92 protein-coding genes, 1 tRNA gene and 1 pseudogene are annotated in these 107,421 nt (G+C 42.6%); 44 read left to right on the top strand and 50 right to left on the bottom strand.

Going from position 1 to position 107,421, the window contains the following annotated elements; all coding sequences use genetic code 11:
* Positions 1-561: 561 nt before the first annotated feature.
* The 3 genes from L2748_RS09285 to L2748_RS09275 form a co-directional block, all read right to left on the bottom strand.
* Positions 562-1,854 (bottom strand): tyrosine-type recombinase/integrase, encoded by a 1,293-nt coding sequence (locus tag L2748_RS09285; RefSeq protein ID WP_220781812.1) that lies wholly within the window; start codon positions 1,852-1,854, stop codon positions 562-564.
* A gap of 135 nt (positions 1,855-1,989) precedes the next feature.
* Positions 1,990-2,226 (bottom strand): hypothetical protein, encoded by a 237-nt coding sequence (locus tag L2748_RS09280; protein ID WP_220781813.1) that lies wholly within the window; start codon positions 2,224-2,226, stop codon positions 1,990-1,992.
* A 131-nt stretch (positions 2,227-2,357) separates the two neighbouring features.
* Positions 2,358-2,855, bottom strand: a complete 498-nt coding sequence (locus L2748_RS09275; protein ID WP_220781814.1) for a hypothetical protein — start codon at positions 2,853-2,855, stop codon at positions 2,358-2,360.
* Positions 2,856-3,083: 228 nt separating this feature from the next.
* Here L2748_RS09275 and ccoN point away from each other — a divergent pair, with 228 nt between their 5' ends.
* The 11 genes from ccoN (at position 3,084) to ttcA (ending at position 13,135) form a co-directional block, all read left to right on the top strand.
* The gene (gene ccoN, locus L2748_RS09270; RefSeq protein ID WP_220781815.1) at positions 3,084-4,520 is read left to right on the top strand and encodes a cytochrome-c oxidase, cbb3-type subunit I; all 1,437 of its coding nucleotides are present in this window, start codon (positions 3,084-3,086) and stop codon (positions 4,518-4,520) included.
* A 12-nt stretch (positions 4,521-4,532) separates the two neighbouring features.
* On the top strand, positions 4,533-5,147 hold the full coding sequence (gene ccoO / locus L2748_RS09265; RefSeq protein WP_220781816.1) for a cytochrome-c oxidase, cbb3-type subunit II: 615 nt from the start codon (positions 4,533-4,535) through the stop codon (positions 5,145-5,147).
* An 11-nt stretch (positions 5,148-5,158) separates the two neighbouring features.
* Complete coding sequence (locus tag L2748_RS09260) at positions 5,159-5,335, top strand: cbb3-type cytochrome oxidase subunit 3 (RefSeq protein WP_220781817.1); 177 nt, start codon at positions 5,159-5,161, stop codon at positions 5,333-5,335.
* Positions 5,335-6,291, top strand: coding sequence for a cytochrome-c oxidase, cbb3-type subunit III (ccoP, locus tag L2748_RS09255; protein ID WP_220781818.1), 957 nt, complete (start codon positions 5,335-5,337; stop codon positions 6,289-6,291). The genes L2748_RS09260 and ccoP overlap by 1 nt, the downstream gene beginning before the upstream one ends.
* A gap of 148 nt (positions 6,292-6,439) precedes the next feature.
* Complete coding sequence (locus L2748_RS09250; protein WP_220781819.1) at positions 6,440-6,919, top strand: FixH family protein; 480 nt, start codon at positions 6,440-6,442, stop codon at positions 6,917-6,919.
* A 64-nt stretch (positions 6,920-6,983) separates the two neighbouring features.
* Positions 6,984-9,368 carry a heavy metal translocating P-type ATPase gene (locus tag L2748_RS09245; RefSeq protein WP_220781820.1) on the top strand — a complete coding sequence of 795 codons (2,385 nt, stop codon included), beginning with the start codon at positions 6,984-6,986 and terminating at the stop codon, positions 9,366-9,368.
* Positions 9,365-9,592 (top strand): cbb3-type cytochrome oxidase assembly protein CcoS, encoded by a 228-nt coding sequence (gene ccoS, locus L2748_RS09240; protein WP_220781821.1) that lies wholly within the window; start codon positions 9,365-9,367, stop codon positions 9,590-9,592. Before L2748_RS09245 ends, ccoS begins: the two co-directional genes overlap by 4 nt.
* The gene (locus L2748_RS09235) at positions 9,592-10,284 is read left to right on the top strand and encodes a sulfite exporter TauE/SafE family protein (protein WP_220781822.1); all 693 of its coding nucleotides are present in this window, start codon (positions 9,592-9,594) and stop codon (positions 10,282-10,284) included. The genes ccoS and L2748_RS09235 overlap by 1 nt, the downstream gene beginning before the upstream one ends.
* Positions 10,285-10,341: 57 nt before the next feature.
* Positions 10,342-11,094, top strand: coding sequence for an electron transport transcriptional regulator EtrA (gene etrA, locus L2748_RS09230; protein ID WP_220781823.1), 753 nt, complete (start codon positions 10,342-10,344; stop codon positions 11,092-11,094).
* A 92-nt stretch (positions 11,095-11,186) separates the two neighbouring features.
* Complete coding sequence (uspE, locus tag L2748_RS09225; protein WP_220781824.1) at positions 11,187-12,119, top strand: universal stress protein UspE; 933 nt, start codon at positions 11,187-11,189, stop codon at positions 12,117-12,119.
* Positions 12,120-12,199: 80 nt separating this feature from the next.
* On the top strand, positions 12,200-13,135 hold the full coding sequence (ttcA, locus tag L2748_RS09220) for a tRNA 2-thiocytidine(32) synthetase TtcA (protein WP_220781825.1): 936 nt from the start codon (positions 12,200-12,202) through the stop codon (positions 13,133-13,135).
* An 85-nt stretch (positions 13,136-13,220) separates the two neighbouring features.
* Here the strand turns inward: ttcA and L2748_RS09215 are convergent, their stop codons facing one another.
* Together L2748_RS09215 and L2748_RS09210 are read right to left on the bottom strand one after the other, a co-directional pair.
* Complete coding sequence (locus L2748_RS09215; RefSeq protein WP_220781826.1) at positions 13,221-13,844, bottom strand: DUF2987 domain-containing protein; 624 nt, start codon at positions 13,842-13,844, stop codon at positions 13,221-13,223.
* Positions 13,822-14,649: a glucosaminidase domain-containing protein gene (locus L2748_RS09210; protein WP_220781827.1), complete on the bottom strand. Its 828-nt coding sequence runs from the start codon at positions 14,647-14,649 to the stop codon at positions 13,822-13,824. Before L2748_RS09210 ends, L2748_RS09215 begins: the two co-directional genes overlap by 23 nt.
* 164 nt (positions 14,650-14,813) lie before the next feature.
* On the opposite strand from L2748_RS09210, the gene yvcK reads away from it, so the two are divergent.
* Positions 14,814-15,737, top strand: coding sequence for a uridine diphosphate-N-acetylglucosamine-binding protein YvcK (gene yvcK / locus L2748_RS09205; RefSeq protein WP_220781828.1), 924 nt, complete (start codon positions 14,814-14,816; stop codon positions 15,735-15,737).
* Between the two features lie 78 nt (positions 15,738-15,815).
* Here the strand turns inward: yvcK and L2748_RS09200 are convergent, their stop codons facing one another.
* From L2748_RS09200 to lrp, 7 genes are all read right to left on the bottom strand, one after another.
* A complete protein-coding gene (locus tag L2748_RS09200; protein ID WP_220781829.1) occupies positions 15,816-17,009 on the bottom strand; it encodes an amino acid aminotransferase in 1,194 nt (397 codons plus the stop codon).
* 483 nt (positions 17,010-17,492) lie between these two features.
* Positions 17,493-18,779 (bottom strand): serine--tRNA ligase, encoded by a 1,287-nt coding sequence (gene serS / locus L2748_RS09195; protein ID WP_220781830.1) that lies wholly within the window; start codon positions 18,777-18,779, stop codon positions 17,493-17,495.
* Positions 18,780-18,797: 18 nt separating this feature from the next.
* Entirely contained in the window at positions 18,798-19,172 is a 375-nt protein-coding gene (crcB, locus tag L2748_RS09190) for a fluoride efflux transporter CrcB (RefSeq protein WP_220781831.1), read from the bottom strand.
* Complete coding sequence (locus tag L2748_RS09185; protein ID WP_220781832.1) at positions 19,165-20,496, bottom strand: replication-associated recombination protein A; 1,332 nt, start codon at positions 20,494-20,496, stop codon at positions 19,165-19,167. Before L2748_RS09185 ends, crcB begins: the two co-directional genes overlap by 8 nt.
* A 9-nt stretch (positions 20,497-20,505) precedes the next feature.
* A complete protein-coding gene (gene lolA, locus L2748_RS09180) occupies positions 20,506-21,132 on the bottom strand; it encodes an outer membrane lipoprotein periplasmic chaperone LolA (RefSeq protein ID WP_220781833.1) in 627 nt (208 codons plus the stop codon).
* 75 nt (positions 21,133-21,207) lie between these two features.
* Positions 21,208-23,745 carry a DNA translocase FtsK gene (locus L2748_RS09175; protein ID WP_220781834.1) on the bottom strand — a complete coding sequence of 846 codons (2,538 nt, stop codon included), beginning with the start codon at positions 23,743-23,745 and terminating at the stop codon, positions 21,208-21,210.
* 190 nt (positions 23,746-23,935) lie between these two features.
* A complete protein-coding gene (gene lrp / locus L2748_RS09170) occupies positions 23,936-24,439 on the bottom strand; it encodes a leucine-responsive transcriptional regulator Lrp (protein ID WP_220781843.1) in 504 nt (167 codons plus the stop codon).
* A gap of 180 nt (positions 24,440-24,619) precedes the next feature.
* Between lrp and ald the strand changes: the two genes are divergently transcribed.
* A complete protein-coding gene (gene ald / locus L2748_RS09165) occupies positions 24,620-25,735 on the top strand; it encodes an alanine dehydrogenase (RefSeq protein ID WP_220781835.1) in 1,116 nt (371 codons plus the stop codon).
* Positions 25,736-25,889: 154 nt separating this feature from the next.
* Here the strand turns inward: ald and L2748_RS09160 are convergent, their stop codons facing one another.
* The 4 genes from L2748_RS09160 to L2748_RS09145 form a co-directional block, all read right to left on the bottom strand.
* Positions 25,890-26,573 (bottom strand): response regulator transcription factor, encoded by a 684-nt coding sequence (locus L2748_RS09160; protein ID WP_220781836.1) that lies wholly within the window; start codon positions 26,571-26,573, stop codon positions 25,890-25,892.
* 178 nt (positions 26,574-26,751) lie between these two features.
* A complete protein-coding gene (locus L2748_RS09155) occupies positions 26,752-28,524 on the bottom strand; it encodes a DUF885 domain-containing protein (protein ID WP_220781837.1) in 1,773 nt (590 codons plus the stop codon).
* A 171-nt stretch (positions 28,525-28,695) separates the two neighbouring features.
* A complete protein-coding gene (locus L2748_RS09150; protein ID WP_220781838.1) occupies positions 28,696-30,627 on the bottom strand; it encodes a RecQ family ATP-dependent DNA helicase in 1,932 nt (643 codons plus the stop codon).
* A 154-nt stretch (positions 30,628-30,781) separates the two neighbouring features.
* Positions 30,782-31,648, bottom strand: a complete 867-nt coding sequence (locus tag L2748_RS09145) for an endonuclease/exonuclease/phosphatase family protein (protein ID WP_220781839.1) — start codon at positions 31,646-31,648, stop codon at positions 30,782-30,784.
* A 168-nt stretch (positions 31,649-31,816) separates the two neighbouring features.
* Here L2748_RS09145 and cls point away from each other — a divergent pair, with 168 nt between their 5' ends.
* Positions 31,817-33,274 carry a cardiolipin synthase gene (cls, locus tag L2748_RS09140; RefSeq protein WP_220781840.1) on the top strand — a complete coding sequence of 486 codons (1,458 nt, stop codon included), beginning with the start codon at positions 31,817-31,819 and terminating at the stop codon, positions 33,272-33,274.
* A gap of 77 nt (positions 33,275-33,351) precedes the next feature.
* Positions 33,352-34,014 carry a sulfotransferase family protein gene (locus L2748_RS09135; protein ID WP_220781841.1) on the top strand — a complete coding sequence of 221 codons (663 nt, stop codon included), beginning with the start codon at positions 33,352-33,354 and terminating at the stop codon, positions 34,012-34,014.
* 40 nt (positions 34,015-34,054) lie between these two features.
* Here L2748_RS09135 and L2748_RS09130 read toward each other — a convergent pair.
* The 7 genes from L2748_RS09130 to astE form a co-directional block, all read right to left on the bottom strand.
* Positions 34,055-34,144, bottom strand: a tRNA-Ser gene (locus L2748_RS09130).
* 179 nt (positions 34,145-34,323) lie between these two features.
* A complete protein-coding gene (locus L2748_RS09125; RefSeq protein WP_220781842.1) occupies positions 34,324-36,318 on the bottom strand; it encodes a methyl-accepting chemotaxis protein in 1,995 nt (664 codons plus the stop codon).
* 192 nt (positions 36,319-36,510) lie between these two features.
* Positions 36,511-37,578 carry a quinolinate synthase NadA gene (gene nadA, locus L2748_RS09120; protein WP_220783325.1) on the bottom strand — a complete coding sequence of 356 codons (1,068 nt, stop codon included), beginning with the start codon at positions 37,576-37,578 and terminating at the stop codon, positions 36,511-36,513.
* A 149-nt stretch (positions 37,579-37,727) separates the two neighbouring features.
* Positions 37,728-39,305, bottom strand: a complete 1,578-nt coding sequence (locus tag L2748_RS09115; RefSeq protein ID WP_220783324.1) for a dihydrolipoyllysine-residue acetyltransferase — start codon at positions 39,303-39,305, stop codon at positions 37,728-37,730.
* A gap of 9 nt (positions 39,306-39,314) precedes the next feature.
* Positions 39,315-40,292 carry an alpha-ketoacid dehydrogenase subunit beta gene (locus L2748_RS09110; RefSeq protein ID WP_220783323.1) on the bottom strand — a complete coding sequence of 326 codons (978 nt, stop codon included), beginning with the start codon at positions 40,290-40,292 and terminating at the stop codon, positions 39,315-39,317.
* 3 nt (positions 40,293-40,295) lie between these two features.
* Positions 40,296-41,474 carry a thiamine pyrophosphate-dependent dehydrogenase E1 component subunit alpha gene (locus L2748_RS09105; RefSeq protein WP_220783322.1) on the bottom strand — a complete coding sequence of 393 codons (1,179 nt, stop codon included), beginning with the start codon at positions 41,472-41,474 and terminating at the stop codon, positions 40,296-40,298.
* Between the two features lie 180 nt (positions 41,475-41,654).
* Positions 41,655-42,692 (bottom strand): succinylglutamate desuccinylase, encoded by a 1,038-nt coding sequence (gene astE / locus L2748_RS09100; protein ID WP_220783321.1) that lies wholly within the window; start codon positions 42,690-42,692, stop codon positions 41,655-41,657.
* A gap of 263 nt (positions 42,693-42,955) precedes the next feature.
* Here astE and msrA point away from each other — a divergent pair, with 263 nt between their 5' ends.
* Entirely contained in the window at positions 42,956-43,435 is a 480-nt protein-coding gene (gene msrA, locus L2748_RS09095) for a peptide-methionine (S)-S-oxide reductase MsrA (RefSeq protein ID WP_220783320.1), read from the top strand.
* Between the two features lie 129 nt (positions 43,436-43,564).
* Here the strand turns inward: msrA and pgm are convergent, their stop codons facing one another.
* Both pgm and seqA read right to left on the bottom strand, forming a co-directional pair.
* Positions 43,565-45,205, bottom strand: a complete 1,641-nt coding sequence (pgm, locus tag L2748_RS09090; protein WP_220781655.1) for a phosphoglucomutase (alpha-D-glucose-1,6-bisphosphate-dependent) — start codon at positions 45,203-45,205, stop codon at positions 43,565-43,567.
* 76 nt (positions 45,206-45,281) lie between these two features.
* Positions 45,282-45,839, bottom strand: a complete 558-nt coding sequence (gene seqA, locus L2748_RS09085; protein ID WP_220781654.1) for a replication initiation negative regulator SeqA — start codon at positions 45,837-45,839, stop codon at positions 45,282-45,284.
* A 275-nt stretch (positions 45,840-46,114) separates the two neighbouring features.
* Between seqA and L2748_RS09080 the strand changes: the two genes are divergently transcribed.
* The 9 genes from L2748_RS09080 to L2748_RS09040 all read left to right on the top strand — a co-directional run bounded on the left by L2748_RS09080 (position 46,115) and on the right by L2748_RS09040 (position 53,709).
* Positions 46,115-46,873, top strand: coding sequence for an alpha/beta fold hydrolase (locus L2748_RS09080; protein WP_220781653.1), 759 nt, complete (start codon positions 46,115-46,117; stop codon positions 46,871-46,873).
* Between the two features lie 96 nt (positions 46,874-46,969).
* A complete protein-coding gene (locus L2748_RS09075; RefSeq protein WP_220781652.1) occupies positions 46,970-47,191 on the top strand; it encodes a DUF2788 domain-containing protein in 222 nt (73 codons plus the stop codon).
* Positions 47,192-47,202: 11 nt separating this feature from the next.
* The gene (ybfE, locus tag L2748_RS09070; RefSeq protein WP_220781651.1) at positions 47,203-47,475 is read left to right on the top strand and encodes a LexA regulated protein; all 273 of its coding nucleotides are present in this window, start codon (positions 47,203-47,205) and stop codon (positions 47,473-47,475) included.
* Positions 47,476-47,531: 56 nt separating this feature from the next.
* On the top strand, positions 47,532-48,059 hold the full coding sequence (fldA, locus tag L2748_RS09065) for a flavodoxin FldA (RefSeq protein ID WP_220781650.1): 528 nt from the start codon (positions 47,532-47,534) through the stop codon (positions 48,057-48,059).
* Positions 48,060-48,202: 143 nt separating this feature from the next.
* Positions 48,203-49,396, top strand: a complete 1,194-nt coding sequence (gene earP / locus L2748_RS09060; RefSeq protein WP_220781649.1) for an elongation factor P maturation arginine rhamnosyltransferase EarP — start codon at positions 48,203-48,205, stop codon at positions 49,394-49,396.
* A 45-nt stretch (positions 49,397-49,441) separates the two neighbouring features.
* On the top strand, positions 49,442-50,002 hold the full coding sequence (efp, locus tag L2748_RS09055) for an elongation factor P (RefSeq protein ID WP_220781648.1): 561 nt from the start codon (positions 49,442-49,444) through the stop codon (positions 50,000-50,002).
* A gap of 414 nt (positions 50,003-50,416) precedes the next feature.
* Complete coding sequence (locus L2748_RS09050; protein WP_220781647.1) at positions 50,417-51,631, top strand: pyridoxal phosphate-dependent aminotransferase; 1,215 nt, start codon at positions 50,417-50,419, stop codon at positions 51,629-51,631.
* A gap of 137 nt (positions 51,632-51,768) precedes the next feature.
* The gene (gene yfbR / locus L2748_RS09045; RefSeq protein ID WP_220781646.1) at positions 51,769-52,356 is read left to right on the top strand and encodes a 5'-deoxynucleotidase; all 588 of its coding nucleotides are present in this window, start codon (positions 51,769-51,771) and stop codon (positions 52,354-52,356) included.
* Positions 52,357-52,374: 18 nt separating this feature from the next.
* Entirely contained in the window at positions 52,375-53,709 is a 1,335-nt protein-coding gene (locus L2748_RS09040) for an anti-phage deoxyguanosine triphosphatase (RefSeq protein WP_220781645.1), read from the top strand.
* 89 nt (positions 53,710-53,798) lie between these two features.
* Here L2748_RS09040 and L2748_RS09035 read toward each other — a convergent pair whose 3' ends face one another.
* Entirely contained in the window at positions 53,799-54,422 is a 624-nt protein-coding gene (locus L2748_RS09035) for a YchE family NAAT transporter (protein WP_220781644.1), read from the bottom strand.
* A gap of 329 nt (positions 54,423-54,751) precedes the next feature.
* Here L2748_RS09035 and adhE point away from each other — a divergent pair, with 329 nt between their 5' ends.
* Positions 54,752-57,367 (top strand): bifunctional acetaldehyde-CoA/alcohol dehydrogenase, encoded by a 2,616-nt coding sequence (gene adhE / locus L2748_RS09030; RefSeq protein ID WP_220781643.1) that lies wholly within the window; start codon positions 54,752-54,754, stop codon positions 57,365-57,367.
* A gap of 124 nt (positions 57,368-57,491) precedes the next feature.
* Here the strand turns inward: adhE and L2748_RS09025 are convergent, their stop codons facing one another.
* From L2748_RS09025 to L2748_RS09000, 6 genes are all read right to left on the bottom strand, one after another.
* Positions 57,492-57,947, bottom strand: coding sequence for a ribosomal maturation YjgA family protein (locus tag L2748_RS09025; protein WP_220781642.1), 456 nt, complete (start codon positions 57,945-57,947; stop codon positions 57,492-57,494).
* Positions 57,934-59,331 carry a cell envelope integrity protein CreD gene (gene creD / locus L2748_RS09020; RefSeq protein ID WP_220781641.1) on the bottom strand — a complete coding sequence of 466 codons (1,398 nt, stop codon included), beginning with the start codon at positions 59,329-59,331 and terminating at the stop codon, positions 57,934-57,936. Before creD ends, L2748_RS09025 begins: the two co-directional genes overlap by 14 nt.
* 73 nt (positions 59,332-59,404) lie before the next feature.
* Positions 59,405-60,877 carry a two-component system sensor histidine kinase CreC gene (gene creC / locus L2748_RS09015; protein ID WP_220781640.1) on the bottom strand — a complete coding sequence of 491 codons (1,473 nt, stop codon included), beginning with the start codon at positions 60,875-60,877 and terminating at the stop codon, positions 59,405-59,407.
* Positions 60,877-61,578 (bottom strand): response regulator, encoded by a 702-nt coding sequence (locus L2748_RS09010; protein ID WP_246616178.1) that lies wholly within the window; start codon positions 61,576-61,578, stop codon positions 60,877-60,879. The genes creC and L2748_RS09010 overlap by 1 nt, the downstream gene beginning before the upstream one ends.
* A gap of 326 nt (positions 61,579-61,904) precedes the next feature.
* Positions 61,905-64,088, bottom strand: a complete 2,184-nt coding sequence (locus L2748_RS09005; protein ID WP_220781639.1) for a malate synthase G — start codon at positions 64,086-64,088, stop codon at positions 61,905-61,907.
* A gap of 191 nt (positions 64,089-64,279) precedes the next feature.
* Complete coding sequence (locus tag L2748_RS09000) at positions 64,280-65,236, bottom strand: LysR family transcriptional regulator (RefSeq protein WP_220781638.1); 957 nt, start codon at positions 65,234-65,236, stop codon at positions 64,280-64,282.
* Between the two features lie 110 nt (positions 65,237-65,346).
* On the opposite strand from L2748_RS09000, the gene L2748_RS08995 reads away from it, so the two are divergent.
* The gene (locus L2748_RS08995; protein WP_220781637.1) at positions 65,347-66,927 is read left to right on the top strand and encodes an isocitrate lyase; all 1,581 of its coding nucleotides are present in this window, start codon (positions 65,347-65,349) and stop codon (positions 66,925-66,927) included.
* Positions 66,928-67,610: 683 nt separating this feature from the next.
* Positions 67,611-67,973, top strand: a complete 363-nt coding sequence (locus L2748_RS24435) for a prepilin-type N-terminal cleavage/methylation domain-containing protein (protein ID WP_220781636.1) — start codon at positions 67,611-67,613, stop codon at positions 67,971-67,973.
* 326 nt (positions 67,974-68,299) lie between these two features.
* Here L2748_RS24435 and L2748_RS08985 read toward each other — a convergent pair whose 3' ends face one another.
* The 4 genes from L2748_RS08985 to L2748_RS08970 all read right to left on the bottom strand — a co-directional run bounded on the left by L2748_RS08985 (position 68,300) and on the right by L2748_RS08970 (position 73,102).
* Positions 68,300-68,734, bottom strand: a complete 435-nt coding sequence (locus L2748_RS08985) for a hypothetical protein (protein WP_220781635.1) — start codon at positions 68,732-68,734, stop codon at positions 68,300-68,302.
* A 123-nt stretch (positions 68,735-68,857) separates the two neighbouring features.
* Positions 68,858-69,187, bottom strand: a complete 330-nt coding sequence (locus tag L2748_RS08980) for an antibiotic biosynthesis monooxygenase family protein (RefSeq protein WP_220781634.1) — start codon at positions 69,185-69,187, stop codon at positions 68,858-68,860.
* Positions 69,188-69,328: 141 nt separating this feature from the next.
* Complete coding sequence (locus tag L2748_RS08975; protein WP_220781633.1) at positions 69,329-71,377, bottom strand: dipeptidyl-peptidase 5; 2,049 nt, start codon at positions 71,375-71,377, stop codon at positions 69,329-69,331.
* Between the two features lie 204 nt (positions 71,378-71,581).
* Positions 71,582-73,102 (bottom strand): fumarate hydratase, encoded by a 1,521-nt coding sequence (locus L2748_RS08970; RefSeq protein ID WP_220781632.1) that lies wholly within the window; start codon positions 73,100-73,102, stop codon positions 71,582-71,584.
* 194 nt (positions 73,103-73,296) lie between these two features.
* On the opposite strand from L2748_RS08970, the gene pabB reads away from it, so the two are divergent.
* Positions 73,297-74,805, top strand: a complete 1,509-nt coding sequence (gene pabB / locus L2748_RS08965) for an aminodeoxychorismate synthase component I (protein WP_220781631.1) — start codon at positions 73,297-73,299, stop codon at positions 74,803-74,805.
* A 90-nt stretch (positions 74,806-74,895) separates the two neighbouring features.
* Complete coding sequence (locus L2748_RS08960; protein ID WP_220781630.1) at positions 74,896-75,489, top strand: CoA pyrophosphatase; 594 nt, start codon at positions 74,896-74,898, stop codon at positions 75,487-75,489.
* 54 nt (positions 75,490-75,543) lie between these two features.
* On the opposite strand, the gene L2748_RS08955 is transcribed toward L2748_RS08960, so the two are convergent.
* Positions 75,544-75,879: a hypothetical protein gene (locus tag L2748_RS08955; protein WP_220781629.1), complete on the bottom strand. Its 336-nt coding sequence runs from the start codon at positions 75,877-75,879 to the stop codon at positions 75,544-75,546.
* 151 nt (positions 75,880-76,030) lie between these two features.
* Between L2748_RS08955 and asnS the strand changes: the two genes are divergently transcribed.
* Positions 76,031-77,431 (top strand): asparagine--tRNA ligase, encoded by a 1,401-nt coding sequence (gene asnS, locus L2748_RS08950; RefSeq protein ID WP_220781628.1) that lies wholly within the window; start codon positions 76,031-76,033, stop codon positions 77,429-77,431.
* Between the two features lie 113 nt (positions 77,432-77,544).
* On the opposite strand, the gene L2748_RS08945 is transcribed toward asnS, so the two are convergent.
* The 7 genes from L2748_RS08945 to L2748_RS08915 all read right to left on the bottom strand — a co-directional run bounded on the left by L2748_RS08945 (position 77,545) and on the right by L2748_RS08915 (position 85,312).
* Complete coding sequence (locus L2748_RS08945) at positions 77,545-79,722, bottom strand: M3 family metallopeptidase (RefSeq protein WP_220781627.1); 2,178 nt, start codon at positions 79,720-79,722, stop codon at positions 77,545-77,547.
* Positions 79,723-79,870: 148 nt separating this feature from the next.
* Positions 79,871-80,824: a heme o synthase gene (gene cyoE / locus L2748_RS08940; RefSeq protein WP_220781626.1), complete on the bottom strand. Its 954-nt coding sequence runs from the start codon at positions 80,822-80,824 to the stop codon at positions 79,871-79,873.
* Between the two features lie 13 nt (positions 80,825-80,837).
* Positions 80,838-81,173, bottom strand: coding sequence for a cytochrome o ubiquinol oxidase subunit IV (gene cyoD, locus L2748_RS08935; RefSeq protein ID WP_220781625.1), 336 nt, complete (start codon positions 81,171-81,173; stop codon positions 80,838-80,840).
* Positions 81,170-81,772: a cytochrome o ubiquinol oxidase subunit III gene (gene cyoC, locus L2748_RS08930; protein ID WP_246616179.1), complete on the bottom strand. Its 603-nt coding sequence runs from the start codon at positions 81,770-81,772 to the stop codon at positions 81,170-81,172. The genes cyoD and cyoC overlap by 4 nt, the downstream gene beginning before the upstream one ends.
* Positions 81,773-81,795: 23 nt before the next feature.
* Positions 81,796-83,781, bottom strand: a complete 1,986-nt coding sequence (gene cyoB / locus L2748_RS08925; protein WP_220781624.1) for a cytochrome o ubiquinol oxidase subunit I — start codon at positions 83,779-83,781, stop codon at positions 81,796-81,798.
* Between the two features lie 2 nt (positions 83,782-83,783).
* Positions 83,784-84,686, bottom strand: coding sequence for a ubiquinol oxidase subunit II (gene cyoA / locus L2748_RS08920; RefSeq protein WP_220781623.1), 903 nt, complete (start codon positions 84,684-84,686; stop codon positions 83,784-83,786).
* Positions 84,687-84,919: 233 nt separating this feature from the next.
* Entirely contained in the window at positions 84,920-85,312 is a 393-nt protein-coding gene (locus L2748_RS08915) for a hypothetical protein (RefSeq protein ID WP_220781622.1), read from the bottom strand.
* A gap of 656 nt (positions 85,313-85,968) precedes the next feature.
* Here L2748_RS08915 and hyaA point away from each other — a divergent pair.
* From hyaA to L2748_RS08855, 12 genes and pseudogenes are all read left to right on the top strand, one after another.
* Positions 85,969-87,105, top strand: coding sequence for a nickel-dependent hydrogenase small subunit (gene hyaA / locus L2748_RS08910; protein ID WP_220783237.1), 1,137 nt, complete (start codon positions 85,969-85,971; stop codon positions 87,103-87,105).
* A 2-nt stretch (positions 87,106-87,107) separates the two neighbouring features.
* Positions 87,108-88,811, top strand: coding sequence for a nickel-dependent hydrogenase large subunit (gene hyaB, locus L2748_RS08905; protein ID WP_220783236.1), 1,704 nt, complete (start codon positions 87,108-87,110; stop codon positions 88,809-88,811).
* Between the two features lie 14 nt (positions 88,812-88,825).
* On the top strand, positions 88,826-89,494 hold the full coding sequence (gene cybH / locus L2748_RS08900; RefSeq protein WP_220783235.1) for a Ni/Fe-hydrogenase, b-type cytochrome subunit: 669 nt from the start codon (positions 88,826-88,828) through the stop codon (positions 89,492-89,494).
* Positions 89,495-89,503: 9 nt separating this feature from the next.
* Positions 89,504-90,061, top strand: a complete 558-nt coding sequence (locus tag L2748_RS08895; RefSeq protein ID WP_220783234.1) for a HyaD/HybD family hydrogenase maturation endopeptidase — start codon at positions 89,504-89,506, stop codon at positions 90,059-90,061.
* Positions 90,048-91,835, top strand: a complete 1,788-nt coding sequence (locus L2748_RS08890; protein ID WP_220783233.1) for a Kae1-like domain-containing protein — start codon at positions 90,048-90,050, stop codon at positions 91,833-91,835. The genes L2748_RS08895 and L2748_RS08890 overlap by 14 nt, the downstream gene beginning before the upstream one ends.
* Positions 91,836-94,322 (top strand): annotated as a pseudogene (gene hypF, locus L2748_RS08885) (carbamoyltransferase HypF).
* Between the two features lie 118 nt (positions 94,323-94,440).
* The gene (gene hypB, locus L2748_RS08880) at positions 94,441-95,262 is read left to right on the top strand and encodes a hydrogenase nickel incorporation protein HypB (protein WP_248957686.1); all 822 of its coding nucleotides are present in this window, start codon (positions 94,441-94,443) and stop codon (positions 95,260-95,262) included.
* Complete coding sequence (locus L2748_RS08875) at positions 95,262-95,510, top strand: HypC/HybG/HupF family hydrogenase formation chaperone (RefSeq protein WP_220783239.1); 249 nt, start codon at positions 95,262-95,264, stop codon at positions 95,508-95,510. Before hypB ends, L2748_RS08875 begins: the two co-directional genes overlap by 1 nt.
* On the top strand, positions 95,510-96,628 hold the full coding sequence (gene hypD, locus L2748_RS08870; protein WP_220783240.1) for a hydrogenase formation protein HypD: 1,119 nt from the start codon (positions 95,510-95,512) through the stop codon (positions 96,626-96,628). Before L2748_RS08875 ends, hypD begins: the two co-directional genes overlap by 1 nt.
* Positions 96,625-97,641, top strand: a complete 1,017-nt coding sequence (gene hypE / locus L2748_RS08865) for a hydrogenase expression/formation protein HypE (RefSeq protein ID WP_220783241.1) — start codon at positions 96,625-96,627, stop codon at positions 97,639-97,641. The genes hypD and hypE overlap by 4 nt, the downstream gene beginning before the upstream one ends.
* Positions 97,641-97,988, top strand: a complete 348-nt coding sequence (locus L2748_RS08860) for a hydrogenase maturation nickel metallochaperone HypA/HybF (protein ID WP_220783242.1) — start codon at positions 97,641-97,643, stop codon at positions 97,986-97,988. The genes hypE and L2748_RS08860 overlap by 1 nt, the downstream gene beginning before the upstream one ends.
* Before the next feature lie 134 nt (positions 97,989-98,122).
* Positions 98,123-98,539 carry a secondary thiamine-phosphate synthase enzyme YjbQ gene (locus L2748_RS08855; protein WP_220783243.1) on the top strand — a complete coding sequence of 139 codons (417 nt, stop codon included), beginning with the start codon at positions 98,123-98,125 and terminating at the stop codon, positions 98,537-98,539.
* A gap of 134 nt (positions 98,540-98,673) precedes the next feature.
* Here L2748_RS08855 and L2748_RS08850 read toward each other — a convergent pair whose 3' ends face one another.
* Together L2748_RS08850 and L2748_RS08845 are read right to left on the bottom strand one after the other, a co-directional pair.
* Entirely contained in the window at positions 98,674-99,891 is a 1,218-nt protein-coding gene (locus L2748_RS08850) for an RsmB/NOP family class I SAM-dependent RNA methyltransferase (protein ID WP_220783244.1), read from the bottom strand.
* A gap of 298 nt (positions 99,892-100,189) precedes the next feature.
* Positions 100,190-100,699 carry an aldolase/citrate lyase/malate synthase family protein gene (locus L2748_RS08845; RefSeq protein WP_220783245.1) on the bottom strand — a complete coding sequence of 170 codons (510 nt, stop codon included), beginning with the start codon at positions 100,697-100,699 and terminating at the stop codon, positions 100,190-100,192.
* Between the two features lie 152 nt (positions 100,700-100,851).
* On the opposite strand from L2748_RS08845, the gene L2748_RS08840 reads away from it, so the two are divergent.
* The gene (locus L2748_RS08840) at positions 100,852-102,390 is read left to right on the top strand and encodes a DUF3612 domain-containing protein (protein WP_220783246.1); all 1,539 of its coding nucleotides are present in this window, start codon (positions 100,852-100,854) and stop codon (positions 102,388-102,390) included.
* 371 nt (positions 102,391-102,761) lie between these two features.
* Here the strand turns inward: L2748_RS08840 and gapS4b are convergent, their stop codons facing one another.
* From gapS4b to L2748_RS08820, 4 genes are all read right to left on the bottom strand, one after another.
* Positions 102,762-103,658: a GapS4b family protein gene (gene gapS4b, locus L2748_RS08835; RefSeq protein ID WP_248957685.1), complete on the bottom strand. Its 897-nt coding sequence runs from the start codon at positions 103,656-103,658 to the stop codon at positions 102,762-102,764.
* Entirely contained in the window at positions 103,651-104,604 is a 954-nt protein-coding gene (gene gapS4a / locus L2748_RS08830) for a GapS4a family protein (protein WP_248957684.1), read from the bottom strand. Before gapS4a ends, gapS4b begins: the two co-directional genes overlap by 8 nt.
* Before the next feature lie 1,027 nt (positions 104,605-105,631).
* Positions 105,632-106,513, bottom strand: coding sequence for an NAD-dependent epimerase/dehydratase family protein (locus L2748_RS08825; protein ID WP_220783534.1), 882 nt, complete (start codon positions 106,511-106,513; stop codon positions 105,632-105,634).
* A 136-nt stretch (positions 106,514-106,649) separates the two neighbouring features.
* Positions 106,650-106,925 carry a hypothetical protein gene (locus L2748_RS08820; protein WP_220783535.1) on the bottom strand — a complete coding sequence of 92 codons (276 nt, stop codon included), beginning with the start codon at positions 106,923-106,925 and terminating at the stop codon, positions 106,650-106,652.
* Between the last annotated feature and the right edge of the window lie 496 nt (positions 106,926-107,421).

The following is a 107,421-nucleotide window of genomic DNA, read 5'->3' as shown; positions in this document are numbered from 1 at the left end:
AGTTATAATGGCGGCTTGACCCCAAATGAATCTGAACGAAGATTTTGGAATACGTACAAGTCCGTGTCCAGTTTTACTTGACCACTACAAGCAGTGAACATCAGGTAAGTGATGGACAACGAGCGCCGCCTTTACGGATAAGTAGCCCCCACCAGTATGGTCTTTGCTGTGGCTAGTTACATCGACGGTTCGTTCTGTTACGACTGCAGCATTACACAAACTGGTACAAGGCGGCGCATAGTGCGCCGATTTTGGCGGAATTAAATACAGTGTCAAAGTTAAGCTTCACTAGAAGTGCTGTGCAAGCTTTTAAATCGGGCCACAAATGTTCCCTACATTTGTTGGCATTTCCACCAATCCATGGCGGTCAGAGATTTAGCTAGTGCCTGAAAGAAAGGGATATATTTACGGTGTCTTGCTAAAGCACAAAAGCAACGCTTCCCACTAGACAGCCTGATTTTTATCCTGCATAAAAGCGTCTACTCTTGGAAACGTGCTTTACCCAGAAGGCGAGTGTTAATTTGTACTTAGCTCTTGCTCTGGACAACTATTACTCAACTCTTACTCAATCCCCTGCAATCTATCGAACGATTTATTCTGTGCGCTTTCATGGCGCTCGATTTGTGAGGTATGTAAATATTGCGAGGTGGTATCGATACTTTCATGGCCTGCATCGGCTTGCACATGAGAGAGCGGCCTGCCATTAATATTGATGTCGTGGGTGATGCCTGTATGGCGAATATTATGAATACTAAGGCTACGCATCTGCTCTGCATCACTTTCAAAGCCATCACGTTCAATACTATTAGCCGCATTTTCAATGATCTTATCGACTTCTTCACGAATTTGACGTATTCCCAGGTTGGCGTTAATCATGCCGGCGTCGCGCCCTCGCCCAGCGGCTTTTTGTCTGACGATTAATGGATGTTGCTCATTGGCTGATGGGTAATCACTTAACTTTAAGTAACGTCGGTAATCTACGAGTGCAGCTAATAATGCTTTAGAGATCGCAACACTGCGACTTTTACCACCTTTACTTTTAGGGATATGAAATCGCCAAATACCGGTTTGGCTGTTGTGCTTAAATTGGCTCATCACTGGTGAATAGCCCGCCCTTGCCGACACTTCTGATACGCGCAGATAACAAGAGTAAATAAGCTTAATTAAAAACAAAGAACGCTGATGAAGATCCGGCTGCTCTTTAGCCAGCTTTTCTACCGTGGTGACAATATAAGACCATTGCAACTCAGTGAACGCCAGTTGATTGTCATCATCGTTATTTAATCGGTACTTTCTGCTTGAAGAGAACCGACTTTTATTAAGCCACATTTGCGCTGGGTTTTTCTCGCAGTAATCTTCGCTCATCAAATAACTAAAGAAACTGGATAAGATCGCCACTTTGGTTTTAAGTGCACTGTCACTGAGAACATAAGGATTGGTCTTGCCGTCGGTTTTACTACCGCGAAATGGTAGCCACGCAGGATTAGGCGCCCTTTCACCTCTGTCTTTATCTTGCTTAAATTGCGCCACGTTAAAATAAGCGACCAGGGCTTGAGGCGGATGCTGGCAATAGTCCACATATAATCCAACTTCTTTGCGGCCGACTTGGCTGACGTTGAGCTGGGCGACATCAAAACACCAATGTAAAAACGTGGTTAATTCACTGCGATAAGCCTTGTAGTTATTTTCATTGTATTTCTGTTCAAACAACCAATCTGTAGCCAGCTCAAAAACCAAACCAGCTTCATCAAGCTTGGCTAGGCTCAATTGGGTGATGTGTTGATTGACGATTGGATTACCAAGCTGAATATAATCGATGGAATCAAACAGAGGAATAACGGGAGGTAATAACATAAGTAGCGTCATAGTAGATCGGTATAACGCTATCTTAATCAGTATGTTTGTAAAACGATATGGCTAAATAAGCCCTTTTGCGAACTTGCTTAATCAGTAAGCTAGAAACCACTCAAGCGTTCTAAATAGCAACAGCTATGACCAATTGACCACATCTATTACACCGCCACACTGACTATTGCATTGTTCTTTGCAGTTCTTGTCGCAATGAATACGCTTTTCACAGCTCCATAAACAAAGTTGCCAAACCGCTTTTTTGGTATCGCTATCAAGACATTTAAAGTCGGCTGCGCAAAGTACGCCTTGCTGAATAAGCTGCGCTATTTTGTCTTCCGATATGCTGATATTTAATTGTCTGGTTGGAGTGGTCATAATACCTCCATGTTCACTGTAACGGACGTAATCACCACAATACACCTAAATGATAATGATTATCAACAACTGTTTTGTGTTTCAATGTCAAATCGTGCACTTAAACAGTTCTACCGATTAACCCACAAGTATTAGCCCGGGTTATCAGCTAAAAAATCAAACGTAGTGAACTTCTCTACCCCGTCAACTTTATAGCTTACAACAGCGCTCCAAACCATGTAACCACTACTACAAGATCCGTAGATCAACTCGGCGTTATAGTCCGTTTCTGTGCTTTGATTTAAATTTACAGGGATAATGCCCATAAACATATCTCGACCCTGTAATTTAACCTTTAAATCACTGACAGCTTTAGAGGTATTAATATCAAGTGTTAAAGGCTTTTCACTCGTTGCTTGCCAAGGGCTTAGGCTTAACTGGATATCAACATCAGCAACAGTTTTGGTGCAAACACCTATTTTAAAATTGCAAAGACTTGTATCAATGGGCTTTGCCGCTGTAACGGCTTGGTTATTTGGTTCACATCCGGGTAAAAATGCAACCAAAACAATGCCAATAACAAAGCTTAATAGTCTTGATTTGTGAGTAACTTGCACGTTAATTAACCTTTTCATCAATTCTTTTAACATTCTATTGAGTACCTTGATCTAGATCAACTTATCAAGGGGGGGTATTCCTATCTTTTTTGATATAGCTCAAGTATCATTGCGATGCCTTGCGTTACTTCATGAAATGTAAGGTTACACATTGACACATTACCCTTGTTTCTATTAGGAGACTTTGGTTTGTCGTCATTTTAACGGGTAGAGCTTGTCTCTACACAACAATAAGTATAAGTAATAAGCAGTGGAAGCAATATGATGAACCATTCCCAGCCTCAAGGCGCTGATTACAACTACACCGTCGTACGCCAATTCGCTTTAACAACCGTGTTATGGGGAATTGTAGGTATGGCAGTAGGTGTACTAATCGCAGCCCAGTTAATCTGGCCGCAGCTAAACTTTGAAACTCCATGGTTAACGTATAGTCGTCTACGACCACTACACACCAATGCCGTGATTTTCGCGTTTGGTACTTCAGCCCTTTTCGCCACATCCTATTATATCGTTCAACGCACCTGTCAAACTCGACTATTTGCACCTAAATTGGCCGCATTTACGTTCTGGGGTTGGCAAGCCATCATTCTATCAGCAGCGATCAGTTTACCGCTTGGTATCACCAGTGGTAAAGAATACGCAGAGCTAGAGTGGCCAATTGATATCGCAATTACCGTTGTATGGGTCTCCTATGCTGTGGTGTTCTTCGGTACTATCGTTAAGCGAACAACCTCCCACATTTATGTGGCAAACTGGTTCTTCGGTGCATTTATTATCACAGTAGCCGTACTTCACATAGTTAACTCTATGGCTGTGCCGTTAACAATGACTAAGTCTTACTCACTATACAGTGGTGCAGTAGATGCCATGGTACAGTGGTGGTATGGTCATAACGCGGTAGGTTTCCTGCTAACTGCAGGTTTCTTAGGTATGATGTACTACTTCGTACCTAAGCAAGCTGGTCGCCCTGTTTATTCGTACCGTCTTTCTATTGTTCACTTCTGGGCACTAATTGCATTGTACATTTGGGCGGGTCCTCACCACCTACACTACACTGCTCTGCCGGACTGGACTCAGTCACTTGGTATGGTGATGTCGTTAATTCTATTCGCTCCTTCTTGGGGTGGTATGATCAACGGTATTATGACCCTTTCAGGTGCATGGCATAAGCTACGTACTGACCCAATCTTGCGTTTCCTTGTTGTTTCATTGTCTTTCTACGGTATGTCTACGTTCGAAGGCCCAATGATGGCAATCAAAACAGTTAACGCTCTTTCTCATTACACTGACTGGACTGTTGGACACGTTCACTCTGGTGCATTGGGCTGGGTTGCTATGGTGTCAATTGGTTCTTTATACCACTTGATCCCAGTACTATTTGGCCATGGCCGCATGTACAGCACAAACCTAATTAACGTTCACTTCTGGTTGGCAACAATCGGTACTGTTCTTTATATCGTTTCAATGTGGATCTCTGGTGTAATGCAGGGTCTTATGTGGCGCGCAGTTAACTCTGACGGTACATTGACTTATAGCTTTGTTGAAAGCTTAGAAGCCTCTTACCCGTTCTACTTTGTTCGTTTCCTAGGTGGTGTGTTCTTCCTTACAGGTATGTTCTTAATGGCATACAACGTGATCCGTACTGTTAAGGCCCCTCAAGATTCTTTGCCAGCGATTGCTGAAGCAAAAGCAGCTTAAGGAGTAGATACGATGAAATTTAATCATGAGATAGTTGAGAAAAACATCGGTCTATTGGGGATCTTTACCGTAATCGCAATCAGCTTTGGTAGCTTGGTTGAGATCACACCCCTTTTATTCCAAGAAGACACGACTGAACCATTAGAAGGTCAGATCCCTTATACAGCTTTGCAAATTGAAGGCCGTGACATCTACGTTCGTGAAGGTTGTTATAACTGTCACAGCCAGATGATCCGTCCATTGCGTGCTGAAACTGAACGTTACGGTCACTATTCTGTAGCCGGTGAGTCAGTTTGGGATCACCCATTCCAGTGGGGCTCTAAGCGTACCGGTCCTGATCTTGCCCGTGTTGGCGGTCGTTACAGCGACAAATGGCATGAAGTTCATTTAATTGATCCTCGCGCCGTTGTACCGCAATCAAATATGCCTGCTTATCCTTGGTTAGCTGAAAATAAGCTAACGGGTGACCTAACTGGTCAAAAGATGGATATCTTGCGTAACCTTCACCCTACACACAAGTTGTATACGGATGAAGAGATTGCTGGCGCTAAAGACGCAGTGAAAGATAAGACAGAGCTAGAAGCTTTGATTGCTTATCTACAATCACTCGGCCACGCGCTTAAATAAGGAGGCAAATTATGGATTACGGCACATTACGTGGAGTGATAACCATAGTTGTAATGGTGACCTTCGTCGGTATATTTGCTTGGGCATATAGCTCGAGTCGAAAAAAGCAATTTGACGATGCTGCTAATTTGGTTTTCTCAGATGAGGAGCCTAGCTCAGTGTCGAACGGCTCAGGAGACAAAAAGTGATGAGTGACTTCTGGAGTGTATGGATTATCGTACTCACGGTAGTGGTAATCATTGGTTGTATTGTTCTACTGCGTGCTTGTTCTCAGAACAACACTGGTGTAGAAGAAGGCGAATCAATGGGCCACACCTTCGACGGTATTGAAGAACTAAACAACCCGCTACCTAAGTGGTGGAGTTACATGTTCTACATTACCATCGTGTTTAGTGTTATTTATTTAGCACTTTACCCAGGTCTTGGTAGCTTTAAAGGCTTTTTAGGCTGGACAAGTTCTAACCAAAGTGTGCGTACTATTGAAGAGTCGAAGCAAGCTGTTATCGACGCTCAAAATGAAGGCCGCTGGGTTCAGTATGACCAAGAAGTTAAGCACGCAGACGAAAAGTTTGGTCCTATCTTCAAGGCTTATGCTGAAACACCGTTAGAAGAGTTAGTTAAGAATGAAGAAGCGCTGAAAGTTGGCGGACGTTTATTCTTACAAAACTGTGCAATGTGTCATGGTAGTGATGCACGTGGTAGCAAGGGCTTCCCTAACCTAACCGACGATGCTTGGTTATATGGTGGTGAGCTAGCGACTATCAAAACATCTATCATGAACGGTCGTCACGGTATGATGCCACCAAAAGGCGGTTTACCGATTGAAGACAGTGAGCTTGAAGGTTTAGCTGAGTATGTTGTTAAGCTATCTGGTCGTGAACACGACGCCGCGCTTGCAGCTCAAGGCCAAGGTTCATTCATGAAAGGCTGTTTTGCTTGTCATGGTATGGACGGCACCGGTAACAAGTTTATGGGTGCACCTAACCTAACTGATAATGCTTGGCTTTACGGCGGAAGTCGTGGTGCTATCATCCAATCAGTTAAGAACGGTCGTACCGGTGTTATGCCTGCATGGAAAGATGTATTAGGTGAAGAAAAAGTTCACGTAATCACAGCTTACGTTTACAGCTTGTCTAACAAATAAACACATACGGTTAACACTGAGTGTTATATTAAGGCCTCGTGATAACGAGGCCTTTTTTTTAAGTGATAACTCACAGCTTTATAGGTAAAATGTCGGTTGTTTTTTCCGATACTGTTACAACTATTTTAATAATTATAGGTGGTTAATAATGTCTACTCCGCAACCCTGGTATAAGCAGTTTTGGCCTTGGTTCCTTATCATATTACCGATGTGCGCTGTGGTCGCTAGTATCAATTTATTTTGGGTAGCTTTTACCAACCAAGACCCATTAGTTACCGAAGATTACTATAAAGAAGGTAAAGGCATTAATATTGACCTGCGTAAAATAAAGCAGGCTAAACAGCTTGGTATGAACTACCTTCTTGAGTTTGACGACAAATATGTTGAGCTGTCTCAACAAGGCGGCGAACAGTACCTTGCAGGATTAAGCATTAGCTTTTACCACCCAACCCTTGAAGAACGCGATTTCTCCCAAATTGTTACCGCTGATGCCAATGGCGTATATCGAATTGATTTAACTCAGACAATTGAAGGCCCATGGGATGTCAGAATTGAAGGCTATGATCAAACTTGGCGCATCCAACAACGCGTCATGTTAAAAGACGACCAACAATACTGGTTAAACTAAACTCATCCCTAACCCGCTTGCAGCCGCGGCGGGTTTCAAACTCTCACTAAAAGAACAACAACCCATGAGTCAAGCAAGCTGCTTTCATTGTAGCGAACCCGTTTTAACTGGTAAGCAATTTACAACCACAATTAACAGCGAAGAACAGCTTATGTGCTGTCCTGGCTGCCAAGCTGTGTCCCAAGCCATTATCGATGCCGGGCTGACTAATTATTATAAGTTCCGTACTGAACCTGGCAGCAAACAAACGGCTTTAGTTCCAGAAGAACTTTCTAATTTTAGTGCTTACGATTTACCCGAGGTTCAGCAAGACTTTATTCAACAACGTGATTCGTTAAATGAAGTATCACTCACCGTTGATGGTATAACCTGCGCAGCTTGTGCGTGGCTTATTGAGCATAAAATCAATAAGCTTGACGGTGTTGCCAAAATTCAAGTTAACTCCACCACTCAGCGTGCATTGATCTCCTGGGACGCTGACAAAATTAAGTTAAGTGAAATTCTTAATCAAATCAGCCAAATTGGTTATCAAGCATCGCCTTTTCAAGTTGACGAGCAAGAAACCAAAAGTAAGAAAGATAGCCGCAAATTTTTACTCAGACTAGGACTTGCTGGTTTTGCCACTATGCAGGTTATGATGTTCGCCCTCGCCCTTTATTCTGGGTATTTTAGTGATCTTGATACTGAATATCGCGACTATTTTCGCTGGGTAAGTATGCTATTTGCTGCGCCAGTTGTGTTCTATTCAGCGCAGCCGTTTTATTTTAGTGCCGTTCGCTCAATACTCATGGGCAGGCTAAACATGGATGTTTCGGTCAGTATCGCCATTTGCGGCGCATATATTGCGAGCTGTATCGAAACCGTCAATGGCACTGGTGAGGTGTATTTTGAATCCGTGTCCATGTTCACGTTCTTTTTATTGCTCGGCCGTTTCTTTGAGCAAAATGCTCGTCAAAAAGCGTCGGTCAGTTCAAGTAATTTACACAAACTCGTGCCGTTAACCGCGCAGCTTAAAACTGAGGATGGTTTTGAGGAAGTTCCCGCAAAACGCCTAGCCATTGGCGATATTATTTTAGTTAAACCCGGAGAAGTGATAGCTGCAGACGGCACAGTGGTAGAAGGCGTTTCCGCTGTAAATGAAGCCATGCTAACAGGTGAGCAGATGCCGCTCGCTAAAGAGCTAGATGCTGAGGTGTTTGCCGGTACAATTAATATTGAGCAGCCTCTTTTAGTTAAAGTCACTGCGTTAGGCCAAGACCAACTTGTGGCAGAAATTATTCGTCTGCAAGAGATAGCATCAAATAACAAACCCAAAATCGCTTTATATGCGGATCGATTTTCAAACTACTTTACTGCCGCTATTTTACTTGTTGCCACGCTAACCTATCTGTTTTGGTACTTTTACTCGCCAGAGGATGCGTTTTGGATCACCTTGTCAGTATTAGTTGCAACCTGCCCTTGCGCCTTAGCCCTTGCTACGCCCACAGCAGTAACATGTGGCACTGCGATTATGACCCGCCTTGGGATCATTACTCGCCGCAGCGGTGTGTTTGAGCGCCTACCAAAAATTCAACATGTTGTATTTGATAAAACCGGCACCCTAACCTTAGGCTCATTATCGATTACCAGCATTGAATTAACCGCAGAGCTTTCTGAGCAACAAGCGTTAAACTACATCGCGGCGTTAGAGGCAGGCTCTTTACACCCTATCGCCAAAGCGTTTAGCCAATATACTGATAGAAGTATTAATGTCACAGAACGCCAGAGCATTGTTGGTAAGGGGTTGTCTGGCGTTATTGATGGCGCTGTTTGTAAGGTGGGTAGTCAGCAGTTTGTGGCAGGTAGCAACAATATTGAAAGCTGCACCACTGTTTGGCTGAGCTGCAATGACATAGTGCAAGCTAGAGTCAGTTTAAATGATGAAGTCCGCCCAGAGACTGCACAAGCTGTTAAGCAACTCAAAAGCATGGGGTGTAAGCTTAGTATTGCCAGCGGCGATAACTCGACTGAAGTGGTGGCGTTAGGGCAGCGTTTAGGGATCAGCGATACCCACCAAGGGCTTTCACCTAAAGGTAAGCTTGAGCTTATCGACCGTTTTCAGCAGCATGGGCAAGTAGCTATGTTTGGCGACGGGATTAACGACGCCCCAGTATTGGCTGGTGCTAACCTATCTGTGGCTATGGGGAGCGGCGCAGCAATTTCAAAAAACAGTGCCGATATTATCTTACTTGGCGACAACCTCTCGCGCTTTGCTGATGCGGTTAATGTTGCTAAGAAGACCGGCCGTATTATCAAACAAAACTTATTCTGGGCGCTAGGATATAATCTATTTATAATCCCATTAGCAGTGTCAGGCCATGTTGCTCCTTATATTGCAGCGCTTGGCATGTCGGCCAGTTCTCTTATTGTTGTTAGCAATAGCTTACGCCTACTAAAGGTTCGTTTATGAGTATTATTTACGTATTGATCCCAATTGCGATGATCTTTGTTTTAGTCGCTGTCGCGATATTCTTTTGGGCGGTAAAGTCAGACCAATTTGATGATCTTGAAAAGCAAAGCGTCTCTATCCTTTTTGAAGATGATGACGCTGAAGTCAAACAAAAGCCCGATAACCAGCAAATGATCAAGGGTGAAAAAGGTGCCGATATCGGCGCAAATAAAGGCGATAACTAGTGGATGATTACAGCTTAGTTGGCGCATTACTGGTAGGTTTGATGGGAGCTGGGCACTGCATTGGTATGTGTGGTGGTCTTGTTGGCGCTTTATCTGCGAATCTGCCCAAACAGCAAAGTGGTAACGTGCTCGTCAATCAACTTAGCTACCTACTCAGTTATAACAGTGGCAGAGTACTCAGTTATTCACTCGCCGGCGCATTGGTCGGCGCAAGTACCAGCGCGCTCGGTTTACTGTTTGATGCCGATCTATATTTGCTTGTCTTACGTTTGTTTGCCGGCGTGATGATGATTATCACAGGTTTGTATATTGCCCAAATTTGGTCCGGCATTGTTCAGATTGAGCGTCTAGGCAAAACGCTATGGCGCTTTATTTCTCCAATCGCGAATCGATTTATCCCAATTAAAAATAAGACCCATGCATTTATCGCCGGCGGCTTATGGGGCTGGTTGCCTTGCGGCTTGGTTTATAGCATGTTGACCTGGTCTGTCGCTGCAGGCAATGCATTGGATGGTGCATTAATCATGTTAGCTTTTGGGGTTGGTACCCTGCCTGCTCTAGTCAGCGCTGGCATAGCTGCAAGTACGTTTAGCCGTTGGGTACAGAAAAAAACCGTTCGAATAATAAGTGGTGTAGCGTTAATTGGGTTTGGAATACAAACCTTGTATATTGCGATTGCGCAGCTTAGCTAGCTCCAAATATCAAATTAGTTTACCATAGTAGGTGAACCATCAAAATTGAGAGAGACAATGTCAGCAGATAACAACAAGAATCGTCGCCAAATGGCTTCAGGATGCGCGATTCATTGTCATGATTGCAGCATGGGCACACTTTGCATTCCGTTTACACTTAACTCTAACGAATTAGATCAATTAGACGAGATCATTGAACGTAAAAAACCCATACAAAAAGGCGAGCCAATCTTTAAATCTGGCGATCCGCTAAAGTCTTTATTTGCAATTCGCTCTGGCACCATCAAAAGTTACACGATTACTGAACAAGGCGATGAACAGATCACTGGTTTTCATCTTGCCGGTGATGTTATCGGTTTTGACGGCATCCATTCACAGTTCCACCAAAGTTTCGCTCAAGCACTTGAAACATCAATGGTATGCGAAATCCCATACACCACGTTAGATGAGCTTACAGGTAAAATGCCTAAGCTTAGACAACAGATTATGCGTTTAATGAGTAACGAAATTCAAAGCGATCAAGAAATGATCCTATTACTCAGCAAAAAGAATGCAGAAGAAAGATTAGCAGCATTTATTAGCAATTTAGCTAAGCGATTTGGCAGCCGTGGTTTTTCGCCTAGAGAATTTAGACTCACAATGACTCGTGGTGACATTGGTAACTATTTAGGTCTCACTGTAGAAACTATCAGTCGCCTACTCGGTCGTTTCCAAAAAGCTGAACTAATTGAAGTAAAAGGTAAATACATTACCATTCTCGATATCGACGCTTTGAGTGCGTTATCTGGAAACAGTAATATTGCTCGATAGGATTATTCGGCAATCAGCTTGATCTAAGACAAGACTATTTCTGGTTTATCGTGCAAGATGAAACTAGACGGTATTAGATAAGGAATAAAGTTATGATGGACTATCAAAAACTCCTTGTGGTTGTCGATCCTACGACAGAAAAACAAGCGGCTCTTGCTAGAGCCGTTGAACTTGCAACAGAGAACCAGGCGGAAATCACGGTATTTTTGTCTATTTTCGACTTCTCTTATGAAATGACCTCTATTCTCTCTGGTCAAGAAAGAGAAGCGATGCGTGAAGGTGTTGTCGCTCAGCGTAAAGCTTGGCTTGCAGATATCGTTCAGCCCTATGCAAAAGATGGGGTCACAATCCACCTCGAAGTCATTTGGCATAATCGCCCATTTGAAAGCATCATTAAATACGCCATTGACGGTGAATTTGATGTGATTGTCAAAGGGACTCATGAACATGACAAATTAAAATCAGTCATCTTCACGCCGACTGATTGGCACTTGATGCGCAAAGCCCCTGTTCCTGTGTTGCTCGTTAAAGAACATGATTGGCCAGTTGCCGGCAAAATTGTTTGTGCAGTCAATGTTAGCGCCGAAGACGAAGCCAACGAATCGTTGAATGGTAAAATTATTTCTCATGCAATGAAGCTAGCTAAGCAATTTGATGCGCAAGTTCATCTCGTGAATGGCTACCCTGGTACCCCAGTTAACCTCGCAATTGAACTACCTGATTTTGATGCGCACACTTATAGCGAAACCATTCGGTTGCAGCATGAAGAGCGGATTAATTATTTAGCAAATGCCTATGGTATTAGTGTTGATAACTGCCATGTAGAAGAAGGTTTACCTGAAGACGTTATCCCAGATCTTGCTGCCAAACTCGATGCTGAGTTAGTCATCTTAGGCACTATTGGCCGTACAGGTTTATCAGCTGCATTAATCGGCAATACCGCTGAACATGTCATTGATAGTATTAATTGTGACTTGTTGGCAATCAAGCCAGATGGCTATAAATCGCCATTAGAAGAGCTCTAACCACTTTATAGGCTTTACCAAAAGCCATTAAGCTGGAATAATACGCGCCCTGAACTATTGTGTACTAGGCGCGTTTTTTTATGTCCGAAGAATTAACTGCAAAACAAGTTACCCGCATGTCGAAACTACAAAAGCGTTTACGCACTGAAGTAGGCCGTGCGATTGGCGATTACAACATGATTGAAGATGGCGATCGTGTGATGTGCTGCTTATCAGGTGGTAAAGATAGCTACGCTATGCTTGATATCTTGTTGAATCTTCAAAAACGTGCGCCTATTAAATTCGAAATTGTTGCGGTTAACCTTGACCAAAAGCAACCAGGCTTTCCTGAAGATATCTTACCTGCGTACTTAGATACTTTAGGTGTGGCTTACCATATCTTGGAAAAAGACACCTACTCTATCGTTAAAGATAAGATCCCAGAAGGCAAAACCACTTGCTCTTTATGTTCACGCCTACGTCGTGGCACCCTTTATGGTTTTGCTCAGAAAATTGGTGCGACTAAGATTGCTCTAGGTCACCACCGTGACGACATTATTGAAACCATGTTCCTTAACATGTTCTTTGCCGGTAAAATGAAAGCCATGCCACCAAAGCTACTATCTGATGATGGTGCTAACATGGTTATTCGTCCACTGGCTTATAGCCGCGAGAAAGACATTGCGGAATATGCAGAGCTTAAAGGTTTCCCTATTATTCCTTGTAACCTTTGTGGTTCTCAAGAAAACCTTAAGCGCGCCGCTGTTAAAGATATGCTTGTGCAATGGGACCTACAACACCCTGGCCGTATTGAAACTATCTTTACCGCTATGCAGAACACTTCACCTTCTCAAGGTGTTGACCGTGAGCAATTTGACTTCTTGTCACTGACACGTGATCCAGATGCGCCTATGAGCGGTCAAGTTGCTGAGTCAGACCTACCAGCGTTTGACTTTGTTGATGTGGCAAATAACGGCCATATTAACCTAGATGCGGCTGCAAGAATTGATGTTGTGAGCACCTATACACCTGAGTAATTGCTTTGCGGTGAGTATAGAAAGCCAATTAATAAAAAGCCCTGCAATGCAGGGCTTTCTTGTATCCGCTTATCTATGATAAAGGTTATTTACTCGTCCATGGACTAATAACTTTAGGCGCAATTGACGTCGTTAAGCTTGTTAGCTTATGCAGTTGACTGCTTTCTACGCGATAAGTGCCATCTACAGGTATTACCTTACCATCAATAGTGACTGTGGCTTCGGTGCCGAACTCTAGGTTTAAACCAGCGATATCTGAAGCAAATAAGCGCATTGGAAAGCCTTGCATCTGACTCAATAATGCATTCATTTCATCGGCAATTTGTACTAACTCTGCTTGAGAATAGCTTTGCTTGGTATTTTTGGCTCTTACCTGCATTGCGATCGCACAGGTTTCAGCATTGCCTTCTACATCAAGGTTTATCAAGGCTCTATCAGACTTTAATTGACCATCATAAGGTAAGAATAAGCGCTGATCTTTTGTAATCGTTAATGGAAACGAATCCTTTTCAGTGGTGATAGTACCACTGTTAACTTTACAACCATTTGCTTTAGAAACCGAAAATGCTAGCTCAACTAATTGATAATTCCCTTTATTTACTTGTTTAAGTCTTTGATAAAATCCCTGGTACTCAAGTGAGATTGGTGCAGCTTGGCTTGCACCAGCAAGCCCGAGTAAAATACAGCTAAACAGCAGTTGTTTTTTCATTGTTATCCACTAAAAATCGTTGGTTTTGGCGTAGCATTTCAAGCAGCTCATCGATATAAGCTTCTTGACGTTCAGAGTAATTAATTAATCCATACACAAGGTCTTGCGCTCTCGGTGTTTTATTTTGTGCGCGTAAGTCGGCACGTATCGAGCGTAATAATGAGTAAGCCGCATTAGAGTTTAGGTTACGCATATAAGACGCCACTGAGTCCTCTACGGTTTTAAATAGAGCAACCTCATGGGATAAGCCTTGAGTTCGTGATTGTGGCACTAAGCCGCAACCTTTTCTAAAGCACCACTGCCCAAAAAAGTTAAGCCCTTCACGAGCAAAGCGAGATGTGCCCCAACCGGTTTCATTTGCGGCTTGAATTAACACCATTTCTTCTGGGATCACATCGACTCGGATCAACAAGGTATCGATATTGCTTATGGTTAAACTTCTCAGTGTGTATTGATATCTTTCTGAGATCTGTTGCAGGCGGTAATCATCCGCTTCTGTTATCTCTTTATCATTGCTAACCTGATTGCGAATACTAATAAGAAAATCACGCTCATCTTGAATAATCGCATTTTGGTGCTTGATCCAAGGTCTAAGAAATTCAAAGAATGCGGTTTTCTTTTCGCTAACAATTTTAATTGCACCGAAGTCCGGTACAACATTCGCAATTTCTGTGTTTATTATGGCTTTACCTAAAGATTGCGCTTTATCATCGCTAGCTGGCACTAAGACTAATCTCACGACTAATATGAGCGCAACGACTAATCCAATAGCTATGGTAAATTGACCAATTTTTCCTGTTTTCACTCATTCTCCTTTAACGAATTAAGTGGGGGCAGTTCATTTAACTAATGCTGGCTATTATATGCTAGCTATCGAAGATAATACATCGCGAAAAATAAGTGTAAATTAGGTATAATCGCCTTCGACTTTTAAAATCCTTTGGGTATTCAGGAAGGAGACCCCTGATAATGAACAAAAACGGGCTTAATCAATACAGTCATGTGGTAGCCATTGGTGGCGGGCATGGCCTAGGTCGAGTACTGTCTGCCCTTTCCTTTCTAGGGCCTAAACTCACAGGGATTGTTACTACAACGGATAATGGCGGCTCAACGGGACGTTTAAGAGCTGAGTCTGATTGTATTGCTTGGGGAGATTTACGTAACTGCTTGACACAATTAGCTAAGCGCCCTTCTGTTGGCTCCTTAATGTTTGAATACCGTTTTGCTGGCGACAGTGAGTTAACCGGTCACAATTTAGGTAATCTAATGCTGATGGCGTTAGATGAGTTATGCGTGCGTCCACTAGATGCAGTAAACCTGGTTCGAAACTTTTTAAACATCGACACGCGTTTGATCCCTATGTCTGAAGAGCCAACACACTTAGTGGCTCTGCAAGCTTGTGGACAAAGTGTTTTTGGTGAAACCAATGTAGATAAAATGCAAGATACGCCAATTGCACTATCTCTTGATCCATTAGTTGAAGCCACAACTGAAGCGTGTGATGCCATTGCAGAAGCAGATTTGATTATTCTCGGGCCAGGTAGTTTTCTAACCAGTATTATGCCGCCATTACTGTTACCTAAAATAGCAACGGCTTTGGCTAATTCAAAGGCTGAAGTGATTTTGATTGAAAACCTGACGAAAGAGCCATCGCCAATTGCGAACTGTAGCTTAAGTCAAAAGGTTAACTGGTGCCATCAAGTATTGGGTCTTAAGATTATTGACCAAATTCTCTGCCATGGAGAAACCTCTTATCAACAAGGTAATATTAGCTATTTCCCACTCCGAAGTAGCCATCATATCGGTCTGCATGATAGACAAGCCCTTGCGGATGCACTGTCTTACATGGTCAGTCAGCAGTTACTGAATACGAGTCACCAAACCGAAAGCTAAATTACGTGACTTGTTAACTTAAGACTTAGCAATAAAAAAGGACCCTGAAGTGTCCTTTTCTCTTTTTAAGGCAATAAATTACAGTACTTTTGCAATGGCTGCACAAATGACAGGCATATTGGTTTTAGTCATGCCAGCAACGCTGATACGGCCAGATCCTACAATATAAACCGCAAACTCTTCTTTAAGGCGGTTTACTTGATCTTTATTAAGACCTGAGAAACTGAACATACCATTTTGACGCGAAATAAACTCAAAATCCTGGCTGACGCCAGCAGACTTTAATGAAGCAACGAACAAGGTACGCATTTCAGCGATACGTTCACGCATCTCTTGTAGCTCGTCATGCCAAAGTTGTTTAAGCGCCGCATCTTCTAGGATGGTGCTAACAATCAAAGCGCCATGTGCAGGCGGGTTTGAGTAAGAAGCGCGAATCGTGCTCTTTATTTGACTGAAAGCATTAACCGTTTGTTCGCTATTAGATCCAACAACAGTCACAGCACCAATACGTTCGTTATAGAGTCCGAAGTTCTTAGAAAAAGAGTTAGCAACAATAAGCTCAGGTACAGTATTGGCTACAATGCGTAAACCTTGGGCATCTTCTTCAACACCAGCACCAAAACCTTGGTATGCGAAATCAAATAATGGCACTAAACCGTTTGCTAAACAAAGATCGGCAATTTGCTGCCATTGCGCAATATTTAAATCGATACCAGTAGGGTTATGACAACAGCCATGAAGCAATACTAAATCGCCAGCTTGAGCGCTTTGTAGATCAGCTAGCATAGCGTCAAAGTCTAGGCTGTGAGTTTCAGCTTGATAATAACCATATTCAGCTATGTCTAAACCGGCTGTAGAAAAAATATTGTTATGGTTAGCCCAAGTTGGATTACTAATCCAGATCTTCTTTGAATCTGTATGACGAACAAGAAACTCAGCTGCAACGCGCAATGAACCCGTACCGCCTGGCGCCTGAGCGGTTAATGCTCGGCTTTGGCTTACAACTTCATGCTCTGCACCAAATAGCAAAGTTTGTACAGCACGGTTGTAGGCTTCAACGCCTTCCATGCCTAAATAGCTTTTGCTCTTTTCGGTTGCAAGTAATTTCTCTTCTGCAAATTTCACAGACTTCAGGATAGGTGTCTGGCCAGACTCATCTTTATAGATACCAACGCCTAAGTTCACTTTATGTTCGCGAACATCAGCTTTGAATGCATCTGTTAAGCCTAAAATCGGATCTGCAGGGGCCAGTTCAACCTGGGAAAATATCATGACGGCTTTCCTAAATATTAGAAGTGTAGGGATTTCGCCTGTAGTTATAACATTGATGTAAAGCGGTAGAAAGAGAGATTTATGACTATAAGTAATATTTGCGGGATAAGATAAGTTTCGTTAATTTTATGCCTCTATAAGTGCAGTTTTCTCATTCAAAAAGCCTAAGACTTACAATTACACAACTGACCTATGATGAAGGGTTAAGCACGTTTTCACTATTCACTTTATCCTTTACAAATTACGGGCTTGTTATGCCAATCAGTATAAGTCGCTAAGCTACTTAATACATTTGGTCGCAACTCAAGCAAATAGTGGATTGAATGTTGTTCACTTGTGAGTGATATTCAACCTAGCCGTAGGTAGCCAAAACATTCCAAAATGGTGTGTTTTTGCGGTCAAGATAACAAATAAAAAAGCCTTCATATTTGTGAAGGCTTTCAATGTACGGACCCATTTAGCCGTTAGCTAAACCTAGGTTAATTAACCTATTTTTTCTAGGCCGCCCATGTAACCGCGTAATGCTTCAGGTACTGTAATTGAGCCGTCAGCATTCTGGTAGTTTTCAAGTACAGCAACAAGCGTACGACCAACAGCCAAACCAGAACCGTTCAATGTGTGCAATAGGCTTGGCTTCTTATCAGCTTTACCTTTGTAACGCGCTTGCATACGGCGTGCTTGGAAGTCTTGCATATTACTACAAGAAGAGATCTCACGGTACGTATCTTGAGCAGGTAGCCATACTTCAATGTCGTATGTTTTTGCAGAACCAAAGCCCATGTCACCTGTACATAAAACCACAGTACGGTAAGGTAGACCTAGCTTTTGAAGTACGGTTTCAGCATGACCTGTTAACTCTTCTAATGCCTGCATTGAATCTTCAGGTTTAACCAACTGAACCATTTCAACTTTGTCGAACTGGTGTTGACGGATCAAGCCACGAGTGTCACGACCGTAAGAACCTGCTTCACTGCGGAAACACGGAGTGTGGGCAGCTAATTTAATTGGTAAGTCTTCTTCTTCAACAATTGCATCACGCACTAAGTTAGTTAATGGTACTTCAGCAGTCGGGATAAGACTTAGACCTTGGCCTTCTTCTGTTGCAGGCTTAGTGTGGAAAAGATCTTCACCAAACTTTGGTAGCTGACCTGTACCTAGTAAGCTGTCTTCGTTTACCAATAAAGGCACGTAAGCTTCAGTATAACCATGCTCAGTAGTGTGCAAATCTAGCATAAATTGTGCAAGAGCACGGTGCATGCGAGCGATTTGGCCCTTCATTACAATGAAACGAGAACCGGTGATTTTAACTGCATTTTTGAAGTCTAAACCGTTTGCGTTTTCGCCTAATTCAACGTGATCTTTAACAGGAAAGCCGAATTCTTTTGGTGTTCCCCAACGACGAACTTCGACGTTCTCTGATTCGTCTGCGCCAATAGGAGCTGATTCATCAGGTAAATTTGGCACGCTCATAGCGATAGCGTTAAGTTCTTCAAGCAATGAGGCTAATTCAACTTTCTTAGCGTCTAGCTCCTCTCCTAACGAACCCACTTGAGCCATAATAGGCGCAACGTCTTCGCCTTTTGCTTTAGCTTGACCAATCGATTTTGAAATAGCGTTACGGGATGCTTGTAATTCTTCGGTAGCAACTTGTAGCGACTTACGCTTTTCTTCAAGCTTGCTAAGACGCTCAACATCTAAAATAAATCCGCGTGTGGCTAAACGCTCTGCGGTAACTTCTAATTCATTACGTAAAAATTTTGGATCTAGCATATTTTATTATCTTAATAGTTAAAAACGAGAAAACACCAATTGTTGTCCTAGGTAAACGACGAATATACATACGCCGACGTTAACAACAACATTCAATAGGGCTTTGACCAAATAACCTTCTTGCATCAACAACAGGGTTTCGTTGGAAAAAGTTGAAAATGTGGTTAAGGCGCCTAACATACCGACACCGACAAATGCCTTAATCTCAGGACTAAGTTCGCTAACTTGACCGAGTGCGAAGATCACACCCATTAAAAACGAACCCAAGATATTGACTAACAGTGTACCAAAAGGAAAACCACTACCAAATACCTGAAGCATCAATAATGAGATAAGATACCGAAAAACTGCACCAATTGAACCGCCTAAGGCGACAAAAAGAACATTATTCATATCTTTTAACCTCACTTTGTTCATCGAGCATCTTTAATTGACTCAGTTTATCTTTGATCCGCTTTTCAAAACCACGTTCAGTAGGGTAGTAAAATTGCTGTCCCGTTAGCGCTTGAGGCAGATACTTCTCACCACTTGCGTAAGCATTGGGTTCATCATGCGCGTATCGATACCCTTCACCATAGCCGATATCTTTCATTAGCTTAGTTGGTGCATTACGTAAATGCTCAGGAACCGGCTCATGACCTGTTTCTCTGGCTAATTGGCGAGCCTGAGCAAAAGCGGTGTAAACAGCATTACTTTTTGGCGCACTGGCAAGATAAAGCACTGCTTGCGCAATGGCTCTTTCGCCTTCTGATGGTCCAACTCGATGAAAACATTCCCAAGCATTGACAGCGACTGTCATCGCCATTGGGTCGGCATTACCTATATCTTCAGAGGCAATTGCCAAGAGACGCCTGGCGATATACAAGGGGTCACAACCTCCTTCAAGCATCCTACAAAACCAATATAGCGCCGCGTCTGGTGATGAACCGCGGATTGATTTATGGACAGCGGAGATAAGGTCGTAATACTGATCGCCATTTTTATCAAACCCGGCAAGTTGCTGACCAGCGACTTCGGTTATCATCTCTTCAGTAAAGACTTCGCCATCTTTGAGCATGTCGCTCATCAATTCGACTAAATTAAGTGCTTTACGGGCGTCACCGTCACAAACTTGTGCCAGCTTTAAAGCAACGTCCGCAGGCATAATCAACTGACGTTTACCAAGACCTCTTTCTTCATCTTCAAGGGCTTGCTGGACAATGTGGGTTATTTCATCAGGCTGTAATGGCTTGATTAAATACACCCGCGCACGAGATAACAGCGCGTTATTAATCTCAAACGATGGGTTTTCCGTCGTCGCCCCAATAAAAATTACCGTGCCATCTTCAATGAAAGGTAAAAAGGCATCTTGTTGGCTTTTATTAAATCTGTGTACTTCGTCGACGAAAAGTAAAGTGCGTTGCCCACGAGACTGTGCCACGTTTTTAGCGTGCTCTATTGCACTGCGGATCTCTTTTACACCTGATGTCACTGCTGAAATTCGTTCAACATGTGCATTAGCGTAATGGGCGACTAACTCAGCTAATGTAGTCTTGCCTGTGCCTGGTGGCCCCCAAAACATCATCGAATGGGCACGCCCAGCCTCTAATGCCTGGCGCAGTGGTTTGCCTTCGCCTAACAGGTGCGCTTGACCAATATATTGCTCTATCTTCTCTGGCCGCATTCTTGCGGCTAAAGGTCTAAAGTCCGGTGCAAAATCAAAACTAAAACTAGACACTAATGACTCTTAATTGGTTAATTTTAAACGCTGATCGTCAATATCGACATCATCAGGTACAACAAACTTGAACAGATCGCGATCGGTATCGGCAATTGAACTCTGATTCGTTAATTTAAAATCGCTAATATTGCCCTGCTGATCTTTAAGTACCATTTGAGTTAGCTGCTTATCATCGAAACAAACTTGGACTTCTGACACGCCGCTATCTGCGTCTTTCGGGCTAATATCAAAGCAGTTATCGGTTTGAGCAACCTTATACTGCGACCAAGTGGCATCATCTGAGTGCACAAGTAGCGCGATTGGTGATGCACTGATAGCCTGATTAATGTCCATAACAGAAACTTCTTCAGCAAATGGGTTGTAGACCCATACATCAGTACCGTCAGCAACAATTAAAGACTCATCAGGCGCTGTAAGGTGCCAATAAAACTGGTTTGGGTGTGATAATGCAAACACCCCCTCGCCTGTTTGAATAACCTTATCGTTAATGTCTGTCACTGTCTGATTGAAATCCGCTTTGAGGCTGTTAATTTCAGTTAGTTTAACTTTTAGGTTGTCAGCATCGGCTGCCAACACTGGCAGTTGGTAAAACATCGGCAGACTAAGAGCTGCAATGGTGAATATTTTTTTCATACTACTCTCCGAGTTACGCCTATTTTAGGCGTAACACTGAAATGATTCCGTGATCGTGACCAATGGTTACTGCTTTTAAACGTAATCTTTTGGCGGTGGCGGCGCTAATACTTCTCGGTTGCCGTTATGACCCTGGCTACTAACAACGCCTTGCATTTCCATCTGTTCAATAATACGCGCAGCGCGGTTATAACCAATCTTGAACTTACGTTGCACGCTTGAAATCGAGCCTCTACGTGTCTGGGTTACAAAGGCAACGGCTTCATCGTATAGTGCATCAACATCTTCATCTGACTCACTTGCTTCTCCAGGTAATAGGACTTGTTCACCCTCTGCTGAGCCCTGCAAAATTTCATCAATATATTGTGGTTTACCTCGAGCACACCAGTCTGCAACGACTTTATGGACTTCGTGATCATCAATAAATGCGCCATGAACACGATTAGGTACACTCGTACCTGGTGGCAGATATAACATGTCGCCCATACCAAGTAATGTTTCTGCACCTTGTTGATCAAGGATAGTGCGAGAATCGATACGCGATGACACTTGGAATGCCATTCTTGTTGGTATGTTTGCTTTAATCAAACCAGTGATAACGTCAACTGAAGGTCTTTGGGTCGCCAAGATCAAGTGAATACCTGCTGCTCGCGCTTTTTGTGCAATACGTGCGATAAGTTCTTCCACTTTTTTACCCACAATCATCATCATGTCGGCGAATTCGTCCACGACAACAACGATTGAAGGCAGCTTATCTAATTCAGGCGCTTCTGGGTCCATGCTATCAGATGCTTTCCAGAGAGGATCAACAATTGGTTGTCCCGCTTCCTTGGCATCTTTAATTTTTGCGTTGTAACCTTTTAAGTTTCGCACGCCAAGCGCAGACATCAACTTATAACGGCGTTCCATTTCGCCCACACACCAACGCAACGCGTTAGAGGCTTCTTTCATATCGGTTACCACTTCACACAATAGGTGTGGAATCCCTTCGTAAACCGATAATTCAAGCATCTTAGGGTCGATCATGATAAAGCGTACGTCATCAGGACCAGATTTATAAAGTAAGCTAGTGATCATGACGTTTACACCAACTGATTTACCTGAGCCCGTGGTACCTGCTACCAATAAGTGTGGCATTTTCCCTAGATCAACCACCACAGGTTTACCACCAATATCTGCGCCTAATACCATGCTTAAGTGCGATGGGTCGTCTCTAAAAGCATCACAATCGAGTACGTCACGCATAAATACTGTTTCACGGAACTTGTTTGGTAACTCAAGCCCCACATAGGCTTTACCCGGAATAACTTCAACCACTCGGACGTTTTCTGCTAATAAAGAGCGGGCTAAGTCTTTCGATAAGTTGGTGATCTTAGAGGCTTTAATCCCAGGGGCTAATTCAAGCTCAAAGCGGGTAACAACCGGACCAGGATAAACGCCAACCACATTCGCAGTGATATTAAAATCAGCCAGCTTAACTTCAACCAGCTTACCTATCTGCTCTAACTCTTCTTCGGTTATCGGGTTCTTTTTACGATCAGGAATATCCAGTAGCGAGATACAAGGTAACGGCGCCATCGGTGGGCGGTCTTGCTCGACTTCTTGACCAGGCAATACCACGATACCGTCTACGATTTTTGGCTTGTCATCAACTTTCTTTTCATGAAGCGCTTTTTCAGCTGTTGATGTTGTTAAACCAAAGTCGATTACTTCTATATCACCAAGATCTTCGTCTTGATTCACCCAAGGCGCAGCAATTTCAGGCTGCTTTTTTTCGCTATCGGCAGCATTTGATTTTACCGCTGGGGTGTCGATAATACTTGGCTCAACCCGTGCTGCAGGCTGAACAATTTTAACTTGAGATACGACTTTTTCTTGCTGTTCTGCCTGTTCATCGCCCTCTACCTCGTCGTCATCTTCCTCATCTCGTGCATTACGGCGCTCTTTAAAGCGCTCAACCACAGATAAGAATCCTCGGGTATCTTCAGTATCACCCATTTCAGGTTTAAACTTATTAGGTAGATTCTTTAGTGCTTTGAAAAACCAAATGGTGATGTAGCCCGTCATATCAATAACGGTTAACCAACTAATACCTGTTAATAGAGTGAAACCTGTGCCAACAAAACACAGCAGCAATAATGTGGTGCCCAATTTATTAAAATAAGGCAACATTGCTTGGCCTATAACGTCTCCCGAGACTCCCCCGGCAGAAAAACCATAGATTCCATTAGCATTCATACTCGCCAGCGCCGCCAGACTAAATACAATCAGCAAAAAGCCAATCAGCCTTAGACCAACTGAAAAATAATCAATTTCAAGTAGTTTATGTGTGCGCTTAAAAAGGAGCCAACCTGTGAGTGCAATAATAATCGGTATGATGTATGCGCAATAACCAAAAAAGTAAAACAACACATCTGCAACCCATGCTCCTACAGCACCGGTTAAATTATTAATTTCACCATCAAAATTTGACTGACTCCACCCGGGATCGGATGAGTGGAAACTGCTCAAAGCGATTAAGACGTAAGTTGCTAACATGCAACAAATAATGAGACTACCTTCAAGTAGTCGCTGGACGCCGGAGAGCGTTCTAACACTATTTCCCTTAGACAATGGAAAACCTACACTAAAAAAACGTTAATTACAGACAAGATACCAGAAAATAAGACTTTATGCAGCGTTTGCTACTTATGCTCATGAGTGAATAATTATGCATCAACCATTTTTGCATCATTTTGTATCATTTAGCTTTTTACATAAAAAAGGAGCCTTAAAGGCTCCTTTTGTTATAAAAAGTATTACATTACTGTTCAGAAACAGTATTAATAGCTACTCGGTTAGTTTGTTTAACTTCTTCCATCACTACATAAGTACGAGTATCTGACACAGCCGGCAATTTCAAGAGTGTTTCACCCAGTAATCGACGGTATGCAGACATATCTGATACTCGAGTCTTAAGAAGATAGTCAAAATCACCAGAAACCAGATGGCATTCTTGAATATCATCCAGTAGTTGAACTGCTTTGTTGAACTTATCAAAGACTTCCGCAGTATCACGATTTAACGTGATTTCAACAAACACTAACAAGGAAGCACCTAAATAATGCGGATTAACTAGGGCTGTGTAACCTTTGATATACCCTTGCTTTTCAAGCCTTTTTACACGTTCAAGACAAGGCGTAGGACTTAATCCTACACGCTTAGATAACTCAACGTTTGAAATGCGGCCATCAATTTGTAATTCATTAAGTATATTTCTATCGATACGATCTAAGTCTTTTATAGGACTCTTTTTATTATTAACCATATTTATAACCCTGGTTGACGACAATGACAACATTATTATCTGCTTTTGAAAAATCTTCAGCAGCATAAACTACGGAATGAATACTATACTAGATTTCCCTGAAACATTCACGTTCAGGCGATATAAAATAACAATTACACCCATATTAAATGGGTTTTTATGCGAAATTGAGGCTCGAAGATGATTATAGGTGTTCCAAAAGAAATCAAAAATCACGAATATCGTGTAGGTATGGTTCCATCAAGCGTTCGCGAACTGACTTCACGTGGTCATGAGGTTTTTATTGAAACAAATGCTGGCTCAGGCATCGGTTTTACCGACCAAGATTATATCGCTGTTGGGGCGAAAATCCTCGATACAGCTGCTGAAGTTTTTGCACAGTCTGAAATGATTGTAAAAGTTAAAGAACCACAAGCTGTTGAGCGTGCAATGCTACGTGAAGACCAGCTACTCTTTACCTATCTCCACCTTGCACCTGATCTACCGCAAACAGAAGACCTAATAAAAAGCGGTTCAGTGTGTATCGCATATGAAACTGTAACAGATGACAGAGGCACCCTACCTTTGCTTGCGCCAATGTCAGAAGTTGCTGGTCGTATGTCAATTCAAGCTGGTGCAATGGCACTTGAAAAATCTATGGGCGGCCGAGGCATGCTTTTAGGTGGCGTTCCAGGTGTTGAACCTGCAAAAGTTGTTATTATTGGTGGCGGCATGGTTGGTACTAACGCTGCCCAAATGGCTGTTGGACTTGGTGCTGATGTCGTGATCCTTGATAGAAGTATCGATGCACTTCGTCGCCTGAATGCTCAGTTTGATAATAAAGTAAAAGCTATCTATTCAACTGCTGATGCAATTGAAAAACATGTACTAGAAGCTGATCTTGTCATTGGTGGCGTGCTGGTACCAGGTGCTGCAGCGCCAAAGCTTGTGACTAAAGAGCATATCAAGCGCATGAAGCCGGGTTCTGCGATTGTAGACGTTGCCATCGACCAAGGTGGTTGTATTGAAACATCTCATGCAACAACACACCAAGATCCAACTTATATTGTGGATGATGTTGTACATTACTGTGTTGCTAACATGCCAGGTGCAGTTGCGCGTACATCTACGTTTGCGTTAAACAATGCCACATTGCCTTATATCATCAAGCTTGCTCAACTTGGTTATAGAGAAGCACTATTACAAGACAAACACTTGCTAAATGGACTTAACGTAATGCACGGTAAGATCACTTGTGAAGAAGTCGCCGAAGCATTGAATATGGAATTTGTTGATCCAACGATTCTACTTAAATAATCGCTTCTGCGAATTAAGTTAAGACCATCAAAGGGAGCTACTGCTCCCTTTTTGTTGTAAGTATAAAACCAGATTTTTAAGTATTGATTCATTTACGCTAAAAACCAAAAAAGCACCGAGTAGGTGCTTAATGGATATAAACCTATCAGTGGTATTAACTCGCTTGTGCGAAGCTATATCCTTTGCCACGAACGGTATTGATAAGGGTTTTAGGTAAGTGTTTTTGAGACAGTTTCCGTCGAGTATTGCTAATGTGCATATCTAAATTACGGTCAAACTGCCCTAGCTCTTTTTGCAATACCCTAAGCTGGAGTTCTTGCTTGGTAACGACTTGGCCTTTTCTTTCAAATAGATACTTAAAAAGTTTGAATTCAGTTTGGGTAAAAGCGATTGCTCTTTCGGAAATAGAGATCACAAACCGACTCTCATCAAAACTTATCTCTTGTGTAGGCTGCAAATCAAAGTTAGTTTCATTACGAATGACTGCGATACGACGTAATAATGCATTAATTCGAACAGTAAGCTCGCGATAGCTAAAAGGCTTACTCAAAAAGTCATCAGCGCCAAGCTCGTAGACTTTTATTCTATCTTCCTCGGCATCCAACGCTGAAATAACAATAACAGGGGCTTTATCCACTCTGAGCTTTAACAGCTCTATACCGCTTAACTCTGGCATATTAATATCTAACAGAATTAAATCAGGCGTACTTGATTTCAATTTCTCTAACGCTTCGACACCGTTATTCGCGACAGAGACAATAAAGCCTTCCTTTTCCAAAACTGGCTGTACCGCGCTTTGAAATACAAGATCATCATCTACCAATAAAACGTGTTTCATTTCTTTTAAACTTAATGAGAATAATTTTTATTTAGATTACCTTAATGGATTGTTGTTTACTAGCCATTTTATCTAACAAGTGTATTTTTTTACGGCTAAATCGCGCTAAGTATAAAAAAACCAGTAGCTTTCGCTACTGGTCTAATACTGTTTTCTATTATTTTAGCGCTAACTATGGCTATTTATTCAACATCAGCTCGCGTATATATTTAACTGGCGCACTGCCATAGCTTAGGAATTCTTCATGGAATGCTTTTAGATCAAAGTCCTCGCCTTTCAGCGCTTTATACTCTTCCCTGAAATCATAGATCTCACGGTAACCCGAATAGTAACTCGTTAGCTGAACCTGACTTAAGGTTGCTCTACGCCACTTACCTGCCGCTTCTGCCTGTTGTTGAAAGGCTTCATTCATCATTAAGTCTAACGCTTGATCTTCGGTCATACCTTTAACTTGAATGCTATAGTCTAAGATAGTGTTGCAAATGACCCTTAAGTTCCATTTGTAATACATCAACCACATTTCGGGTTCAAAGTTACCGTAGCCCTCTTCTAACATCATACGTTCAGTATATACCGCCCAACCTTCGATCATCGCACCGTTACCAAACAGGCTTTTGATTAGGCTTGGCGATTCGTTTGAATAGACTAATTGCGTGTAGTGCCCTGGAATCGCTTCATGAATGTTAAGCACTTGCAGGATCCAATGGTTGTATTCACGCAGATAGCTTTCAGCTGATTCATCGCTCATACCATCAAGCGGTGTGACGTTGTAATAGGTATTACTCGACTTCTCATAGGGTCCTGGAGCGCTAATTGAAGCCCCTGCATAACCGCGCATGTAAGCTGGCGTTTCACGCACGACGAGTGGTTTGTTTGGATCTAACGTCACTAAGTCTTTTTGCTTAACAAACTCAACGAGCTCCGGAATTTGCGCTCTAACTTCGTCAACAAAATCGTCTCTTTTAACATGCTTAGCGGATAATTTATCAATTAATTGCTTGATTGCGACATTATCGTCTTTTGGCATTGGCGTGTCGAAGTACTTATCCCAAATTTTATGGGTAATTTTCGCCATCTCAGATTGAACGCGATTTTTGTCATTGACAGCCTTTTCATATAAAGCTTTGCCTGACATACCCGCCTGAATATCAAAAGCAAACTTTTGCTCATATAGCTTTTCTCCAATGCGGAAGCTACGTGCGCCCTCTTTATCCAGTTTAACTTCTAGCGCCTTTAGCCAATCAATATGTTCATTAATTGCGATAGACACTTTATTGAAGCGATTTGCAAATAAGGCTTTTTCCTCGTTAGTCAACTCAGACTTAATCACTTGATCAAGTAGCTCTTTTGAGAACACAGAAAAAGCGCCTTGGTTTTGCAATATCGCCAGCTGAGTATGTTCTATGGTTGGATTTTGGATGTTTTCTCTCGCTGCGGCATAATAAGCAGGAACATTCTCCATTCGCGAAAGCACAGAGCGTAAACGTTCTTCTAAGGGGGCAAAGTCTTCATTAACAATTTGCGCAAATCCGCCTGATACATTGTAACTTGCAGGATTCCACTGCCAAGACTTAAAGGTTTCAATGTTCCATTTCATTTCACCCAGTAAGTTTTCTATTAGGCGGTAGTCAGTCAACATTGCGGGTGTCATCGACTTTGGATCAAATTGATTTAATGCTGTTTGCTGAGCATTAATAAAAGCTAGAGTCCCCGCTCGAGTGGCGGCATTTGGCACTTTTAATACGCCGTCATACTTATGGAAGCCACTGTATAGAGCCCACGTTGGTGACTCTATCCAAAGCGCATCAATAAAACCTTGACTAAATTGTTCAAATGCCGCTTTTTGATCGGTGATTTCAACTGCAGCCGGATCTGAAGTTGACTGAGTTTGACAAGCGGTTAAGCCAGCTAAAGAGAGCGCGATAGCAAGAGGTAGCGCAGCTTTTTTCATGATGTCTTCCCTTAATTCGTTTATTGGTGGTCTGTGCCACTTTAAAAATCGACTCAAGTAAATCACGTTCTCTCAAATTTTTCAGTAATTAAACTAAATTAGACAAGCTTTGTTACACAAGTTAAACAGTCAAACTTGGCAATTAATACTAGAGCGCGATTAGCGCTAAGACTAATTTGTATGATTCTGTTGGACCCATGCCAGCACATCAGTAAAACGATATTGCTCAAATTTGCTAAATCCTGCGAGTTGACGCATTTTCAGTTTAGTAAAAATCGGCGTTGTTAGACCGCAGAGAAATCGGCTGATCAATACCGCACTCGCTTTGGTTGCTAACTTAGTGACCGCCTCGTGACATAGTGAATGAAAATCAAATTCAGCCAACGGCGTTAAAGGGAGTGCTGCAGGCAAATGGGAAATATTGCCTAGGCATACGCTACAGTGTCCGCAAGGCGTTGTTAAGCGCTCGCCTGCAAAGTACTGAGCTAATTGCAAACTAAGACAAGATTCACTATCAAAAAAGTCGACCAATTGATTAATACGCTCAATTTCACTGGCTTCTTTTAGACTAAAACGTTCAAATAACCGAGTGGCAAGGGTGTCATTAATATTGGCCCCATATACATCAAATACTTGCGTTAGCTGCTTACTTTCAAGTTCAATAAGCTGCTTTTGATGTAGGTAATCGAGTGCTTTTATGGCTCGGTCACGGCTATTAGGCAGGGTTTGCTCAAGTTGATTAAAATTGGCGCTATACCAAATCTTAGCCTTATCCGAACTATTAATCACTTCAGTTATGAACCCTTGACGCTCAGGATCAAATTTAGCTAATAACCTCTCGAGAGGGCAAAGTAGCTTAAAGCGGTAATCGGCAAAATAGCTGTATTTTGGCTTAATGACCCTTAACATCTCTAAATAGACCAATAATGTTTTTAAACTCAAAGCCCGAATATTCGATGCATTCGACAATGGCGTTAACATTAACTCCCATTGCCCGCCTTCCTCTGCAGCTTGGTTGATCTCTTTTAGCACATGCTCAATAGCGCTTGCTTCGGGCGTATCACCATAAACAAAGTTCTCAAGAACGTTAAGGTTGTCTCTGTTAGCTAAAACCAAACAATCGGAGCTCAAGCCATCTCGCCCGGCTCGACCAATTTCCTGAGCATAGTTTTCAATCGACTTAGGTAGGTCATAGTGCGCAACAAAACGAATATCACTTTTATCTATGCCCATACCAAATGCTATGGTTGCTACAATAATTGGGATCTCACCCGCCATAAATCGTGTTTGGATATTCTTGCGTTTATCACTATCCATGCCAGCATGGTACGCCGTCGCATTAAAGCCACTATTGGCCAACGCTTTAGCGACAGTTTCTGCGGTTTGTTGCAAGGTCACATATACTATTCCGCTCTGCTCTGCCCTTTGACTTAGCCACTGTTTAAGATAATGCATCTTATCGACAGTGTTGATCCCTACCGCTTGTAAGTTTAAGTTAGCGCGATAAAAACCTGTGAGGGTAATGCACTGTTTATCGATACCAAACTTGCTGCCCATATCTTCAATCACTTTTGGGGTAGCAGTAGCCGTTAGCAGCAATACTTGGGGGATATTCAATTGTCTTTGGTAGGCAGGTAGTTTCAAATAGTCAGGACGAAAGTTATGTCCCCACTCAGATATACAGTGCGCCTCATCAATAACTAACATAGAAATCGGCACAGAAGAAATAAACCGCCTAAAACGTTCGTTATTCAAGCGCTCAACTGAAATCATTAAAATTTTAATGTGGCCGTCTGTGACCCCTTGGATAACCGCGCTAGATTGCTCATTCGTCTGAGTTGAGTCAATCGACGCACTAGGGATCCCTTTACTTTTGAGGAACTGTAATTGGTCATCCATTAACGCCAGCAAAGGCGACACAACTAAGGTCAAATGTGGCAGAGCTAAAGCGGGTAACTGATAGCAAAGAGATTTACCTGAGCCGGTCGGAAAAATAGCAGCTGCACTGTGGCCATTAAGGACATTTGCGACCACTTCATCTTGGCCCGCTCTAAATTGATTAAAGCCAAAGTACTGCTGTAGTAGCGCGACAGCGTTATCCATGTTATTTCCTATTTATAAATTGGTGAGTAACTCGCCGCCTTAGCAGCGAGCCTTGGTTAGATGATTGACTGTATTTTCACTGACAATAGCTTGATAACTATCATGAATAATGTTGGCGTCAAGCAACACTAAATTGCAGTGGTAAAGGTGCTTCTTACGGCTTAGTCGGGTACTTTTTTTCTAAGCGAAAGTAAGCTTTTACAGGGTTATGATCTGAACTTGATGTAATAATTGACTCAGCCTTAACAAGCTCTAAATTACGATAGTAAATATGATCCAATCTATGACCAAAAAAGGTAGTACGAGAGTCATCTATCGGCACAGCTTCAACCAAGCCCGTGGCTTTTAATAAGTCTTCAATCGCAACAGTGCGTTTATCGCTCCACGTATTCATATCACCGGCAAAAATAATTGGACCGGTGTGGTCTTTCATTGCAGCTTTAACTACCTCAAGCTGAGCAAGATATTCTTCTAATCCAAAGGTAAAGTTAATACTATGGATATTAACCACCAGTAACTGACTGTCATCTGAAAGCAAGTAATAAGAGACCAGCATAGATTTAGGGAAATTTATATAAGGCTCAGCTTTTCGAAATACACAACTACTTAAAGCGGGGTCGCGGCTGAGATTCATTACACCAATAGGCTCCTCTGCAAAGTTAAACGCCCTTGCAAGCAACATATACAGAGACTGTTCTTCCACAAAAGCCGTTAGCTCAGGAGTTAATTGTGCTTCTTGTAACAATAACAAATCTGAACGGTCAGTTAATTGCTTTAAGCTAACATCCCAACCGCTGCTATTTTGTTTGTAAATATTCCAGGTAGTCACATCCAAGTTGCCGTGACTATCTAACGGCTCTTTCACCGCTTGAGTAATACATTGAGCTTGTTCATCTAATCGCCCTTCGTTAGTGATCAACTGATCTTCAGCTGGAATAACAGCAGCATCATAAATATACAGAACCACAGCAACGGCAGCGATTAACGCTAAAAAAATAACTTTTCGGATGATTTTGACCATAATTGACTTATTAAACTCTGTCCTTAGATTTAAGGTAATCTTTTCATTATAATAGCTTATTAATTTAGTTCCATAATCATTCCAGCAATTGATTCATATGCTATAAAGCGACGAGTCAGAATTAACCGCTAAGTAATATGGCCTGAGGATAGTGTTATCAAACAAAGCATGTATGAGTTTTATCAGTTGTTAACCATCGCTGGCGTCTTTCTATATTGGTTAATCATTGCAGCAATCAGTATCCGTGTTGTCGCCAAAAGGCGTTCAATTGGGGTTTCTCTTGCTTGGTTGATGATCATTTATATTGTGCCTTTAGGTGGCGCTTTCGCTTATCTATTGTTTGGTGAGCTTAATCTTGGCAAAAAGCGAGCCCTCAGGGCTGAACTCATGTTTAAGCCCTATGGAGATTGGTTTAAGAAACTGTATGAATATCGAAAGTATCGGCCTCATGTAGCAAGTCTATATGGTCAGTCCATCAGTGCGATTTGCGAAAAACAAGTGGGTATTCCAGCCTTAGCAGACAACCAGTTAACCCTATGCAGTGAAACCTATGAGATTTTAGACAACTTAATTGAAGACATTAACCAAGCAAAAGAAACAATTTTGCTTGAGTTCTATATCTGGCATCCAGGTGGCAAGGCCGATGATGTTGCAGAAGCACTAATCCAAAGCGCTAAGCGAGGAGTTACGGTTCGGTTATTACTCGATGCAGCGGGCAGCCGCCACTTTTTCAAAAGCATCTGGCCTAAGCGCATGAAACAACATGGCGTTGAAGTGGTAAGTGCTTTGGCAGTCTCCCCCTTTCGAATGTTCTTTCGCCGACTCGATCTGCGATTACACCGTAAAATTGTGGTTATCGATAATGCCATTGCGTATACAGGGTCGATGAACTTGGTTGATCCGAAGTATTTTAATCAAGATGCTGGGGTCGGACAGTGGATTGATGTCATGGTTCGAATAACTGGTACGTCAGTACCTGTGCTCAGCAGCATCCACGCTTGGGATTGGGAAGTCGAAACTAACCAGCGATTTTTACCTGAGCAACCAAAATGTTTATCCCATGAAGACACAGAGATCACCGATCTGGTGCAAGTCATTCCTTCTGGCCCAGGTATGCGCGAAGAGGTTATCCATAGGGTTCTGTTACAAAGTATCTATCAAGCGGAAAGAAGCATTGTCATCACAACCCCCTACTTCGTGCCCAGTGATAACTTACATATGGCACTTGTGATCGCGGCTCAACGTAATGTGAAAGTCGATATCATTATTCCGGATAAAAATGATTCACTCATGGTTGAATGGGCAAGCCGCGCGTTTTTTAGCGAACTCTTGGAAGCTGGGGTAAATATACACCGCTTTAAAGGGGGCTTACTGCACACCAAGTCAGTAGTTATCGACAGTAATCATTGTTTGATTGGTACTGTTAATTGGGATATGCGCAGTTTATGGCTCAATTTTGAGGTCACTCTCGCGGTTGATAATTTAGTCTTTACCCAGAACCTTGAGGCCTTGCAACAAGAGTATTTAAAAAACGCCAATACCGTCGACTTAAAGGAATGGGACAAGCGGCCATTACCCAATAGAATAGCTGAAAGACTATTCTATCTTTTCAGTCCCCTACTTTAACAAGCCCTCAATTAACAAGGTTCTGAGTTTAGCAGAACCTTTTACCATTTTAGCAACTCGGCTAACTTAGGATTACCATGAGCAAAGTATTTATCATTGGCCTTCCACGAACGGGCACAACCAGTATTAGCGTCGCCATGCTAGATTATGGCTTCAAGGTTGCTCACACTGCCTATACAAAGCATGCATTTGACTTAGCAGATATGATCTCAGATTCTCCCTGCTTTTGTGACTACAAACAACTCGATAAGATATATCCAAACGCTAAATTTGTTTATTTAGAGCGAGATCTAAAGCGTTGGGTGCCGTCAATGCAAATGTTAATAGGAAAGATGAAAGACAATCTAGATTTGCAAACTGGTCAGTTTAATCTTGTTCTTAAGCGCACATTTAACCAAGTATTTGAACTCGATAAAAATGCAGATCCCTGCAACGAGAAGCATTTGGTCAATTGTTATCAACGTCATAAAGAGCAAGTTTTTACTTATTTTTCCGGACGTGATGATCTACTTTCGATAGATGTGAGCGACGCTCAAAGCCTAATGAGTTTGTTGCAATTTTTAAATGTCGGCTATACAGGTGAGCCCGTATTCCCTCACCTCAATATCGGCAAAAAAGTAGCGTGTTGGGAAGAGCATAAACATCCCAATAAAATTAATGCCAATAGTGCAGGTCCAGAATCACGCAAATTCTTTTCCTATGCAGATAATTATAAACAGCAAATCAAAAAACGCAGATAACAAAAAACCCGTTATCTTACGATAACGGGTTTCTCTAATATGGCGGTGAGCGAGAGATTCGAACTCTCGTTAGGGATTAACCTAAACACACTTTCCAGGCGTGCGCCTTCAGCCACTCAGCCAGCTCACCGATGCAATATCTTTTACGTGTTTAAGCACCACGGTTACCTTTAAACATCTGATAAACAGATATTTGCTAAGCAACGGAGCGCTACTGTACTTAAAAGCCCTAAATGCGTCAAGACAATTAGCCTTAAACTCAAACGTTTGCATAATTGATAAGCAATAACGCGTTGTTTTTGGGAATAATCAACTTAGCGTGAACTTTTTCACCTCTTTGGACATATCCGCAGTGTCCTCTACCAACTGATCAGTCAGAGCATTGAGCTGCTCTGCAATCGTATGGGTTTGTTGATAAATCTCACTAATTTTTTGAGCATTTTGGTTAACTTCTTCGGCTACCGCAGATTGCTGATATGTAGACGCGGCTATCTGCTCGTTCATGGTCTCAATGACCCCGATATGATTAACAATTTTATCTAGCTCATCGCTTGCGCGTATTGACTCATTAACACTCTCTTGAGTTTGCTCCGTACCGCGTTTCATCGCTACAACAGCAACATTAGCGCCATTGCGCAGACGATCTGTCATTGACTTGATATCACCTGTTGCACTTTGAGCTCTTTGAGCAAGACCCCGTACCTCATCGGCGACCACCGCAAACCCTCTACCATTCTCTCCAGCCCTAGCCGCCTCAATTGCTGCATTCAACGCCAATAGATTAGTTTGCTCAGCAATACCACTAATAACATCCGACACTGTTATAATGCCCTGTATATCATGTTCTAATTGCTCTAGCGCATCAGCAGACTCGCCAATTTCAGTTGCTAACTGGGTGATTGCATCACTGGTCCGCCCAACATCGGCATTACCTTCTTGCGCTTCTGTATTAGCCTGTACCGACGCTTCAGCGGCTCGTTCGGCATTAACCGCAATTTCGGCAACAGTTGCACTCATTTCAGTCATCGCCGATGCCACCTGCTCAACCTCACCATGACCTTGAGCAACATCGGTTTTTAATTGAGTTGAGTATTGTTCCATTTGTGAAACAGCTTGCAATAAAGATGAGGAGTTTTTCTTTACATGCTTTAGCACGCGCTCAAAATCGATCATCATGTCATTGAAAGCTGTCGCGAGCTCACCGAACTCGTCTTTACTGTTTTGATTGATCCGAATACTTAAATCAAAGTCTTTACGCACTTTAATGACAGAGTGATGAAGAGTCGAAATACTTGAGTGGATAAACCGCAATACGGACAGTGAAAAAACAATCACTATACTGGCAGCCAAACCAATTGAAATTAGCGTAACGTAAAAGCTATTTGTTGCTGTAGATAAAAGCTGTTTGGTTGAAAATACTAACTCATTAGACAACACACGCTCAAAGTCAGTGAGTAATTCAATTCTTTTCGTTGACGTACTAAACCACTGTTCTGGTTTTTGGCTTTGAATTTCAGTAATCGATTGCTTAAAAGCTATATCACGATAACCAGCGACAGCTTTGACAGCATCTGTACTTAGCAAGGCTTGAAAATCACTGCTATTTCTATCGTTCGCAAGGGCTGTAAAACGTTCTTGATAGCTAGCTTGTTCAGCCACTAAAGTAACAAACTTTTGATAGCCGCCAACTTTAAAACCAGGGTTACCAAAAGTAGAACTTAGTACCGCTCTTTCGATACCAGCCCTTTCTTTCATCTGCAAATAAGCAGCAAATGACGCTGAGCGCATAGCGATCTCGCTATTGGCTGCATTCATCGCCGTTAAGTCAACAATACTCAGTAATAGCGTGTTTAATTTGGTGTAGAAAGCGACTTCATCAGCGACAGAAATAGCTAGCGTACTGACCTGGCTTCTAATTCGAGAAAGCTGATCAATCATTGCGTTAACTTCATTAATTTCATGGGAAAAATTAGCAGGTAAACGATGGCTGGAAACGAACACTTTATAGATGTTCAGCTGGGAATCAGTATTATTAATTTGATTAGGTAGCTTTTTTGAAAACGCCTGACCTTTTGAACCAATAAACCCAGCACTCATACCGCGCTCTTTTTGTAACTCATGAACCAAAGCACTATTGGTTACTGCCAGTTCACTCAGTACGAGTACATGTTCTAGCTGTTTTTTGAGCTGGTATTCATCTTTCGCGTATAAGCCACCGAATATCAATGCAGCGAGTAATGGTGGAAAAATAAGAATTACAAATTTTTGCTTTAACGTTAAGTTGCCAATCCAAGTCCATTTCATTCGTTACCAACCAAGATTAATTGTTATTATTTATGTGGTTAGCATAGTCAAAACAGAAGAAAGGTAAATAAATATTTTAACTTTTTTATAAAAAATAAGCCCGTATTAACGGGCTTATTGTTATAGATCAACTTATTCTGTAAAAATTCAGTAGTTGATAATCTTAAGTTACTGAACTTTAGTGCTTTATTTTTAAGCGTTGCCTTTAACCTTCATGTTTAACGTTGCAGCGAAGTCCAACATTCTATCTAGTGGCTTAAGTGCATCTAAACGCAATGTATCATCAACAAATATCTCATGATCACTTGAGTCTTTGTTCTCTAGTGCGCTTTCAATCGCTTTAAGGCCGTTCATGGCCATCCAAGGACAATGAGCACAGCTTTTACAGGTTGCGCCGTTGCCGCCTGTTGGCGCAGCAATCAAATTCTTATTCGGCGCAGCTTGTTGCATCTTATAAAAGATACCTTTGTCCGTAGCCACGATAAACATGTCGTTATCCATAGTTTGCGCTGCTTTGATAAGCTGGCTAGTCGAGCCAACTGCATCGGCCAAGTCAACCACACTTGCTGGTGACTCAGGGTGAACTAACACAGCCGCTTCTGGATGCAGCTTTTTAAGCTCACGTAATGCTTTAGCCTGAAACTCGTCATGAACAATACATTCACCTTGCCACATCAGCATATCAGCGCCAGTTTGCTTAGCGATGTAACTGCCTAAATGGCGATCTGGACCCCAGATAATTTTCTTATCTTGGCTATCTAGGTGTTCAACAATCTCTAGCGCAATACTTGAAGTGACTACCCAGTCAGCACGAGCTTTAACTGCCGCTGATGTATTGGCATAAACCACCACGGTATGATCTGGGTGAGCATCGCAAAAGTCACTGAAGGTTTCAATTGGGCAACCGAGATCCAATGAGCACGTGGCTTCAAGTGTTGGCATTAAAATGGTTTTATCTGGACTTAAGATCTTTGAGGTCTCGCCCATAAACTTAACGCCAGCAACAATTAACGTTTTTGCTGGGTGATCACGGCCAAAACGCGCCATTTCTAATGAATCAGAAACACAGCCGCCAGTTTCTTCAGCTAATGCTTGAATTTCAGGGTCGGTATAATAGTGCGCAACCAATACTGCATCTTTTACTTTTAGTAGCTGTTTAATTCTTGCTTTAGATTCAGCTTTTTCTTGATCAGATAAAGGAGTTGGCTTAGGCGGAAAAGGATATTCAATATTTTCAATAATTGGGGCTAACGCGCTCATAGAACAACCAATGGGCAATAACAGATTAGCGGAATTATACGGAATTGTTTACAAATTTAAAACTACTAATACTGATTGGCGTAATCGGTTTTAGACAAGACTGGTATAAAAAAGGCGCTATCTCTCGCGCCTTTAATCGATAAATAATGTTATTGCATTGCGAGTAACATTTCTTGCGGCTGCTCTAGATAGAGCTTCCACAAGTTGCAGAATCGAGCAATGGTGCCGCCATCGATTACGCGATGATCGCCAGACCAGCTTACCTGCATGATCTTACGTGCTTCCACTTCACCTTTATCATTAAAGCGAGGCAATACTTGCAGCTTACCCAGCGCTACTATCGCGACTTCCGGTTTATTAATAATAGGTGTTGCCACTGTCCCGCCCAATGCCCCAATATTAGAGATAGAGATACTGCCGCCCTTTAGATCACTTGGCGATACTCGCCCACTTCTCGCTGCAGTCGTTAAGCGGGTTATTTCCGCTGCAATTTCTAAAATGGTTTTGTCTTGCACATCTTTCACATTAGGAACAAGAAGACCAACTTTTGAGTCCACTGCCATACCGATGTTATGACTTGCTAGGAACGTCTGCTCTGTGCAGTCTGCATTCACTTGACTGTTCATATCAGGGAATTGGCTTAACGCAAGTGACATCGACTTCATAAAGAAAGGCATCATGGTGAGCTTAAGCTCATCAGTGGAATACTTTTTCTTCATGCTTTCGCGAAGCGCAACTAAATCCGTTAAATCAAATTCTTCACAATAGGTAAAGTGAGGGATCGTTGAAACAGATTCAGTCATCATCTTCGCCATAACAGCGCGAACGCCTTTTATCGGCTCAACTCTATCACCTTGTCGCTTATCAGATGCTGAAACAGCAGTTTGATTGACCACCGCTTGGCTGGTTACTACCGGCGCAGTGCTCACCGCCTGACCCGACTGATGGCGTTCAATATCTTCTTTGTAAACTCGGCCATTTTTACCAGAGCCAGTTACTGAAGCAATATCGATGTCTAAACTACGCGCCAAACGGCGAACCGCTGGACTTGCAAGCGCTTTGCCTTGTACAACAGGCTCATTGTTCTGTTGGCTAGGCGTCTCAGTTGGCGTGGTTACTTGAGCGGGCGTCGCGACAGCCACGTCACTGGCAACTTCAATTGCAAATAACGGCGCGTGCACCTTTGCAAGTTGGCCTTTACGGTAATGTAACTTAGCAATTTTACCGTTTTTAATCGCCGGAATTTGCACCAGTGCTTTGTCTGTCATCACATCAGCAATAGGTTGGTCTTCAACGACCGTATCGCCTTCTTCGACTAGCCATTCAACAAGTTCACATTCAACAATTCCTTCACCGATATCCGGCAATAAGAACTCTTCAATAGTGAAGCCCGCAGGCAATGTATTTTGTGGCGCTTGTGTAGCTTCAACATTTTGCTCGGCAACAACCTTGGTTTCAGCTTGGTTTGCAGCAGCATTGTCACCCTCTTCAACCACATCAACCGAATACAAAGGCGCATGTACTTTAGCAATTTCACCTTTTGCATAAAAAAGCTTGGTGATAACACCGGCATTTGGCGCAGGGATCTGCACTAAGGCCTTATCTGTCATCACGTCAGCAATAGGTTGATCTTCAACAACACTATCGCCTTCAGACACTAGCCATTCAACTAATTCGCACTCTACAACGCCTTCGCCAATATCCGGAAGGATAAAATCTTTAATCATGGCCGGCTCCTAAAATTTGACCGAAGCAATAATTGCTTCAAATGTCTTTAACGCGTCAGGCATATATTCTTTTTCGTGGATCAAAGGATACGGCGTATCTAAGCCACATACTCGAGCAATGGGAGACTCAAGATACAAGAAGCACTCTTCTTGGATAGTGGCAGCAATCTCACCCGCAAAACCACCAGTTAACGGCGCTTCATGGTTGATCAACAAACGGCCAGTCTTTTTGACTGACTCTGCAACTGTGTCAACGTCCCAAGGAGATAAGGTTCTTAAATCGATTATTTCGCAAGAAATGCCTTTCTTTGCAGCCATGTCAGCCGCATTTTCAAGGATTTCCATCTGTGCGCCCCAACCTAATAATGTAATGTCAGTGCCCTGCTTTACCACTTCCGCTTTACCTAGCTCAATGACATGATCGCCTTCAGGCACTTCGCCAACCGATGCACGGTATAAGCGTTTTGGCTCGAAAAAGATCACCGGGTTTTTATCGCGGATCGACGCAATAAGTAACCCTTTAGCTTGTTCAGGGTTACGCGGCACAACCACTTTAAGACCTGGCGTCTGCGTAAAATACGCTTCTGGAGACTGAGAATGATAATGACCACCGGCAATGCCGCCACCATAAGGCGTTCTAAATACCAGTCCGCCAACATCAAATTCGTTACCACTGCGGTAACGGAATTTAGCACTCTCATTCACAATCTGGTCAATTGCAGGGAAGATATAGTCGGCAAACTGAATTTCAGCTACTGCTGTCATGCCATTCGACGCTAAACCGTTAGCAAAACCCGCAATGCCCTGTTCGGTTAAAGGCGTATTGAAACAGCGATCACGACCAAACTTCTCTTGTAGACCTGAAGTTGCTCTAAATACACCACCAAAATGTCCGACGTCTTCGCCAAACACCGTCATTGTTTGATCCGCTTCCATTTCCGAGCTTAGGGCTTGGTTAATGGCTTGCAACATATTCATTTGAGCCACGGCTTATACTCTCCCTGCGCTTTTTGGATAGGATTCTGGATATTTCTTAATATGCTTTTTAAGTTCAGCTAATTGCTTTTGCAAAATTGGCGTCGGCTTGTCATACACATCTTCGATAATGTAATCGATGTGTGGCGTCGGTATTTTTTCAGCCACTTTAAGCTCAGATAACACTTCTTCACGGTATTTAACGTAAAGATCTGCATCTGTTTGCTCATCCATCCAACCTTTGTTAATCATCCATAATTTAAAGCGCTTAACAGGATCGTGTTGTTCCCACTTAGCTTCTTCATCTTTTGAGCGGTAACCCGATGGATCATCTGATGATGAATGAGCGCCCAGTCGATATGTCATTGCTTCAATCAAAACTGGCGCATTATTTTCTAGCGCGAACGCGCGTGCCTGTTGAGTCGCAGCAAGCACAGCAAGCATGTCATTACCATCAACGCGGATAGTATGCATACCATAACCCACACCGCGACTGGCAATACCGTTGCCTTTAAATTGCTCTTCAGTAGGTGTCGAAATGGCGTAACCGTTATTACGGCAAAAGAAAATAACAGGCGTATTTAATACCGCAGCCATATTTAAACCGGCGTGGAAGTCACCTTCTGATGCAGCGCCTTCACCAAAATAACAAATGGCAATATTGCGCTTATTTTGCCTTTTAAGGCTATAGGCAACACCCGTCGCCTGTGGGATCTGGGTAGCCAAAGGTGATGAAATCGTTTGGTAGTTTAAAGCTTGGCTACCGTAATGGATTGGCATTTGTCTGCCTTTACCAAAATCTTTTTCATTACTGAACATCTGATTCATAAATTGTTCAGTAGTAAAACCGCGATAACGTAGAGCGGCATGCTCACGATATTGCGCTAAAATCACATCGCCATCATCTAACGCGGCGGTGCTACCAATGATTGATGCTTCTTCACCAGTACAGGTCATGTAAAAGCTAATACGACCTTGACGCTGCGCACCCAACATACGCTCGTCTAATACTCGCGTGAATACACAAGTATCGTGGACCTTTTTGGCCAATGTCTCGTCGATAACGGGTAAAACCGCATTTTCATATACGGTGCCGTCTGCTTGTAAAACTTTTAAAATCGGGATCGACAGTGAGTCTTTATCGAGAAAGCTCACGCGATGGACTGTTTCAGCATTCGTTGTTGCGTTGCTCATAATGTGCTCTTGTTATTGGCGGTGTCGCTAACGCTTATCGCAACACCTTGCTATTTTAATACGCGGGAAGAACATTACGTTAACGTAAACTAACTCTCAATACTTCCCTTCATTGAAACGACAACTTAGCAGCTTGTTGCATGTATATATTGGTTTACATGCACGATTATTCAGTCAACCTTAATCGATATTGCTGTCGTCTGCCGCCTTTAACATCAGAACTGTGCGCTGCCCCACGGGCACTTTGGCATTAGGAAAAACAATTGATTCAAATTCATGCTCAATCTTTACATCTTGTCCGCCCTCTTTGGCTAAGGTATAGCCTTTAGGAAATGCGGTAAAATTTTCGACATCATTAGCAAAGGTAAATTCGAAGTCTTCGAAATGTTTATTCACTGAACGACAAACTTGATAAAGGTTAACTCGCTTCATATCAAACTTTGGTAGTTGCAGATCTTGACCTGTGAGCAGCAAGGTTAGCATCTCTTTCATTGCAATAAAGCGAGTCATATCATTTTGACCCATTGGAAAAACTTTACCCAGTTCAATGGTAAAGGCGTCAGCTTGATAGTTTTCAGAAGAGAAGTAACTAAAGGTTGTGGTGGGCTCATGATGGAACAAGATGGTGTTGATGCCACAAGACTCTAAAAACATGATTTGCTCACGACTGTATTTACGTTCGCCGCGATAAGGATAAATAGCAAATTTTTCATGTTTTGAGCCACGGATGGCGGTATGTAGATCGTAATGAATACGCTGACGTTCACCTGCTTGCGAAATAAAAAACTTATCTACATATTGCTCAAGTTTTTGCGCTCTAACTCTTTCAGGGTTGCATACCCCCTCACCTTTAGAGTGAGCACCATTAAATAAACGGTTTAGGTTTTCATCGATAAAGCGAGTGCCGTTATGAATTGCGGCAGGGTTTCCGATTAGAAACATGACCCGTTCAGTCAATGCGATCTCTTGGCTAAGCAGTTTATGCATTAGGTCATTGCATAACTCAATTGGGGCGGTCTCATTACCGTGAACCGCGCAAGATAACACGATATCTTTAGTGTGTTGCAGATCTAGCGGCTCAAAAACGATGACACCTGTATCCCAAACCTGCACATTAACTTGATTGTCGAGGGTAAATTGAAAACTTTCAGGTAAGTGCTGTGGATGAGCAAGGGTGAGTGCTAAAAAGTCCTTCGACTGTTTCAATTCGTGAAACATAAACTACTCCTTATTATTGTTATTTTTGCTTTATGTCACTAGATATACTCAAAAAATCAGTATATCGCTTTAGCAACCTTAACTTATTCTGCGACGCATAATAGCATATTTGCTCGCCAATTCGGTTGAGGATTTACCTCGATTTGCACAACAAATACTCAGGCAGTTGAATTAGCACTTGCATCCTTTATCAAAATCAAACAAGATAAAGCCATCTAGCCATCCAAATGGCTAAATAGTTTTTAAGGTTTAAGGAGTTTGACATGGCATTAGCAACATTTGGCGCAGGCTGTTTTTGGGGTGTAGAGTACTTTTTTAAAAAAGTAACCGGCGTTATTGATTGCACTTGTGGCTACATGGGCGGTAAAGATCAATTTACCCGCTATGAAGATGTCAAAAAAGGGATTAGCGGTCACGCTGAAGTGGTGCTAGTTGAATATAATGCCGATATTGTCTCGTTTGAGGAACTGCTCAATATCTTTTGGCAAAACCACAACCCAACCACCTTAAACCAGCAAGGTGGAGACATAGGTAGCCAATACCGCAGCACCATCTTCTTTCACGATAAACAGCAAAAACTAACCGCTGAATCGTCAAAACTGGCGTTAATTAAAAGCCAAAAATGGGGAGTTCGCCCTATCGTGACTGAAATTGTGCCCTGCCAGCAGTTTCATCGAGCAGAAGAGTATCATCAAGATTATTTGGCCAAAAATGACCTACCAAGTTGCCATATAAGCTACTAAGTTTTTACTATAAATAAGTTTTTTAATTACCCCATAATGAAAAAGGCACCCTGATGGTGCCTTTTCTAATGACGATGACTCAACCTAAATAACGCTTAGCCTAATGTCATCAACGCTATCAATAACAACTCACGTCAGTGCTTGAGCCACAATAACTTGGGCTTCTTCTAATAGCTGAGTTAAGTGCGCTTGGCTGACAAAGCTTTCGCCATACAGTTTAAATAACGCTTCGGTACCCGAAGGACGCGCAGCAAACCAACCGTTATCGGTGACCACTTTAATGCCACCAATTGCTGCACCATTACCCGGAGCATGGGTGAGTTTTTGGGTGATGCTATCACCTGCTAACGTGTCACTCACAATCGATTCTGCGCTGATGTTTGAAAACTTAGCTTTATCTTCTAAGCTCACCGGGCTGTCGATACGCTGGTAAAAACTCTGACCAAACTGCGCTTCTAGCTCATCATAGCGCTGCTGTGGTGTTTTACCGGTAACAGCAAGGATCTCTGCTGCAAGTAAGCAAAGAATAAAGCCGTCTTTATCAGTACACCAAGCTGTACCATCGATTCTTAAAAATGCAGCACCGGCACTTTCTTCGCCGCCAAAGGCGAACTCACTATTTGCTAAGCCCTCAACAAACCATTTAAAGCCTACCGGCACTTCTGACATCCGCTTGTTGTGCATCGCACACACTTTATCTATCATCGCACTGGAGACTAATGTCTTACCAATCACCATATCCGCCGTCCACTCTGGACGATGGGTAACAAGGTAATCAATTGCTACCGCAAGAAAGTGGTTAGGGTTCATTAAGCCGCTACCTGGGCAAACGATACCATGTCGATCAAAATCAGGGTCATTCGCCAAGCACAAATCAAAGCTATCTTTGTGTTGCAGTAGGCTTGCCATCGCAAAAGGCGATGAACAGTCCATTCGAATTTTGCCGTCTTTATCTAAGGTCATAAAGCTGAAACTTGGGTCAACTTTATCGTTAACCAAAGTGAGGTTAATGCCATAATGATCGGCGATCGGCTGCCAGTAGTGGATCCCTGAACCACCTAGAGGATCGATACCTAACGTCACTTTAGAATCAGCAATCGCCTGCATATCAATCACATTAGCAAGATCTTCAACATAAGGTGTAATCAGATCTTTCTCAATCAACAAACCACTTGCTTGAGCATCACTATAACTGCTGCGTTTGACGCCCTTCATACCATTAGCGAGGTATTGATTAGCTTTATCTTGGATCCAGTTAGTGATCTCACCTTCTGCAGGACCGCCATGAGGAGGATTGTATTTAATGCCACCATCTTGTGGAGGATTATGTGATGGCGTCACAATCAAGCCATCGACTTGCGCTCCGCTGCTCGCTTTATTAGCACAGATAATTGCGTGTGATACCACAGGTGTCGGGGTATAGCCGTCATTTTGGTGAGTAACAACACTGATACCGTTAGCGGTCAACACTTCAATCACTGATAATGCTGCTGGCTCAGACAATGCGTGGGTATCAATACCCAGTATTAACGGACCTGTAATGCCAGCTTGTGTACGGTAATCTACTACCGCTTGGGCAATCGCGATAATATGCGCTTCATTGAAACTTTTGTTTAATGCACTACCACGATGGCCCGATGTGCCAAATGTCACCTGTTGAGTGACATTATTAACATCTGGGGTTAAGCGATAATATAGGCTAACGAGTTTCGGGATATTGACCAAATCCTTTTGCTCAGCAATCAATCCAGCTCTCTTATGTATAGCCAAAGACTTTCTCCTTGTTTAACCGTGATTGGTTTTAATCACGGTTAACTTAACTAATATATATGATGACTTTATGTCACTAAATCTTTTCAACGATTTGCGTTACTTGTTCTTCATCTGCTTTGAACTGTAATAATACCTCAGATAAAATAGTTCGCTTTTTCGCTGTATTGTTATTAGTCGTAACCCAGAAACCACTTTGCCCAATCTCTTTCGGGTTAGCTGATTTACTGGCTTTTAATAAAGCGTCTTTAGACGTAGCAAAATACAAACGATCACGTCCTTGGATCTGCAGTACCTGCTCAAATTGCTTTGGAGAGGCCTGATACACTGTATCTAAAATAAAAAGGAACCGCCCTACCGCGCCTTTTTGACTCGCCAGCAACTCTGCATCAATAAGATGGCTGAACTTAGAAACGGCTTTTGCCGTAACAGGAGCAACAGTAGCGACCTTTGCTTTTTTTACCGGTTCCTGCTCTAAGCTTGGATGACTAATCTCTTCAGGGGCAGCTTCAACCACGGATTCAACTTGTAATCCCAAAATACGGCGCAAAATATCCGAAGCGCTTTCGCCAATTTGTTCAGTCTTACTGGCGATATGTCGATAAAGCTCTTCATCAACTTCGATATATTTCATAATGGTAGTCTTCCTTAAGTAAAATAGCGGAATCGTGTTGTAGCTTGCGAACGATCGCAAAACGATCCCGAATTATTTGCTCAGTGTAGCGAGGTTTAGTGCCTTGATAAAGCGCCATTAAATGAAAACTGCGATCAAACGGTGAAAGTTCATATTATCTAAGCGATCTTTGATTACATTTTGTGCTTTGATGATGTTTTTGGACCAATCTGTTGGATTCTGCAGCCATCCAAGGCACAATCTGCGCCAAGTTAGTTTTATAGGCGTGTACGATAATGCATTACAATATCAGCGGCCAAGGTCCTGCCGTGATTCTCATCCATGGCCTTTTTGGCGACCTAGACAATCTAAAAGCCTTAGGTAAAGAACTCGAGCAAAATTTTACTGTTGTCCGCGTTGATGTACTTAATCATGGCTTAAGCCCAAAAGTTGCCACCATGGACTACATTTCACTCGCACAGAGCGTGGTACAGCTAATGGACAAATTAGGCTTTCCTGATGCCAGCCTGATTGGACATTCAATGGGCGGAAAAATAGCGATGGCAACCGCATTACTTTACCCAAGCAAAGTGAATAAACTGGTTGTTGCAGATATCGCACCTGTCACATATCCAAGTCGTCATGACAAAGTCTTCTCTGCACTGGAGTCTATGCCGTTAACGGAACTAAAAGATCGCCGTCAAGCGCTAACACATATGAAAGCACATGATATCGATGACGGCACTGCACAATTTTTATTAAAATCTCTTACGCGCACAGAACATGGCTTTGGCTGGAAAATGAATCTTGCGGGATTAAAACAAAGTTACCCCGATATCATCGCCTGGCCAACATTCGATAAAACTTACACAGGTCCCTGCCTGTTCGTTCGTGGCGGTGATTCTGACTATGTTGTCGCTGATTATCGGCAATGTATTGTTGAGCAGTTTCCAAATGTAAAAGCCAAAACAATTGAAGGTACTGGACATTGGCTACATGCACAAAAAGCCAGCATTTTTAATCGTATAGTTAAAGATTTCATCACAACTCATTAGGCCATTTTTAACTTAAGACACGTGTAAAGCATATAGCCGTTAGAAAACTTATATGGTATATTCGCGCAAATTTTTTGGCCTAGAAAGGAATGGCGAATGTTAATGCAATATATGGAGCAGATTGAAGCGTTAGGCTTAAACCTGTTTTTTGCTGCCATTTTCTTTTTTATCGGTATGGCCATTCAAGATGTGCTCAAAGAAGGCAAAGTGCCTAAGTTTGGGCGTTACATCGTTTGGTTAGTGTTATTTCTCGGCTGCGCCGGGTTTATTGCAAAAGGGATTATACAGATGACCTGGGAAGGCTCAGGTATCGGTTAAAAACGAACTCAATGGCAAAAGAAACATCAGATAGAACCACCATTGATCTGTTTGCAACAGAAAAGCGACGTGGTCGGCCTCGCAGCAATCCTTTGCCGCGGGACCAACAGCTAAAAATTAATAAACGAAACCAAATTCAGCGTGACAGAGCAAACGGATTAAAACGAATAGAGTTAAAGGTGTCACAAGATTTGTATGACGCCTTGAATGAACAGGCTATGGCCAGTAATATCAGCCGCAGTCAACTAATCGAATCTATACTTCAAAAGCAGGTTAGAGATTAACCACTTTTAAAAACACGCACACCATTAATAGTTAACTAGATATTAAAGGAACAACAATGGCAACTGTAGGTCTTTTTTTCGGGTCTGATACAGGCAACACCGAAGCCGTCGCCAAAATGATCCAGAAGAAACTGGGCAAGCAAATGGTTGAGGTGAAAGATATTGCCAAAAGTACCAAGGAACAAATCGCAGATTACGATCTGTTGATTTTCGGCATTCCAACTTGGTATTACGGTGAAGCACAATGTGACTGGGATGATTTCTTCCCTGAACTTGAGCAAATCAACTTCGAAGATAAACTTGTCGCAATCTTTGGTTGTGGCGATCAGGAAGATTACGCTGAGTACTTCCTTGATGCTATGGGCATGGTCAACGAAATCGTTGAAGCACGTGGCGCAGTTGTTATTGGTCACTGGCCAACAGCGGGTTACGACTTTGAAGAGTCTAAAGGCTTAGCCGATGAAAACCATTTCGTTGGTCTAGGTATTGACGAAGACCGTCAACCAGAACTAACTGAAGAACGTGTTGATGCTTGGGTTAAACAAATCTATGAAGAGATGTGTTTAGCAGAGCTTGAAGACTAAAAAAGAGTCATGCACTTAGCCTTTTCTGGCTAATGTACACTCTCATTAAAAGCGGCAGATAATGCCGCTTTTTTGTCTCATTTATCTGAGACAAAAAAGACTAATTAACAGCCTTAATAGGCGATTACCGTGAGCGTTTAACTATGGCAAGTCAAAACACAGAACAGAATTGGGATATATTTTGTACTGTAGTCGACAATTATGGCGATATTGGCGTGACATGGCGACTTGCGAAACAGTTGGCAGTTGAACATAAAATAAATGTCACTCTCTGGGTCGATGACTTAAACAGTTTTCAGCACATTTTGCCGCAGCTTGACCCTAAGCTAGTGACGCAAACTCATTTTGGCATCAAAATTAATCAATGGTCTGAGCCGCTTAAAGCTGGTTATTATGCCGGAGATGTACTCATAGAGGCATTTGCTTGTGAATTACCTGCACAGGTAAAGCAACAGCTAATAACTGCCAAGCAACACTATGCTGAAGATGCTACTCAGCCAAAGCCACCCGTTTGGCTAAATCTGGAATACCTGAGCGCAGAATCCTGGGTTGAAGGCTGTCACGGCCTACCATCAATGCAAACCAGTGGCCTAAAGAAGTATTTCTACTTCCCGGGCTTTACTGATAAAACCGGCGGCTTAATTTGCGAAAAACAGTTATTTGGGCAGCGTGATGTTTGGCAGGCCGATATTAACAATCGTTTAAATTTGTTTGAAAGCCTAGGCCTTCAAGGAATAAAAGCGAGTGATACCGTCGTGAGTATCTTTAGTTATGAAACCGCTTCTTTACTGGCACTATGTCAGCTGTGGCAACATAGCGAGCAAACTGTGCATGCGCTGATCCCAAAAGGACGTTGCCTTAATAGCTTAGTTGAGTTACTGCCCTGCTCTGTTGATGAAATATCTGCAGGCAGCCAAATTAAACTCAATAATTTAGTCATTCATATTTTGCCGATGACAGATCAAGAAGGCTACGATAAGCTACTTTGGAGCTGTGATTTTAATATCGTTAGGGGTGAAGATTCGTTTTTACGCGCTCAATGGGCTGCAAAACCGTTCATTTGGCACATATATGTGCAAGAAGATGACTATCATCTAATAAAATTAGATGCCTTTATGCAGCTTTACTGTAATAATCTGCCGCCAGAATTAGCGAATAGCTGGAAAGCACTCAACCTTGCCTTTAACCAAGAGCAAGCTGCTGAGACCAGCGAGCACTGGCAACAACTAAATTTAGCCGATTTGCCGTTGCAGCAACACGCAAAGCAATGGCCAATCGATGCGATAAATGATGTAGATCTTGTTTCTCGACTAGTTCAATTCGTCAAAAATAGCTAAGATACTACGTTTAAATAGAAAAAACCTAAAATAGGAAATAGTGTAATGAAAACTGCTCATGAACTCCGTCCTGGTAACGTGATCATGTTAGATGGCAGCCCATGGGTTGTTCAAAAAACTGAAACAACTCGTTCTGGCCGTAACGCTGCTATCGTTAAATTAAAGCTTAAGCACGTTCTACAAGATTCTACAACTGAAAGCACCTTCAAAGGTGAAGACAAGATGGAAGACATCATTCTAGAGCGTCTAGACTGTACTTACTCTTACTTCGCTGATCCTATGTATGTTTTCATGGACGCAGAATACAACCAGTACGACGTTGAAGCTGAAAACCTAGGCGATGCTGCTGCATACATCGTTGATGGCATGGAAGAAAACTGTCAAGTTACTTTCTACGAAGGCAAAGCAATTTCAGTTGAACTACCAACTTCAGTAGTACGTGAAGTGACTTACACTGAGCCTTCAGCTCGTGGTGATACTTCAGGTAAAGTAATGAAGCCTGCTACTATCACTGGCGGCGGTACGCTAAGTGTTGCTGACTTCGTTAAGACTGGCGACATGATTGAAATTGATACTCGTACTAACGAGTTCAAAAAGCGCGTTTAATTTTAAATTCGTTTTAAAAAGCCGGCTACTTGCCGGCTTTTTTATGCTCGCAGCAAACCAAGCTGACAGAACTATCTTTGCTTCCATGACATCCGCTTCCGATCCAAAATAGCTAAACTAACCGACTAACATGCTAAAACCAGCGCAAAAAACTGCCGCAAGCATCAAAATCCTAATTTAGGCTTTATATGACGCCTTACTCCCACCTTTCGATAGTAAGTACTAAAAAAAGCAACCTGAAAAGCATAAGCATCTAAATGTAGGTATTTAAAACAATCAAAATAAGATCATTATCTTTTTTATTGCGTTAAATTAGATATTTAATCCTTTATTTGTGGTTTGTTTTTAGCTATTGTGCCTGCAACAAAGTCAAAGAAGTGTTTGGCTCGTATTTTCAGCATTTTCGAGGTGTAGATGCGCCCTATTATCAAATCCAACAAATTAGATTCTGTATGTTACGACATTCGAGGTCCAGTACATAAAGAAGCCCGTCGTCTAGAAGATGAAGGTCACCGTATTCTTAAACTGAATATTGGTAACCCTGCCCCATTTGGATTTGAGGCCCCTGAAGAGATCGTTCGAGATGTCATTTTAAACCTGCCAAGCGCACAAGGTTACTGTGAATCGAAAGGTCTATTTTCTGCCCGTAAAGCGATTGTGCAACATTACCAATCACAAGGGATCTTTGGTGTAGACATCGAAGACATTTACATTGGTAACGGTGTATCTGAGCTTATCGTGATGGCGATGCAAGGTTTGCTTAATAGTGGTGATGAAGTACTAGTACCCTCTCCTGATTATCCATTATGGACGGCTTCAGTTCATTTATCTGGCGGTAAAGCACAGCATTACCGCTGTGATGAAGAATCAGACTGGTTCCCAGATCTTGAAGATATCAAAAGTAAGATCACACCAAGAACCCGCGGTATTGTGTTAATTAACCCAAATAACCCAACTGGCGCAGTGTATTCAAAAGTACTGATCTTGGAAGTAATTGAGCTATGTCGCCAAAACGACATGATTTTGTTTGCTGATGAGATCTACGACAAGATTTTATACGATGAAGCTGTACATATTCCTGCAGCAAGCTTGTCTGACGATATTTTAACCGTCACATTTAACGGCCTTTCAAAAGTATATCGTGCGGCAGGTTTCCGTGTAGGCTGGATGATGCTTACAGGTAACAAGAAAGCGGCTAAGAGTTATGTTGAAGGCTTAGATATGCTGGCCTCTATGCGTCTATGTGCAAACGTACCAAGCCAACATGCTATTCAAACAGCTTTAGGTGGTTATCAAAGCATTCAAGAGCTAGTGCAACCTGGTGGACGTTTACGTGTTCAACGTGATGCTTGTGTGGATATGCTTAACTCGATTCCAGGTGTTAGCGTTAAAACACCAAAGGGTGCGTTATACGCCTTCGCTAAGCTTGATCAAAAGAAGTTTAACCTACGCGATGATGAACGTTTAGTGCTCGACTTGCTAAAAGATCGTAAGATCTTATTAGTACAGGGCTCTGCATTTAACTACCCAGAACCTGATCACGTACGCGTGGTGTTCCTGCCGTACAAAGAAGAGTTAACCAAAGCACTATCAGAATTTGGTGATTTCCTCGGAAATTATAAGCAGTAACTAAATCGCTTTTGTTAAGTAATTCATTAAATTGTTTTTTATAATAATTTAACGAGAAAAAACGACCTTCGGGTCGTTTTTTTATACGCCGATTATGCTAGTCTCGAATAATAGAATTGTTATCAACGAGGCATGCAATGAGCCACTTATTTGCCCATTTAGCTAGAATGAAATTAATTCAACGCTGGCCGTTAATGTACAACGTTAGGACTGAGAATGTACAAGAACACTCGCTACAAGTCTCTATGGTTGCCCATGCGCTAGCAATTATTAGCAACAAAAAATTTGATGGTAACTACGACCCATACCAAGCAGCTACTATCGCTATCTATCATGATGCCAGCGAAATTATTACCGGCGATCTACCCACCCCAGTTAAATACTTCAATAAAGAGATAGAGGCGGAATATAAAAAAATTGAAGCCATTGCCGAGCAACGCCTCCTCGAGATGGTGCCAGAAGAATTTAGAGAAGATTATCAGGCACTGCTAACCAGCGAGTACGCAGATGTTGAGTACAAGGCTTTGGTAAAATCAGCAGACACCCTTTGCGCCTACCTTAAATGTTTAGAAGAGAAGCGTGCTGGTAATACTGAATTTAACACTGCACAGAAACGCTTGGAACAGAGACTAAAGGACGATCCAAACCCTGCGGTAAACTATTTTATCGAATGCTTTATTCCCAGCTTTACCCTTGATTTAGACGATATTAATAAGCTGCTTTAAGCCATTAAAGGAATGTATATGACAGACGCAGTTTGGAATGAAAGACGCTTAGGCGAGGACAAACAAAGGCGTAACGATCATCGTAGCCCCTACCAACGTGATAGAGCCCGAATATTGCATTCGGCTGCTTTTAGACGACTGCAGGCTAAAACCCAAGTGCTCGGTGTCGGCATGAATGACTTTTATCGAACCCGCCTCACTCATTCACTAGAAGTGTCACAAATCGGTACTGGTATATGCGCTCAAATTAAACAAAAACAGCCTGAGTACAATCCGCTTCTTGATTCAATGAGCCTTATCGAATCTCTGTGTCTTGCCCACGATATCGGTCATCCACCTTTTGGTCACGGTGGCGAAATAGCGCTTAACTATATGATGCGCGATAAAGGCGGTTTTGAAGGTAATGGCCAAACATTTCGTATATTAACTCGGTTAGAACCCTACACTGAGTTTTATGGTATGAACTTATGCCGTAGAACATTGCTTGGGATCCTAAAGTATCCCGCGTCCTTCAGTGCACTTTGCAGCCGCCAAGAACAGCCGACAGTAGCCAATTTTAGGCAATTAAAGCCAGGTGATTGGCTTCCTGTAAAAGGCCTTTTTGATGATGACATTGAAATTTTAGATTGGGTGCTTGCGCCTTTATCTGAAAATGATCGAGCACTGTTTTTATCCAGCCATGACGTAGAAGGTGTTAAACACAAACGCACCCGTTATAAGTCATTAGATTGTTCAATCATGGAATTGGCAGATGACATTGCCTACGCGGTACACGATCTTGAAGATGCCATAGTAATGGGCATTGTTAATGAGGGGCAGTGGCGTACTGATGTCACCCAAATTTTACTAGAAACCCAAGACGACTGGTTAAAGAACGAGTTCACCACCATCAGCGAAAGATTGTTTTCCAGCAAACATCATCTGCGCAAAGATGCAATAGGCACACTAGTAAATGGTTTTGTTACGGCGATATCGATTCAAGAAAACCCTTTGTTTGAAGAGCCACTATTAAGATATAACGCGGCCCTAGAACCCGCTTTTGCTGAAGCGCTCAATGTGCTCAAGCAATTCGTCTATAAGTATGTGATCCGCAAACCTGAAATACAAATGGTCGAGTATAAAGGCCAACAAATAGTAATGGAGCTGTTTGAAGCTTTTATCTCAGATCCTGAGCGCTTATTACCACTCAATACTCGGGAACGTTGGCTCGCCAGTGAGCAAGGAGGCGAAAACAGCTATCGCGTTATTGCCGACTATATATCCGGTATGACTGATGAATTTGCCGCTAGATTGCATCAACACCTTTTTAGTGCCAAATCAGCCTCTATGATGGAGCTTAATTGCGAGTTCTAATGGGCTCATTTTAATACAACTAAAAAAGGCACTCGTTTGAGTGCCTTTTTACTGTGCTTTAAAGCAGCAATCCAATCAGTACAAGTTAGTTATCCTGGGAAGAAGCCTTTTACACCGGCTGCAATCACTTCGATACCGATAGACAGCATCAATAGACCCATTAAACGGGTGATCACGTTAATGCCTGTGTTACCTAAGATCTTAAAGATAATTGGCGCCATTCTAAATAAAGTAAAGCTAAGCAGTCCAAACAAGATCACTGTAATCGACATGCCGATTAAGTTTTCAAAGCTATTATGCTCAGCAGCTGAAACGATAACCGAACTAATTGCACCGGGACCTGCCATTAACGGCAAGGCTAATGGCACAACCGCGACAGATTCCATACCCGAGGCTTCTCGGTATTCTTCTTTGTTGCGTTTTACTTCACCTAACTTACCTTGCAACATCGACATCGCAATAATCGCGATAAGTGTACCGCCTGCAATTCTAAAAGCCGACAGCGAGATACTAAACATGTTCAAGATATGTTGGCCAGCAAAGATCGTTACCAACAAAATCACTACCACAGCAAAGTTTGCAACTTTACCCGTATGGTTACGCTCAACTTCGGTTTGGTGACTGGTTAAGCTCACAAAAACTGGTAACAATCCAAATGGATTAATTATCGCAACTAAGCCGAGAAAAAATTTAACGTAGAGTGTTAAATCCAACGTCTTACCCTCAACGCGCCCAAGGCGTTATTTGTTCATTAAAAATGTGGCGCTACTCTAACTCATGACCCTTAAAACAAAAAATGAGATTTTCTATCCTAAATCACAACTTTGAATAATAGTTTTGCTGCACTCGCTTTACATTGACGTTAAACCGCAACATCCTTAAGTTATAATCGTTATAAAATTACAGTTCTCGTTGAAAATGTGGTCTTAGTCACTGCAGAATGACCTTGATAAGTGTAATTTTTATTCATAAAGTGAAGTCTAGAGCACCGGAGAATATTTAGCCAAGCGCGGTTTGGCTAAATTTTTTCAGGATTGCGATTATGACAATATCAAATGAGCAAGAACTCAACCTGCTGATAGAGAGAGTAAAGGCTGCCCAGCAAATATTTGCCAATTACTCTCAACAACAAGTCGACACCATTTTTCGCGCTGCAGCACTCGCCGCTGCGGACGCACGCATAGCATTAGCAAAAGTCGCTGCCAATGAAACCCGCATGGGCGTCATAGAAGATAAAGTGATTAAGAATCACTTTGCCTCTGAGTATATTTACAATAAATATAAAGATGAAAAGACCTGCGGTATTCTTGCTGAAGACCCTACTTTTGGTACGATTACCATCGCCGAACCCGTTGGCATCATCTGCGGTATTGTTCCGACGACCAATCCAACATCAACAGCAATATTTAAAGCTCTGATTAGCCTTAAAACCCGTAACGGCATTATATTCTCGCCCCACCCAAGGGCAAAAGAGTCAACCACTATGGCTGCACGTATTGTGCTTGAAGCTGCAGTTGCTGCTGGCGCGCCCAAAGATATTATTGGTTGGATTGATGAACCTTCAGTCGCGCTTTCAAATCAGTTAATGACCCACAAGGACATTAACCTGATCTTGGCAACGGGTGGCCCAGGTATGGTTAAAGCCGCCTACTCTTCAGGTAAACCTGCCATTGGTGTTGGCGCCGGTAATACACCGATTGTCATAGATGAAACCGCCGATATTAAACGCGCAGTAAGCTCAATATTGATGTCAAAAACCTTCGATAACGGAGTGGTTTGTGCCTCTGAACAAGCCGTTGTCGTGGTTGATGAGATCTACGATATTGTAAAACAGCGCTTCGCCAGCCATGGCGGTTACGTTTTAAATCCAACTGAAACCAAAGCGATGCAGTCTGTGATTATAAAAGATGGCGGACTAAATGCAGACATCGTCGGACAAAGTGCAGCTAAAATAGCTGAAATGGCAGGAATAACCGTCCATCGCTCGACCAAAGTTTTGATAGGCGAAGTGACTGATATCGATAACGCAGAAGCGTTTGCCCATGAAAAACTGTCCCCACTACTTGCAATGTATCGCGCCAGTGATTTTGAAGATGCGGTCGATAAAGCTGAAGCACTGGTGACCTTAGGCGGCATTGGCCATACCTCAGGTTTGTACACCGACCAAGATACCCAAACATACAGAGTTAAAGCATTTGGCTTTAGAATGAAAACCGCCAGGATCTTAATTAATACGCCTGCATCTCAGGGCGGTATTGGCGATTTGTATAACTTTAAGTTAGCGCCGTCGCTCACTTTAGGCTGTGGTTCATGGGGCGGTAACTCAATTTCTGAAAATGTCGGCCCAAGTCATCTTATCAACAAGAAGACCGTCGCTAAGCGAGCTGAAAATATGTTGTGGCATAAACTTCCCTCTTCTATTTATTTCCGCCGTGGCAGCTTACCTATCGCACTAGAGGAGTTAAGCGATAAAAAACGGGCGCTCATCGTTACCGACAAGTACTTGTTCAATAATGGTTACTGCGATGAAACCATTAAAATCCTCAAGTCCCAAGGGTTAGAGACTGAAGTCTTTTATGAAGTCGAAGCTGACCCAACCATGCATATTGTTAAGCAAGGCGCTAAAGTAGCACACAGCTTTCAACCGGATGTGATTATAGCGCTCGGGGGTGGCTCACCTATGGATGCGGCAAAAATCATCTGGGTCATGTATGAACATCCCGATGTTGATTTTGCCGATTTAGCCCTGCGCTTTATGGATATCACTAAGCGGATTTACAAATTTCCTAAACTCGGTAAAAAAGCCAAAATGGTGGCTATCCCAACGACCTCTGGTACAGGCTCGGAAGTGACGCCATTTGCCGTAGTCACAGATGAACAAACGGGTATGAAGTACCCTATCGCCGATTATGAGCTAACGCCAAACATGGCCATTGTCGACCCAAATCTGGTGATGGACATGCCAAAGTCACTGACCGCTTTTGGCGGCATTGATGCAGTCACTCATGCATTAGAAGCCTATGTGAGCGTAATGGCTAACGAATATAGTGATGGACAGGCGCTGCAAGCGCTAGACTTGTTATTTACCCACTTGCCCGATGCCTATGAGCATGGTGCCAATGCTCCAGTCGCGAGAGAAAAGGTTCATAACGGCGCAACCATTGCGGGTATCGCATTTGCTAATGCCTTTTTAGGTATTTGCCATTCAATGGCACACAAGCTAGGGGCTGAGTTTCACCTCGCTCATGGTTTAGCGAATGCTCTACTGATCAGCAATGTGATCCGCTTTAACGCGACAGACATGCCGACCAAGCAGGCCGCATTTAGTCAATATGATAGACCGAAAGCACTTTGCCGCTACGCAAAGATTGCTGAATATTTAAAACTGGAAGACGCGATAGGCGAAGGCATTACTGATGAAGAAAAAGTCGAAGCGCTCATTAAAAAAATTGATGAGCTCAAGGAGACGATTGGCATTCCATGCTCAATCCAAGCAGCGGGGGTCAACGAGGCCGATTTTATTGCCAAACTCGACGAGTTAGCTGAAGATGCTTTCGATGACCAATGCACCGGGGCGAACCCTAGATACCCGCTCATTGCCGAGCTTAAGCAAGTCTTGTTAGCAAGCTACTATGGCAATGATTACCGCGATGAGTAGTACTCAGTACTGCTAATTGAATTGCCTCTTAAACGGATAAAACCTAGCCAATATTGGCTAGGTTTTATCTTTATACTGATGAGTACTATCAGTTTTTTTACCGCTCAGTTTTTGCGCGTTGTGTTTAGCGACACGTTTTGAACGTAACTTTCCGGCTAAATACTCGCTCAATCACCATACATAAAACAGCCCCGGTTATGTAAGCGATTAAGTCTAGCCAATCAAAGGTCGCGCCCATAATGGTACCTATTACAGAGCCAGGTTCTATCCCAAGTAACTTAGGTACTTTAATGTATTGGGCAAACTCAACACTAAAAGCTATTGATAACGTCATCAAGATTATCGTCCAAGGTCTAAGGATTAAAAAGCTCGCCAGTAAATAATATAACCACACCACGACCAGCACATCTCCGAGTATCGGTCTAATAAACGTATCTCGAACAAAGACTGCAATAAACACCAGCACGAATAACAGACTTAAGCTTATTAATGCCTTTACAGGGTTGAAGCCAAAGTAACACTCGCTTACCGCGAGCGGTTTATCATTTATGCTGCTAACCAGCATCTTATTGACTGTCATTATCAAGCTTCGCCGGAAGGTCTTTGTTTATAACTGAGTGCTCTGCGTTTTTTGCATACCAATCAACATGTCGAGTCAGTAGCATCAACAAACTCAAAATCGCAAAGCACAATAGACTTCCCATCAACAAGGCATAGCTTTCAGCTTGTAGCAATCCAAACAACAAACCATAAAGCCCGATTAAGCAGAGCCCAAACAGCTTGCCCTGTTTTGTGTTTGCTAACATGCCACCGACATAAATACTCAGCAAAACCGTTGAGGCAATGGCAGACAAAATATAAGCCCAATTAAAGCCAAGGTGTTCACTTAAAGAGATCAGTAATAGATAAAACAAGGCTAACGCTAAACCTACAAAACCGTACTGTACTGGGTGCATTAGCCGTGCTTGAAACAACTCAAGCAAAAAGAAGCTGGCAAAAACTAAAGTAATGACCAATAGTGAATAATTAACAGCGCGATGGGATTTAAGGTAATGATCAACCGGCTCTATTAAATCAACGCCCATCAGCCTACGGTCTAGATCGGCGCAAGCGCCAGAATTTGTCATGCATTGCTCAAACAGCTGGCTAATATTGGAAGAAAAGTTGTTACTAGCCCATTGGGCGTTAAAGCCTTTATCAGAAATATCAGATGAAATCGGTAGAAAATCCCCTGTAAAACTCGGATGCGGCCAAACAGAGCTCATTTCAACATTAGAAACTTTACCGATTGGGCTAACTTGTATCGACTCCATGCCTTGCAATAAAAAATTAAAATCAAAAGTTAGTGGCTGCAGCTTAGTATCAGCTAAACGTCTGTTAAACGGTCTGTCACTCAGGGTTAACAGTTGGCTTAAATCAAGCTTAGTGTGAAAACCTTGGGCAAATTGATTGAGTCCGGTGCCTGGCTGGATTTCAATACTTTTGCCGTCCAATGTCATATTATTGAGCTTAATTAGGCCCCGACTATCACTAACCCCCACCACCATCGACACACTGTTTATCTTATCTGCGGCAATCTGTGTTAAAGGGCTTAAGTCAAACGTACCCGATAGCCGACTATCTGCTTTATAAAGCCGCGCTTGATAGATCCCCCGATATTTAGCATAGCTTTCCAGATCAGCATTGAAATCAAAGGTTTCTGGTAAAATGTATTGATGGTGCTCTGTAAAATACTGTTTGCCTTCATGATTAACCATTTCAGTATAATTCACGCTAATGAAAGGCCCAATAATCCTTTGTTCACCTGTGCTACTGCGGGCTATTTCGTTTCGTACTTCTTCTAATCGATATGAGCGCTCTGAGATCAAGTTACTCACCATAGATAAAGGGATCTGCAGTAATACAAAAAGCAAAAGTACAAAACCAAATTTAGCTACGGTCTGATTATTAAGTATATTTTTCAAAAGTAATTCTCCAACTGTTGATGACTGTATTTTAAAATCAACAATTGGAGATTAAATGGAGTGAATGTGGAGATTAGATGGAGTTTGCAGTTAAAGGCAATATAACGGTGACTTTTACGCCTTGCTGAACATTTTCTATATTGAGTGTGCCATGATGCAGTTTGACCACCTGTTCGACAAAATTAAGCCCTAAACCGGTACTTTTAACCCCACTTTTACGCGGCAATGAATAGAAACGTTCAATAATGCGTGCCATAGCGTAATCAGGAATATGCGGGCCGGTATTATATATAGCCAGCTCAAAACCATCTTTCACAGGTAATAGTGACCACTCAATAGTTCCGTTTGGTTCGACAAAATCTATCGCGTTATCCATCAAGTTAAACAGTGCTTGTTTAAATAGGAAGCTGTCGCCAAGTACAGAGGAATCACTGATTTTTTCCTGAGATAAGGTGCAATCAAATAGGCATGTCACTGATTTATTGACAAAACGCACTTCTGAAGCGAGGTTAATCTGGTTAACCATATCGATAAGATTAATCGGCGCCAAAGTATCTAATTGTGGCCGTTTCTCTAAGCGGGCTAACTCTAAAAGTTTATCGATTAAAGACTGCATGCGGTCAGCTTCTCGCTCAATATTAGCCGAGAAACGGTGCACTTTATCGGTTGATAATGGTGTTTGCAGAATTTCGCTAGCACCTTTTATCGCGGATAGTGGGCTTTTCAGTTCATGGGTGAGCGTTTCGACATATTGCTCCACATACTTTTTACCATCTATTTGCTCGCGCATCTTTTCTAATGCATGACTTAAATTGGCATATTCGTAAAAAACGCGGAATGTCGGTTTAACCACTTTTTGACCGCGGCCCATTTTATCAGCGTAGTTTTCCAGTTTATGCAGCGCTGAATGGATCCGCCATGAAAACAAGGCACCCGCAATCAGTACTAAGCCACTCATCAATACCATCCAATACAACACATTGCGCTTTGAGAGATCAATATAGGGCTGAACTGAGCGATTGGCTTTTGCCACTGTGACGCTGCCGATAATCATATTGTTATGGTAGATGGGTGCTGCTACATGCATCACAGTGGATAAGGGATCGTTTGGATCCTCGGTGGTACTGCGTGCACCGTATTGGCCTCGCAAGGTAAGGTACACATCATTCCATTGTGAATAGTCTTCGCCCACATCTTGTTGCCAAGAGTCGGCAATCACTATGCCGTTTTTATCGGTAATATAAATCCGGTGGTTGAGCGCTTTTTTACCCAGCTCCCATCTACGCGCTTGTGGCTCTCGCTGCCCGTAAGCCGCAAGTAACTTAGAGAACCGGCTTTCAGAAATTCGGTCATTGGCAACCTCTTCTTCTGCCAGAACGGCTAACAGGTTAGCCATATCGATAAGCGTCTCTTCCGTCGTTTGCCGAACCGTAGGCTTAAGCTCTTGTATAACAGTGGTGCTCACCATGTAAGCAGTGATCCCGACCAAGATAAAGTACAAAGAGAAGAGTCTTAGCCCTAATGGGATTTTTGGCCAACGAGTCATTAAAGTGAACTCTCAGAATAAAAGTAGCCAAATCCGCGTTTAGTCTTGATCAAATCGTCCAAACCATAAGATCTCAGTTTATTGCGAATGGCTTTGATATGGGAATCGACGTTACGTTCATAGGAAGCAGAAGGTGCGATATCTGCAGCAAGCAGCAACTGCTCGCGGCTTAATACATTTGCATTGCTGTTAATAAGCTTATCAAGGATTTTGAATTCAACTGCAGTTAAACCGATCATCTGACCATTAACGCAGTAGTCGTAATTGGCTGATTGCAAAAGACTGGCGGTGATATCTATGCTGCTACAGTTTTCAACTTCAATCGGGGTAGAAACGGTCTTTTTAATGCGTAATTTAATGCGGGCAAGCATTTCACGTGGGCTAAATGGCTTAGTCACATAGTCATCAGCGCCAATCTCTAATCCAACTACCCGGTCTATTTCATCATTTCTTGCGGTTAAAAAGATAATCGCTACGTCAGAAAATTCTCGTATGGTTTTACAAAGCTCAAAACCGTTCACATCAGGCAGGCCAACATCAAGCACGACCAGTTCAACATTGTTGCCAGCAACATAGGCTAAACCTTGTTCACCTGTTGCAAACCAACGAACATTAAAACCATCCATTTCCAGTACATGAATGAGATTGTCTGCAATGGCTGGCTCGTCTTCAATAATGACTACCGTCGCTTTAGCGCTCAACTGATTAACCTTTTATCGTTATGATGGACAATAAGCTTAACGTAGAGCGAGCGTAAAAATCGACATAATAATCATATTCTTGGTGCTAATTAGGTCAAAATCAAAGCTTATATTAACTTGCCACTATAAATCTTAATGCACATGGCATAAACAAAGCTAGGCAGTGCTCAATCGTTAAAGGTATATTTGCAGCTGCAAGAGGCGAAACCAAACAACGAATTCATTAATATAGTCATAAAAAACCGCTATGAAAACGAATTCATAGCGGTTTATTGTTGTTAACTAAATCAAGGGTAGCTACGCCTAAAATAAAAGCCGAGTGTCACTTATGTAGCGTGAGCATTTTCCTTAGCCTGCTTACGATATGCATGCAGCAAAGGCTCGGTATAACCAGATGGCTGCGCGGTACCTTTAAAGATGAGATCGCAAGCCGCTTTAAAGGCGATACCCTCAAAACTCGGTGCCATATTGATATATTCACTATCAGCTTGATTTTGCTTATCAACCACCAATGCCATCTTTTTCAGCGACGCCATCACTTCTTCCTCAGTACAAACACCGTGATGCAGCCAGTTAGCAAGATATTGCGATGAAATACGCAAAGTAGCCCTATCTTCCATCAAACCCACGTTATTAATATCCGGTACTTTTGAGCAACCTACGCCTTGGTCAATCCAGCGCACCACGTAACCTAAAATACCTTGGGCATTATTATCCAGTTCAAATTGCTTTTGCTCGCGAGTCAGTTCGCTAGAGTCTTGCATCAAAGGCAGGGTTAATAAGTCATCTAAACTTGCACGTTGTCTATTTGCTAACTGCCCCTGAACTTCAGCTACATTCACTTGATGATAGTGGGTTGAATGCAGAACCGCGCCGTTGGGTGATGGCACCCAAGCCGTATTAGCGCCCGCTTTCGGGTGACCAATTTTTTGCTCTAGCATAGCCGCCATTTCATCTGGCATCGGCCACATGCCCTTACCTATTTGGGCACGACCTTGTAAGCCACACTCAAGTCCGATATCAACATTCCAGTCTTCATAAGCTTTAATCCAAGCTTGTTGCTTCATCACAGACTTGGCAACGAAAGGACCCGCTAGCATCGAGGTGTGAATTTCATCACCGGTTCTATCTAAAAATCCGGTATTAATAAACACCACCCGTTCACGCGCGGCGCGAATACACTCTTTCAGGTTCACTGTGGTGCGGCGCTCTTCATCCATAATACCGACTTTGATGGTATTGCGTGCCAGTTTGAGCGCGTCTTCTATTCGGGTAAACAGCTCACAGGTAAATGCCACTTCTTCAGGACCGTGCATTTTCGGCTTAACAATATTTATCGACCCTTTGCGGCTATTACTGCGCTGGTTATTATTGCCCTTTAGATCATGGATAGCCGCAAATACCGTCACCATGCCATCCAAAAATCCCTCAGGCACTTCATCGCCATTTTTATCCAGTACAGCATCGTTAGTCATCAAGTGACCTACGTTACGCACAAACAGTAGACTACGTCCGGGCAAAACAATACTGTTACCGTCTGCGCCGCAATACACTCTGTCGTCGTTAAGCTCACGCGTTATCTTTTTGCCGTTCTTATTTAGGCTTGCGCTGAGGTTACCCTGCATCAAACCTAACCAATTACGATAGATCTCAACTTTATCTTCAGCATCAACCGCTGCGACTGAATCCTCACAATCCATAATGGTGGTGACAGCAGCTTCTACTAATAAGTCTTTAACGCCAGCAGAGTCAGTTTGTCCAATGACACTTGAGCGATCAATTTGTATTTCTATATGCAATCCATTATTGACTAGAAGTACTGCACTTGGGCTTGCTGGTGCACCATTAAAGCCGATAAATCGCTGTGGATGCAGTAATCCTGTTTGAGTACCATCGGTAAATTTAGCTTGTAGCTTTTGATCTTCAATAAAGTATTGGCCAACGTCTGCATGAGAACCGACAGCTAAAGGCGCTGCGGTATCTAAGTGCTTTTTAGCGAAAGTAATCACTTTGGCGCCACGGATTGGATTGTAAGCTTTGCTGATCTCTGCGCCGTCAGCAACAGAAATAGCATCTGTGCCATAAAGCGCGTCATATAAACTTCCCCAACGCGCATTGGCAGCATTAAGTGCAAAACGGGCATTTTTAACCGGTACCACTAACTGAGGGCCCGCTTGAGAGGTAATTTCCAGTTCAATATTTTCAGTCGTAATGGCAAAGGGCTCGCCCTCTTTAACCAAGTAACCAATGTCGCTTAAAAAGGCTTTATAGTCTGCCAATACAAATGGTTTGCCTGCGTTACCTTGATGCCATTCATCTATTTGCTGTTGGATCTGTTCACGCTTTTGCAGTAAGGCCCTATTGACGGGACCTAATTGATTAACGATCTCTTCAAACTTGCGCCAAAAGATTTGTGAACTAATCCCTGTACCAGGGCAAATTTCACTATCCACTAATTCCCAAAGTGATTTAGCAATTTGTAATCCACCGACTCGGATCCTTGCAGTCATAATATGCCCTTGTTTATCTAATTAGAGACGTAAGTAATGGCGAACCATTGCCTTAATCCAACTACGTTATCGTTAACTAGCCTATACCACGCCAATATTATTTATGAAATTTATACTATTTATATCCAGCATTCACCATAGTTATTAAAAATGCATTTTTTGCGTAAATAAACAACCATGTTGTAAATTTGTTACTTCAATAAGGATTCACGACCAAAGCTGTCAGCAGTTTGAGTGATCAATTGACGCATCCACTTATGCGCTGGGTTATGCTGTAGTAGTGGGCTCCAGGCCATGGTAAGTGCAATAGGCTGAATGATAAACGGCGGCGGAACAATACAAACTCGCTCGTTATTCTCGTGCTGTTTTGCCATTTTACTTGGTATGGTTGCGATCAAATCTTGTTGTTCAGCCAACAAACAGGCAGCTTGATAATGGCGAGTAAACACGGTGATCCGCCGCTGTACACCTATTTTTGTTAAGGCCTCATCAACCCAACCTAACCTTTGCACATCGCCAGGGTCCATTCCCACTCCCACACCCATGCCAGTTTTACTCACCCAAACATGGTTAGCTTTTAAATAGCTGTCTAATGAAAACTTATCTAGAACTGGATTTGTTTTACTAATCAAGCAACTAAAGTCATCACTCCATAACACTTTTTGATGAAACGACTGTGGAATACTATCGAAGCGGTTGATCACCATATCCACTCGACCTTGCTCTACATCGGGGAAGCTCACATCACTTGGGGTCATAATATCGAGGATCACATTAGGCGCTTCAGTACGCAACCTTGCGATAAGTGGTGGGATTAACGTAGCTTCTGCGTAGTCGCTAGCCATGACTCTAAACACTTGCTCGCTTTCTGCGGCGTTAAACTCAGCTCGAGGTTGCACCGCTTTTTCAAGCCCAATGATTAGCTCACTAATTGTAGGCTGTAGCTCCTGTGCTCGCTCTGTAGGCGTCATGCCTTGGCTGGTTCTTATTAGCAGCGGATCATCAAATAAAGTGCGTAACCTTTTTAAGCCATTACTCATTGCTGGTTGGCTAATTCCCAGTTGATCTGCCGCCTTTGTAACATTTTTTTCACGTAGCAACACATCAAGATAAACCAACAAATTCAAATCGATACGAGATATATTCATAAAATAAATACCGGACATAGAAACTATAAATTAGACTTATTTAAACAAATCTTACTAATATTTTCAACGTAATCAATCGCCGCTAATCATATTGTTAAAGGAATAGACACATGACAAATTACAGAACAAACATCGATGAAGCTGCTACCTTGATTAATGGTGAAGGTAGTGCATGGAATGCAATCAACCCAGAGTCTGTAGCCCGTATGCGTCTACAAAACCGTTTTAAAACGGGTTTAGATATTGCTAAATACACTGCAAAAATTATGCGTGAAGATATGGACAACTACGACAAAGACTCGTCGCAGTACACCCAATCTTTAGGTTGCTGGCATGGATTTATTGGTCAGCAAAAAATGATCTCTATTAAAAAGCATTTGCTTACCACTAAGCGCCGTTACCTTTACCTTTCGGGTTGGATGGTTGCAGCACTGCGCAGTGAGTTTGGTCCCCTTCCAGACCAATCAATGCATGAAAAGACTTCTGTAGCCTCGCTCATCAAAGAGCTGTATACCTTCTTGCGCCAAGCTGATGCCCGTGAACTCGGTGGTCTATTTCGCCAGCTAGATGCTGCAGCAGAATCTGAAAAAGCGGCAATCCAAGCAAAAATCGATAACTTCGAAACCCATGTTGTACCAATTATTGCCGATATCGATGCCGGATTTGGTAACGAAGAAGCGACTTACCTGATGGCTAAGCAGATGATCGAAGCCGGCGCATGCTGTATTCAGCTTGAAAACCAAGTGTCTGACGTTAAGCAATGTGGTCACCAGGACGGTAAAGTTACCGTACCCCACGTTGAGTTCTTAGCAAAAATCAACGCCGTTCGTTATGCATTCCTAGAACTAGGCATTGATGATGGTGTAATTGTGGCGCGTACTGACTCATTAGGTGCAGGCTTGACGCAAAAGATTGCCGTAACCAACGAAGCGGGCGACTTAGGCGACCAATACAACTCATTCTTACAAGTCGAAGCGGTAGATGCAGCCAATCTTGCTAACGGTGATGTGGTATTTAAGCAAAATGGTCAACTTGTTAAGCCATCACGTTTACCAAACGGCTTATTCCAGTTCCGTGCTGGCACAGGTGAAGAACGTTGTGTGCTTGATTGTATTACATCACTACAAAACGGTGCTGACTTACTTTGGATTGAAACAGAAAAGCCACACGTTGCGCAGATTGGCGCAATGGTAAATAAGATCCGTGAAACCATTCCGAACGCAAAGCTGGTTTACAACAACTCGCCATCGTTTAACTGGACGTTAAACTTCCGTCAGCAAGTTTTCGATTTAATGAATGAAGCAGGTCAAGACGTATCCGCTTATGACCGTGACAAGCTAATGAGCGTGGATTACGACAATACCGAGCTAGCTGTACAAGCAGATGAAAAAATCCGTACCTTCCAAGCTGATGCTGCACGTGAAGCTGGTATTTTCCATCACTTGATTACACTACCGACTTACCATACTGCTGCGCTATCAACTGATAACTTAGCCAAAGAGTACTTCGGCGACCAAGGTATGCTTGGCTATGTAGCCAATGTTCAGCGTAAAGAGATCCGCCAAGGTATCGCCTGTGTTAAGCACCAAAACATGGCAGGTTCAGATATGGGTGATGATCACAAAGAGTACTTCTCTGGTGACCAGGCACTAAAAGCATCTGGTAAAGACAATACCATGAACCAATTTTAGCTAAGTCGTCATTAAGTCATTGAGTTTTTGAAGTGGACTTAAGTATTTAATGAGCTAATTATAAAAGGCCTGCTATTGAGCAGGTCTTTTTATTTTGGTCAATTATCCGGATAGTTTGCGCCGCCAAATCAGTTACACATCTAAACATTCATTCAATCAAGTGTTTGATTACAAGGCAAATTTCATAAGCCTGGATACAATCAATGCATTTTAGTGCAAATTTTTTCACAAAAGATTTACCGTTAATCGCTCAAGGTTAATATTCAACCATTAAGTATTCACAACCCCATTTAACTCATACCTAATCGGTCATAGTCTAATTTAACGCCTTCGCAAAAATCTATTAGCGACCTTCTATTAGCTGCTTTCTAATGACTAATGACAACAAACTAATAATTGCTATCTAAGCACTAGACTCTAGCCACTAGAATCCAAGCGCTACAAATTAGTGACCGAGTTAACACTTTAACAGCCTTGTATCAAAATGTATCAGGTCAACCTTGCGAATGATAAATTGAACCGTTAGTCTGCGCCGCGTCTGTAAACAGCAAGAGTTAACTATGCCTTTTACCTGTAATTCGATATTCACTAGTCTTTTTATTCGCCTTTTCACGCGTTTTACAACGCCCACTGTATCAACTGCAATACCAGCCCTCTCGCACAATAATCGCTCAGACAAAGACATGAGCTATTTTGCAAAAAACAAAGGTTTTACCTTAATTGAATTAGTCGTTGTCATCGTCATTCTTGGCATTATTGCCGTGTTAGCAGCGCCAAAATTTGTTGGCTTAAGCCGAGACGCTAAAATTGCGCAACTGCAAAGTTTAGCGGGTGAGATCAGTAGCCAAAACCAGCTGGTTTATAGTAAAAGCGCCTTAGATAATATTGAGCAGCTTGAAGGTTGTAGTTATCAATGTGGTGGGCATCCTAAGCTGGTGAATTCTTTGTCGATGTATCAGGTACGCGTTTATATGTTAGCCTTGGGTATCCACTGCCGCCCTTATCGAGCACTGCGGGCCCCAATTACCGACAAGCGTTTGGTTTAGCTGAATCTGACTCTGCTTTTACAACAGTAACGCCGCACCAATCTGCTACCGCGATTGTACCAAATCAATGGAGCGACAAACTGAGTGATATTCGAAGTGGCAGCTTTCAATGCCATGTTGAATACAGTTCTCCCACAAGTGTGCGTAGTTATGGTGTAAAAGCTTACACAAAAGACTGCTAAAGCCAGTTTATTGAACCACTAATAACCAAGATGCCTAAATGATGTAAACATTTAGGCATTGTCTCAATCTCACTTTACAAGCCTAAACTTGGCGCTATAAAAGTGTCGTTATCAGCTAGTCGCAAAAACAATCTTTGCGACTTACTATAAAGCATTACTTATCGATGCCAATGATTGTTGGCAGAGGTTGCTGTCAGCCACCATGACACTTTTCCACCGTTCACCTTCACTAAATATATTAAGTGAACAACGCGCCCTGTCACGGCTAACTTTAGCGCGATAATCGTCAACCAAAATATGTTTCCCTTTAGGAAAGACATATTGCAGTGTTAAAACGCCGCTATCGCCTATTTCTAGCGCATAGAACCGATTTAATTGTTCTGTGTATCCAACATACAGCAGTAATAAAGGTAAAAATCCGCATTTTAACAACACTATTTTTGGCTTTAGCTTTTTCATCTTGCGGTATGCGTCAATTCTAATAACGATATAGGTAAGCACTACCGCTAATACAGAAAACCACATAAAAATACTAAACTTAGACCATGCAATAGACGGATCTTGTAAAACGATTTCCATATCAAAACCTAAAACTCTACCAACAAATTGACTCTAAACGCCCCAGTACTCGGTATCTTTTAGCTAGACTTAGCCGTCGAATACTAAGATTTAAACATATTAAGCGGCTAACTAAATACAAGGCTAAGAAGGAGCCTTAAATGAATAGTCACGTTCAACTTTTGCAATACGCAAAGCAAAGGATGAATACCATTTTTTCTTGCCTAACTTTTGTGCTTCTAGGTGCTCAGCATTCTGTTTCCAAACCTTAATAGCTTCAAGGCTTTGCCAATATGAAACTGTGAGCCCGACTTGTTCCCTAGCAGACTCCATACCAAGAAAGCCTTGTTGCTGCTCCGCCAGCTCAACCATTCGTTGAGCCATTGTTACGTAACCATCATTTTCAACGGTCATTTCAGAAGTAAAAACGACACAATAATAGGGTGGCTTGGGTGTTGTTGCTATCAGACTCATTAAACTTATCCTTGTTAAAAGTACATAAACTGTGTGATCAAATAAGCGTTATGTGGAAGTAGTAATACCAACCAGCATAAAAAAGCCAGAACGTTAGCTCTGGCTTTCTTCTAGTTTAAGACTTGCAATTCGATCTGTTAGTTACTTCTCAGTCCAGCGATCCATCCAACCAAGTACATTAGCGTACCATTGCTCTAGGTTATCAGGGTTGAGGATCCAGTGATTTTCATCTGGGTAAATTAATAACTCAGATGGAATGCCGTTACGCTGCATGTAAGTAAACGCAGCTAAGCCTTGACCATAAGGCACACGGAAGTCTTTTTCACCGTGGATAACAAGCATTGGCGTCTGCCAGTTTTCAACATAGTTGACTGGGTTAAACTTCTCATACAGCTCTTTGTTTTTATCGTATGTGCCACCAAACTCAAACTCTGGGAACCAAAGTTCTTCAGTTACATAGTACATAGAGCGCATATCAAACAGACCCGCATGGTTAACCAGGCACTTAAAGCCGTCGTTCCAGTTACCTTGGATCCAGTTCATCATGTAACCACCATAAGAACCGCCCAATGCACAGGCATTATCGCCGTCTAACCATTTTTGCTGCTTAGTCACAGCTGCTAGGCCTTTTTGCAGATCTTCAAGCGGTTTACCGCCCCAATCTTGAGTGATTGAATCGGTAAATGCTTGTCCATAGCCTGTAGAGCCGTGGAAGTCGATCATCACTACACCGTAACCGGCACCCGCCCATAACTGTGGATTCCAACGACTGCTGAACGAGTTACCAAACGAGCCTTGTGGTCCACCGTGCACTAAGAAGGCAATTGGATATTTCTCGCCCGCTTTGTAATTAGCAGGTTTGATCCAGTAACCGTAAACTTCTTCGTTATTCCAGCCTTTAAAGCTAAATTGCTGGTACTCACCAAACTTAACTTTAGCAAGCTTGTCTTTGTTGATGTCAGTAATGCGATTGACGTCCTGACCGTCAAGGTTCATGGTGTAAAGATCGCCCGGCTCAACCAATGACTTATGGCTAAAGATAATCTTGTCGTTATTTACCCCAACAATGCTGTTGCTACCTTCGTTATAGATAGTCTTTACATCGCCAAATTGGGTATTAACTTCAAAGATAGACACTTGGCCAACATCTTGCGCGGTAACATATAAGGTCTTATTGTCTTTACCAAATGCTAACGAGCTTGGGCTACGATCCCATAACGGCGCCACTTCTTTCTCTTGGCCCGTTACAGTGTCGCGCAGCATAATGCGGTAACGGTCAGCTTCAAAACCCGGCTTAGTCATCGCAAAGTACGCTAGGTAGCGGCCGTCAGCAGAATACGTAGGATGTGCATCCCACGCTTTATTTGCTTCAGTTAAGTTCTCAGCCTTGCCACCAGCCACACTCACTTTCCATAAATCGTAATTGGTGATCCAAGCTTGGTCTTTACCTGGCGCTTTAGCGGTATAAACCACATGCTTACCATCTGGTGTAAAGGTTACTTCTTCCATGCCCGAGAATGGCTTAGGCGGCGTTTCAGTATCAAGACCTGCGGTTACATCAACTGCATCAGACACTTTAGTGCCATTTAATTGGGCGACAAACAGGTGGCTTCTTGAATGGTCGCTCCATGTATCCCAATGACGCACCATCAACTGTTTATATTCGCGGCCCGTAGTGTCACGCTCAGCGTCTTCGGTAAACTTGTCTTTAGAACAAGCAAGATCTTTACACTCTGGGAACACACGCATGTTCACAACGGCTTGTTTACCATCTTGTGATAATTTAAAGCCTTCAACATCCAGTGGAAAATCGGTAACTTGAATCGCTTCACCGCCATCAAGTGCCAGCTTGTAGATCTGACTTGAACCATCGCGCGCAGCTAAAAAATAGATGCTTTTGTCATGTGGACCAAAGGTCACGCTATGCTCTGTACCGGCTGCACTGGTGATCTGTTTTGCTTGAGCTGTAGAGCTTAAATCTTGCAGATAAAGGTCGGTAGTCGCCTCTCCTTCTGCATCAATATTTTTCACGGCATAAACAATTTTTGTGCCGTCATTAGACAGAGCTGCTGAATGCAGCTTATTCATTTTAACTAAATCTTGAACGGTAAAAGGCTTTGGAGATGCGGCTTGTGCGCTAAAAACCATGCCTGCAGACGCAAGCGCCATTATGATTGCAGTTTTTTTCATCGTAATTATCTTATTGTTATCGTTAATGGTGGTTATCGTTTTCAGTTCAATTTGTAACACACTGATTTATTTGTCAGTTGACCAGCACATTAGCCAAAATAGAGGGCTTAGGCAATATGCCTAAGCCTTTCTAGCAAAACCGACTGCAACAAATTATTTCAGTCGACTTAACGATTGGGCTAAATAGCAAGCCAATCTATTAACTTACCCTTGTAACTTAACCTTCCAAATTGCTGGACCGGTTTCATGGGCGTTAACCCCGTCAGAATCAACCGCAACAGTGACAGGCATATCTTTTACATCAAACTCGTAAATTGCTTCCATACCTAAGTCTTCAAACGCCACAACACGGGCTTTCTTAATAGCCTTAGAAACGAGGTAAGCAGCGCCGCCTACAGCCATTAAATAACACGACTTATGTTGTTTAATTGATTCAACCGTTGCAGGCCCACGCTCTGCTTTACCAATCATGCCCATAAGACCTGTTTTCTCTAGCATCAGCTCAGTAAACTTATCCATACGTGTTGCGGTTGTAGGACCTGCAGGGCCAACAACTTCATCACCAACTGGATCAACTGGACCCACGTAATAGATAAACTTACCTTTAAAGTCGACACCATCAGGCAGACCTTCACCGCTTTCTATCAGGCTTTGAATGCGTTTATGGGCCGCGTCACGACCGGTTAGCATTTTACCGTTCAGCAACAAGGTGTCGCCGCTCTTCCACTGTTGCATTTCTGCTTGAGTCACTGTGTTTAAATCAACACGGCGAACACTCTCACCCACTTCCCAAGTGATTTCTGGCCAATCCTCAAGTGAAGGCGGGCTAAGATCCGCAGGACCTGTACCGTCTAAATGGAAATGAACATGACGTGTAGCCGCACAATTAGGGATCATCACAACAGGCTTAGACGCAGCATGTGTTGGTGCAGATTTGATTTTGATATCAAGTACAGTCGTAACGCCGCCAAGACCTTGCGCGCCAATACCTAATTTATTTGAACGTTCAAAAATCTCTAAACGTAGTTTTTCATCTGTGGTCTCTGCCCCGCGAGCTTGCAGCTCATGGATGTCAACCGGATCCATTAATGACTCTTTTGCCATTACCGCCGCTTTTTCCGCTGTACCGCCAATACCTATACCTAACATACCCGGTGGACACCAACCCGCGCCCATTGTTGGTAGTGTCTTCTCTACCCAAGCAGCAATGTCATCAGATGGGTTTAACATCACCATCTTAGATTTGTTTTCAGAACCGCCACCTTTAGCAGCAATAGCCACATCAACATGGTTTCCAGGGACCATCTCAACATGCACAACTGATGGCGTATTGTCTTTGGTATTCTTACGGCCACCAGCAGGATCGGCAACAATTGATGCACGAAGTGGGTTATCAGGATTGGTATAAGCGCGACGTACGCCCTCATCAACCATTTCCTGTACGGTCATATCGGTTTTATCCCACTGCACGCCCATACCGATTTTAACGAAACAGGTTACAATACCCGTGTCTTGGCATAACGGACGTTTACCTTCTGCAGACATACGTGAGTTGATAAGAATTTGCGCAATTGCATCTTTAGCGGCAGCACTTTGCTCACGTTCGTAAGCTTCACTCATCGCATCAACAAAGTCTTTTGGGTGATAATAAGAGATATATTGTAGGGCATCAGCAACGCTTTCAATAAGATCGGCTTGCTTGATTACAGGGACTTCTTTGCTCACAGATACTTCCTTTTTAGCAGACACTTATAAACTGGCTGAAATCACACACGCAATGGTTAGTGACTCTATTGCTTAGTGTTAATGACTTCAGTCGCCATTAAAGCTCACATGTTTTGTTTTTATTACTTGTGTAAGCAGTATGATACTCTTTCGCGAGTTTGAGTTAAACATCACATTTTAGATAGGGTTAATAGATGAACAAAATGACGCAAAAAGCAGTTTTTCATAAGCGTCTTGATTGGAATTTAAGCACGACTGAAATTTTTAGTGCTTTTGCTGATTCTCAGTGGGCTATTTTGCTTGATTCCGCCAATGCAGATCACTGTGATGCCAGATACGATGTGATCTGCGCCGAACCTATCGCCACCCTAGTGACACAAAATCAAAGTACAATCGTCAGTTGCGCCGCCAATAGGCAGCCACTTATCTCGTTTGATGGAACTGAGCACGCGCCGCAAATAGAAGCGCAGCAATATTGCAGTGTTGATAACGATCCTTTCGCGCTATTAAATGACATGCTGGCAGAGTATTACCCGCAATCTAAAGTCAGTCCGTTTATCTTCAGTGGCGGCGCTATGGGAAGTTTTAGTTATGATCTTGGTCGCGGTATTGAGTCGCTGCCAACGATTGCGGCTAATGATATTACCCTGCCTGAAATGAATGTCGGTCTCTACGACTGGGCGCTTATCTTTGACTATCAACAGCGTTGTTGGCATTTGGTGCATTACCTGTCAGATACTCACTTACTGAACCTTGAAACACGTTTAAACGCTTTATTGCTAAATAAAACCGCGCAACAGCAGCCAAATGATTCACAGACTAACGCCGATTTTAAACTAACGAGTCAGTGGCACAATCAGCTAACAAAACAGCAATATCAGCAGCGTTTTGAGCGAGTAAAAGAGTATCTGCTGAGTGGGGATTGTTACCAAATTAACTTAACTCAGCGTTTTAGCGCGCAGTATCAAGGTAGCGAGTGGCAAGCTTATCAGGCGCTGCGCGAAACTAACGGTGCGCCGTTCTCCGCTTTTATGCGTTTAGCCCAGCATGCAATTTTGTCTATCTCACCAGAGCGCTTTATTCAGCATCAACAAGGTCAAATACAAACTAAACCGATTAAAGGCACCATGCCACGGGATAAAGACAGCGAACGTGATCTGCAACTGGCGGAGATCCTTAAAGTCTCGACCAAAGATCGCGCTGAAAATTTGATGATTGTAGACCTGCTGCGTAACGATATCGGTAAAGTGGCAGCTGCTGGTAGCGTGCGCGTTCCTCACTTATTTGAAATTGAAAGCTTCCCAGCGGTGCATCACTTAGTCAGCACAGTAACCGCAACACTAAAATCTGGTCTCACGCCAAGCGACTTATTAAAAGCCTGCTTCCCCGGGGGCTCGATTACTGGTGCGCCTAAAATCCGCGCCATGTCGATAATAGAGGAGCTTGAACCCTCTAGAAGAAGTCTCTATTGTGGTTCTATCGGTTATATCAGCCAAGACGGTAATATGGATACCAGTATTACCATCCGCACCTTAGTGGCCGAGCGCAATACTAGCAGCAATGATAATAGTGCAAGCGGCACCCTACATTGTTGGGCAGGCGGCGGCATCGTGGCAGACTCTAAGGTAGACGCAGAGTATCAAGAGACGTTTGATAAGCTAAGTCGTATTCTGCCAATCTTGTCTGAGTTGAACCAAAGCTAACTCTGATTTAGTAAACTTGGAGAAAATAGGCATTGGTACTTAAACCGTTATTAAGCAGTAATAACTCAATAAGCACAAAAAGGATATTCAATGGATTTGGCAGAGTTTAGAAGTAAGTACCAGCTTAATACTTTGCCAGAACTTGAACAGCCTAATCTTATTCGTGATATTGAATATCCGCTTCGCCAAGCTGCAGTGCTCATTGCCATTCATGAAATCGACAATGAGCTACAGCTTATCCTAACTAAACGTCCCACACACCTTAGAGCCCACCCGGGACAAATTAGTTTTCCCGGCGGCAAGGTTGAACAAACCGATAATAGTTATCAAGCAACCGCGCTACGTGAGGCAGAGGAAGAGATTGGCTTATTGCAAAGTAATGTTGAAGTGATTGGTGCACTACCGCCCCATAAGACATTCACTGGTTTTGAGATCACGCCTTATGTCGCCATTGTCAAAAACGCTTTTACGCCTGTTATTGATCCAGGTGAAGTCGATGAGTACTTTACCGTGCCGCTATCATTCCTACTTAAGCAAGATAACCGGCACAGTCAAAAGTTTAGCCGTAAAGGCATTCGCTACCCAGTGCACTTCATTCCTTATCAGCAACATTTTATTTGGGGCGCGACAGCAGCAATGATTGATTTGCTGTGTCGGCAACTGAATAACAATAGTTATAACTAGGGCTATGACAATGGCTATCACACAGCCCGTTAACTCTATCCCCTCTACTCTCGCCTAGACCACAAACCGAATATACAAACCAGCAGCTAGCGAGCATGTAAACAATAATGGGATATTGACCCACCAGCCAAGTTTGCTATGGCGGGCAATATAGAAGTTAAATGCTAGGTTAATAAAGCTAAGCCCGGCACAGATCCAAATAATATGTTCTAGTAAAACGGTTTTACTAGGATCCCATTCAAGCCTAATTTCAGCACCATGACTTTGGTAATAACCAATTGCGGTGTCTGGACGCGCTTGGTCAAATAGCATTAGTGCATAAATAGCCAAAGACCAGCCGATTATCGATAGTGCCGACAGTATAAATTGGAACAATTTTGCTCTATTCATGCAAGCCATCCGTAGTTTTTGTCATGATTGTCGTCAGAATAACAATTTAGGCACCAAGATACCCTACTTTCCACTTGAGAAAAGTGTTTATACAGGTAATATAAACCTCCAAATTATTTAAAAAAACGTTTCGTTGGAGAACTAAGCAACAATGAGCATTACATCTGTCGCTTCTGTGTTTAAAGGTGACTTTGCGATTGGTTCGCAAATCACAGTGCGTGGCTGGGTTAGATCCCGTCGCGATTCTAAAGCTGGGATCTCATTCCTAGCTGTTTATGATGGTTCATGTTTCGATCCTATTCAGGGTGTTGTGCCAAATAATCTAGAAAATTACACCAACGAAGTGTTAAAGCTTACTGCTGGTTGCTCTGTTGTAATGACTGGTGAAGTTGTTGAATCTCCAGGCCAAGGCCAAGCATTCGAGATGCAAGTGACTAAGGTTGAGGTTGCTGGCTTGGTTGAAGATCCAGACACCTACCCAATGGCAGCTAAGCGTCACTCTATTGAACATTTACGTGAGCTTGCTCACCTACGTCCACGCACTAACATTATTGGTGCTGTTGCACGTGTTCGTAACTGTTTATCTCAGGCGATTCACCGCTTTTATAACGAACAAGGTTATATCTGGGTTTCTACACCACTTATCACAGCATCTGATACAGAAGGCGCTGGTGAGATGTTCCGTGTATCGACTTTAGATCTTGAGAACCTACCGCGCACTGACAAAGGCACTGTTGATTACGGTGAAGATTTCTTCGGTAAAGAGTCTTTCCTAACGGTATCGGGTCAGTTGAACGCAGAAACTTACGCGTGTGCACTGTCAAAAGTTTATACTTTTGGTCCTACATTCCGCGCAGAGAACTCAAACACTAGCCGTCACTTAGCAGAGTTTTGGATGGTTGAGCCTGAAGTGGCCTTTGCTAATCTAGATGACGCAGCAAAACTTGCTGAAGATATGCTTAAGTACTGTTTTAAAGCCGTACTAGAAGAGCGTCGTGACGATCTTGAGTTCTTTGCACAACGTGTAGAGAAAACCGCTATTTCTCGTCTAGAAAACTTCGTAACCAGTGATTTCGCGCAAATCGATTACACTGATGCTATCGAAATTCTTAAAGCTTGTGATAAAGACTTTGAGTACGATGTTGAATGGGGTATCGACTTACATTCAGAGCATGAGCGCTACCTTGCAGAAGAGCACTTCAAGGCACCAGTTGTTGTTAAGAACTACCCGAAAGACATTAAAGCATTCTACATGCGCTTAAATGACGACGGTAAAACTGTAGCAGCAATGGACGTTCTAGCTCCAGGCATCGGTGAGATCATCGGTGGCGCACAGCGTGAAGAGCGTTTAGACGTACTTGACGCGCGCCTTGCTGAAATGGAACTGAGCCAAGAAGATTACTGGTGGTACCGTGACTTACGTCGTTATGGCACAGTGCCACACGCAGGTTTCGGTCTAGGTTTCGAGCGTTTGGTATCTTACGTAACAGGTGTTTCTAACATCCGTGACGTTATTCCATTCCCACGTTCGCCTAAGTCTGCAAACTTCTAATTATTTTTGGCTAACTAAGGTTAGCGACTAATGATTGTAAAAGCCTCTCATATGAGAGGCTTTTTTGTAGGATATAATCCTGTCAAATTAGGCCGCTAACATCAATGAATAGACTAATCGTTTAATCCTCGGCGAATAAGTAAATTATCAATATTGGGCTGCTTACCTGTGTAGTTGATATAATCTTGCATTAAATCTTGGCTATTTCCTTTTGAAAGAATCGCTTCTCGGAATTTATTACCATTTTCAAGAGAAAGCCCTCCATTACTATCCATATAAGAAAAAGCATCTGCCGCTAGTACTTCTGTCCATAAATAAGCGTAATAACCTGCTGAATAGCCGCCGCTAAAACTGTGACTAAAATAACTGGTTTTATACCTTGCTGGCACCGTCGCATAATCAATACCGTGCTTAGCCAATACTTTATGCTCAAAGTCTGAAACGTTTTCAATCGGCGTGTCTACGCTAATCGAGTGCCACTCAAGGTCAAGAAGTGCAGCAGCAAGGTACTCTGTTGTATCATGGCCTTGATTAAACTTATGTGATTTAAGCACTTTATCTAGCAGCGGTTTAGGGATAGGCTCACCTGTTTGATAATGTTTTGCGTAATGTGAGATAACCACAGGGTTGATATCCCAGTCCTCGTTAAACTGAGATGGGAACTCTACAAAGTCTCTTGCCGTAGCAGTACCCGCAACACTTGGGTATTCAACCTTAGAAAACAGCCCATGGACTGCGTGACCAAACTCGTGAAACATGGTGGTTACTTCATCAAAAGTCATCAATGTCGGACTGCCAACAGAAGGCTTTGGAATATTTAGAGCGTTGTAAACAACAGGTCGATTACCTAACAAACCAGATTGAGTTACAAATTCGTCCATCCAAGCGCCGCCGTTTTTACCCGGCCTTGCATAGGGATCTAAATAGAAAAGACCAATGGAGCTTGCGTCTTTATCGAACACTTCAAATGCCTTAACATCGTCATTCCAAACAGGTAGATCAGGACGAGGCTTGAACTCTATGCCATAAAGCTTATGCATCGCATAGAACAATCCATCATTAAGAACACGATTAAATTCAAAGTAAGGTTTCAACTGGCTTTCATCGAGATCAAATTTTTGTTGGCGTACTTTTTCAGCGTAAAAAGCCCAGTCCCAAGGCTGCAGTTTAAAGCTTGTCCCTTGCATGACTCTTTGTTGTTTGGTGATTTCTTGTTGTATATCTTGCGATTCTAACTCCGCTTTAGCGATGGCCTTTGGTACCAAGGAATCTAAGATCTCAAATACTGCAGCCGGTTTTTGTGCCATCTGATCGGCAACCGCATAAGCAGCCCACGTTTGGTAACCGAGTAATGTCGCTTTCTCCGCGCGAAGTTTCGCTATCTCGATAGCTAAAGGTCCATTAACATCTATCGCGCGATTAGCTGATGCATGCCATATTTGTTGACGTAACTCGCGGTTAGTTAATTGCGATAATATCGGCTGCCTTGTGGTGTTAACGAGGGTTATCATATACCCCGTTTTTCCTGCCGATGTCGCCGCTCGCTTAAGCGCCGCTATATCGTCAACAGAGAGTCCATCTAGCTGTGCAATATCACTTACCATAATCGCGTCATTTTCAAATGACTTGAGAACATTCTGTGAATATTCAGCAGTTTTATTGGCTAGCGCTGCATTAATAATACGAACTCGAGCTTGCTCATCGATGGAAAGCTTAGCGCCTGCTCGAACAAATTTATTATAGTAAATAGCTGTTAGTCGTTGCTGCTCTGGCGTTAATAATGATTGCTTTTTATAAACAGTTTCAATTCTAGAGAAGAGAGCTTGATTAAGATAAATATTGTCGGTATGCCGCGTCAGCTCTGGAGTGATTTGAGCTTGGATCTTCTGCATCTCATCATCAGAATTTAATCCTAATAAGCCAAAAAAAATCCGCGAGACTTGATTCAGCTCTTGGCCCGAGGCTTCCATTGCTACAATGGTATTATCAAAATTGGCCAAGGATGGATTATTGATGATCGCATCTATCTGTTCATCATGCAGTTGCATACCCACTTTAAAAGCTGGCAAATAATCACTGTTATGAATTTTATCGAATTGGGGAGCGTGGTCTTGTAACGGACTTGGATAAAGCAACACGTTTTGGATTGGTATTACTGCAGTTTGGACCGCATTAGTTAGGTTTAGCTTCCTAGCCTTAACCGCATCTGTAGACTCTACAGTGCAGCCAGATAATACAAATGACATCCCTGTAGCCAGGGCAATCCCCAGGGTGATATGATTTTTACGCATATAGATCTCCTTCTTTTTTGAGTTATTCTGTCGTTATATTTCTTCTGATTACGCTCTCATAACTGACTCATTAGTAACGGGACACATCATGTATTCCCGTCCTAAAAATCAACTTAAGTAAGAACCCGTTTATGGGTTATTCCAGTGTTTAATGTGTGAAAGGCGTTTGCGCCACTTGTTGAAAATCCAGCGCCATGGTGATACTTAGCGCTGTTATGGTAAGAATTGAAAACCCAAAAACTTGTCGCGCCCACCTCTGTAAGTTAATTCCTTGGCGATAACCTTTTAGCGCCATCGCCAGCCACCATAAGCTGGTAGCACAAGTAACGGCCATAAAGGTTATTCCGGTATACCCAGTTAATGGCAGTAAGCTACTGACCAAAGCAAAAACTGCTATATAAAGCACAATATGCAATTTAGCTTTGGTCATGCCTTTAGCTATGGGTAAAACGGGGATTTTTGCAGCAAGGTAGTCGTCATATCGGAAAATAGCTATCGCATATGAATGCGGCATCTGCCAAAGACTAAACATCACTAACAAGATAACCGCGCCAATATCCAACTTACCTGTAACCGCGCAGTAGCCAACTACTGGAGGCACAGCCCCAGAGAAACTGCCGACTAATGTGCCGTAGACCGAACGACGTTTCATGTACAGGCTATAGAAACCCACATAAACTAGGTAACCGACGGCAGCAAACAATAAAGCGGTTGCATTGGTGAAATATGCCAAAGCCCAAAATCCTGCTACACCAAGTAAGCCAGCCAATGCCAATATGCTACCTAACGACGCCTCGCCAGTAGCAGTCACCCGATTACACGTACGCTGCATTTTTACGTCGATATCTCGGTCAATACAGTTATTCACCGCGCAACCTGACGCAACGACTAAAGACAATCCGATTAGAGTTGCCAGCATCAAGCCCACATTGACATCCCCTTTTGCTGCCAGCAAAAAGCCTCCAGCAACAGAAATTAAATTTCCAAGAATGATCCCAGGCTTAGTGATTTGGACATAACCTAATAGATTCGCCTTATAGCGAGTTAATACAGCAGGTGGCGTAGTCAACGGTGTTGATATCAACTGACTTATATTTTTCATTATCAATTTCTCGCTACATCATCAATGCATTCGCAGCGTAGATAATCCACACTGACAAGCCTACGACCATGACAATAACCAAGGCTGTAAATAGGAATGAGAATGTATTGAGGCGACCCTTTGTCGAAAAATCCAAATGCAAAAAATACTTTAAATGCACAACGATTTGTACGATAGCCGTTACAAGCACAACCGCAATGGTGATCTGCTTATCAAATGGCGCCTTCATCACCGACCAAAAAGGAATGGCGGTTAAGATGATCGACAGCACAAAGCCGATTAAGTAGGACTTAATCTCCATATAAATTGAATCAACTTGCTCGATATTATTCAACTTTGATTGGCTCATGAAATAACCCCTAATAAATACACAAGCGTAAAGACGCAGATCCAAACAATATCCAGAAAGTGCCAAAACAGACTTAAACAATTTAAGCGGGTAATACTGCGATTATTTAGACCGGTTTTTAGTATTTCGACCATCATAATGGCCATCCAAATTAGCCCAGCTGTAACATGTAAACCATGCAAGCCAACGAGCGCAAAAAATGAGGATAAAAACGCACTCCGCTGGGGACCATGGCCAGCCATAATCAAATGGTGAAACTCATACACCTCCATACCAATAAATACGCAGCCCAACGCAAAAGTCACTAACAACCAACTTAAGGTGGCTATACGCTTATTGCGTTTGGCACAAATAAAAGCGAACCCAAAGGTAATACTGCTAAATAACAGGGAGAGGGTTTCAACTAACACAAAGTTCAATTCAAATATGTCTTTACCTGACACACCGCCATCAGTATTCATGTACAGCACTGCATACGTTGCAAATACTGACGCAAATAAAATGCAATCCGTCATCAAGTAAAGCCAAAAGCCAAACAGTTTTGTATCATCGCTATCATGATGCTCAACCGGATCAGCTGATTGCACTTGTTGCGTCATACGCTCCATTGCGATCTCCATATTCATACAGCCCCCTTTGCTACGGCATCTAAGTGCGCAGTCTCAATTGCGGTGATCTCATCACCTTGAACGTAATAATCGTGTCCATTGCTATAAGCTCTAACGAGAAAAACGATAAAGGCGCCCATCAAACCAGCAATAGCTAGCCAGAGAATGTGCCACACAGCAGCAAAACCTGCGGCGGTCAGTGCGAGCGCGATTAACACACCACAAGCGGTATTTTTTGGCATATGGATTGGTTGGTATTGTGCGTAACGCTGGTAAGCGATGCCTTTTTCTTTCATATCTGTAAATGCATCGATATCAGAAACCGTTGGGGTTACTGCAAAATTATAGAACTGAGGCGGTGAAGCTGTTGACCATTCAAGTGTATGCCCGTTCCAAGGGTCACCAGTAGTATCAAGGTTTTGCTCGCGGTCACGAAAGCTCACATAGAGCTGAACAAACTGCAAAACAATACCAGCAAAAATGATAAACGCGCCCACTGCGGCAAAGTAGATCCAGAAATTCCAATCCGGGTTATCGGTGTGGCTAATTCGACGTGTCATACCTAAGAAACCAAGGACATACAAAGGCATAAAAGCAACGTAAAAACCAACTTGCCAACACCAGAATGAGGCCTTTCCTAAACGTTCATTTAAGGTAAAGCCCATTGCTTTTGGGAACCAATAAGCAAATCCGGCTAAATAGCCAAACACAGCGCCGCCCACAATAGTGTTATGAAAATGCGCAATCAAAAACAGACTATTGTGCAATACATAATCAGCACCCGGCAGTGCTAGCAGCACACCAGTCATGCCGCCAATGGTAAAGGTGGTCATAAAACCTAAGGTCCATAACACGGGTACTGTCACTCGGAGACGGCCACGATAAATGGTAAATAACCAGTTAAATAACTTCACCCCAGTCGGTACAGCAATAACCATGGTCATCACCCCAAAAAAGGCATTGACATTAGCGCTAGACCCCATAGTAAAGAAGTGATGTAACCAAACAATAAAGCCTAAAATAGAGATAGCACCGCTCGCCCAAACCATTGACTTATAGCCAAATAAACGTTTTGAGGTAAAGGTCGAAATTACTTCAGAGAAAATACCAAAGGCCGGTAAAATAAGAATATAGACCTCAGGGTGTCCCCATGCCCAAAATAAGTTGATGTACATCATGGCGTTACCGCCACCGGCATTGGTGAAAAAGTGAAAATCCATATAACGATCAAGCGTTAGCATTGCCAACAACGCCGTCAAGATTGGAAATGAGGCCACAATTAAGATGTTGGCCCAAGTGCAGGTCCAAGTGAAAATAGGCATCTGCATCAACTTCATACCCGGTGCACGCATTTTCAATACTGTGGCAATAAAGTTAACGCCTGTTAGGGTCGTTCCTATGCCGGAGATCTGCAGCGCCCAGATATAATAATCAACTCCGACTCCTGGACTAAATGCCAATTCAGACAAAGGTGGATAAGCTACCCAGCCCGTTTTGGCAAACTCACCTAAACCCAGTGAGATATTGATCAAAACCGCACCAGAGGCGGTAAGCCAGAAACTTAAATTGTTTAAAAATGGGAAGGCCACATCACGAGCACCAATTTGTAGTGGCACCACTAGGTTCATCAGACCAATCATAAATGGCATAGCCATAAAAATGATCATAATCACCCCATGAGCAGTGAAGATTTGATCATAGTGCTCTGGTGGTAAGTACCCCGCTGCGCCGTTAGTAGCAAGCGCCTGCTGGGTTCGCATCATAATGGCATCAGAAAATCCTCTGATCAGCATGACCATAGCCAATACGATGTACATAATCCCTAAACGTTTATGGTCAACAGAAGTGAACCAATCATTCCATAGCACGTTCCACTTTTTATATTTAGTAATAAGACCAGCAATCACAATCCCAATAACGGCTACGGCTGCTAATGTCACCATAATAATAGGTTCGTGATACGGTATAGACTCTAAAGTGAGCTTTCCAAAAATAGACATGGTTACTTTGACTCCCCATGTTTAGCGGGCATATGCCCTGAATGTTGTGACATATCCATGCTGGGTTCCATGTACATATATTGCATAACGATATGGTTGAACATGCCTTTACTCGCGTGGCCATAATATTGAACGGGATTGTTTTCACTCGGTTTAGCCAACAGCTGGTAACTTTGCTCGTCCAGTTTTTGATCATGACTTTTCACCTTAGCAACCCAAGCATCGAACTCTTCAGGAGTCGCTGTGGCTATCGCTTTAAATTTCATTCCTGCGAAACCAGCACCACTGTAATTGGCAGAAATACCATTGAATGTCCCAGCTTCGTTGGCGATTAAATGCAGCTGAGTTGCCATACCCGCCATTGAATAAATTTGACTACCTAGTTGCGGAATGAAAAATGAGTTCATCGCGGTATCAGAAGTTATTTTAAAATTAACCGGAACATTGGCAGGAAAAGCCAATTCATTAACAGAAGCGATCCCCAGTTCAGGGTAGATAAATAACCATTTCCAATTAAGCGAAACCACTTCTACCTCAATGGGCGTAGCTTCGTGTTTTAATGGTTTGTAGGGATCAAGTTCATGGGTGGATACCCAAGTAATGACGCCTAAAATTACAACAATAACTATGGGGACGAACCACACGACAGTTTCTATCAGTGTTGAATGAGCCCATTTAGGCGTGTATATCTCGTGATCTCGACCGTCGCGATATTTCCATGCAAAAAACAACGTCATGAAAATAACCGGAATGACAACAATCAACATTAGCAGCGTGGCAATAACAATGAGGTTTTTCTCATCGATACCTATTTGTCCCTTAGGATCTAACACGCCGCCTGCGCAGCCACTAAGCAATATCGAAAATATTGCCAAAGTCGCTTTACTCAAACTTTTAATAAACAAAGGAAGATTCCTCTAACCTTAAAGCTTTATCTCTCTGTAGACAGGACAACACTTGCACTACAGCATTGGCTATTATCTTTATCACGCAGTTATAGCCATGCTTAATACGCACAGGTATGACCATGTATATTTATGATTTTATTTGATAATAGCTATGTGCTAAAAAACAAAAAGCCAAAGCGACTCTTAATCTTTTATCAACAAATTAAAGGTGTGTTTCTAAATAATAGAATTTACAAACACTGAGAAAAGTAAGGTGGAGCGCGGCAACCGTGTGCGACAGCCACTTGTGAGGAAGTTGGGGCAAGGTGCGTAATTGGCGTTTGCTTGTGGATCAGGAGATCGTTCAGCAGTTTATGAATATAGCGAACGAGGCGCCATAATTGTTCGACAACGATTGGGTTAGTCAGCAGTAAACTGGCAAAACTAACGCCCAAACATTCTAAAATAAAGCTGTCACCTAGCGCGATTAATTCACTAACATCAACCAATGCGCCAAGACTTTCTGAGAATAAAAGTAAAATCAGCCCATTTACAAACAGGGAATAACTAACTTTTTTTACATTAGATTCTTCTGTCAAGCGTGACAGTGTCGTAATCCATTGCTGTGAAGAAGTTAATTTCAAACAATATCCTGCTTATTGAGTGCCGTTGATAAATGCGAGCAATTCGTTAATGCACTTGTAAAAATTGCACACTATACAGTCAACATTTCATTATTTAAGAGAGTAAGTACGAATCAAACTTATTAACCGTACCCTCGTAAATGTGGAGAGTAGCAAGAAGCCATCACAAAATGAAAGTCACTTTCTGCTTAAAATGCTTATTTATATTAAATAAACCTTAATAAACACACTCAAGATCCAACTCGTTAACAGATTTAACAAAATAAAAACCACTCAACTCTCAAAAAAACCTACCAACCAGACCTGGGTCACACCAAGCAGCCAGCACAAGCCGACCACCTCACACTTTAATGAATTAACGCTCAAATAATAGCGCTCCATTACCTAGGCATTTAACAGATTAAGAACTTAAAACGATTTCAGGGACAGCTAAAAATCAATCAAAAATTGTGAGGTACATCACTTATTAAGCAGTTTTGGGTCAATTTGTCTAAGGGGATATTATTTTGATGATCCAGTTCAACTGCTTTAAACCTGCTTTGTGTACTATCCCACAAAGGTCCGTAAAGCTTGACGCATATCAAGAACCATCGCATTTATGAGGCCTAGACTGTTTTGGTTGAGCAATTTCCTTATAAATAAAAAAAGGTTTAACCATGGAAACACATGAAGCCCTTTATCAGCAAGGTTTAGCGCGAATAGAACAACTTCGCCAGCTAGAACCACGTGGTGGTGAAACGCTACAGCAAAAAATGCAACAAAACGGCATAACCCGTCGTGACTTTATGAAATGGAGCGCTGCAGTGACTGCAATGCTCGCTCTGCCACTGCCTTTTAGCACTTTGGTCGCTGAAGCTGCAGAGCTTGCTGATAGAGTGCCACTCGTTTGGTTACACCTCGCTGAATGTACTGGTTGTTCCGAATCTTTGATCCGTACCGATAGCCCCAATCTCGATACCCTTATCTTTAAACATGTTTCACTCGAATACCACGAAACCTTGATGGCCGCTGCGGGCTGGCAAGCAGAAGAAAACCTTGAGCATGCGCTAAAAGCCTATAAAGGCAACTACCTGCTTGCGGTTGAAGGTGCTGTACCAACCGCTAATAACGGTGCCTACTTAACGGTAGGCTGTAAAGGCCATACAGGATTACACATAGTTAAAGAAGCCGCAGAAGGTGCGGCAGCGATTATCTCTGTCGGCACCTGCGCCGCATTTGGTGGTATTCAAGCCGCTGCACCGAATCCAACCGGTGCCAAAGGTGTTTACGAAGTTGTCGATAAAACCGTGATTAATTTAAGCGGTTGTCCACCGAGTGAAAAGAATATTGTCGGCACACTGATGTACTTCATTATGTTCGGCAAGCTACCTGCCCTTGATATGTTTAATCGTCCTAAGTGGGCTTATGGGGCGCGCGTACATGATAACTGCGAGCGCCGTGGCCGCTTTGATGCCGGCGAATTTGTAGAAGAGTTTGGCGATCAAGGCGCTAAAGATGGTTATTGCTTATATAAAGTCGGCTGTAAGGGCCCGTACACCTATAACAACTGCCCAACAGAGCGATTCAACCACCATATCAGCTGGCCCGTGCTTGCAGGCCATGGCTGTATCGGCTGCTCAGAGCCAAGTTTCTGGGATGATATGGCTGACTTTGAAAAACCTTTAGGCAGACAATTACTGCATGGTTTAGATGCCACCAGCGACACCATAGGCGCAGTTATCTTGGGTGCCACCGCAGTGGGAATTGGCGCACATGCTGTCGCCAGTATTTTAGCCAAGCCTGAAGAGGAATAATCATGAGCAAACGTGTAGTAATCGATCCTATCACTCGTATTGAAGGTCACCTTCGTGTAGAAGTCGAAGTTGACGAAAATAATGTCATTCAAAAAGCATGGTCTTCTTCAACGTTATGGCGCGGTATTGAAGTGATTCTCAAAGGCCGTACACCTATGGATGTCGGGCTAATCGTTCAGCGTATTTGTGGTGTCTGTACCTATTCTCACTACCGCTGCGGTACTGAAGCCGTTGAGCATGCGTTAGGGGTAAAAATTCCACTTAACGCAAAATATTTACGTAGCTTGATGCAAACATCCTTGTATATGCACGACCATATTGTGCATTTCTATCACTTACATGGCCTTGACTGGGTAGATGTGGTTTCAGCGTTAAGTGCAGACCCAGCACTAGCTGCCCAAGAAGCAATGAAGTACACCGAAAACCCTATTGCTGCAGGTGAAGGCGATCTCAGAGCGGTACAGCAAAGGGTTAAAGGCTTAGTTGAAACCGGCAAGCTTGGTCCTTTTGCTAACGCTTATTGGGGCAATGGCACTTATAAGTTCACACCGGAACAAAACCTCATTGCGCTATCTCATTATCTAAAAGCACTTGAAGTTCAGCGCGTCGCCGCAGAGATGCTTGCCATCTTTGGTGGTAAATCACCGCACCCGCAATCAATCGTAGTGGGTGGTGTAACCTCTGTCCGCGACATGCTAAGCCCTGCTCGCTTACAAGAGTGGAAGCAAAAGCATGAAATGGTGCATGACTTTATCATTCGCGCTTATAAAGCCGATATTGTTATGGCAGCAGCGGCATTTGGTAGCGAGCCGAGTGTATTGGGTGGCGTCAATATTAAAAACTTCTTAGCTTGTGACGACTTCTTACTCGGTGATAACCAGTACATGTTTAATCAAGGCGTGATTATGAATGGCGACTTGGCCAATGTAGCTGATTTAGATCCAGATATGATCTCAGAAGATGCGACCCACGCTTGGTATAAAGCTGATAAACCAGAGCATCCTTATGACGGAACAACAGTCCCTGATTACACCGGTTTTGTTGAGCGCGATACCGTGTACGGCAAGCTGCCTACCGTTGATGGCGACGGCAAGTACACTTGGGTTAAATCACCAAGATACAACGGAGAACCTGTAGAAGTTGGTCCTTTAGCGTGTCTATTAGTCAGCTATGCCCGTGGCAATCAAGTGGTCGTTGATGCAGTCAATGGCTTACTTGAAGCAACAGGTCTACCAGTTGAAGCACTGTTTACGACCTTAGGCCGTACAGCTGCGCGTATGCTGCAGACGGTTATTGTTGCTGAAGAAGGGCTAAAGACTTTCGACGCCATGCTAACCAACATGCAGTCTGATGAATCGACCTACGTTAAACCTGAGATCGACTCAAGCAAAGAATATGTGGGCCACGCCATGATTGAGGCGCCGCGCGGCATGCTTAGCCATTGGATCCGTATCAAAGGTGGCAAAGTTGAAAACTATCAAGCAGTGGTACCCACCACTTGGAATGCTGGACCTGTCGACGCACAAGGCAAAATGGGCCCTTATGAAGCATCGCTGATTGGTTTGAAACTTGAAGATCCAACTAAGCCTTTAGAAGTTATCCGCATTATTCACTCTTTTGACCCTTGCATGGCATGTGCAGTACACGTCATGGATTACAAAGGCCAAAACTTAGGTGAATTTAAAATTGATCCCAACGGATTTTAACCAAGGGGGATAGCATGACAACTCAATCTGCGCCCTACCATAGAGAACTAATCTTTGGTGCAGCGATAAGAATATTCCATTGGCTAAGAGCATTAGCCATTTTGGTACTCATCATCACAGGGTTTTATATATCGTGGCCATTTTTAGTGGCTCCCGATAACTCTGATGTATTAGTACAGGGCTATATCCGCGCTGCACATCAAGTTTTTGGTTTTTTACTGGTAGCGATCACCATAGTACGTGCTTATCTATTCTTTTTTGGTAAAAGCGACATTGAGCGCCGCTCCTTTAAAGATGTGATGAGTGTGAAGAGTTGGATAACTCAGCTTAAATCATACCTATGGATGGGACATTTAGACAAAGCTGGAGTATATGGCCCGCTGCAGTTCGTGACTTACTTAGCAATATCTGTCGTTGCATTATTAATCTGTATTACAGGATTGGTCTTATATGCCAATGTATATCACGAAGGTCTAGGAGGGTTATTAGCGCCAATGGCTAATTGGTTAACGGCTTTGATGGGTGGATTAGCACCAGTGCGGATCTGGCATCATTACCTCACTTGGGTATTTATTATATTCGTGGTGATCCACGTTTATATGGCTGTTTGGTCCGGCATTCGCTTTAAGCACAACTCTGTTGACTCTATTGTCTCAGGCTACGATTACCATAAGAAAAAATAAAAGGAAAACATGAAGGTATTGCTACTTGGTATTGGCAATGTCCTGTACGCCGATGAGGGCATCGGCGTACACTTCGTCAATTACATCCAAGAAAACTACAGCTTCCACCATCCTATCGAACAACTCGATATTTTAGATGGTGGAACACTTGCCCAAGGTTTAATTCCCACTCTTTGCCAATATGACTACCTAATTGTGGTCGATACGGTTAACGCTAACGGCGTAGCACCAGGCGAAGTGTATTTCTTTGATTTTGATAAGGCACCCGCTGAAATTGATTGGCAAGGCAGTGCTCACGAAGTTGAGATGCTGCAGACTTTGATCATGATGGACATGGTAGGCGACCGCCCTAAAACTTTTGTGCTAGGCATTACTCCTACCGTTCTTGAGCCCATGACATTAGGTTTAACCGAACAAATCCTTAGCGCTGTGCCGTTAATGGAAACCACATTATTACGCCATTTAGACTCTTTAGGTTTTACTCACCAACGTATTGCACATATCGATATCAACAGCCTTATTCCCGATTCATACAAACGTGGCCTTACTGCAGATGAAGAATATTAGATTTGAGTTTAACTGTAATCGAGAAGTGCCCTTTTACGGGCACCTTTGCAACCAATACCTACACAGCGAACAATTTGATCTTTGCATTGGTCAACAAGGCAACCTTTACTTTATAGAAGCCCAAGGTAAACAAACAGAACTAGAAAACCTTGCAGATACCATTGCCAGTGACTTTTTATTGTCAACTTCCCTTGAGCAGCCTCAAATACGCGCTATCGAAAATATAACTGGCACTAAAACCTTATTACCGCCAAGTGCATTAGATTTAGAATATTGCCAACATTGCCAGCCAAAATTTGCCGACAATCAGTCAGCGAATTTTGGTGACGTTAATTACCCTTGCCAATGTTGCAACGCGCACCTTCGCTTGCCTGCTTCGCTTAAAGAAATAAAGCTGCAAGAGATTAAAAACCTTGTTCGTCAATTAGAAGAACTAGGCGAATTAACCATAGAACACAACGGCATAAAACAACATATTAGCTTTAAGCCGATAGCCAAAGACAACACCGAACAACGCGCTTGTTTAATGATTTGTAACCCGAATAATCTGAATGCGCATTTTTCGGTGACCAACCAACAAGTGTTAGCCTTATCAAGTATCGAAAAACCACGTATTACCGCACGCCCTATCGCTAAACACCCTCGCCTAGAGCAAGCCTTATATGAAATTTGTTTTGCTAAATCTAGGTTATTACTGGTGATCTGCGAGATCCTCCGGCAAAAAGGTATCGATTTTATTTATGTCGAAAATAGCGATAACCCGCAAATGGTGCAGCTCAATGGGCAGTGGGTAAGGTTGAACACCGCGGTGACAAACAGTATTCATCGATACCCTGCACACAGAGAACCTTTACATGACAATGCACAGCAATACGCTTATGACTCTATGAGAAAGGTAAGTTGTCTAGCTAACTGCAAAAACCATGTTATCAAAGTCAAAGTTGAGCACGACAAGCAACAGCCAGATCCAAACCTTATACAACAAAGTAAAGATGCAGCTACGTGCGCATTACACGCCAGTTGTATTAAACAGAAAAAACCAAAACATAAAGCTGTCATCTATTTCAGTGACAAATTTAATAATCAGATCCTGACATTGGATGCAAAACAAAACACCGACCTGTTCTTTGAGTTCCCTGTTTTACCCAATAACGGTTATGAGATTGTCCACCAGCTTGAACTCTCAGCGCAAAAGCCACTAATCGAGAAATTTAAGCAACAGTTCCCCGAAGATTACATCAATCTATTATCGTTAAAATTAACGTCACCAACTAATAACGTACAAAGCCTTTGGGCCATTGCCGCGATATTCTTGGGCGCCGTGACCGCAAAGCCAAATATCAATGCCCTATCTAAACAGCAATTAAGTGATTACATCATTGCAAAGGGCATGTGCCACAAAGGTGCTAACGCGCCTAGAATTGACTTCCCTTTAACCCGAGGAGAGGCGTTCCGCAGTTTAAATTGGTGCAAAACATTAGGCAGTATTATTAGCTTTCGCCTTGCTGAAGCCGACAATATTGAAAAGCTGGCTTTTGGGATGCATGACTCCCTTGCCGACTTTATCTGTAACTGGATTGAGCATCTAGATCAAAACATTAGCATTAAAACGGTATTGTTATCGGGAAGCGGCTTTGCAAATGAGTTACTAGGGCAAAGACTATCGCTACGACTCGGAAAAAACTTTTTACTAGAGTGTAATCCCGAGCAAGATCTCGAAGGCGTCAACCTTGCTGTCGGTGCGTTATATTTAAAACGCCGTAGGCACGTTTAAATGACGCTAAATAACTTAGTCATGCGGCAACGCATAAAAATTACCGGCATCGTTCAAGGTGTCGGTTTTAGGCCGTTTATCTATCGCCTAGCAACTGAGCATCGGCTCTTTGGCAGCGTCTTAAATAATAGTGAAGGCGTAACCATAGAGGTGCAAGGCAATCAAGCCAGCTTAAACGCCTTCATTAAGAGCATTGAGCATACCCCGCCGCTTGCTCGTATCGACAATCTACACGTTCAAACAATCGCGACGGAGCACAACTGTCACCAATTTAATATCATCCACAGTGAAACCAATGCCAAAGCCCATGTTGCTGTATCGAGTGATAAGTCGACCTGTGCAGATTGCTTCAAAGAGATTAATGATCCGCATAATCGCCACTATCGATACCCGTTCACCAATTGTACAAATTGTGGACCACGCTATACCTTGATTAACGCTCTACCCTACGATAGAAAAAACACCTCCATGGCGAGTTTTACTATGTGTGATGCTTGTAGCGCAGCGTACAGTGATCCCTTGGATAGGCGCTACCATGCCCAACCTGTTAGTTGCCCTAGTTGCGGGCCACAACTTAGTTTTAAAACACCCACATTAGCCGTTATTGAGAATAACAATAACGCATTGACCCAAGCCGTAAACCAACTAAAAGCCGGCAAAATCCTCGCGATAAAAGGGTTAGGTGGCTATCACCTTGTTTGCGATGCAACCAATACAGATACCATAGCAATACTAAGACAACGAAAAGCGAGGCCTGCAAAACCTTTTGCAGTCATGGTGGCAAGCAGCGACATAGCAGCGGAGCTGGTTAGTGGTAATAAAACCGAATGGCAAACACTGGCAAGTGCTGAACGACCTATCGTAATAATGCAAAAATTGTCAGCGTCACAGTCTTTACCCAACGCGATTCAAACTTGTTCCATCGGCTCACTGAGTCCGCTCGTTGCTCCTGATATCGATAGGCTTGGGGTGTTTTTACCCTATACGCCATTACATCAATTACTGTTAGATGCGCTGAAACGTCCACTTGTTATGACCAGCGCCAATTTAAGTGGTGAGCCAATAATCATCAACAGTGAGGAGATAAGTTCAAAGCTAGGACATGTTGTTGACTACATACTCGACCATGACCGCATCATTTTAAATGGCTGCGACGACAGCGTGGTACAGGTTATCAACGACAAGGTACAAGTTTTACGTCTGGCGCGGGGTTACGCGCCTTTGTCAATCCACACACCTAATCCCATTAAACAGCAGACTCTCGCCATTGGCGCACAGCAAAAAAATAGTCTCTGCTTTGGTGTAGAGAACAATCTTTTTCTAAGCCCTTATATTGGTGATATTGTTTCTGTAGAAGCTGAAGATTATTTTCATAAGACTTTGGAAACCTTCACCCGCCTATATCAATTTTCCAGCCAGCACATTGTCCATGATCTGCACCCTGACTATATAACCAGTCAATGGGCTGTAGAACAGGCGGAATCGCAAACAGCTAGGACTATTCGCTTAACCTCTGTTCAACACCATTACGCCCATATTCTTAGCGTGATGGCAGCAAATCAAATGACCACACCTGTGCTAGGTTTTAGTTTTGATGGCACCGGACTTGGCGATGACCACACCTTATGGGGTGGTGAAGTCATCTTATGTGATGTGCACGATTACCAACGTTTGGCACACATTAAACCGTTTCAATTAATTGGCGGTGAGCAAGCAATCAAACAACCTTACCGAGTGTTACTTAGCCTTTTACTTGAAAAATACTCAAAGCAAGAATTAACACGATTAAAACTGACCCCGTTAGCAAACATCAATCCAAACGTGCTCAATAACCTCACTGCGATATGGTCTAATAACACCAGTATTAAATGTTCCTCTGTCGGTAGATTGTTTGATGCCGTGGCTGTGCTACTTGGCTTAGTAACGGATATTCAATATGAAGGCCAAGCAGGCATATTGATAGAAACTGCAGCTAACCGTGTTGTTAATGAAAATAACATCAATTTTTATCACAGCAAAAATAGCACAGAGAATGACATTAACCACGCCGGCGACAAACTATCGATGACGCTACATTGGCAAGCAAAAGATAGCGCCTGGGACGCATCAGATTTAATAGCACAACTTGTAGATCACGTCGTCTCCGAGCCACTGACCGAGATACGCACCGCACTACTTGCTAAAGCCTTTATGGATGCAATAGCCAATATGGTGTGTGATTGTGCAAAACAACTTAATCCGCTTCATTGCCCTAAGCCGCTAACTAAACAGAGCCAGCAAAATCACGTTCCCTATCCAATAGTGCTAAGCGGCGGCGTGTTTCAAAATCACTACTTATTATCGCTTTGTTAAAACAAACTAAAGCAACAGGGCTATGAAGTGCTTAGTAGCCACAAGGTCCCAATCAATGATGGCGGTATCGCTTTAGGTCAACTCTGGTTCGGGATCCACAATCCACCGACAGCGACTCAAAGCGCTTTTACTTAAAACGAAATCGTTAACGTGAGATACATCACCAGTTAAGCGATTCAAAGCTGATTTACATCAATGTCGGCCACGTAAGTGTGATCGACAATGAATTCATATTTCATAAACGGAGTTATTTATGTGCCAAGACTGCGGCTGTTCGATCACACGCCATGATCACCTTTTAACATCGGGGCATTCTCATTCAAAAACCGATGACAACGTTGCCAGTAACCCTCAATTAAACGACAAAACGACTCTCTCCGTTATACATAAAATTCTTGATAAAAATGATATAGAAGCCCAACACAACCGCGACCATTTTAACGCCAAAGGGATCACCGCTTTTAACTTGATGAGCAGTCCTGGTAGCGGTAAAACCACCCTACTTGAGCATTTATATCAACATACACAACAGAAATATGCGGTTATTGAGGGTGACTTAGAAACCTCAAGAGATGCCGATAGATTAAAAGCCAAAGGCATCGCTGCTTACCAAATACAAACTGGGGCCGCCTGCCACTTAGATGCCTTTATGGTGCACAGTGCGCTACATCATATCGACCTTGACTCTATAGACATCTGCTTTGTAGAAAATGTAGGAAACTTAGTCTGCCCTGCCAGTTACGATGTAGGTACCCACAAAAATATTGTTTTGCTATCAGTCCCTGAAGGGGATGACAAAATTGAGAAATATCCAGTGATGTTCCGCCGTGCAGACTTAGTCTTGATCACTAAAGCAGATTTGATTGAACATTTTGATTTTAGTATTGAAGAAGCCAAAGCCCAACTTCACAAGCTCAATCCCAATGTAGAATTAATGACAGTTTCAGTTAAACAGCCTCAGACACTATTACAAGTTACCACCTGGCTTAGTGCGCAAAGCCTGCACCACATCAACAACCTTAAAACCGCAAATATCAAAAATGAAGAGACCGATACAATGGGAGCACGTGTTTAATGTGTTTATCAATCCCTTCTCAGGTCGTCGAAATACACTTAAGTGAGCAGGCTGTAACCGTTGATACCATGGGCGTAAAACGTAAAGTCAGTAGCCATTTAATGACTGAGCCACTAAGTATTGGTGATTTTGTGTTAATCCATATTGGATTTGTGATGAACAAAATCGATACTGAAGATGCTATGGCAAGCCTAGCTTTGTATCAAGAAATTGTGCAGAAACTCGAAGCTGAAGAGCGGGAGTCCTAATGATTAGTCTTAAAGATCTCTACCAAGGCTTTCGCGATCCAGACATAATCAAATCACTAGCCACCGAAATTGCTCAGTTAGCAAAGCAGCTACCAGATAAAATCAACATAATGGAAGTGTGTGGCGGACATACACACACCATTATGAAATATGGCTTATCGCAGCTTTTACCAGACAATATCGAGTTTATCCATGGACCGGGTTGCCCTGTCTGCATTATGCCTAAAGAACGAATCGACCACGCGGCAGCATTAGCTAACCGACCCAAAACTATTTTAGTCACCCTAGGTGACATGATCCGCGTACCAGGATCAAATGGCAGTTTGTCGCAGTTTAGAGCTAAAGGCTGCGACATTCGGCCAATCTATGATCCGCTCGACACCCTCACTATTGCCAGAGAAAACTCTGATAAACAAGTTATTTTCTTTGCTATCGGCTTTGAAACATCTACTCCAATGACGGCGGTATTAATCGATCAAGCCGAGCAACAAGGGATCGATAACCTGTTCTTTCATATTAACCATGTGTTAGTTCCACCCGCGATTGATGCAGTGATGGCTGATGAAAAGGTCAAGGTGAACGCCTTCATCGGTCCCGCGCATGTCAGTGTAATTAGTGGTGCAAAAGTGTATCGAAGTGCGGTCGAGCGTTATCATACCCCGGTGGTGATCTCTGGGTTTGAGCCAGTTGATGTCATGCAGTCTATTTTAATGATTGTTAAGCAGAAAGTGGCTAGTAGCGCCAAACTTGAAAACCAATATAGCCGTTCAGTCACTGAAGAAGGTAACTTAGGCGCGCAAGCACTGATTGACCGCTACTTAAGCGTCAGGCCATCTTTTCGCTGGCGTGGGCTTGGCCCAATCCCAGAATCAGCATTAATGCTCAAACCTGAATTTAGCCACAGAGATGCCGAACTCCTCTTTAAGCAAGACCTGCCTCATCAAGAGATAGACGATCATAAAGCCTGCCAATGCGGCGATATTTTACGGGGCTTGTGTAAACCTAAAGATTGTAAAGTATTTGGCCGAGGTTGCTCCCCAGAAACACCGCTAGGTAGCTGTATGGTGAGCTCAGAAGGTGCCTGTAACGCTTATTACCGCTACAACGGAGTCACATGATGCAGAAAAACAACGCTAAACAAGTGCAATTAAGTCATGGCGGTGGCGGCAAAGAGATGAACCGCCTTATTAAAGAGATATTTTTTAACGCCTTTGATAATCCAATTTTACGCAGCGAAGAAGATGCTGCAGTATTGCACTTTGACGGCAATCTAGCCTTTACTACCGACTCTTTTACCGTTGCACCACTGTTTTTTGCTGGTGGCGATATCGGTAAGCTTTCAATTGCGGGCACTGTTAATGATCTCGCCATGATGGGTGCAGAGCCACAATACTTAAGTTGCAGCTTTATTATCGAAGAAGGCTTTGCCATCGAAAGTTTAAAAACTATCGTTAGCAGCATGGCAAGCGAGCTTAAAAAATCATCTGCTCGTATTGTCTGTGGAGACACTAAAGTTGTACCAAAAGGCTGCGCCGATGGCGTATTTATCAATACCTCCGGTGTAGGACGTATTTTAAACTCTGGGATCTCAGTAAAAAACCTACAACTAGGCGATAAGATTATCGTCAGCCGCGATGTAGGCCGTCACGGCGCGGCTATTTTGATGGCGCGTGAAAGCTTAGCCCTTGAGTCTGAATTAACCAGTGATTGCGCAACCCTATGGCCGATTGTGGAGCAGCTGATTGCTGCGAATATCGATATTCATGCCATGCGTGACGCAACCCGAGGCGGATTATCGGCAGTGCTCAATGAGTGGGCAAGTGCATCCGAAGTCGGTATTGAAGTCATTGAAGACGCTGTCCCTGTATGTGATGCAGTAAAAGGTCTATGTGAATTGTATGGCTTCGAGCCATTTGATCTTGCTAACGAAGGTACCTTTATCCTTGCCGTCCCTGATGCCAGTGTTGAAGCAACACTTGAAATCATGCAGCGCTTTTGTCACTGCGAGCAATCAGCAGTGATTGGCCAAGTGACAGATACCCGCCAAGGCAAAGTCGTTTTACAAACCCCATGTGGAAGCCAGCGCTATTTAGATGTGCCTCAAGGCGAATTATTACCGAGGATTTGTTAGTGCACGAATATTCAATAGTGACCGCTTTAATTGAACAATGTGAGCAACTTGCAGCAAATAATAATGCCACGGCAATTACCCGGGTAGAGATTAAATTGGGTATATTAAGTGGCGTTGAACCGAGTTTGCTCGCAACCGCATTCGATACCTTTAAACTCGTGGGGATCTGTCGTGATGCCGATTTAGTGATGAAGCTGCAAGATCTAGTGATAATCTGCAATGATTGCGGTAAACAGACCGAGCATAAACAACGGAATGTACTCTGCGGTCATTGCATGAGTAGCAATACACAAGTACTCGATGGCGAAGATATGATGTTAATGCAACTTGAGCTTGAACAGCTTTAGTTAATGCCCTGCTTTAGTTAATGCCTGTCGGTATAAGCAAATATTATGGCTAGGCTAGCAGATCAAAAATAGGATTGACCAAACGCCAGAAATCCATAACCATTACTCGCAATATATCGGTATGAGCAAAGATTATGTGGTTACAACAAACAATTTCCTTAACAGCTAAAAGCCGTGGTTTTCATTTAGTCACAGATGAAATTGAGCAAGCAATCTCAATTGCAAAGATAAATGTGGGCGTAGCACATATTTTACTTCAACATACATCGGCGTCTCTAAGCCTGAATGAAAACGCAGATCCTAGTGTACGGGATGATTTTGAGTCCTACATAAATCGGTTAGCACCAGAACGAGCGCCCTATTACACCCACACTTATGAGGGGGATGACGATATGCCTGCTCATTTAAAATCTAGCTTAATAGGTGTGAGCTTAACGATTCCAATTACTAACGGCAGGTTCAACTTAGGCACTTGGCAAGGGATTTATCTAGGCGAGCATCGTGATCATGGCGGTAAGCGCAGGGTTCTTGTCACCATCAATGGCGAGTAAAACAGAAATTGCTTCAATCTAAGTTAATTAACTAAACACATAAAAAAAGAGCACCTTAAGTGCTCTTTTTTTGATTTAAACTGAATAAACTAAAACTGAATGGCTTAAAACTAAGTGGATTAAAACAGAATCCATTAAGCTTCAGCAATTCGCTCTAGTTTAGCGAGATAAAAGCCGTCAAAGCCTGTTTCTGCTGGGCTGATGGTTTCATCTTCAATAAATCTAAAATGCTTGTTTTCTGCTAAAAACGCGTCAACCTGATCGCGGTTTTCTTCAGGCATAATTGAACAGGTTGCATAAACTAGCATGCCGCCCACTTTTACCATGCGGCTATAGCTTTGTAAAATGTGCTTTTGTAGCTCAACTAACACAGGTAAACGCTCTGGCGTATCGCGCCACTTCGCATCTGGGTTACGTTTAAGTACGCCCAAACCTGAACACGGCACGTCTAATAGCACACGATCACAAGTTAACTTTAAGCGCTTAATGGTTTTGCTGCTGGCAATAATGCGTGTTTCAACGTTATGTGCACCGGCACGGCGAGCACGTTGCTTAAGGTTATCAAGTTTCCACTGCTCAACATCCATCGCAAGTAAACGCCCTTTACCTTGCATTTGCGCTGAAATAGATAAGGTTTTACCACCAGCGCCAGCACACGCATCAATAACGCGCATACCTGGTTTTGCGTCTAGTGCTAAAGCCACTAGTTGAGAACCTGCATCTTGCTGCTCAAACCAGCCTTTTTTAAAGGTTTCGGTTCTAAATAGTGCCGAGTCTGAAACCACTTCAAGCGCAGTATCAACACCCGGCACAGTAACAGTTTCAACACCTTCTTTGCGAAGTGCAGTTGCTAACTCTTCACGGGTACACTTTAAAATATTGGTACGTAAAAAGCGTTTTGCTGGCTTATTTAGTGCAGCACGTTCTGCAGGCCACTTATCGCCCATTTGCGCTTGACCCATTTCGTTCAGCCAATCAGGACAGCCGTCCCATAAAACAGGTTGGGCTTTAGCTTCTTCGATACGAGCTGCGAGTTCTTGCTCATTCACTTGCAGCGCATACTGCATTTTCGGTAGCGGTAAATTGTTGAATAGGTGCCAGACGTTAAGCAAACGCGTGCCTAAACGTGCCATTTCTTCAGGCTTAACATCAGATAGGAAACAGTAAAGGTTCAATCTTCGTAAAATATCACCCACTACAAATGTGATGCGACCTTGTTCTTTCGGCTCTAGTTTTAGTCCCGAAAAGTGTTGTGAATAAGCACGATCTAACGGCTTACCCTCAGATAAAACAAGATCAAGAATACTGATCACTAGTTCGTTAGAGCTAGGAGATAGCGAAGATTTCAACATTAAAAAATTACTCTGATTAGAAAACGCTGCGATCATAGGAGTAAAGCCGTCAATACGCAAGCTTAGCCCGACTAAATACCGTAAGAATTCAGTATTAAATTGACTTACTTCCAGTAAACAGGCGCAAAGCTAAATGAGTGGCTGAAAGGATCGCTTACTGAGAGGGGCAATCAAGCTCAATAAATGCCATGGGATATCGAACCACGGACTCATCACCACAATAAAAAATACCGCAATTGATTGCGGTATTTAATCATTAGGATAGCGATAGACTCGCTTGTATTCCTTTAATAAGCTTTTAATCCTTCAATAAATAGTCACTGCCATCTTTGGCGGTAAACACTTGATCTTGCATCGAACTCGCAATCACTGAACGCTCAATATCGATTAAACTAATCCAATATTCATGCCCTTCTAGCTGAATATCTTTAATATTAGCCAAGTCCTGGCAGTCATTTTGTTTATTACGTTCAAAAGTTAGCTCGACATGAGTACCATTATCTTTAAGCAAAATCGCCGTTGGCTCACTCTTATGCCCATTCAGCGCCACAAATTGCTTAGGCGTACGTAATCCCGTTTGCGTACCATCAGCCATAAAGATAAGCAGTTGCTGGTAATACACTACATAGCTGCATGCATCTTTATGCGAGCCATTTGCGAGGGGAAACTTAGCGTCTAAAAATGCTTTTGCACAAGGGGCCGTTGTGTCTTTAGTTGCCTTTAGGGCAACATTCACATCAACAAGATCGGCACCAATAAAGTTATTATTTAGATTTACTTGAGTACTATTGATTGTTGATAGTTCCATGGCCCTGTCCTCTTACTGTCGATTTCGGTTCAGCTATTGCTTGTTCACATCGCAACCAAAATTATTTCCGTTTTCTGATTGCTTGATTTGTAGTCTAGTGCAATTTTCATTACAATTTCACAATAAAAATTTTACATTGTGAATTTTACAAGATGAAAAATAATCAGAGCTTGATCAGAAAGTCACATTTCTTAGGGACTAAGATTAGAAACCTGCGTAAACGTAACCATCTCACAATGGAAGATCTTTCTGCGAGATGCGTACGGGTTGATCCAGAATCCGCGCCATCGGTTTCCTATTTATCTATGATTGAGCGCGGCAAACGCGTTCCAAGTGCGGGCATGCTCGCCGTAATTGCTGCCGTGTTTCAAAAGGAAGTCGATTGGTTTTTAGATGATGTTCCCGAAGGCGATGCCATCACACCAGAGAAAGGCCGCCGCGGTGGTATTAGCGGCATGGCGTTAGAGCCTAGCTTCTTATTTTCTAACGATATTTTGCAGATAGCGATCCCAGAAATGTTATCGCAAACCGGCACCACGGGAAGAGAGTTTGCCCATTTACTGATTCGCGCTCACCAAGAGCATCATCAAAACCACTTTCCCGATCTTGAGCGTGCAGCTGAAGAAGTCGGTCACAAACGTTTGCCTTTAGCCCTCGACGATTTAAAAGATATTGCTAAATCACTCGGACTAAAACTTAAGTGGGTTGATAAAACCCCGCAAGAAGTGGTCGATGAGATGGGCGTCAGTACAGCCCATGTGGTGACTTCATTTTTTGAGCCACCATCAACCATTTATTTAAATAAAATGCTTAAGTCCTACCCCACTCGGCTAAAGTATGATTTAGCGGTGCATATTGGTCACTGTGTTTTACACAACAAAGATGGGCTTAAGTGCGTATTAACTGCTGGTCGCCGCCATACAGCCTCCCATGACGATAACGCTGCACCGGCTTCCTCAACCCTAAATGCGCAAGATATTTTACATGCATGGCGAGATTTCGAATCGAGCTTTTTTGCCGGTGCATTGCTGTGCCCTAAAGTGGCCTATCGGCAATTACTTGACCGTCACGGTTATGAAATTAACGTCAGTAAAACCATTGGGGTTTCGGCCTCCGTTGCAATGCGGCGTATGACGGTTGTCTCTCCCTACCCCCATTGGCACTACTTTGATGCCTATGCCCCTGGCAAACTAAAAGCCGTTTATCGTGGTAATGGTATTCCACTACCTTGGGGAAATATGCGCATAGTAGAAGATCCTTGTCAGCACTGGGCAGTATTTAGAATGATTAATGAGCCTAAGGTCGGTACCTCAGCGCAAATATCCATTTTGGATGTCGCTGATGAGCCAAGGATCTATTGTTGTGAGTCGATTAAAGTAGAAGACATGGCGGGCAATAATCACGTGCTTTGTGCCGGAATCGATTTAAATCCAGCGATTGATGCCCAAGGCGGCGACGCAGCGGCGATTGCAGCGGATTTAAAACAGTCATGCGCCACCAATAGTGGCTCTGTGACTATGCCTACGCATGTTAAGAAAAACCTTATGAGTGTAGCGAAAATTCTCAATATTAATTGGATTGAACGCGGCATAGAAAATGACGCTCGGCTTATTTGTGCTCGCGGTGCCGTCTGCCCAAGGCAACCCAGTTGTTACCAAGCTGGCCGCGCCTTATGCAATGAGGAGCAATAGCGAGTTCAAGCTCACTGATTAGCAAGAGTGCCAACGACCTTGAAAAACACCGCTGAGAGTAAAAGTTAGGCGTGCAAAATCAACCGCCCTGTGCGGAGCAGCATTTTGGCTCTGTAAGGGCTGGAGGCTAGATACCTCCGGCTACCCGATTATAAGCACGTTAATGAGAGTGTACTTTGTATAAAGCTAGTTTTGACTCTTCAAGCTGACTCAATAATATTTCTTTCATTTTACTTTGAGTTATACTCGTTTTGTTTTCTTTATATCTTACTCCATTTACACGTATCAAAAGTTCAGCATCAGATGAATCCTTAGTAATGAAATCAGGAAACTCAAAAGAAATACTACATGTACCGCTGTAATCACTAAAATCAAATGTATAAGATGCTTCTATTTTGTGCATCTGAATATGTTGATGTAGTTCTTTGTTTTTTATGAAAAAAAGTTGAGTGTAACTTACTCCCTTGAATTACCAAGTTCCTTACTTTCTCCTGCATCCAAGATATTTCATCAGGAAAATCCATTGATGCATCAGGGCAAAAACCAATATCTTTAGTATCTTTAAAATACAATTCATTATTTAATTGCTTTTGACTCAACTCTTGAAGAAATTTAACTCGTTTTTTATTAGTAAAATCATTAAAACGAATTTTTTTAGTTTTTTCAGAGCTTTTCACACAACCAGCTTCTTTTAGCTTCTTGATAACATCTGCTGCGATTTTATTTGCAACCTCTTTAGTTTCCTCTGATGTATGTGAAAGACTTATATTAATATCTAAAGTTTCATCTTTTTTTCTAAATTTTACTTTACCGCTAAACTGAGAAGTGTTTTTATTCCAACTTTGAGTGTAATCATAGCGTTCAACACTAAAGTCTAATTCAATATTATTTAAATCATTATCAATACTTTTAAAACTTGGGTTTCCTAATAATTTATAATTTGAAAATTCTTTTTTAACCACATCATTTATTTTGTAGCCAGCAGGAATTGCTGTCATTAAATTTGCACTATCAACTTCACATTTTATTGATTGTGTTTGTCGCTTAGGGTTTGCTTCTCTAACTTTTAAATTTTCATTCAGCTCGTTCAGTTCTAACGGAGTGATGCCAGTGCGGACTAAGATCGGGACATACGATGTTTTTTCTTCAACGGCAACAAAAATACCACGCCTGCGGACTATCGCTCTTAGATCAGATTTAACAATTCCAGAATCATTTAAGAATTCTCTTAGAGCATCCCCATACGGTAATAAGTATTTTTTATTCATTTATCAAATTCCTAAAATCATTACTATAAGACTTCACTATGATATTTAATGATTTACGTTTATCATTTTTCAACCGTTTAGCTTTTCTCAATATAGGCTCATGTTCTAGCACATCGTATTCAGGGAAGAGAAATATAAACTCCCCAGTAAAGTCCTGAGATACATCACTTGCAAGATATAATAATCGATTAATTGTTTCTTCTGAGAAATCTTCTCTACTAGTTAGGCAAAAAGAAACCTTTTGATTCGATTTATTTATAAGTCTAAAGGGAATGATATTGGAGGTAAGGTACTCAACAGGAAGAATGTTACCATATTTCTCTATATCAGGATCTTTGTAATTCGATGAACTGAACGCATAGTGAAAGTAGTAATCATATTCGTTAAAGTTATTACGTATATAACTGATGGAATTATATATAAATGCTGCTCTACTATTATCAACTACATGAATAGCCGAAAAGCTTAAACTCTTATCGAGGTTAATATTGCAAACTTTACTGACAATATCTTGTTCTGATTCTTTATGGTTCGATAACCAAAAAAGGACCCCAGTGTCATTAGCTCCATTAATACCTGACATTTCATAATCGTCATTATTTTGTGCTCGAAGGTCAGATTTCATAAAACATTCTACAGTTTCTGCTAGGTCCTTTAAATGTTCTTTAAATTTCGTAGATGGATTAGCAGGATAGGCACTTTGTGTATATTTTACTGATATTATAATATTTTCAAGAGTGAAGTCTTGTAGCTGAGATCTTGACGAAAAAAATGCATCTATGCCATGCGTAGTTCTATCTTTTTTTGCACTTGGACGTTTGTGATTTGTGGGAGAATGGCAAAAGATTGACTCATCATCTTGAAAATCTTCCCACCCAATAATAGATAGAAACTCACAGACTAACTTTTCCCCTTTTTCGCCAATTTTTCTTGATAACTCGCCCATACATATCCTTTTTATAGTTAACATAGATTACAGTTAAGTGATTACTGCGGTGCTTATAACAGCTTATTATCGAGCATATCTGATAAATATAGGCCTATAAAAAATTTTGATATAACATATCAATGTAACTTATTGATGTAAAGCGACTAATCTCTCATTTCTTTGTGGTTTTTGAAAGCAATTCCGCGGTTCGAATAACGAAGACATCCATAATTATTTTATTCAACGCGCAGTTGAGCGAAGTATTGAACTTGGCACTTCCCATCTCATCTAAAAAGCCCAATGCTTGCAGCATAAGCTACGCTATCACGATCAGAAAACATAAAGGGGTCGGAGCGAATAAGCGATAGATATGGATAATGAACTAGCCTTATAGGCATTACTCCGAATCACCAGAATTAGCTTGGCTAACCGAGTGCAGATACGGCTGCGGGCTTCGGTTTCAGGGATGAAACCGCAGAGCGTATAGGGACATATTCACAGCGTCTCGCAGCAGTATCTGCACATTAGGTCGCTCCTTCACATCCATGTGTTCACGACATTCGGACATCCTGTCCAGCACCCGCTGCAGGCGATTTATAGCTATGAAGCAGAGCTCATAACTTGCTATCAAATAGCGCTCCCCCAAAAAATGTAATCAAGCTTCATTCCAAAGCTAAGTCACTTTGGGGCATTTCCTAGTTAGAAACCAAACCCTCCAACCTAATGATTACTCCAATTATCAAGTGTAGATACGGCCGTGACCGTCCATGACAAGGACGTCATGGCCGAGCTTCCAAGGATGGACTTGCTGCGTGTCACGGCAGTGTCTGCACATGCGCCCGCGGCAAGCGATTAATAACTCTAGAGCATCAATTTAACACTAACAGCCATATAACACCGAACAAAAAATGTAATCAGCCTTCATTCAAAAGCTATCTCACTTTGGGGCAGAAATCAGTTAGCGTATCAGGTCTATCGGTAGTGGCTTAGATGGCACAAAGTACCGCAATTTATCTAATGCCCTCCGACCTCTTTATCCCGGATCTCATGTACGTTTCAAAATGGGCAATACTTCAGCAGTTTCAGTATCAAGCATTTCCAACACGCTTTCAAAACCATAAATAGGCGACCAACCTAATTTCTCACGTGCCGACGACGAATCATATACGCGATCTAAGCTTTGAAGTAATTGCCAACTTCTTTGTTGAAATGCCAGCGCGATTTCAGGGCATTGACGCTTGATGACAGCTCCAGCTTCTGTATATAGCGCTTCACAATCAGAAAGATGAAAAGGTGTTGCACCTGAGATTATAAAACGATTAAACCCGCTTAAGCGTTTTTCCACTGCACATAAATGAGCATTTGCCACATCGCGAGCATCAATGCCGCGAGTCAGGCGAAATACTGCCATTAAATCCGCTGGTTCAGGAAAACATCTCGACATTTGCAGAACAGTCACTGGCAGCTGAAACAGGTTTGAAATTTCTTCTAGCTTAGTTTCAGCCGCAATTTTACTTGTATGATAAATCGATTTAGGTTGAGGAGTGACTTCCTCATTAATCCATCCAGCAGTATTTTTAGGCGTCGAAGCATAACCGTACAACGCAGTTGTACTGGTAAAAACAAAGTGCTTAATACCCGCTTTTATGCCAGCTAATACCAATTTCTCAGTCGCATCCACGTTGATAGATTGAAAGTCTGAATCAGGCACTAAACCAACGTGCGGAGCATGAAGAGCCGCTGTATGCACTATGACATCAATATCTTCAAGAACCTCCTCAATCAAAGCACTATCACGAATATCACCTATATAATCGGCTGTTGAGCAAGGCGTTTTATCAATGCCGACAACATCATGTGTTCGCATCAATTTTATATAGATTGCACGCCCGACCCTACCCGCAGAGCCTGTTACCAATATTCTCATTACGACACCTTACTAATTATTGACGTCAAAGCAGTAACGCCTTGAACACGGGCTAAATCGGAGCAGAGAATTTTGCCAAATAATAGCGAAGCCATGCTAAAAGGTGAGCCGGCATTTAGCCCAGTGCACTCACTTGTTATAAGTGGGCTCGGCCGACTTTATGCTCATCAAGGGTTTTACCTTTATATACGAAATATCTGTAGGTGCCCGTTTCTTTTTTTACTAAGAGTTGCCTAAGATGACTAGGATGGTTATATATGGTTGAAGTTGCTAGATCCATAACTGTGCCATCTATTCTTATCACTGCTGAAGTCACTAAAGCGTTATTGTCATCGATGACATCCACCTGAATTGGTAAGCCAAGAGCTTCCAATTGCTGTAAACATTTAGTGTCTATACTTCGTCGACTCATAATTTTACCTAACCTTATAACAGCTTATTATCCTGCGTCTCGGATAAATCCCTGCTCTTTATTAATTTACGTCAAAACTAGCAACGTAAAACATTGATGTAAATAGGTAAATATGCTGATGTAAACAGAAAGGTTAAATATTGTCTCCCGTAGAATAAAGCAGAAGATTTATCGGGTCTCTTGTAAGATCAAAGTGGAAGTCTAACGGTATGATAAGTAGTTGCTATTTCATACATCAAAAGATAGGACTGGCATAATTTATAAGGTAACTGCGTTAGAAAAGACGTTTACCAATAAAATATTTACAAAAACGCGATGCAAAAGCTTTAAGGAGATGGCGGCTTATTCATTTACAGCAACGCCATAGGCGATACCTTCAACATTAATGCACTGTTCAGAGTAGCCGATTGTAGTGGCATAGTGAATTTGGACACCAAGATGTAAGGGGTATAATCCCCATCTAAACACAAGGTGAACAAATGACCCGTAAATCAAA

Source organism: Shewanella sairae (assembly GCF_023283535.1).
Taxonomy (GTDB): domain Bacteria; phylum Pseudomonadota; class Gammaproteobacteria; order Enterobacterales; family Shewanellaceae; genus Shewanella; species Shewanella sairae.
This window is presented reverse-complemented; position numbering and strand designations above follow the sequence as displayed.

Excerpts from the sequence above, each read along its gene's own strand:
- L2748_RS09285 (WP_220781812.1), bottom strand. The coding sequence starts at position 1,854 with ATGTTATTACCTCCCGTTATTCCTCTGTTTGATTCCATCGATTATATT.
- L2748_RS09280 (WP_220781813.1), bottom strand. The coding sequence starts at position 2,226 with ATGACCACTCCAACCAGACAATTAAATATCAGCATATCGGAAGACAAA.
- L2748_RS09275 (WP_220781814.1), bottom strand. The coding sequence starts at position 2,855 with ATGTTAAAAGAATTGATGAAAAGGTTAATTAACGTGCAAGTTACTCAC.
- ccoN (WP_220781815.1), top strand. The coding sequence starts at position 3,084 with ATGATGAACCATTCCCAGCCTCAAGGCGCTGATTACAACTACACCGTC.
- ccoO (WP_220781816.1), top strand. The coding sequence starts at position 4,533 with ATGAAATTTAATCATGAGATAGTTGAGAAAAACATCGGTCTATTGGGG.
- L2748_RS09260 (WP_220781817.1), top strand. The coding sequence starts at position 5,159 with ATGGATTACGGCACATTACGTGGAGTGATAACCATAGTTGTAATGGTG.
- ccoP (WP_220781818.1), top strand. The coding sequence starts at position 5,335 with ATGAGTGACTTCTGGAGTGTATGGATTATCGTACTCACGGTAGTGGTA.
- L2748_RS09250 (WP_220781819.1), top strand. The coding sequence starts at position 6,440 with ATGTCTACTCCGCAACCCTGGTATAAGCAGTTTTGGCCTTGGTTCCTT.
- L2748_RS09245 (WP_220781820.1), top strand. The coding sequence starts at position 6,984 with ATGAGTCAAGCAAGCTGCTTTCATTGTAGCGAACCCGTTTTAACTGGT.
- ccoS (WP_220781821.1), top strand. The coding sequence starts at position 9,365 with ATGAGTATTATTTACGTATTGATCCCAATTGCGATGATCTTTGTTTTA.
- etrA (WP_220781823.1), top strand. The coding sequence starts at position 10,342 with ATGTCAGCAGATAACAACAAGAATCGTCGCCAAATGGCTTCAGGATGC.
- uspE (WP_220781824.1), top strand. The coding sequence starts at position 11,187 with ATGATGGACTATCAAAAACTCCTTGTGGTTGTCGATCCTACGACAGAA.
- ttcA (WP_220781825.1), top strand. The coding sequence starts at position 12,200 with ATGTCCGAAGAATTAACTGCAAAACAAGTTACCCGCATGTCGAAACTA.
- L2748_RS09215 (WP_220781826.1), bottom strand. The coding sequence starts at position 13,844 with ATGAAAAAACAACTGCTGTTTAGCTGTATTTTACTCGGGCTTGCTGGT.
- yvcK (WP_220781828.1), top strand. The coding sequence starts at position 14,814 with ATGAACAAAAACGGGCTTAATCAATACAGTCATGTGGTAGCCATTGGT.
- L2748_RS09200 (WP_220781829.1), bottom strand. The coding sequence starts at position 17,009 with ATGATATTTTCCCAGGTTGAACTGGCCCCTGCAGATCCGATTTTAGGC.
- serS (WP_220781830.1), bottom strand. The coding sequence starts at position 18,779 with ATGCTAGATCCAAAATTTTTACGTAATGAATTAGAAGTTACCGCAGAG.
- crcB (WP_220781831.1), bottom strand. The coding sequence starts at position 19,172 with ATGAATAATGTTCTTTTTGTCGCCTTAGGCGGTTCAATTGGTGCAGTT.
- lolA (WP_220781833.1), bottom strand. The coding sequence starts at position 21,132 with ATGAAAAAAATATTCACCATTGCAGCTCTTAGTCTGCCGATGTTTTAC.
- lrp (WP_220781843.1), bottom strand. The coding sequence starts at position 24,439 with ATGGTTAATAATAAAAAGAGTCCTATAAAAGACTTAGATCGTATCGAT.
- ald (WP_220781835.1), top strand. The coding sequence starts at position 24,620 with ATGATTATAGGTGTTCCAAAAGAAATCAAAAATCACGAATATCGTGTA.
- L2748_RS09160 (WP_220781836.1), bottom strand. The coding sequence starts at position 26,573 with ATGAAACACGTTTTATTGGTAGATGATGATCTTGTATTTCAAAGCGCG.
- L2748_RS09155 (WP_220781837.1), bottom strand. The coding sequence starts at position 28,524 with ATGAAAAAAGCTGCGCTACCTCTTGCTATCGCGCTCTCTTTAGCTGGC.
- L2748_RS09150 (WP_220781838.1), bottom strand. The coding sequence starts at position 30,627 with ATGGATAACGCTGTCGCGCTACTACAGCAGTACTTTGGCTTTAATCAA.
- L2748_RS09145 (WP_220781839.1), bottom strand. The coding sequence starts at position 31,648 with ATGGTCAAAATCATCCGAAAAGTTATTTTTTTAGCGTTAATCGCTGCC.
- cls (WP_220781840.1), top strand. The coding sequence starts at position 31,817 with ATGTATGAGTTTTATCAGTTGTTAACCATCGCTGGCGTCTTTCTATAT.
- L2748_RS09135 (WP_220781841.1), top strand. The coding sequence starts at position 33,352 with ATGAGCAAAGTATTTATCATTGGCCTTCCACGAACGGGCACAACCAGT.
- L2748_RS09125 (WP_220781842.1), bottom strand. The coding sequence starts at position 36,318 with ATGAAATGGACTTGGATTGGCAACTTAACGTTAAAGCAAAAATTTGTA.
- nadA (WP_220783325.1), bottom strand. The coding sequence starts at position 37,578 with ATGAGCGCGTTAGCCCCAATTATTGAAAATATTGAATATCCTTTTCCG.
- L2748_RS09115 (WP_220783324.1), bottom strand. The coding sequence starts at position 39,305 with ATGATTAAAGATTTTATCCTTCCGGATATTGGCGAAGGCGTTGTAGAG.
- L2748_RS09105 (WP_220783322.1), bottom strand. The coding sequence starts at position 41,474 with ATGAGCAACGCAACAACGAATGCTGAAACAGTCCATCGCGTGAGCTTT.
- astE (WP_220783321.1), bottom strand. The coding sequence starts at position 42,692 with ATGTTTCACGAATTGAAACAGTCGAAGGACTTTTTAGCACTCACCCTT.
- msrA (WP_220783320.1), top strand. The coding sequence starts at position 42,956 with ATGGCATTAGCAACATTTGGCGCAGGCTGTTTTTGGGGTGTAGAGTAC.
- seqA (WP_220781654.1), bottom strand. The coding sequence starts at position 45,839 with ATGAAATATATCGAAGTTGATGAAGAGCTTTATCGACATATCGCCAGT.
- L2748_RS09080 (WP_220781653.1), top strand. The coding sequence starts at position 46,115 with ATGCATTACAATATCAGCGGCCAAGGTCCTGCCGTGATTCTCATCCAT.
- L2748_RS09075 (WP_220781652.1), top strand. The coding sequence starts at position 46,970 with ATGTTAATGCAATATATGGAGCAGATTGAAGCGTTAGGCTTAAACCTG.
- ybfE (WP_220781651.1), top strand. The coding sequence starts at position 47,203 with ATGGCAAAAGAAACATCAGATAGAACCACCATTGATCTGTTTGCAACA.
- fldA (WP_220781650.1), top strand. The coding sequence starts at position 47,532 with ATGGCAACTGTAGGTCTTTTTTTCGGGTCTGATACAGGCAACACCGAA.
- earP (WP_220781649.1), top strand. The coding sequence starts at position 48,203 with ATGGCAAGTCAAAACACAGAACAGAATTGGGATATATTTTGTACTGTA.
- efp (WP_220781648.1), top strand. The coding sequence starts at position 49,442 with ATGAAAACTGCTCATGAACTCCGTCCTGGTAACGTGATCATGTTAGAT.
- L2748_RS09050 (WP_220781647.1), top strand. The coding sequence starts at position 50,417 with ATGCGCCCTATTATCAAATCCAACAAATTAGATTCTGTATGTTACGAC.
- yfbR (WP_220781646.1), top strand. The coding sequence starts at position 51,769 with ATGAGCCACTTATTTGCCCATTTAGCTAGAATGAAATTAATTCAACGC.
- L2748_RS09040 (WP_220781645.1), top strand. The coding sequence starts at position 52,375 with ATGACAGACGCAGTTTGGAATGAAAGACGCTTAGGCGAGGACAAACAA.
- adhE (WP_220781643.1), top strand. The coding sequence starts at position 54,752 with ATGACAATATCAAATGAGCAAGAACTCAACCTGCTGATAGAGAGAGTA.
- L2748_RS09025 (WP_220781642.1), bottom strand. The coding sequence starts at position 57,947 with ATGACAGTCAATAAGATGCTGGTTAGCAGCATAAATGATAAACCGCTC.
- creC (WP_220781640.1), bottom strand. The coding sequence starts at position 60,877 with ATGACTCGTTGGCCAAAAATCCCATTAGGGCTAAGACTCTTCTCTTTG.
- L2748_RS09005 (WP_220781639.1), bottom strand. The coding sequence starts at position 64,088 with ATGACTGCAAGGATCCGAGTCGGTGGATTACAAATTGCTAAATCACTT.
- L2748_RS09000 (WP_220781638.1), bottom strand. The coding sequence starts at position 65,236 with ATGAATATATCTCGTATCGATTTGAATTTGTTGGTTTATCTTGATGTG.
- L2748_RS08995 (WP_220781637.1), top strand. The coding sequence starts at position 65,347 with ATGACAAATTACAGAACAAACATCGATGAAGCTGCTACCTTGATTAAT.
- L2748_RS24435 (WP_220781636.1), top strand. The coding sequence starts at position 67,611 with ATGAGCTATTTTGCAAAAAACAAAGGTTTTACCTTAATTGAATTAGTC.
- L2748_RS08985 (WP_220781635.1), bottom strand. The coding sequence starts at position 68,734 with ATGGAAATCGTTTTACAAGATCCGTCTATTGCATGGTCTAAGTTTAGT.
- L2748_RS08980 (WP_220781634.1), bottom strand. The coding sequence starts at position 69,187 with ATGAGTCTGATAGCAACAACACCCAAGCCACCCTATTATTGTGTCGTT.
- L2748_RS08975 (WP_220781633.1), bottom strand. The coding sequence starts at position 71,377 with ATGAAAAAAACTGCAATCATAATGGCGCTTGCGTCTGCAGGCATGGTT.
- pabB (WP_220781631.1), top strand. The coding sequence starts at position 73,297 with ATGAACAAAATGACGCAAAAAGCAGTTTTTCATAAGCGTCTTGATTGG.
- L2748_RS08960 (WP_220781630.1), top strand. The coding sequence starts at position 74,896 with ATGGATTTGGCAGAGTTTAGAAGTAAGTACCAGCTTAATACTTTGCCA.
- L2748_RS08955 (WP_220781629.1), bottom strand. The coding sequence starts at position 75,879 with ATGAATAGAGCAAAATTGTTCCAATTTATACTGTCGGCACTATCGATA.
- asnS (WP_220781628.1), top strand. The coding sequence starts at position 76,031 with ATGAGCATTACATCTGTCGCTTCTGTGTTTAAAGGTGACTTTGCGATT.
- L2748_RS08945 (WP_220781627.1), bottom strand. The coding sequence starts at position 79,722 with ATGCGTAAAAATCATATCACCCTGGGGATTGCCCTGGCTACAGGGATG.
- cyoE (WP_220781626.1), bottom strand. The coding sequence starts at position 80,824 with ATGAAAAATATAAGTCAGTTGATATCAACACCGTTGACTACGCCACCT.
- cyoD (WP_220781625.1), bottom strand. The coding sequence starts at position 81,173 with ATGAGCCAATCAAAGTTGAATAATATCGAGCAAGTTGATTCAATTTAT.
- cyoC (WP_246616179.1), bottom strand. The coding sequence starts at position 81,772 with ATGACGCAACAAGTGCAATCAGCTGATCCGGTTGAGCATCATGATAGC.
- cyoB (WP_220781624.1), bottom strand. The coding sequence starts at position 83,781 with ATGTCTATTTTTGGAAAGCTCACTTTAGAGTCTATACCGTATCACGAA.
- hyaA (WP_220783237.1), top strand. The coding sequence starts at position 85,969 with ATGGAAACACATGAAGCCCTTTATCAGCAAGGTTTAGCGCGAATAGAA.
- hyaB (WP_220783236.1), top strand. The coding sequence starts at position 87,108 with ATGAGCAAACGTGTAGTAATCGATCCTATCACTCGTATTGAAGGTCAC.
- cybH (WP_220783235.1), top strand. The coding sequence starts at position 88,826 with ATGACAACTCAATCTGCGCCCTACCATAGAGAACTAATCTTTGGTGCA.
- L2748_RS08895 (WP_220783234.1), top strand. The coding sequence starts at position 89,504 with ATGAAGGTATTGCTACTTGGTATTGGCAATGTCCTGTACGCCGATGAG.
- L2748_RS08890 (WP_220783233.1), top strand. The coding sequence starts at position 90,048 with ATGAAGAATATTAGATTTGAGTTTAACTGTAATCGAGAAGTGCCCTTT.
- hypB (WP_248957686.1), top strand. The coding sequence starts at position 94,441 with ATGTGCCAAGACTGCGGCTGTTCGATCACACGCCATGATCACCTTTTA.
- L2748_RS08875 (WP_220783239.1), top strand. The coding sequence starts at position 95,262 with ATGTGTTTATCAATCCCTTCTCAGGTCGTCGAAATACACTTAAGTGAG.
- hypD (WP_220783240.1), top strand. The coding sequence starts at position 95,510 with ATGATTAGTCTTAAAGATCTCTACCAAGGCTTTCGCGATCCAGACATA.
- hypE (WP_220783241.1), top strand. The coding sequence starts at position 96,625 with ATGATGCAGAAAAACAACGCTAAACAAGTGCAATTAAGTCATGGCGGT.
- L2748_RS08855 (WP_220783243.1), top strand. The coding sequence starts at position 98,123 with ATGTGGTTACAACAAACAATTTCCTTAACAGCTAAAAGCCGTGGTTTT.
- L2748_RS08850 (WP_220783244.1), bottom strand. The coding sequence starts at position 99,891 with ATGTTGAAATCTTCGCTATCTCCTAGCTCTAACGAACTAGTGATCAGT.
- L2748_RS08845 (WP_220783245.1), bottom strand. The coding sequence starts at position 100,699 with ATGGAACTATCAACAATCAATAGTACTCAAGTAAATCTAAATAATAAC.
- L2748_RS08840 (WP_220783246.1), top strand. The coding sequence starts at position 100,852 with ATGAAAAATAATCAGAGCTTGATCAGAAAGTCACATTTCTTAGGGACT.
- gapS4b (WP_248957685.1), bottom strand. The coding sequence starts at position 103,658 with ATGAATAAAAAATACTTATTACCGTATGGGGATGCTCTAAGAGAATTC.
- gapS4a (WP_248957684.1), bottom strand. The coding sequence starts at position 104,604 with ATGGGCGAGTTATCAAGAAAAATTGGCGAAAAAGGGGAAAAGTTAGTC.
- L2748_RS08825 (WP_220783534.1), bottom strand. The coding sequence starts at position 106,513 with ATGAGAATATTGGTAACAGGCTCTGCGGGTAGGGTCGGGCGTGCAATC.
- L2748_RS08820 (WP_220783535.1), bottom strand. The coding sequence starts at position 106,925 with ATGAGTCGACGAAGTATAGACACTAAATGTTTACAGCAATTGGAAGCT.